General features: G+C 62.5%; 112 protein-coding genes (2 of these 112 only partly in view). 62 read left to right on the top strand and 50 right to left on the bottom strand.

Going from position 1 to position 112,051, the window contains the following annotated elements; translation table 11 throughout:
* Window positions 1-1,196, bottom strand: the 5' portion of a protein-coding gene (locus AC070A_RS19780) for a transglycosylase SLT domain-containing protein (RefSeq protein WP_162771002.1). It extends 871 nt beyond the left edge of the window; 1,196 of the gene's 2,067 nt are visible here — the first part of the coding sequence; it begins with the start codon at window positions 1,194-1,196; its stop codon lies beyond the left edge, outside the window.
* A 291-nt stretch (window positions 1,197-1,487) separates the two neighbouring features.
* Between AC070A_RS19780 and dapA the strand changes: the two genes are divergently transcribed.
* Window positions 1,488-2,372: a 4-hydroxy-tetrahydrodipicolinate synthase gene (dapA, locus tag AC070A_RS19775; protein ID WP_057252820.1), complete on the top strand. Its 885-nt coding sequence runs from the start codon at window positions 1,488-1,490 to the stop codon at window positions 2,370-2,372.
* Entirely contained in the window at window positions 2,372-2,851 is a 480-nt protein-coding gene (gene smpB / locus AC070A_RS19770; protein WP_057252818.1) for an SsrA-binding protein SmpB, read from the top strand. Before dapA ends, smpB begins: the two co-directional genes overlap by 1 nt.
* 130 nt (window positions 2,852-2,981) lie before the next feature.
* Here the strand turns inward: smpB and AC070A_RS19765 are convergent, their stop codons facing one another.
* Entirely contained in the window at window positions 2,982-3,563 is a 582-nt protein-coding gene (locus AC070A_RS19765; RefSeq protein WP_057252816.1) for a LabA-like NYN domain-containing protein, read from the bottom strand.
* Window positions 3,564-4,030: 467 nt separating this feature from the next.
* On the opposite strand from AC070A_RS19765, the gene rpoZ reads away from it, so the two are divergent.
* The 8 genes from rpoZ (at window position 4,031) to era (ending at window position 10,941) form a co-directional block, all read left to right on the top strand.
* Entirely contained in the window at window positions 4,031-4,438 is a 408-nt protein-coding gene (gene rpoZ, locus AC070A_RS19760) for a DNA-directed RNA polymerase subunit omega (RefSeq protein ID WP_057252814.1), read from the top strand.
* A gap of 214 nt (window positions 4,439-4,652) precedes the next feature.
* Window positions 4,653-6,878: a RelA/SpoT family protein gene (locus AC070A_RS19755; protein ID WP_057252812.1), complete on the top strand. Its 2,226-nt coding sequence runs from the start codon at window positions 4,653-4,655 to the stop codon at window positions 6,876-6,878.
* A gap of 194 nt (window positions 6,879-7,072) precedes the next feature.
* On the top strand, window positions 7,073-7,222 hold the full coding sequence (locus AC070A_RS19750; RefSeq protein ID WP_065377015.1) for a DUF3563 family protein: 150 nt from the start codon (window positions 7,073-7,075) through the stop codon (window positions 7,220-7,222).
* 288 nt (window positions 7,223-7,510) lie between these two features.
* The gene (locus AC070A_RS19745; RefSeq protein ID WP_245296263.1) at window positions 7,511-7,966 is read left to right on the top strand and encodes a DUF2062 domain-containing protein; all 456 of its coding nucleotides are present in this window, start codon (window positions 7,511-7,513) and stop codon (window positions 7,964-7,966) included.
* Window positions 7,963-8,382 carry a holo-ACP synthase gene (gene acpS, locus AC070A_RS19740; RefSeq protein WP_058320270.1) on the top strand — a complete coding sequence of 140 codons (420 nt, stop codon included), beginning with the start codon at window positions 7,963-7,965 and terminating at the stop codon, window positions 8,380-8,382. Before AC070A_RS19745 ends, acpS begins: the two co-directional genes overlap by 4 nt.
* Window positions 8,383-8,543: 161 nt before the next feature.
* Window positions 8,544-9,287, top strand: coding sequence for a signal peptidase I (lepB, locus tag AC070A_RS19735; RefSeq protein WP_058320269.1), 744 nt, complete (start codon window positions 8,544-8,546; stop codon window positions 9,285-9,287).
* A complete protein-coding gene (rnc, locus tag AC070A_RS19730; protein WP_093232142.1) occupies window positions 9,287-10,003 on the top strand; it encodes a ribonuclease III in 717 nt (238 codons plus the stop codon). Before lepB ends, rnc begins: the two co-directional genes overlap by 1 nt.
* An 8-nt stretch (window positions 10,004-10,011) precedes the next feature.
* Entirely contained in the window at window positions 10,012-10,941 is a 930-nt protein-coding gene (gene era / locus AC070A_RS19725; protein ID WP_057252807.1) for a GTPase Era, read from the top strand.
* Between the two features lie 133 nt (window positions 10,942-11,074).
* Here the strand turns inward: era and AC070A_RS19720 are convergent, their stop codons facing one another.
* Window positions 11,075-12,064 (bottom strand): glycerophosphodiester phosphodiesterase family protein, encoded by a 990-nt coding sequence (locus AC070A_RS19720; RefSeq protein WP_093232143.1) that lies wholly within the window; start codon window positions 12,062-12,064, stop codon window positions 11,075-11,077.
* A gap of 174 nt (window positions 12,065-12,238) precedes the next feature.
* Between AC070A_RS19720 and AC070A_RS19715 the strand changes: the two genes are divergently transcribed.
* From AC070A_RS19715 to AC070A_RS19700, 4 genes are all read left to right on the top strand, one after another.
* Window positions 12,239-13,237 (top strand): glutathione S-transferase family protein, encoded by a 999-nt coding sequence (locus AC070A_RS19715; protein WP_110878144.1) that lies wholly within the window; start codon window positions 12,239-12,241, stop codon window positions 13,235-13,237.
* Window positions 13,238-13,570: 333 nt separating this feature from the next.
* Window positions 13,571-14,878, top strand: a complete 1,308-nt coding sequence (locus tag AC070A_RS19710; protein WP_113737603.1) for a cyclopropane fatty acid synthase — start codon at window positions 13,571-13,573, stop codon at window positions 14,876-14,878.
* A 213-nt stretch (window positions 14,879-15,091) separates the two neighbouring features.
* A complete protein-coding gene (locus AC070A_RS19705; RefSeq protein WP_057252799.1) occupies window positions 15,092-17,398 on the top strand; it encodes a Tex family protein in 2,307 nt (768 codons plus the stop codon).
* Window positions 17,399-17,629: 231 nt separating this feature from the next.
* The gene (locus AC070A_RS19700; protein WP_057252797.1) at window positions 17,630-17,947 is read left to right on the top strand and encodes a hypothetical protein; all 318 of its coding nucleotides are present in this window, start codon (window positions 17,630-17,632) and stop codon (window positions 17,945-17,947) included.
* Between the two features lie 25 nt (window positions 17,948-17,972).
* On the opposite strand, the gene rkpK is transcribed toward AC070A_RS19700, so the two are convergent.
* The 3 genes from rkpK to AC070A_RS19685 form a co-directional block, all read right to left on the bottom strand.
* Window positions 17,973-19,286, bottom strand: a complete 1,314-nt coding sequence (gene rkpK, locus AC070A_RS19695) for a UDP-glucose 6-dehydrogenase (RefSeq protein ID WP_058329452.1) — start codon at window positions 19,284-19,286, stop codon at window positions 17,973-17,975.
* Window positions 19,287-19,355: 69 nt separating this feature from the next.
* The gene (locus AC070A_RS19690; RefSeq protein ID WP_112995473.1) at window positions 19,356-20,399 is read right to left on the bottom strand and encodes an NAD-dependent epimerase; all 1,044 of its coding nucleotides are present in this window, start codon (window positions 20,397-20,399) and stop codon (window positions 19,356-19,358) included.
* Between the two features lie 70 nt (window positions 20,400-20,469).
* On the bottom strand, window positions 20,470-20,802 hold the full coding sequence (locus AC070A_RS19685; RefSeq protein WP_113479436.1) for an ArsR/SmtB family transcription factor: 333 nt from the start codon (window positions 20,800-20,802) through the stop codon (window positions 20,470-20,472).
* Between the two features lie 50 nt (window positions 20,803-20,852).
* Here AC070A_RS19685 and AC070A_RS19680 point away from each other — a divergent pair, with 50 nt between their 5' ends.
* A complete protein-coding gene (locus AC070A_RS19680; protein ID WP_113479437.1) occupies window positions 20,853-21,335 on the top strand; it encodes an SRPBCC domain-containing protein in 483 nt (160 codons plus the stop codon).
* Window positions 21,336-21,445: 110 nt separating this feature from the next.
* Window positions 21,446-21,805, top strand: a complete 360-nt coding sequence (locus AC070A_RS19675) for a hypothetical protein (RefSeq protein WP_255571368.1) — start codon at window positions 21,446-21,448, stop codon at window positions 21,803-21,805.
* Between the two features lie 26 nt (window positions 21,806-21,831).
* On the opposite strand, the gene AC070A_RS19670 is transcribed toward AC070A_RS19675, so the two are convergent.
* Window positions 21,832-22,575 carry a L,D-transpeptidase gene (locus AC070A_RS19670; RefSeq protein WP_113479438.1) on the bottom strand — a complete coding sequence of 248 codons (744 nt, stop codon included), beginning with the start codon at window positions 22,573-22,575 and terminating at the stop codon, window positions 21,832-21,834.
* A 215-nt stretch (window positions 22,576-22,790) separates the two neighbouring features.
* On the opposite strand from AC070A_RS19670, the gene recO reads away from it, so the two are divergent.
* Window positions 22,791-23,537, top strand: a complete 747-nt coding sequence (gene recO / locus AC070A_RS19665) for a DNA repair protein RecO (protein ID WP_113479439.1) — start codon at window positions 22,791-22,793, stop codon at window positions 23,535-23,537.
* A 16-nt stretch (window positions 23,538-23,553) separates the two neighbouring features.
* A complete protein-coding gene (locus AC070A_RS19660; protein WP_058320258.1) occupies window positions 23,554-24,063 on the top strand; it encodes a PaaI family thioesterase in 510 nt (169 codons plus the stop codon).
* A gap of 177 nt (window positions 24,064-24,240) precedes the next feature.
* Here AC070A_RS19660 and AC070A_RS19655 read toward each other — a convergent pair whose 3' ends face one another.
* Window positions 24,241-26,253, bottom strand: coding sequence for a PhoX family protein (locus tag AC070A_RS19655; RefSeq protein ID WP_112947545.1), 2,013 nt, complete (start codon window positions 26,251-26,253; stop codon window positions 24,241-24,243).
* A gap of 296 nt (window positions 26,254-26,549) precedes the next feature.
* On the opposite strand from AC070A_RS19655, the gene AC070A_RS19650 reads away from it, so the two are divergent.
* From AC070A_RS19650 to AC070A_RS19640, 3 genes are all read left to right on the top strand, one after another.
* The gene (locus tag AC070A_RS19650; protein ID WP_113479440.1) at window positions 26,550-29,369 is read left to right on the top strand and encodes a DUF2339 domain-containing protein; all 2,820 of its coding nucleotides are present in this window, start codon (window positions 26,550-26,552) and stop codon (window positions 29,367-29,369) included.
* Window positions 29,370-29,375: 6 nt separating this feature from the next.
* A complete protein-coding gene (locus tag AC070A_RS19645; protein WP_057252781.1) occupies window positions 29,376-30,032 on the top strand; it encodes an HD domain-containing protein in 657 nt (218 codons plus the stop codon).
* A gap of 80 nt (window positions 30,033-30,112) precedes the next feature.
* Entirely contained in the window at window positions 30,113-30,964 is an 852-nt protein-coding gene (locus AC070A_RS19640; RefSeq protein ID WP_110878406.1) for an MOSC domain-containing protein, read from the top strand.
* A 62-nt stretch (window positions 30,965-31,026) separates the two neighbouring features.
* Here AC070A_RS19640 and AC070A_RS19635 read toward each other — a convergent pair whose 3' ends face one another.
* On the bottom strand, window positions 31,027-31,959 hold the full coding sequence (locus AC070A_RS19635) for a phytanoyl-CoA dioxygenase family protein (RefSeq protein ID WP_113479441.1): 933 nt from the start codon (window positions 31,957-31,959) through the stop codon (window positions 31,027-31,029).
* A gap of 127 nt (window positions 31,960-32,086) precedes the next feature.
* Here AC070A_RS19635 and AC070A_RS19630 point away from each other — a divergent pair, with 127 nt between their 5' ends.
* From AC070A_RS19630 to nadC, 5 genes are all read left to right on the top strand, one after another.
* Window positions 32,087-32,953, top strand: a complete 867-nt coding sequence (locus AC070A_RS19630) for a helix-turn-helix domain-containing protein (RefSeq protein ID WP_113479442.1) — start codon at window positions 32,087-32,089, stop codon at window positions 32,951-32,953.
* Between the two features lie 109 nt (window positions 32,954-33,062).
* Window positions 33,063-34,301 carry an MFS transporter gene (locus AC070A_RS19625; protein ID WP_113479443.1) on the top strand — a complete coding sequence of 413 codons (1,239 nt, stop codon included), beginning with the start codon at window positions 33,063-33,065 and terminating at the stop codon, window positions 34,299-34,301.
* Window positions 34,302-34,472: 171 nt separating this feature from the next.
* Window positions 34,473-35,552, top strand: coding sequence for a quinolinate synthase NadA (nadA, locus tag AC070A_RS19620; RefSeq protein WP_057252773.1), 1,080 nt, complete (start codon window positions 34,473-34,475; stop codon window positions 35,550-35,552).
* A 111-nt stretch (window positions 35,553-35,663) separates the two neighbouring features.
* Window positions 35,664-37,262, top strand: coding sequence for an L-aspartate oxidase (locus tag AC070A_RS19615; RefSeq protein ID WP_057252771.1), 1,599 nt, complete (start codon window positions 35,664-35,666; stop codon window positions 37,260-37,262).
* Window positions 37,263-37,312: 50 nt separating this feature from the next.
* Window positions 37,313-38,221 (top strand): carboxylating nicotinate-nucleotide diphosphorylase, encoded by a 909-nt coding sequence (gene nadC, locus AC070A_RS19610; protein WP_057252769.1) that lies wholly within the window; start codon window positions 37,313-37,315, stop codon window positions 38,219-38,221.
* Window positions 38,222-38,342: 121 nt separating this feature from the next.
* Here nadC and AC070A_RS19605 read toward each other — a convergent pair whose 3' ends face one another.
* The 9 genes from AC070A_RS19605 to AC070A_RS19565 form a co-directional block, all read right to left on the bottom strand.
* On the bottom strand, window positions 38,343-38,588 hold the full coding sequence (locus AC070A_RS19605) for a hypothetical protein (RefSeq protein ID WP_058320251.1): 246 nt from the start codon (window positions 38,586-38,588) through the stop codon (window positions 38,343-38,345).
* A gap of 149 nt (window positions 38,589-38,737) precedes the next feature.
* Window positions 38,738-39,766: an NUDIX hydrolase gene (locus AC070A_RS19600; RefSeq protein WP_057252765.1), complete on the bottom strand. Its 1,029-nt coding sequence runs from the start codon at window positions 39,764-39,766 to the stop codon at window positions 38,738-38,740.
* Entirely contained in the window at window positions 39,708-40,247 is a 540-nt protein-coding gene (locus tag AC070A_RS19595) for a tyrosine phosphatase family protein (protein WP_113479444.1), read from the bottom strand. The genes AC070A_RS19600 and AC070A_RS19595 overlap by 59 nt, the downstream gene beginning before the upstream one ends.
* A 1-nt stretch (window position 40,248) precedes the next feature.
* A complete protein-coding gene (locus AC070A_RS19590; protein ID WP_057252762.1) occupies window positions 40,249-40,857 on the bottom strand; it encodes a YfbR-like 5'-deoxynucleotidase in 609 nt (202 codons plus the stop codon).
* Complete coding sequence (gene ygfZ / locus AC070A_RS19585; protein WP_058320250.1) at window positions 40,854-41,702, bottom strand: CAF17-like 4Fe-4S cluster assembly/insertion protein YgfZ; 849 nt, start codon at window positions 41,700-41,702, stop codon at window positions 40,854-40,856. Before ygfZ ends, AC070A_RS19590 begins: the two co-directional genes overlap by 4 nt.
* A gap of 203 nt (window positions 41,703-41,905) precedes the next feature.
* On the bottom strand, window positions 41,906-42,697 hold the full coding sequence (locus tag AC070A_RS19580) for a hypothetical protein (protein ID WP_113479445.1): 792 nt from the start codon (window positions 42,695-42,697) through the stop codon (window positions 41,906-41,908).
* Window positions 42,698-42,712: 15 nt separating this feature from the next.
* On the bottom strand, window positions 42,713-42,982 hold the full coding sequence (locus AC070A_RS19575; RefSeq protein WP_093232155.1) for a hypothetical protein: 270 nt from the start codon (window positions 42,980-42,982) through the stop codon (window positions 42,713-42,715).
* 158 nt (window positions 42,983-43,140) lie between these two features.
* A complete protein-coding gene (locus tag AC070A_RS19570) occupies window positions 43,141-43,587 on the bottom strand; it encodes a TIGR02301 family protein (RefSeq protein ID WP_057252758.1) in 447 nt (148 codons plus the stop codon).
* Window positions 43,584-44,045 carry an NUDIX hydrolase gene (locus AC070A_RS19565; protein ID WP_057252757.1) on the bottom strand — a complete coding sequence of 154 codons (462 nt, stop codon included), beginning with the start codon at window positions 44,043-44,045 and terminating at the stop codon, window positions 43,584-43,586. Before AC070A_RS19565 ends, AC070A_RS19570 begins: the two co-directional genes overlap by 4 nt.
* A gap of 60 nt (window positions 44,046-44,105) precedes the next feature.
* Here AC070A_RS19565 and AC070A_RS19560 point away from each other — a divergent pair, with 60 nt between their 5' ends.
* Window positions 44,106-44,879: an SOS response-associated peptidase gene (locus tag AC070A_RS19560; RefSeq protein ID WP_058320248.1), complete on the top strand. Its 774-nt coding sequence runs from the start codon at window positions 44,106-44,108 to the stop codon at window positions 44,877-44,879.
* 3 nt (window positions 44,880-44,882) lie between these two features.
* Here AC070A_RS19560 and AC070A_RS19555 read toward each other — a convergent pair whose 3' ends face one another.
* Window positions 44,883-45,026, bottom strand: coding sequence for a hypothetical protein (locus AC070A_RS19555; protein ID WP_176907119.1), 144 nt, complete (start codon window positions 45,024-45,026; stop codon window positions 44,883-44,885).
* A 413-nt stretch (window positions 45,027-45,439) separates the two neighbouring features.
* On the opposite strand from AC070A_RS19555, the gene cysS reads away from it, so the two are divergent.
* The 8 genes from cysS to rarD all read left to right on the top strand — a co-directional run bounded on the left by cysS (window position 45,440) and on the right by rarD (window position 52,662).
* A complete protein-coding gene (gene cysS, locus AC070A_RS19550; RefSeq protein ID WP_057252753.1) occupies window positions 45,440-46,831 on the top strand; it encodes a cysteine--tRNA ligase in 1,392 nt (463 codons plus the stop codon).
* A 107-nt stretch (window positions 46,832-46,938) separates the two neighbouring features.
* A complete protein-coding gene (locus tag AC070A_RS19545) occupies window positions 46,939-47,319 on the top strand; it encodes a VOC family protein (protein WP_057252751.1) in 381 nt (126 codons plus the stop codon).
* Window positions 47,320-47,331: 12 nt separating this feature from the next.
* Window positions 47,332-47,823, top strand: coding sequence for a GFA family protein (locus tag AC070A_RS19540; RefSeq protein ID WP_057252749.1), 492 nt, complete (start codon window positions 47,332-47,334; stop codon window positions 47,821-47,823).
* Window positions 47,820-48,296: a GFA family protein gene (locus tag AC070A_RS19535; protein ID WP_057252748.1), complete on the top strand. Its 477-nt coding sequence runs from the start codon at window positions 47,820-47,822 to the stop codon at window positions 48,294-48,296. Before AC070A_RS19540 ends, AC070A_RS19535 begins: the two co-directional genes overlap by 4 nt.
* On the top strand, window positions 48,269-48,790 hold the full coding sequence (locus AC070A_RS19530) for a GFA family protein (protein WP_057252746.1): 522 nt from the start codon (window positions 48,269-48,271) through the stop codon (window positions 48,788-48,790). Before AC070A_RS19535 ends, AC070A_RS19530 begins: the two co-directional genes overlap by 28 nt.
* Window positions 48,791-48,792: 2 nt before the next feature.
* The gene (gene pip / locus AC070A_RS19525) at window positions 48,793-49,755 is read left to right on the top strand and encodes a prolyl aminopeptidase (protein WP_057252745.1); all 963 of its coding nucleotides are present in this window, start codon (window positions 48,793-48,795) and stop codon (window positions 49,753-49,755) included.
* A 34-nt stretch (window positions 49,756-49,789) separates the two neighbouring features.
* Window positions 49,790-51,406: a citramalate synthase gene (gene cimA, locus AC070A_RS19520; RefSeq protein WP_057252743.1), complete on the top strand. Its 1,617-nt coding sequence runs from the start codon at window positions 49,790-49,792 to the stop codon at window positions 51,404-51,406.
* A gap of 314 nt (window positions 51,407-51,720) precedes the next feature.
* Window positions 51,721-52,662: an EamA family transporter RarD gene (gene rarD / locus AC070A_RS19515; RefSeq protein ID WP_113479446.1), complete on the top strand. Its 942-nt coding sequence runs from the start codon at window positions 51,721-51,723 to the stop codon at window positions 52,660-52,662.
* A gap of 73 nt (window positions 52,663-52,735) precedes the next feature.
* Here the strand turns inward: rarD and AC070A_RS19510 are convergent, their stop codons facing one another.
* Complete coding sequence (locus tag AC070A_RS19510; protein ID WP_058320243.1) at window positions 52,736-53,356, bottom strand: LOG family protein; 621 nt, start codon at window positions 53,354-53,356, stop codon at window positions 52,736-52,738.
* A 244-nt stretch (window positions 53,357-53,600) separates the two neighbouring features.
* Between AC070A_RS19510 and AC070A_RS19505 the strand changes: the two genes are divergently transcribed.
* The 4 genes from AC070A_RS19505 (at window position 53,601) to pssA (ending at window position 59,152) form a co-directional block, all read left to right on the top strand.
* The gene (locus tag AC070A_RS19505) at window positions 53,601-55,370 is read left to right on the top strand and encodes an Ig-like domain-containing protein (RefSeq protein ID WP_113479447.1); all 1,770 of its coding nucleotides are present in this window, start codon (window positions 53,601-53,603) and stop codon (window positions 55,368-55,370) included.
* A 196-nt stretch (window positions 55,371-55,566) separates the two neighbouring features.
* Window positions 55,567-57,453, top strand: coding sequence for an ABCB family ABC transporter ATP-binding protein/permease (locus AC070A_RS19500; RefSeq protein ID WP_113479448.1), 1,887 nt, complete (start codon window positions 55,567-55,569; stop codon window positions 57,451-57,453).
* 115 nt (window positions 57,454-57,568) lie between these two features.
* The gene (locus AC070A_RS19495; protein ID WP_058320241.1) at window positions 57,569-58,267 is read left to right on the top strand and encodes a phosphatidylserine decarboxylase; all 699 of its coding nucleotides are present in this window, start codon (window positions 57,569-57,571) and stop codon (window positions 58,265-58,267) included.
* Window positions 58,268-58,276: 9 nt separating this feature from the next.
* Complete coding sequence (gene pssA / locus AC070A_RS19490; protein WP_113479449.1) at window positions 58,277-59,152, top strand: CDP-diacylglycerol--serine O-phosphatidyltransferase; 876 nt, start codon at window positions 58,277-58,279, stop codon at window positions 59,150-59,152.
* Window positions 59,153-59,228: 76 nt separating this feature from the next.
* On the opposite strand, the gene AC070A_RS19485 is transcribed toward pssA, so the two are convergent.
* From AC070A_RS19485 to alr, 5 genes are all read right to left on the bottom strand, one after another.
* Window positions 59,229-59,969, bottom strand: coding sequence for an SDR family NAD(P)-dependent oxidoreductase (locus tag AC070A_RS19485; RefSeq protein ID WP_113479450.1), 741 nt, complete (start codon window positions 59,967-59,969; stop codon window positions 59,229-59,231).
* A gap of 12 nt (window positions 59,970-59,981) precedes the next feature.
* Entirely contained in the window at window positions 59,982-61,472 is a 1,491-nt protein-coding gene (gene purF, locus AC070A_RS19480; RefSeq protein ID WP_057252730.1) for an amidophosphoribosyltransferase, read from the bottom strand.
* A 145-nt stretch (window positions 61,473-61,617) separates the two neighbouring features.
* Window positions 61,618-62,241 carry a CvpA family protein gene (locus AC070A_RS19475; protein ID WP_057252728.1) on the bottom strand — a complete coding sequence of 208 codons (624 nt, stop codon included), beginning with the start codon at window positions 62,239-62,241 and terminating at the stop codon, window positions 61,618-61,620.
* A 231-nt stretch (window positions 62,242-62,472) separates the two neighbouring features.
* Window positions 62,473-63,876 carry a DNA repair protein RadA gene (radA, locus tag AC070A_RS19470; protein ID WP_057252727.1) on the bottom strand — a complete coding sequence of 468 codons (1,404 nt, stop codon included), beginning with the start codon at window positions 63,874-63,876 and terminating at the stop codon, window positions 62,473-62,475.
* A 157-nt stretch (window positions 63,877-64,033) separates the two neighbouring features.
* Window positions 64,034-65,173 (bottom strand): alanine racemase, encoded by a 1,140-nt coding sequence (gene alr / locus AC070A_RS19465; protein ID WP_113479451.1) that lies wholly within the window; start codon window positions 65,171-65,173, stop codon window positions 64,034-64,036.
* A 154-nt stretch (window positions 65,174-65,327) separates the two neighbouring features.
* Here alr and AC070A_RS19460 point away from each other — a divergent pair, with 154 nt between their 5' ends.
* From AC070A_RS19460 to AC070A_RS19450, 3 genes are all read left to right on the top strand, one after another.
* Window positions 65,328-66,185 carry an AraC family transcriptional regulator gene (locus AC070A_RS19460; protein ID WP_058320238.1) on the top strand — a complete coding sequence of 286 codons (858 nt, stop codon included), beginning with the start codon at window positions 65,328-65,330 and terminating at the stop codon, window positions 66,183-66,185.
* A 121-nt stretch (window positions 66,186-66,306) separates the two neighbouring features.
* Entirely contained in the window at window positions 66,307-66,960 is a 654-nt protein-coding gene (locus AC070A_RS19455; RefSeq protein WP_113479495.1) for an AzlC family ABC transporter permease, read from the top strand.
* Window positions 66,957-67,268 (top strand): AzlD family protein, encoded by a 312-nt coding sequence (locus AC070A_RS19450; RefSeq protein ID WP_113479452.1) that lies wholly within the window; start codon window positions 66,957-66,959, stop codon window positions 67,266-67,268. The genes AC070A_RS19455 and AC070A_RS19450 overlap by 4 nt, the downstream gene beginning before the upstream one ends.
* A gap of 110 nt (window positions 67,269-67,378) precedes the next feature.
* Here AC070A_RS19450 and AC070A_RS19445 read toward each other — a convergent pair whose 3' ends face one another.
* Window positions 67,379-68,881, bottom strand: a complete 1,503-nt coding sequence (locus AC070A_RS19445) for a replicative DNA helicase (protein ID WP_058320236.1) — start codon at window positions 68,879-68,881, stop codon at window positions 67,379-67,381.
* 335 nt (window positions 68,882-69,216) lie between these two features.
* Between AC070A_RS19445 and AC070A_RS19440 the strand changes: the two genes are divergently transcribed.
* From AC070A_RS19440 to AC070A_RS19430, 3 genes are all read left to right on the top strand, one after another.
* A complete protein-coding gene (locus AC070A_RS19440; protein WP_057252722.1) occupies window positions 69,217-69,660 on the top strand; it encodes a MarR family winged helix-turn-helix transcriptional regulator in 444 nt (147 codons plus the stop codon).
* 119 nt (window positions 69,661-69,779) lie between these two features.
* The gene (locus AC070A_RS19435; RefSeq protein ID WP_218373578.1) at window positions 69,780-71,372 is read left to right on the top strand and encodes an MFS transporter; all 1,593 of its coding nucleotides are present in this window, start codon (window positions 69,780-69,782) and stop codon (window positions 71,370-71,372) included.
* Window positions 71,373-71,390: 18 nt separating this feature from the next.
* A complete protein-coding gene (locus tag AC070A_RS19430; RefSeq protein ID WP_058320233.1) occupies window positions 71,391-72,488 on the top strand; it encodes an HlyD family secretion protein in 1,098 nt (365 codons plus the stop codon).
* A gap of 102 nt (window positions 72,489-72,590) precedes the next feature.
* Here AC070A_RS19430 and rplI read toward each other — a convergent pair whose 3' ends face one another.
* The 6 genes from rplI to AC070A_RS19400 all read right to left on the bottom strand — a co-directional run bounded on the left by rplI (window position 72,591) and on the right by AC070A_RS19400 (window position 76,916).
* Complete coding sequence (rplI, locus tag AC070A_RS19425; protein WP_057252717.1) at window positions 72,591-73,166, bottom strand: 50S ribosomal protein L9; 576 nt, start codon at window positions 73,164-73,166, stop codon at window positions 72,591-72,593.
* Window positions 73,167-73,199: 33 nt separating this feature from the next.
* Window positions 73,200-74,153 (bottom strand): YybS family protein, encoded by a 954-nt coding sequence (locus tag AC070A_RS19420; protein ID WP_058320232.1) that lies wholly within the window; start codon window positions 74,151-74,153, stop codon window positions 73,200-73,202.
* 191 nt (window positions 74,154-74,344) lie between these two features.
* On the bottom strand, window positions 74,345-74,593 hold the full coding sequence (gene rpsR, locus AC070A_RS19415) for a 30S ribosomal protein S18 (protein WP_025426448.1): 249 nt from the start codon (window positions 74,591-74,593) through the stop codon (window positions 74,345-74,347).
* Window positions 74,594-74,619: 26 nt separating this feature from the next.
* Entirely contained in the window at window positions 74,620-75,066 is a 447-nt protein-coding gene (gene rpsF / locus AC070A_RS19410) for a 30S ribosomal protein S6 (protein ID WP_057252714.1), read from the bottom strand.
* A 274-nt stretch (window positions 75,067-75,340) separates the two neighbouring features.
* Complete coding sequence (locus AC070A_RS19405; RefSeq protein ID WP_113479453.1) at window positions 75,341-75,853, bottom strand: ClbS/DfsB family four-helix bundle protein; 513 nt, start codon at window positions 75,851-75,853, stop codon at window positions 75,341-75,343.
* A 19-nt stretch (window positions 75,854-75,872) separates the two neighbouring features.
* The gene (locus tag AC070A_RS19400) at window positions 75,873-76,916 is read right to left on the bottom strand and encodes an aldo/keto reductase (RefSeq protein WP_113479497.1); all 1,044 of its coding nucleotides are present in this window, start codon (window positions 76,914-76,916) and stop codon (window positions 75,873-75,875) included.
* Between the two features lie 357 nt (window positions 76,917-77,273).
* Between AC070A_RS19400 and fabD the strand changes: the two genes are divergently transcribed.
* From fabD to gmk, 7 genes are all read left to right on the top strand, one after another.
* Window positions 77,274-78,218 (top strand): ACP S-malonyltransferase, encoded by a 945-nt coding sequence (gene fabD / locus AC070A_RS19395; protein ID WP_113479454.1) that lies wholly within the window; start codon window positions 77,274-77,276, stop codon window positions 78,216-78,218.
* Window positions 78,219-78,257: 39 nt separating this feature from the next.
* Complete coding sequence (fabG, locus tag AC070A_RS19390; RefSeq protein ID WP_057252708.1) at window positions 78,258-78,995, top strand: 3-oxoacyl-[acyl-carrier-protein] reductase; 738 nt, start codon at window positions 78,258-78,260, stop codon at window positions 78,993-78,995.
* 333 nt (window positions 78,996-79,328) lie between these two features.
* Complete coding sequence (locus AC070A_RS19385) at window positions 79,329-79,565, top strand: acyl carrier protein (protein ID WP_003531676.1); 237 nt, start codon at window positions 79,329-79,331, stop codon at window positions 79,563-79,565.
* A gap of 216 nt (window positions 79,566-79,781) precedes the next feature.
* A complete protein-coding gene (gene fabF, locus AC070A_RS19380) occupies window positions 79,782-81,047 on the top strand; it encodes a beta-ketoacyl-ACP synthase II (RefSeq protein WP_057252706.1) in 1,266 nt (421 codons plus the stop codon).
* 550 nt (window positions 81,048-81,597) lie between these two features.
* A complete protein-coding gene (gene mltG / locus AC070A_RS19375) occupies window positions 81,598-82,803 on the top strand; it encodes an endolytic transglycosylase MltG (RefSeq protein ID WP_113479455.1) in 1,206 nt (401 codons plus the stop codon).
* A gap of 99 nt (window positions 82,804-82,902) precedes the next feature.
* Window positions 82,903-83,790 (top strand): YicC/YloC family endoribonuclease, encoded by an 888-nt coding sequence (locus AC070A_RS19370; protein ID WP_058329419.1) that lies wholly within the window; start codon window positions 82,903-82,905, stop codon window positions 83,788-83,790.
* 3 nt (window positions 83,791-83,793) lie between these two features.
* Window positions 83,794-84,453 carry a guanylate kinase gene (gmk, locus tag AC070A_RS19365; protein WP_057252701.1) on the top strand — a complete coding sequence of 220 codons (660 nt, stop codon included), beginning with the start codon at window positions 83,794-83,796 and terminating at the stop codon, window positions 84,451-84,453.
* Between the two features lie 93 nt (window positions 84,454-84,546).
* On the opposite strand, the gene rsmA is transcribed toward gmk, so the two are convergent.
* The 7 genes from rsmA to AC070A_RS19330 form a co-directional block, all read right to left on the bottom strand.
* Window positions 84,547-85,374, bottom strand: coding sequence for a 16S rRNA (adenine(1518)-N(6)/adenine(1519)-N(6))-dimethyltransferase RsmA (gene rsmA / locus AC070A_RS19360; protein WP_057252700.1), 828 nt, complete (start codon window positions 85,372-85,374; stop codon window positions 84,547-84,549).
* Entirely contained in the window at window positions 85,374-86,402 is a 1,029-nt protein-coding gene (gene pdxA, locus AC070A_RS19355) for a 4-hydroxythreonine-4-phosphate dehydrogenase PdxA (protein ID WP_057252698.1), read from the bottom strand. Before pdxA ends, rsmA begins: the two co-directional genes overlap by 1 nt.
* A gap of 13 nt (window positions 86,403-86,415) precedes the next feature.
* Complete coding sequence (locus AC070A_RS19350) at window positions 86,416-87,354, bottom strand: SurA N-terminal domain-containing protein (RefSeq protein WP_057252696.1); 939 nt, start codon at window positions 87,352-87,354, stop codon at window positions 86,416-86,418.
* A gap of 187 nt (window positions 87,355-87,541) precedes the next feature.
* On the bottom strand, window positions 87,542-89,893 hold the full coding sequence (locus AC070A_RS19345) for an LPS-assembly protein LptD (RefSeq protein ID WP_058320227.1): 2,352 nt from the start codon (window positions 89,891-89,893) through the stop codon (window positions 87,542-87,544).
* Window positions 89,893-90,975: an LPS export ABC transporter permease LptG gene (lptG, locus tag AC070A_RS19340; protein ID WP_058320226.1), complete on the bottom strand. Its 1,083-nt coding sequence runs from the start codon at window positions 90,973-90,975 to the stop codon at window positions 89,893-89,895. Before lptG ends, AC070A_RS19345 begins: the two co-directional genes overlap by 1 nt.
* On the bottom strand, window positions 90,969-92,138 hold the full coding sequence (gene lptF, locus AC070A_RS19335; RefSeq protein ID WP_058329472.1) for an LPS export ABC transporter permease LptF: 1,170 nt from the start codon (window positions 92,136-92,138) through the stop codon (window positions 90,969-90,971). The genes lptG and lptF overlap by 7 nt, the downstream gene beginning before the upstream one ends.
* A gap of 97 nt (window positions 92,139-92,235) precedes the next feature.
* Window positions 92,236-92,577, bottom strand: coding sequence for a hypothetical protein (locus AC070A_RS19330; RefSeq protein WP_156432983.1), 342 nt, complete (start codon window positions 92,575-92,577; stop codon window positions 92,236-92,238).
* Here AC070A_RS19330 and AC070A_RS19325 point away from each other — a divergent pair.
* Together AC070A_RS19325 and AC070A_RS19320 are read left to right on the top strand one after the other, a co-directional pair.
* Complete coding sequence (locus tag AC070A_RS19325) at window positions 92,555-94,048, top strand: leucyl aminopeptidase (protein ID WP_058329418.1); 1,494 nt, start codon at window positions 92,555-92,557, stop codon at window positions 94,046-94,048. The genes AC070A_RS19330 and AC070A_RS19325 overlap by 23 nt on opposite strands.
* 41 nt (window positions 94,049-94,089) lie before the next feature.
* Entirely contained in the window at window positions 94,090-94,539 is a 450-nt protein-coding gene (locus tag AC070A_RS19320) for a DNA polymerase III subunit chi (protein ID WP_113479457.1), read from the top strand.
* 73 nt (window positions 94,540-94,612) lie between these two features.
* Here AC070A_RS19320 and AC070A_RS19315 read toward each other — a convergent pair whose 3' ends face one another.
* The gene (locus tag AC070A_RS19315; protein WP_058320223.1) at window positions 94,613-95,539 is read right to left on the bottom strand and encodes a Gfo/Idh/MocA family protein; all 927 of its coding nucleotides are present in this window, start codon (window positions 95,537-95,539) and stop codon (window positions 94,613-94,615) included.
* A 220-nt stretch (window positions 95,540-95,759) separates the two neighbouring features.
* Here AC070A_RS19315 and AC070A_RS19310 point away from each other — a divergent pair, with 220 nt between their 5' ends.
* Window positions 95,760-96,602 carry a GNAT family N-acetyltransferase gene (locus AC070A_RS19310; protein WP_113479458.1) on the top strand — a complete coding sequence of 281 codons (843 nt, stop codon included), beginning with the start codon at window positions 95,760-95,762 and terminating at the stop codon, window positions 96,600-96,602.
* 19 nt (window positions 96,603-96,621) lie between these two features.
* Here AC070A_RS19310 and AC070A_RS19305 read toward each other — a convergent pair whose 3' ends face one another.
* The gene (locus tag AC070A_RS19305; protein ID WP_057252683.1) at window positions 96,622-98,511 is read right to left on the bottom strand and encodes an ABC-F family ATP-binding cassette domain-containing protein; all 1,890 of its coding nucleotides are present in this window, start codon (window positions 98,509-98,511) and stop codon (window positions 96,622-96,624) included.
* Window positions 98,512-98,835: 324 nt separating this feature from the next.
* On the opposite strand from AC070A_RS19305, the gene AC070A_RS19300 reads away from it, so the two are divergent.
* From AC070A_RS19300 to AC070A_RS19290, 3 genes are all read left to right on the top strand, one after another.
* Window positions 98,836-99,123 (top strand): hypothetical protein, encoded by a 288-nt coding sequence (locus tag AC070A_RS19300; protein ID WP_057252679.1) that lies wholly within the window; start codon window positions 98,836-98,838, stop codon window positions 99,121-99,123.
* A gap of 145 nt (window positions 99,124-99,268) precedes the next feature.
* Window positions 99,269-99,547 (top strand): hypothetical protein, encoded by a 279-nt coding sequence (locus AC070A_RS19295; protein ID WP_058329413.1) that lies wholly within the window; start codon window positions 99,269-99,271, stop codon window positions 99,545-99,547.
* Between the two features lie 89 nt (window positions 99,548-99,636).
* Window positions 99,637-100,089: a MarR family winged helix-turn-helix transcriptional regulator gene (locus AC070A_RS19290; protein ID WP_058329412.1), complete on the top strand. Its 453-nt coding sequence runs from the start codon at window positions 99,637-99,639 to the stop codon at window positions 100,087-100,089.
* Window positions 100,090-100,099: 10 nt separating this feature from the next.
* Here AC070A_RS19290 and AC070A_RS19285 read toward each other — a convergent pair whose 3' ends face one another.
* Window positions 100,100-101,179: a GGDEF domain-containing protein gene (locus AC070A_RS19285; protein ID WP_162770863.1), complete on the bottom strand. Its 1,080-nt coding sequence runs from the start codon at window positions 101,177-101,179 to the stop codon at window positions 100,100-100,102.
* Between the two features lie 248 nt (window positions 101,180-101,427).
* On the opposite strand from AC070A_RS19285, the gene AC070A_RS19280 reads away from it, so the two are divergent.
* Window positions 101,428-104,064, top strand: coding sequence for a non-ribosomal peptide synthetase (locus AC070A_RS19280; protein WP_375374133.1), 2,637 nt, complete (start codon window positions 101,428-101,430; stop codon window positions 104,062-104,064).
* Here AC070A_RS19280 and AC070A_RS19275 read toward each other — a convergent pair.
* Window positions 104,050-104,559, bottom strand: coding sequence for a DinB family protein (locus AC070A_RS19275; protein ID WP_057252670.1), 510 nt, complete (start codon window positions 104,557-104,559; stop codon window positions 104,050-104,052). The genes AC070A_RS19280 and AC070A_RS19275 overlap by 15 nt on opposite strands.
* Window positions 104,560-104,695: 136 nt before the next feature.
* Between AC070A_RS19275 and AC070A_RS19270 the strand changes: the two genes are divergently transcribed.
* Window positions 104,696-105,385, top strand: coding sequence for a glutathione S-transferase family protein (locus tag AC070A_RS19270; RefSeq protein WP_058329409.1), 690 nt, complete (start codon window positions 104,696-104,698; stop codon window positions 105,383-105,385).
* Window positions 105,386-105,487: 102 nt separating this feature from the next.
* A complete protein-coding gene (gene ndk / locus AC070A_RS19265; protein ID WP_034803877.1) occupies window positions 105,488-105,910 on the top strand; it encodes a nucleoside-diphosphate kinase in 423 nt (140 codons plus the stop codon).
* Between the two features lie 77 nt (window positions 105,911-105,987).
* Here ndk and AC070A_RS19260 read toward each other — a convergent pair whose 3' ends face one another.
* Both AC070A_RS19260 and AC070A_RS19255 read right to left on the bottom strand, forming a co-directional pair.
* Window positions 105,988-106,497 (bottom strand): hypothetical protein, encoded by a 510-nt coding sequence (locus AC070A_RS19260; RefSeq protein ID WP_058329408.1) that lies wholly within the window; start codon window positions 106,495-106,497, stop codon window positions 105,988-105,990.
* A complete protein-coding gene (locus AC070A_RS19255) occupies window positions 106,494-107,054 on the bottom strand; it encodes a CGNR zinc finger domain-containing protein (protein WP_058329407.1) in 561 nt (186 codons plus the stop codon). The genes AC070A_RS19260 and AC070A_RS19255 overlap by 4 nt, the downstream gene beginning before the upstream one ends.
* 67 nt (window positions 107,055-107,121) lie before the next feature.
* On the opposite strand from AC070A_RS19255, the gene AC070A_RS19250 reads away from it, so the two are divergent.
* Window positions 107,122-108,018: a branched-chain amino acid ABC transporter permease gene (locus tag AC070A_RS19250; protein WP_110878171.1), complete on the top strand. Its 897-nt coding sequence runs from the start codon at window positions 107,122-107,124 to the stop codon at window positions 108,016-108,018.
* Window positions 108,019-108,050: 32 nt separating this feature from the next.
* On the opposite strand, the gene AC070A_RS19245 is transcribed toward AC070A_RS19250, so the two are convergent.
* The 5 genes from AC070A_RS19245 to AC070A_RS19225 form a co-directional block, all read right to left on the bottom strand.
* Window positions 108,051-108,518, bottom strand: a complete 468-nt coding sequence (locus tag AC070A_RS19245; RefSeq protein WP_058329405.1) for a molybdenum cofactor biosynthesis protein MoaE — start codon at window positions 108,516-108,518, stop codon at window positions 108,051-108,053.
* A 4-nt stretch (window positions 108,519-108,522) separates the two neighbouring features.
* Window positions 108,523-108,783 (bottom strand): molybdopterin converting factor subunit 1, encoded by a 261-nt coding sequence (moaD, locus tag AC070A_RS19240; RefSeq protein ID WP_057252659.1) that lies wholly within the window; start codon window positions 108,781-108,783, stop codon window positions 108,523-108,525.
* Window positions 108,780-109,367 carry a CDP-diacylglycerol--glycerol-3-phosphate 3-phosphatidyltransferase gene (gene pgsA / locus AC070A_RS19235; protein WP_057252657.1) on the bottom strand — a complete coding sequence of 196 codons (588 nt, stop codon included), beginning with the start codon at window positions 109,365-109,367 and terminating at the stop codon, window positions 108,780-108,782. Before pgsA ends, moaD begins: the two co-directional genes overlap by 4 nt.
* A gap of 129 nt (window positions 109,368-109,496) precedes the next feature.
* Entirely contained in the window at window positions 109,497-111,521 is a 2,025-nt protein-coding gene (uvrC, locus tag AC070A_RS19230) for an excinuclease ABC subunit UvrC (RefSeq protein WP_113479460.1), read from the bottom strand.
* On the bottom strand, window positions 111,518-112,051 hold the 3' portion of the coding sequence (locus AC070A_RS19225) for an SDR family oxidoreductase (RefSeq protein WP_057252655.1). Its footprint extends 231 nt past the window's final position; the window shows 534 of its 765 coding nt (coding positions 232-765); the start codon falls outside the window, past its right edge — the gene reads right to left on this strand; it ends in the stop codon at window positions 111,518-111,520. Before AC070A_RS19225 ends, uvrC begins: the two co-directional genes overlap by 4 nt.

Below are 112,051 nucleotides of genomic sequence, written 5' to 3'. Positions count from 1 at the left end.
CCGCCGGCCTCGGCCGACCGGCCCAGCCAGTACCAGGCGCGGGAGGCGGAAAGCGGGCGGTTTGACGCATCGAGGATGCGGCGGAAATGGCGAGCTGCGATCGCCGGATCTTCCATGCCGCGTAGTGCATACCAGCCGGCGTGGAATTCGGCATCGACGATATCGGTCGCCTCCGTGGCCATATGACCGGCCGCGATCCGGTAGGCGCCCTTGAAGTCGCCGGCGTCGAGCAGGCCTCGGCTGACAACGCGTTGCTCGATCCACCATTCGCCAGGATTGACGAGCACCCCTCTGTCCCTTGGCATACGGGCAAGCAGCTTGGCCGCTTCCTCGTACTTCTTCTGTTTGCGCAAGGACTCGATCTGAATGAAGAGATAGGCGGGATCCTTGCGCCAGGAAGGATCGACCGCCGCGATCAGCGCATCTGCCTTGTCGTTGCCGCGGCTGACTGCTGCCCAGGCACGATAGAGCGACTGCGCCTTGCCGAGATCGCCAAAGCGTTCGGCCTGTTCGACGCGATTGCGGTAGAGGAGCATGGCCATGCGCCGCTGATGATCGGCGGGTGTTAGTAGACTGGAGAACTCCGCGAGAATCCGGGTCTCGATATCCTTGTCGAGCGCGTCCCGTTGCCAAATTCCGAGCAACCGTTTCGCCGCTGCTTCCGTTTGTCCCTGGGCGACAAGGGCACGAGCCAGGATGAGGGTTCCCTCGGTTGTCTCGGGCTGCGTGTTGCCAAAGGCGTCAAGGACGTCCGGCGCCGGCGGGTTTTCGCGATAGAGCGCCCGCTCCGAATTGGCGCGCAGGGATTTCAGGCCGGGCCATCCCTGAAGTTCGCGCTGGGCATCGGCGATCTCAAAGGAAGGAATGCCGCGCTGGCCGGAAACGGCAATCGCCCAGGTCAGGATGTGACGGTCGAGTGCATCGCGGCTCATGGCATTGCGCACGGAAATCGCGGTCGCCGGCTGCCGGTTGGAGAGGGCGTCGAGGCCCGTCTTCAGATCGCTGTTGACCGGGGTGACGATCGCCGGAATGGCATTGGTGGTTTCGTCGACGGCAACCTGCGCGGCCTTGTTCGATATGTCGGGTTTATGCGCCGGAACCGGTATCCGTTCCGGCGTTTCGGAACTGAAGGCCGGCGATGTGAGCAACGCAGCGCCGACGATGGCGGCGACAGGCAGAAAATTTGATCCGCGCATCAAGAGGCCGTGTTCCCCGTGTCTCACATTCAGCTGCCGCCGGATTGTCTGAGGCAAGACTAGCGGCCAATATTGATCATGGCAATCGCACCATGCCGCCCCAGGCCTATGGCGGAGCGGGACCATTATGCGGGCCGAACGTCAAGCTTTTGCATGAAAACCGGCGTGAAATGCCGTGTCACGACGCTTGCCGCAGCCCCCTCACATGATTATGGTGCGGCAGTTTTTTAACCGTCGATTACGGCCAAAGCATGAGTGCATTTTGCGTCTTTGCGCCGTCAGGAGTTGTGCATGTTCAAGGGTTCCATTCCCGCTCTCGTAACACCGTTCACCGCCACCGGCGCGGTGGATGCGGATGGTTTCGTCGCGCATGTGGAATGGCAGATAAAAGAAGGCAGCCATGGTCTCGTGCCGGTCGGCACCACCGGCGAGTCTCCGACCCTTTCCCATGACGAGCACAAGAAAGTCGTCGAGCTCTGCATCGAGGCGGCGGCCAAGCGGGTGCCGGTGATCGCCGGCGCCGGCTCCAACAACACGACGGAAGCAGTCGAGCTCGCGCAGCATGCCGAAAAGGCTGGTGCCGATGCGATCCTCGTTGTCACGCCCTATTACAACAAGCCGACGCAGAAGGGCCTCTTCGCGCATTATGCCGCGATCGCCGAAAGCGTGAAGCTGCCGATCGTCATCTACAACATCCCCGGCCGGTCGGTCGTGGATATGAGTGTCGAGACCATGGCGGCGCTTAGCAAGGCCTATGCGAACATCATCGGCGTCAAGGATGCGACCGGCAAGATCGAGCGCGTTTCGGAACAGCGCATGGCCTGCGGTCCGGATTTCGTTCAGCTCTCCGGCGAGGACGCGACGGCACTCGGCTTCAATGCCCATGGGGGCGTCGGCTGCATTTCCGTCACGGCCAACGTGGCTCCGCGCCTCTGCGCCGAGTTCCAGGAGGCGACGCTTGCCGGTGAATTCGCCAAGGCGCTTGCCTATCAGGACAAGCTGATGCCGCTGCACAAGGCGATCTTTATGGAGCCCGGCCTTTGCGGCGCGAAATATGCGCTGAACCGCCTCGGCCGGATGAGCCGCACCGTGCGTTCGCCGCTGCTGTCGACGCTGGAGCCGGCAACCGAAGCGGCGATCGACGCGGCGCTGAGGCATGCAGGATTGATGAACTGATGGCACCCAAAGGAAGCCAGCGCACGGTCAACAAGGTTGTGGCGGAAAACCGAAAGGCCCGCTTCAACTACGAGATCGTCGACACCTACGAGGCCGGTCTGGTTCTGACCGGCACCGAGGTCAAGTCGTTGCGCGAAGGCAAGGCCAACATTGCTGAATCCTATGCGACGGACGAAGGTGGAGAGATCTGGCTGATCAACTCCTATCTGCCGGAGTATCTGCAGGCGAACCGCTTCAACCATGAAACGCGGCGGCGGCGGAAACTGCTTCTGTCGAAGCGCGAGGTCAATCGTCTGCAGGGCGCGGTCAATCGCGAAGGCATGTCGCTGATCCCGCTGCGCATCTACTTCAACGAGCGCGGTCGGGCCAAGCTCGAACTGGCGCTCGGCAAAGGCAAGAAGCTCCACGACAAGCGCGAGACCTCGAAAGAGCGCGATTGGAACCGGCAGAAAAACCGCCTGCTGAAGGATCGTGGCTAGAGCAATTCCAGGAAAAGTGCGAAACGGTTTTCCGTCCGGAATTGCGTAATTTCAAAGACTTAGATCACTTCAGTGTTTCGATGAGACAATGAAATGATCTAAGCGATCCTTGGTCCGCTAGATCGCCGCTTTAGATTTCGACGGGGTCCGCCACCGGTTCGGCCGTATGCCGCGGCGTGCGTTCGGAAGGCTCGCGGCCGATTTCGGCCCGCAGCGTTGCGAGGTCGATGAAGTGATCGGCCTGGCGACGAAGGTCGTCGGCAATCATCGGTGGCTGGGTGGACATTGTCGACACGACCGAGACCTTGCGGCCCTTGCGCTGCAGCGCTTCGACGAGTGTGGTGAAGTCGCCGTCACCGGAGAAGATGACGAGGTGATCGACGGTCTCGGACTGTTCCATCGCATCGATCGCCAGTTCGATGTCCATGTTGCCCTTGATCTTGCGGCGGCCAAGTGAGTCGGTGAATTCTTTGGCCGGCTTCGTCACGACCTTGTAACCATTGTAGTCTAGCCAGTCGATCAGCGGGCGGATCGAAGAATATTCCTGATCTTCAATGAGGGCGGTGTAGTAGTAGGCGCGCAGCAGGTAACCGCGTTTTTGAAAGGCTTTCAGGAGTTTGCGATAGTCAATGTCAAAGCCGAGGCTCTTCGATGCCGCGTAGAGATTGGCGCCGTCGATAAAAAGTGCGATCTTTTCGCGGGGATCAAACATCGTCTTTCCTTTTCAATGCCGGCGCATCAAATGCCCGCTGCCGGCCGATACGCAAAAATAAGTCGGTTACATTAATAATTGCTGATATTGCAAATAATGTAGGCTAGGCATTGCATTATTCCAGCAGGGCGCTCGCGAATATAGCTAGTTTTAGCAGTTGCTATAGATAGTCCACATCCCTGGAGTGCCTTTTCTACCAGGCGTTTTGGCGTCGAGGCCAATGATGCAACCAGATGTTTGCGGCTAAGGTTTTCCAGCCCATTATGATCGCATTTTATCACGAAGTGTGACGTTACGTGAGCGGCACTTGCAGGAAAAACTTGAACTTGTCTTGTTTTGATTGTATCCGGGCGGCTAATTCCAGAAATCGGAGCCGACGAGGCCGTCGCTAGACGGCCGTTCCGGTTTCGTGTCGTCAATCCGTGCAGCGGCGATGCCGCCGCGCTTCGAGCCCAAAAGGACAGGCAATGGCCCGCGTCACCGTCGAAGATTGCATCGACAAGGTCGATAACCGTTTCGAACTCGTTCTGCTTGCCAGCCACCGCGCGCGCCTGATTTCCCAGGGTGCCGCCATCACCATCGACCGCGACAACGACAAGAACCCGGTCGTTGCGCTGCGCGAGATCGCCGATGAGACGCTTTCTCCCGGCGACCTCAAGGAAGATCTGATCCATTCGCTGCAGAAGCATGTTGAAGTGGACGAGCCCGAGCCCGATCCGGCTTCGCTGCTTCAATCGGAAGCGGAAACCACCTTCACCGAAGTTGCCGAAGACGAAGATCAGCCGGAAGCGATCACGTTCGACCGCATGTCGGAAGAAGAACTGCTGGCCGGCATCGAAGGTCTTGTGCCGCCGGAAAAGAGCGACGACTACTGAGATCCTTCGCGGAACGACCGTTCCTGCGTGTTTTCAAAGCAGTGCGCCACTCGTATGATTGGCGCACTTTTTTATTGATTTCTTCTGGAGCGGGATGAGGAAAAGTGGATGCGGTTGTCCGCCCGCATCCCGCTCTACCTTATGAGAAACGATTACGTTTATGATTTAGGTCGTTTCGACCTAAAATCACCCTGATCCAGAGGACCGCTAGCGAATGATGCGCCAATACGAGCTCGTTGAGCGCGTGCAAAAATACAAGCCCGACGTCAATGAAGCCTTGCTGAACAAGGCCTACGTCTATGCGATGCAGAAGCATGGCCAGCAGAAGCGGGCAAGCGGCGATCCCTATATCTCTCATCCCCTGGAAGTGGCTGCGATCCTGACGGAAATGCGGCTCGACGAGTCGACCATTGCGGTCGCGCTGCTGCACGACACGATCGAAGACACGACCGCGACCCGCCAGGAGATTGATGATCTCTTCGGCGAAGACATCGGTGCGCTCGTCGAGGGGCTGACGAAGATCAAGAAGCTCGATCTCGTCACCAAGAAGGCCAAGCAGGCTGAGAACCTGCGCAAACTGCTGCTGGCGATCTCGGACGACGTGCGTGTGCTTTTGGTCAAGCTTGCCGACCGGCTGCACAACATGCGCACGCTCGACCACATGTCGGCGGAAAAGCGGGCCCGCATCTCCGAAGAAACGATGGATATCTATGCGCCGCTCGCCGGCCGCATGGGTATGCAGGATATGCGCGAAGAGCTCGAAAATCTCTCGTTCCGCCACATCAACCCGGAAGCTTTCGAGACGGTCACTAGGCGACTGGAAGAGCTTTCCCAGCGCAACGAAGGTCTGATCAAGAAGATCGAGGACGAGTTGCGCGAACTGCTTCAGGCCGAAGGCCTGAAGGCTGCGCAGGTCAAGGGCCGCCAGAAGAAGCCCTATTCGGTCTTCCGCAAGATGCAGTCGAAGTCGCTGTCCTTCGAACAGCTTTCCGACGTCTGGGGTTTCCGCATCATCGTCGATGACATCCCGTCCTGCTACCGGGCGCTCGGCATCGTGCACACCCGCTGGCGCGTTGTTCCAGGTCGCTTCAAGGACTACATCTCGACGCCGAAGCAGAACGACTATCAGTCGATCCACACCACGATCGTCGGCCCTTCGCGCCAGCGCATCGAGCTGCAGATCCGCACGCGGCGCATGAACGATATCGCCGAATACGGTATCGCGGCCCACTCGCTCTACAAGGACGGGGAGGGGAACTCGGCGGATCAGGCCCTTTCGCCGACGTCGAACGCCTATTCCTGGCTCAGGCGCACGATCGAATCCCTCGCGGAGGGCGACAACCCCGAAGAATTCCTCGAGCACACCAAGCTCGAGCTGTTCCAGGATCAGGTGTTCTGCTTCACGCCCAAGGGGCAGCTCATCGCGCTGCCGCGTGGCGCGACGCCGATCGACTTCGCCTACGCCGTACACACCAACATCGGCGACACCTGCGTCGGCGCCAAGATCAACGGCCGCATCATGCCGCTGGTCACACGCCTCAACAATGGTGACGAGGTGGAGATCATTCGCTCGGGCATTCAGGTGCCGCCGCCGGCCTGGGAAGAGATCGTCGTCACCGGCAAGGCGCGCTCGGCGATCCGCCGCGCGACGCGCGCCGCGGTTCGCAAGCAATATGCCGGCCTCGGCTATCGCATTCTGGAGCGCACCTTCGAGCGCGCCAGCAAGACGTTTTCGCGCGAGGCGCTGAAGCCGGCGCTGCATCGTCTCGGTCAGAAGGAAGTCGAAGACGCGATCGCTGCGGTCGGTCGCGGCGAGCTCTCTTCGCTCGATGTCCTGCGCGCGGTCTTCCCGGATCACCAGGATGAGCGCGTGACGGTGAAGCCGAGCGCCGACGATGGCTGGTTCAACATGCGCAGCGCCGCCGGCATGGTGTTCAAACTGCCGGGGCTTGGTAAGGATGCGAACGGCGCAGTACAGGTCGAAGGGCCGGAAGCGCTTCCAATCCGCGGTCTCTCCGGCAATGCCGAGGTGCATTTCAGCCCCGCCGGTGCCATTCCCGGCGATCGTATCGTCGGCATCATGGAAAAGGACAAGGGCATCACCATCTATCCGATCCAGTCGCCCATCCTGCAGAAATTCGACGACGAACCGGAGCGCTGGATCGATGTGCGCTGGGATCTGGACGAAGCCAACAGCAGCCGCTTCATGGCTCGGATTGCAATCAGCGCCCTGAATGAGCCGGGAACGCTGGCCGAAGTGGCTCAGGCGATCGCGACCAGCGACGTCAATATCCGCTCACTCTCGATGGGCCGCGTGGCGGCGGACTTCAGCGAGCTGCAGTTCGATCTTGAAGTCTGGGATCTGCGCCAGCTCAACCATCTGATCACGCAGCTCAAGGAGCTTCCGAGCGTGTCCACGGTGAAGCGCCTCTTTGAATGAGCCAACCGGCGCGGCGCCTGCAGGGCCGCCGTGGCCCTTGGTTCTACATGTCGCTGCCTCAAAAACAGGCACGAGGTGCATGGCAAAGCGGCAAGGCATGCTCTGACTGCATGGCTGCCGCCTTTTCCTGGAACTGGTGGAAAAGGGACTTCTAAACTATCTTCTGTATCGGGAGGTAAACAAAGAGGTTTGCCATGTTCAATCAGTTGAAGAAGATCACCCGCGCACTGCGCGTCCCCACTCAGGAAGAGCGCGAGCTCGCCTATCTCAATAGTTCGGTCGATCGCATCGATCTCGAGTACCGTCAGCGCCAGATCGATCGCGGCCTGTTCCGCAACTACTAAGTCGATCGCGTCCCGTCTGGTGGCGGGATGCTGAAGCCATGCGTTCCGTGAATGGCTTGCCTGCGACATATGCGCGGCGCGCCGGCGGGTTGCAAGCCGCAGCCATGACGCCTATCTTGCGGCCAGCAAACAGGCGGACGCGCCGTCTTGTGCCGGTCGACGGCTCCAAGATGCGGTCATGACGGCAGAATGTTATTTAGACGCAGAAACCCGGTCACGATTTCCGAAAGGCTCCGCGCACTCCTTTGGCCGCGCAAGGGCTTTCGGCGTGGTCCGCGCTACATTACCTTGCGGATCCTGCGCCTCTCCTCGACGCCGCACTCGATTGCTGTCGGGGTGGCTGCGGGCGTAGCGTCGTCGTTTACGCCGTTCTTCGGCCTGCACATCGTCATAGCCGTCGCTCTGGCCTTCGTGTTCTCCGGCAATCTGGTTGCCGCCGCGATCACCACCGCGCTTGCCAATCCGGTGACGATCCCGATGATCCTGACCGCGTCCTATGAGTTGGGCATCGCCATCTTGGGTGTGGAAAGCGCGCACGCCGCCAGCAGCGCCGACGTGATGCGCATGGTCGAGCACCTTGACCTCTCTGCCCTTTGGGGACCGGTCTTCAAGCCGATGCTCATCGGTTCCCTGCCGCTGGCCGCCGCCGGCGCGCTGATTTCCTATCTTGCGGCCTACCACGCTGCTCGCATCTTTCAAAAGCGACGCCGGGCGCGCACCAAAGACTTCGGATCTTCCTCATGATCATTGGCATAGGCAGCGACCTGATCGATATCAGGCGGATCGAAAACTCGCTTTCTCGCTTCGGCGAGCGCTTCGTGCAGCGCTGTTTCACGGAAATCGAGATCGCCAAGTCCGAAGGCCGGAAGAATAGGGCTGCGTCCTACGCCAAGCGCTTCGCCGCCAAGGAAGCCTGTTCGAAGGCGCTGGGGACGGGTCTTGCGCAGGGCGTCTTCTGGAAGGACATGGGCGTCATCAATTTGCCCGGCGGCAAACCGACAATGAACCTCACCGGCGGTGCAGCGGAGCGTCTGGCGCAGATGCTGCCGCCCCATCACCGGGCGGCTATTCACCTAACGATCACCGACGATTTTCCTCTGGCGCAGGCCTTCGTGATTATCGAAGCGCTGCCCGTTGCCCCGGTTGAGGGAACGGTTTAGAGCATTCCGCTGGAAAACCCGGTCCGAGGCGATTGAAGGGCAGGCAGTCTGCAGCATATGAGACCGGATTGTACGCAGTTTGAAGGTGGGATCAGAACTGCGGAAGAAAGTTAAGAGCAAGCCCCGGTGAGGGCGTTGCCATGATAAAGGAAGACACTAGCGTGGCAGAAAAGACAGAAGCGAAGCAGAGCGGTCTCTGGGAAAACGTGAAGGTCGTTATCCAGGCGCTCCTCCTGGCCGTAGTCATCCGTACCGTTCTCTTTCAGCCCTTCACCATTCCCTCGGGCTCGATGATGCCGACGCTGCTCGTCGGCGACTACATCTTCGTCAACAAGTTCGCCTACGGTTTTTCCAAGTATTCGCTGCCGCTTTCTCCCGATCTGTTCTCCGGCCGCATTTTCGCCAGCGAGCCGAAGCGTGGCGATATCGTCGTCTTCCGCTTCCCGCCGAACCCCGATATCGACTATATCAAGCGCCTCGTCGGCCTGCCGGGGGATCGCGTCCAGGTTCGCAACAGCATCCTCTACATCAACGACAAGCCGGTCGACCGCGTGCCGGACGGTGCTTTCCGCGCCGACGATCAGTACGACACCGGCGGAGACGTCCCGGTCTATCGTGAGACGATGGACAACGGCGTGTCCTACGACACGCTCGACCAGTTCCCGGATTCGCGCGGCGACAACACCCGCGAATTCATCGTGCCCGAAGGTCACTACTTCATGATGGGCGACAACCGCGACAACTCGGCCGACAGCCGCTTCGACGTCGGCTTCGTCCCGGCCGAGAACCTGGTTGGCCGCGCCAGCATGATCTTCTTCTCGCTCGGCAACGACACCTCGTTCCGCGAAGTCTGGAAGTGGCCGGCGAACCTGCGTTACGATCGTCTGTTCAAGGCGGTCGAATAATGAAGTCGCGGTCGCTGAGCGCGGAGGATCGGGCAAAACTCGAGACCGTGATTGGCTATCAGTTTGCTGAGAAGGAGCGCCTGGATCGGGCGCTCACCCATTCCAGCGCCCGTAGCGCCAAAGGCTCCAACTATCAGCGCCTGGAGTTCCTGGGCGACCGGGTACTTGGGCTCTGCATTGCCGAACTTCTGTTCCAGACGTTTCGCGATGCAAATGAAGGCGAGCTGTCGGTACGGCTGAACCAGCTCGTCAGCGCCGAAAGCTGCGCTATGGTCGCCGACGATCTCGAACTGCACCAATTCATCCGCACCGGTTCCGACGTCAAGAAGATTACCGGCAAGGCGATGATGAATGTGCGCGCCGATGTGGTAGAGTCGCTTATCGCCGCCATCTATCTCGATGGGGGCCTTGAGGCCGCCCGCGGCTTCGTGCTGCGCCATTGGAAGGATCGGGCGGTCCGCGCCGACGGTGCCCGCCGCGATGCGAAGACCGAATTGCAGGAATGGGCGCATGCCAAGTTTGGCATCGCGCCGACTTACAGGACGGACGATCGTTCCGGCCCGGATCATGATCCCCGCTTCACGGTAACCGTGGAGATCGCGGGGGTCGCGCCGGAGACCGGGATCGACAGGTCCAAGCGTGGCGCCGAGCAGGTCGCCGCGATGAAATTGCTGGAACGCGAAGGCGTGTGGCGGAAAAACTCCGCCGGAAATTGACGGAAAAAATGACGGACATGGAAAAAGATACGGCCGCTGAAGGCGCGCCGACCCACTCGGGTTTCGTGGCGCTGATCGGCGCGACCAACGCAGGCAAGTCGACCTTGGTCAACCGCCTCGTCGGCGCCAAGGTTTCGATCGTCAGCCACAAGGTGCAGACCACGCGCGCGATCGTGCGCGGCATTGCCATCCACGACAACGCTCAGATCGTCTTCATGGACACGCCCGGCATCTTCAAGCCGCGGCGGCGGCTCGACCGTGCCATGGTCACGACCGCCTGGGGCGGCGCCAAGGATGCGGACGTGATCATGCTCCTGATCGATAGCGAGCGTGGCCTGAAGGGTGATGCGGAAGCGATCCTCGAGGGGCTGAAGGAAGTGCACCAGCCGAAGATCCTCGTGTTGAACAAGATCGACCAGGTACGGCCGGAGGATCTTTTGAAGCTCGCGGCTGCGGCCAACGAGACGATCAAGTTCGAACGCACCTTCATGATCTCGGCGCTGAACGGTTCGGGCTGCAAGGACCTCATGGACTATCTCGCCGAGACGTTGCCGGAAGGTCCCTGGTACTATCCGGAGGATCAGATTTCCGATTTGCCGATGCGCCAGCTCGCGGCCGAAATCACCCGCGAGAAGTTGTTTCTGCGCCTGCATCAGGAGCTTCCCTATGCCTCGCATGTCGAAACCGAGAAGTGGGAAGAGCGCAAGGACGGATCGGTTCGCATCGAACAGGTGATCTACGTCGAGCGCGAGAGCCAGAAGAAGATCGCGCTCGGCAAGAACGGCGACGCGATCAAGGCGATTTCGACGGCGTCGCGCAAGGAGATCTCCGAGATCCTCGAGCAGCCGGTGCACCTTTTCCTGTTCGTCAAGGTGCGCGAAAACTGGGGCGACGACCCCGAGCGCTTCCGCGAAATGGGCCTCGAATTCCCGCGATAAGCTGGGGCGATCCGGTTCAAGACGGTCTCGGTACCCGTGCAGGACGGGCGTCGCGTTGCAGCGATACCTGTCTATCGAGACGCGCAAAGTCGCACGATGACGGCAAGGGGGAAGCCGTGCCTTGGATGCCGCCTCAGTTCGCCCTGGCCTCAGCGACCTGCCGCTTTCCCAGGGCCGGGCCGATCATCTCGATACGGTTGGTCCAGATGTAGCCGGAAAACCCCGGCGGGACCAATTCCAGATCCTGCATCGTATCGATCCCGGTGGTGAAGTCGCCGCCGTGATAAGGGCCGAGCAGGATGATATCGCTTCCGGCCGCTTTCATGCGGGCGGAGAAACGGTCGGGCCAACCCCAGAGAAAATGCGCGTAATTGCCGGGCACGATGACGAGAGTGTTCCGGCAAGCCTCCGGCATCAGACCGGTCCAGCCATAGCCGAGATAGCGCGTTAGGCACGCCATCGTCGACGTCCGGTCATAGCCGCGCATCCCTTCCACGCGCTTCAGAGTCTCGCGAGTCGGTTCCTCGCCGCCATACACCCCGAACATAGCCTGCCGCCATTGCGGCCGCGCTTCGATCAGCGTTGCGAGTGCCGCGCCCTCCTCGGCGCGCCGGCTCTTGAAGTTGACGAGAAACTTGCGGTCGGGCAGGGCAGCCAGCACCTCATCCAGCGTCGGCATCTGGCCGACGCCCTTTCCGCGGAAGGGGAAGGTCTTGCCGCCATCGGCCGTATAGCCGTAACCGATATCGAGAGACTTCAGCGTCGCCATCGGCGTTTCTTCGGTAACGCCCTTGCCTTCGGTCCGACAGTCGAGCGTCCAGTCGTGAAAGACGGCGAACTGTTTGTCTGGCGTGAGATGCACGTCGAGTTCGACGACATCAGCGCCCGCATCGAAGGCAGCCCCCATCGAGGCGATCGTATTTTCGAGATAGGAATGCTGTGGCGGATCGATGATCGTTGCAGTGCAAGTGTCGTTGCCGACATTGGCCTTCGGATAGGTTTGGTGGACGCCTCGGTGCGCGAGCAGTTTCGCCGAGCCTGCCGGTGGCGTGACGAACAGCGACGTGTTCATCAGCCAGACGACGGCGGCAAACAGAACAATGGCAGCAACGAACTTCTTCATCCTGATTCTCCTCTTCGAATCCGGATTGCTCGACATTGTGGCGCCAGGATGTTGATACACGCCTCACGTGCGTGTCGCGGATTGCGAACGATGTGTCACCCGCGCGCGCGATTGACCCGCAGCGGAGCCCTGTGAGACGTAGCTATCGTTGATTTTGCGATCCGGAGAAAAGAGATGCCGCAGCTTGTCGAGGGAAAATGGGTCAAGGGCGACGTTGCGGCCAGCGAGATGAAAGGGGGTGCATTCCACCGGGAGCCGACGCGCTTTCACCGCTGGATCACGCCAGAGGGGAGCCCAGGCCCGGAAGGCCAGCCGGCTCTGCCGGCCGAGGCCGGGCGTTACCGCCTGTTCGTTTCCTATCTCTGCCCCTGGGCCTCGCGCACGATCGCCTTCAGAAACCTCAAGGGATTGCAGGAGATCATCGGGCTTACGGTGGCCAACCCGGTGCTCGGAGAGGATGGTTGGACCTATAACGAGCCGGTCGATGCCGGTGAGCGCGTCGGTAAGATCCGTTTCCATCATGAGCTCTATGTGGCGAGCGACCCGACCTATACCGGCAAGGTCTCGGTTCCGGTTCTCTGGGATATGCAGGAGGGTCGGATCGTCAACAACGAGTCCGCCGACATCATCCGCATCCTGAATTCGGCCTTTGATCACTTGACCGGCAACCGGCTTGATTTCTATCCGGAGGCGCTGCGGGGAGACATCGATCACTGGAATGGCCCGATCTACGAGCGGGTCAACAACGGCGTCTATCGATCCGGCTTTGCAAAGACGCAGGAAGCCTATGATGAGGCGGTGTCGAGCCTGTTCGGCATGCTCGACGAAGTCGAGGCACACCTCGCGGTCAACCGTTATCTCGCAGGCGAGTACCTGACCGAGGCGGACATCCGCTTGTTCGTCACCCTGATTCGTTTCGATGCGGCCTATCATGGCGCCTTCAAATGCAACATCCGCCGGATCGAGGACTACCCGGCGTTGTCGAACTATCTGCGCGAAATCTATCAATGGCCGGGTATCCGCGAGAGCGTGCGCATCGATCATATCAAACGCGGCTACTACGGCATTGCCCACATCAATCCGACCCGCATCGTTCCTGCCGGCCCGATGCTGGATTTCGATCGCCCGCATGATCGTGCTCGCTTGCGAGGGCGCGGAGTCGTTGGCGCATAGCCGCGTTTCCTCATTTGCTAAGGAAACAAGTCTATGAGGGGCCATAGAGAACCCATTGCCAATCCATGGAAGCTTCCTAAATTAATGGAAGTTCTGATGGATAGGAGCCCGATGGCGGCTGGCCTGACGAATTTCCGGCGGGGCAAGCACATGGAGCCTGACGCGCCCGCTGGATACCCGTGACGCCACGCCCGAGCCGCTCGCCGCTTCCGGACGCGCTCGCGTATGCTCCCGAGGCGCGCTCGCGCAAACCCTCCGGAAGCCCCGAACGAGCCGACCCTTCGCATCTCTCATGCACCAGGACACCGTGGGTAGGTCTGGTAGGGGTGAGATATGAATGCAGCATTGTTGACTTTGCTTCGCCGTCTGGTGCGCAACGGCAACCTGACGGTGACTTTTTCTTCCGGCGAACAGGTCGTTCTGGGTGACGGCACCGGAAAACCGGCATCAATCCGCATCGTCGACGCGGAGGCGGAGAATGCGATCGTCCGGGACCCGGGCCTTCGCTTTGGTGAAATGTACATGGATGGGCGCGTCGTCATCGAAAGAGGTGACATTTTCGACGTGCTTTCGATCGTGAAGGCGAACGGCATCGAGAATGCGGCAAATGCCACCAACACGATCACAGGCCTGTGGCATGTGCTGCGCCAGCAGTTGGTGAGCCGCATGCCGGTCAATCGCAACCGGAACAACGTCGCGCATCACTACGATCTCGATCGCAATCTCTTCAACCTGTTCCTCGACGAGGACTGGCAATATTCCTGCGCCTATTTCCAGCCGCGGGGAATATCGCTCGACGCAGCACAGCTCGCCAAGAAGCGGCACATCGCCGCGAAGCTTCTGCTGGAGCCGGGGCAGAAGGTGCTGGAGGTCGGTTCCGGCTGGGGCGGGATGGCTATGTATCTGGCCGAATCTTCCGGAGTCGAAGTCACGGGCATCACGCTCAGCGAGGAGCAGCTGAAGGTTTCCCGTGATCGTGCCGCCAGGCGCGGGCTTTCCGATCGTGTCCGCTTCGAACTGCAGGACTACCGCACCCTTGAGGGCCGGCAGTTCGACCGCATCGTCTCCGTCGGCATGTTCGAGCATGTCGGTATCGGCAATTACGGAAATTTCTTCAACAAGATGAAGGAGTTGCTGACGCCGGAAGGCGTCATGCTGCTGCATTCGATCGGCCAGGTCTACAAGCCCTGGGCGACCAACCCGTGGATCGAAAAGTACATCTTCCCCGGCGGTTATATTCCCGCTCTCTCCGAGGTTCTGCCGTCGGTCGAGCGTATGCGGCTGCTGGTGAAGGATGTCGAGATCCTGCCGATGCACTATGCCTGGACCTTGCGGGCCTGGCGTGAGCGTTTCGTCGCGCGCCGCGAAGAGGCGGTAAGGCTCTACGACGAACGCTTCTTCCGCATGTGGGAGTTCTATCTGGCGGCTTCCGAAACGGCCTTCCTCTACGACAAACACTTCATCTTCCAGCTTCAGCTCTCGCCTTCTCTCGATGCCGTGCCGGTCTCGCGCGACTACATCGAGGAGCGGGAGCGGCAATTGATCGAGTTCGAGAAGCGTCGGCCGCCGCTCGAACCGGTCAACAATTGGGACGAGGCGCCGGCGGAAGAACACATCGAACCGGCTGCAATGGCGGTCTGATTTAAGGCCATCCCTGTCGCGATAGTTCGACACGGGATGGCCGTCCCCCATCTTCTGTGGAGTTCGGAATTTCCTCCGAAGGCCTTCACTTGGCCTCGAAGCCCTGCGCCTTTATGGTCGCCGACCAAACGACTGCCTGTTTCCGCGGATCATCTCCGATCCAAGGACAAAACGTGCAGTGCTTCCAAGCGCTGCAGGAAAGACGGAATTCCCATGGCCAACCCCGCTAAATCCATCGCCGCCATTATTGCCAGCGAAATCAAGGCAGCACCTTCGCAGGTTAAAGCCGCTGTCGAGCTGTTGGACGAGGGGGCAACGGTGCCGTTCATCGCGCGCTACCGCAAGGAAGTGACCGGCGGCCTAGACGATACGCAATTGCGTATGCTGTCGGAGCGGCTGACTTACTTGCGCGAACTCGAGGCGCGTCGGGCATCGATCCTCGAGTCGATCCGCGGGCAGGACAAGCTGACGGACGAACTGGAAGCCAAGATCGCTGCCGTCGAAACCAAGGCGGAACTTGAAGACATCTATCTGCCCTACAAGCCGAAGCGCCGCACCAAGGCTGAGATCGCCCGCGAGCGTGGCCTCGCGCCGCTGGCGGAAGCGATTCTGGCCGATCGCTCCGTCGCGCCGGCCGATCGCGCAACGGCCTTCCTGACCGCCGAGGTGGTTGATGTGAAGGCGGCGCTTGATGGCGCGCGCGACATCATCGCCGAAGGCATGACCGAAAACGCCGATCTGCTTGGCCGCCTTCGCAATCATATGAAGGGCGCCGCCTTCCTGCGCGCCAAGGTCGTCGACGGCAAGCAGGAGGCCGGCGCCAAGTTCTCCGACTATTTCGACCATTCCGAGCGCTGGGCGACGACGCCCGGTCACCGGGCGCTGGCGATGCTGCGCGGTTGGAACGAAGAGGTTCTGTCCGTTGATATCGTCGTCGATCAGGACGACACGTCGCCGGTAAAGCCGGTCGAGCGCATGATTGCCGCCGCCTACAATGTCGGCGCCCATCTGCCGGGTGACAAATGGCTGGCCGAGATGATCGGCTGGACCTGGCGCGTGAAGCTCTCCATGTCGCTGTCGCTCGACCTGATGCGTGAACTGCGCGAGCGTGCCGAAGAGGAGGCGATCCACGTCTTCGCCCGCAACCTCAAGGACCTGCTGCTTGCCGCGCCTGCGGGATCGCGGGCCACGATGGGCCTCGATCCGGGCATCCGCACCGGCGTCAAGGTCGCGGTGGTCGACGGCACCGGCAAGCTGCTCGAAACGACGACCGTCTACCCGTTCCCACCGAAGAACGACGTTCGTGGCACGCAGGCCGAGCTCGCCTCGCTGATCCGCAAGCACAAGGTGGAGCTGATCGCGATCGGCAACGGAACCGGCAGCCGTGAGACCGAAAAGCTCGTTGCCGACATGCTCCTGCAGCTGCCGGCGCCGAAGCCGACCAAGGTCATCGTTTCCGAAGCCGGCGCCTCGGTTTACTCGGCATCTGAAACGGCCGCCTTGGAGTTCCCCGGCCTCGACGTTTCGCTGCGCGGTGCAGTCTCGATCGCCCGCCGCTTGCAGGATCCGCTGGCCGAGCTTGTGAAGATCGAGCCGAAGTCGATCGGCGTTGGCCAGTACCAGCACGACGTCGACCAGTCGAAGCTCAGCCGCTCGCTCGATGCGGTGGTGGAAGACGCGGTGAACGCCGTCGGCGTCGACGTCAACACGGCGTCGGCACCGCTGCTTGCCCGGGTGTCCGGCCTCGGCAAATCCTCGGCCGAGGCGATCGTCGCGCATCGTGACGCGACCGGGCCGTTTGGAAGCCGCAAGGAACTGTTGAAAGTGCCGCGGCTCGGCGCGCGCACCTTCGAACAGTGCGCAGGCTTCCTGCGCATCCCGAACGGCAAGGAGCCGCTCGATGCCTCCTCCGTCCATCCGGAAGCCTATGGCGTCGCCAAGAAGATCGTGGCCGCCTGCGGGCGCGACGTGCGCGCTCTGATGGGCGACAGTGTCGCCCTGAAGCAACTCGACCCACGGACCTTCGTGGACGAGCGCTTCGGCTTGCCGACCGTCAAGGACATTCTCGCCGAACTCGAAAAGCCGGGCCGTGACCCGCGCCCGAGCTTCAAGACCGCGACCTTTGCCGAGGGCATCGACGACATCAAGGACCTGAAGGTCGGCATGCAGCTCGAGGGCACCGTCACCAACGTCGCGGCTTTCGGTGCCTTCGTCGACATCGGCGTCCACCAGGATGGCCTCGTCCACGTGTCTCAACTCGCGGACCGTTTCATCAAGGACCCCCATGAAGTGGTGAAGGCCGGGGATGTCGTGACTGTCCGCGTCACTGAGGTGGATGTCGCCCGCAAGCGCATCGGCCTGACGATGCGGAAGGATGGTGGCGCTGAGTCAGGCCGCGAGGCCCGTGGCAGCGCACCGAATGGCGGCAACCGTGGCGCGCCCACGCGCCCGCAGAAGCCGCAAGCGCCGTCGCAGGGCGCCTTTGGTGCGGCCCTGATGGAGGCGATGAAGCGCAAATAGCAGCTTCGGCATCGGTTCTGCAGCGCCGCGCGTCATTACGACGCGCGGCGTCTCCGATGGATGGTCTATAATTTAGATAATTGTAATAATCGCGGCTTTCCGCCATACTCTCTCCATCGTGGCAACTGCGCTGTTTTGTGAGCAGTGCGCCGATGGAGCAGCCGGATTTACGGCGGAAAAGGTTAGCGGAAACTCCTCCTCCGCCGGGCATCCGGTGAAAGGAGTTGCGTGATGGTACGCAAGGTGATCCGCGGCTTCGCGCTGGCCGCCCTTCTGGCAGCCGGGGTGACGGCGCGCCCGGTCCCCGCAGTTTCGCAGGCCCCGATAAATTGCGCGAACCGATCCGAGGTGATCGAGTTTCTGGCGCGGCAGTATCGGGAAAAGCCAGCCGCCACGGCGCTCATCAATCCTCAGGCGATCCTGGAAGTCTATGCGGCCGACAACGGCAGCTGGACATTGATCGTCACGGACGTCAACGGCCGTAGCTGCGTCATCCTTGCCGGCAAGAGTTGGGAAGCTCTGCCGCCGCTGCCAGTTCCAAAAGCATAGTCGGCCCTCCCGCCAGCCGAAGCCCTCAGAGGGGCCGGCCGATGCTGGAATAGGCAAAGCCGTGCTTGGCAACCTCGTCCTGGCGGTAGATGTTCCTGAGGTCGACGAGAATAGGCGTCTTCATCGCGGATTTCAGGCGGCGGAAGTCAAGCGCGCGGAACTCGTTCCATTCCGTTACGATCACTAGCGCATCCGCTTCGTTGGCCGCCTCATAGGGATCGCTGGCATAGTCGATGCCGTCGATGATCTTCTTGGCGTTCTCCATGCCTTCCGGGTCGTAGCCGATAATGTGGGCGCCGGCATCCCGCAGCGTCTGCACGATGGCGATCGCCGGACTGTCGCGCATGTCGTCGGTGTTCGGCTTGAAGGTGAGGCCGAGGATCGCGATCTTGTGCCCGCGCACGTCGCCGCCGGCAGCCGCAATCACCTTGCGGCCCATTGCCCGCTTGCGGTTGTCGTTGATCGCAACCGTGGTCTCGACGAGCCGGACGGGCGCGTCATGGTCCTGCGCGGTCTTGACCAGTGCCAGCGTGTCCTTCGGGAAGCACGAGCCGCCATAGCCGGGGCCCGCATGCAGGAACTTCGAGCCGATGCGGCCATCGAGGCCGATGCCGCGGGCGACGTCCTGGACATTGGCGCCGACCTTTTCGCAGAGGTCGGCCATCTCGTTGATGAAGGTGATCTTCATCGCCAGGAAGGCATTGCCGGCATACTTGATCAGTTCGGAGGTGCGGCGTGACGTGAACACGAGCGGCGATTGGTTGAGATAGAGCGGCCGGTAAACCTCGGTCATGACGTCACGCGCCCGCGCATCATCGTCGACAACACCGATGACGATCCGGTCCGGCCGCTTGAAGTCCTCGATCGCCGCACCCTCGCGCAGGAATTCCGGATTGGAGACGACGGCGAAATCGGCGTCAGGATTGGTTTCGCGAATGATGCGCTCGACCTCATCGCCCGTGCCGACCGGAACGGTGGATTTGGTAACGATGACGGTGAACCCCCTGAGGTTCTCGGCGATCTCGCGGGCCGCTGCATACACGTAGGAGAGGTCGGCATGACCATCGCCGCGGCGGGAAGGGGTGCCGACCGCGATGAAAATGACGTCGCTGTCGGCGACGGCGGAAACGAGATCGGTCGTGAACGACAGTCGACCCGAGGCGACGTTGCTGGCCACCAGATGGTCGAGGCCGGGTTCGAAGATCGGAATACGGCCCTGCATCAGCGCGTCGATCTTGCTCTCATCCTTGTCGAGACAGACGACGTCGTGACCGAAATCCGCAAAACACACACCGGAAACGAGGCCTACATAACCGGCGCCGATCATTGTGATTTTCATAGGCTCTTTCCTTTGTTGTCTGGCGAGCTCTTGTCCGCGAACGCGGAAACCATGCTGGTTTGCACGTATCTATGCCTGCGAGGCCGAGGATCCGGCTTTCCCGCCAACATTGTAGTATTCCTCATACCAGGCGGCAAAGCGCGCCACGCCTTCTTCCACCGGGATTGAGGGTCTGAAATCTGTCAATGCCTCCAGAAGATCAGGGGAGGCATAGGTGCGCGGCACGTCGCCCTGCTGCATCGGCAGCATGTTGCGCAGTGCCGGCTTGCCGACGGCCTTCTCGACCGTTTCGACGAACGTCATCAGTTCGACCGGCTGGCCGCCGCCGACGTTGACGACACGGAACGGTCCTTGGCGCGACAGCGTGTCCTCGGCCTTCTCGGATGGCACGCGGTTTTCTTCCGCCGGTGCCACGTGCGAGAGCCTGAGGATGCCTTCGACGAGGTCGTCGATATAGGTGAAGTCGCGGCTCATACGGCCTTCGCCATAAATGTCGATCGGCTGCCCCTTGTGGATGGCGTCGACGAACTTGAACAGCGCCATATCAGGCCGGCCCCAGGGACCATAGACCGTGAAGAAGCGGAAGGCGGTGGTTGGAACCTTGTAGAGATGGGCATAGCTATGCGCCATCAGTTCCATCGATTTCTTGGTGGCGGCATAGAGCGTCATCGGCTCGTCGGCGCGATCGGTCTCCGCAAACGGGATCTTCTCGTTGGCGCCGTAGATCGAGGACGTCGAAGCGAGCATCAGGTGCTTCGGGCCGAGTTCCCGCGCCAGTTCCAGGATGTTCCACGAGCCGATGAGGTTGGAATCGACATAGGCCTTGGGATTTTCAAGGCTGTATCGGACGCCGGCCTGGGCCGCGAGGTGGATGATGACCTCGGGCTCGGCAATCTCCGCCGCATGGTTGAGCGCCGCCCGATCCTCGAGCATGCCGACGACAGCCTTGAAGCCGTTCGAACGCGCCAGGATCTCATGCCGGCGCTGCTTCAGCGTCACGTCGTAATAGGGAGTCATGCCGTCGAAGCCGACCACGAAATGTCCTTCGTCGATCAATCGCTTGGCGAGATGAAAGCCGATGAAGCCCGCGGTGCCGGTGATGAGGTAGCGCACGACCATGTCCCCAGATTGTGTTGTCAGGGCGTTCTTACGAAGAAAGCCGGGCAATGGAAAGTCGAAACCATCACTCCGACGGTTGGTCCAGCCCCTGTTGCAGGGCGGAGAGGACCGACATCGCGTGCCCCGCATATTGGCTGATCCAGCGGTCGTGAATGGCTTGGATCGGCAAAGCGTTCAGGTGGTTCCAGCGCTCGCGGCCCTCGCGGCGAACGAGCACGAGTTCGGCCTCTTCCAGCACCTTCAGATGCTGCATGACGGTGCAGCGATCGAGATTGGCGAATTGTTCGCAGAGCATGCCGGTCGTCTGCGGCGCGTGCTTCATAGCGTCGAGCATCTGGCGGCGCAATCCATTGGCCAAAGCTTTGAAAACGAGATCGTCTTTCGAATCGTTTGACATGTTATGTTTTTATAACATATTCTGTTCGGGCTCAATAGGAGGAACATCAGATGCCCTTCGAATTCCGCGTGAATGGACGGATCGATCGCCCGGTCGCCCAGGTCTTCGATGCCGTCGTCAATCCGGATCAGCTCAGTCGCTATTTCGTCACCCTTGGTGGCATCAGCGGACCGCTGGTCGCCGGGGCTACGGTCAAATGGTGGGGGCAGGTGCCGGTGCAGGTCGAGGCGGTCGAGCAGAACGAACGGATCGTCTTCCGCTGGGACGCCATGGTCGCCAAGGGTGAGGAGCCCTACCAGACCCGCGTGGAGATGCGTTTCCAGTCGCTGGATGACGGCGCCACTATGGTGACGATCGCCGAAAAGGGATGGCGCGAGAACGAGCAGGGGCAGAAGGGGTCTTATGTCAACTGCGAAGGCTGGTCGCAGATGCTTGCCTGCATGAAGGCCTGGCTCGAATACGGCATCAACCTGCGCCAGGGCTATTACCTCAGCGAACTCTCAGGCAAGCCGGCACTCGAGCCGCAAGCCTGAGCCAGCCGGCACCGGGCTTTCCGCTCCGGATCCGGGCGCGATTGTCGACAATCGAAACACAAACAATGAGCCGCATCGGCAGGCGCCGGGCGGTAATGGGAGATTGCGTCATGACGAAAATCACAGGCGGCATCAATATCGCCGTGAAGGTTCCCTCGCATCAATATGAGGCAGTCGTCGCCTTCTATCGCGACACGGTCGGCCTCGAACCCATCGAAGAAAAGCTGCCGGCCATCGGCTTCAAGCTTGGGCCCAACCAACTCTGGATCGACGAGGCGCCGAACTACAGCCAGGCCGAGGTCTGGCTCGAACTCTTTACCGATGACCATGTGGGCGCGCTTGATCACCTCGCCGCCAGGGGCGCTGTGCGCTGTGATGCGGTGGAAGATCTCGGCGAAGGTTTTCGCGGCGGCTGGATCATGAATCCGGCCAATATCGTGCACATGGTGCGGACGCCGGACGCCTGGTAGGCGGCCGGCATTCCGTCAAGCAGGTATCAGTAGGCCGGCGGCAGGCCGCCGTTCGAAACGCTCGCCATCGACACGCCGCCGGCCGGTTCGGTCACCGGCGGTTCCGCCTGCAGGACCACGACGCGCGAATTGAGCGGCACACGGCTGTAGAGATCGATGATATCGGGGTTGAAGAGACGGATGCAGCCGCTCGAGACGGCCTTGCCGATCGACCAGGCCTCGGTCGTGCCGTGGATGCGGAACAGCGTGTCGCGGCTGCCCTGGAAGAGATAGAGCGCGCGCGGCCCGAGCGGGTTGCGCACGCCCGGCGCCATGCCGCCGGCAAGCGGGCCATAGCGCTCCGGTTCGCGTGCCACCATGTCCTGTGTCGGCGTCCAGCGCGGCCATTCCGCCTTGCGCGCAATGCGCGCTTCGCCCTCGAACTCCAGGCCCGCCTTGCCGACGCCGATTCCGTAGCGCATCGCCATACCGCCATCCTGGACCAGGTAGAGGAAGCGGTTCTGGGTATCGATCACGATCGTGCCCGGCGGCTCGTGCGTCTGGTAGGCGACCTGCTGACGCAGATAGCGCTTGTCGACCTTGCTGATGTCGATCGCATCCAGTGGGAACTTTTCGTTGGGTAGCGGCCCGTACATCGCCACATAGTATGGATCCGGTCCCTTCGGTTTGGCCGGCCCCGACGTGGTGACGCAACTGGCGAGCGTCGAGGTGGCGAAAAGAAGGGCGAAGAGCTGCGCCAGGCGGCCGGCGCTGTTCCGGGACACACACATAATGAAATTTATTATCCTGCTGATTGTCATTTTGGGCGGGAGGCACGGCTTTTGCCGCTCTTCCGTTCTATTGTCAAAGACGGCGTCGAGGCGGCGACAGCATGTCGCAAATGAGGCAACCAGTGAGTGTGGCCGAAAGGCGACAATCGGCCGTGTCACGCTGGCTATCGCAACTTCGCTTGATCCGCTTTCGACCGCGGGTGTATGCCATATCCATGCAATGGAGCGATCAGGCTATTATTCTCGGCATACGACGGCACGGCGAAAGCTCTGCCATCGTGGAGGTCATGAGCGCCGCCCACGGCCGACATCTCGGCATGGTGCGCTCGGGCCGCTCGCGCATCATGCAGCCGGTGTTGCAGCCGGGAAATTCGGTGGAAGTCACCTGGCGCGCGCGGCTTGACGAGCATATGGGCGAATTCCGCATTGAGCCGGTGGAACTGCGCGCTGCGCGTTTGATGGAAACGGCAACCTCGGTCTATGGCATCCAGGCGCTCGGCGCACTCCTGCGGCTGCTGCCTGAGCGTGACCCGCATCCGCATCTCTACGAGGCGCTGACTGTCATCGTCGATCATCTCGCCGATCCGGCCGATGCCGGAGAATTGTTCGTGCGCTTCGAGCTCGCGGTTCTCAACGATCTCGGCTTCGGGCTCGATCTGACGGAATGTGTGGCAACCGGCGCCCGCACCGAGCTTGTCTATGTGTCGCCGAAATCGGGCAGGGCGGTTTGCCGCTCGGCCGGGGAACGTTATGCCGACCGCATGCTGGTATTGCCGGAATTCCTCTCCGCCGAAGCACGCCGGGCTGCCGATCACGACAGCCTTGCCGCCGCTTTCCTCCTGACCGCCTTCTTCCTCCACCGCCATGTCTATGAGCCGCGCGGCCTCGACGTTTCTTCCGCGCGCGACGGCTTCGTCCATGCGGCACTCAAAGCGCTGAAAGCGCAATCCTCAGCCGCCTGATCCCCAGGAGTTATCAATGTATCAAGAACTTTATCCCGGCATGTCCGTATCCGGTATCGGCGTGCTGTCGCTCGACCGCGTCGCCCGCGACGGCGGTCTCAAGGCGATGCAGGACTTGCTGAGCGGCGAGCTGCCGGCGCCGCCGATGTCGAAGACACTGAAGTTCGGACTGAGCGAAGTCGAAGACGGCCGGGTGGTCTTCAAGGGATTTCCGACCGAGGAACATCTCAATCCGCTCGGCACGGTGCATGGCGGATGGACGGCGACGATCATGGACTCGGCGCTCGGCTGTGCAGTTTTCACCACGGTGAAACCCGGCGAGGCCTATACGACAGTCGAATTCAAGGTCAACCTCGTCCGGCCATTGCTCCCTGGCATGGGCGAGGTCTTCTGCGAGGGGCGCATCGTGCATCGCGGCCGAACGATCGCGACTTCGGAAGCCTGGCTTCGCGATGGAAACGGCAAGCTGCTGGCCCACGGCACCGAAACCTGCGCGATCTTCCCGATCGACAATCTGCGGCGTTAAAAGCAATTACAGGAAAAGTGCGAAGCGGTTTTCCGTCCGGAATTGCGTCGCTTCAAATACATTTCCAGGAAAAGTGCGAAGCGGTTTTCCGTCCGGAATTGCGGCGTCAAATAAAACTCCAGAAACAAGAAACGCCGCGCAGTAGCGCGGCGTTCTTCTTTGCGATCGCAGCTTTTGTCAGCCGATACGGCCGCCGCCCTGCTTGGTCACCGCGACGACGGCCGGGCGCACCGGCATGTCATCCCTAAAATCAGGCCAGCGGGTTGCTGGCGTCTCGAAAGTGGCAAGACCGGCGTCGCCCGGGTGCTGGACGGCCAGGAAGAAGGTGTCCGACGTCGGGTTGAAGCAGGGACCGCACATTTCAGCGCCAACCGGCACGCGGAAGAAGAGCTTCGACGTGCCGCGGGCATTGCCGTCCGTGTCGATCGCCCAGATGCCGTCGGTGCGGCCAGTTTCCTTCTGGTTGTTGCCGTCGGTCGAAACCCAGAGGCGGCCGTCGGTGTCGATGGCGCAGTTGTCGGGCATGCCAAACCAGCCGTTCTTGGTGGTCGCCGTCGAGAACGAGGCGCCAACCTCGGCAACGGCGGGATCGCCGCACTTCAGCAGCACGTCCCAGCGGCTCTTGAGCGACGCGAAGTCGCCGTCGGTCTCGGTGATCTCGACGATGTGGCCAAAAGCGTTCTTGGCGCGCGGATTGGCGGCGTCGACTTCTTCTGCCTTGCGCTTGGTGTTGTTGGTCAGCATCACGTAGACCTTGCCCGTCTTCGGGTTCGGCTGAACGTCCTCCGGGCGATCCATCTTGGTGGCACCGAGCGCGTCGGCGGCGAAGCGGGTGTTGATCAGCACGTCCGCCTGCGAGGCGAAGCCGTTGGCTTCGGTCAGCGGGCCTTCGCCGTGGGTAAGCGGCATCCAGGTGACGGTGCCGTCCTCGTCGAACTTGGCGACATAGAGCGTGCCTTCGTCGAAGAGGTCCATGTTGGCGGCGCGATCATCAGGGTTGAAGGCGCCCTTGGTCACGAACTTGTAGACATAGTCGTAACGCTCGTCGTCGCCGGAATAGAGCACGACGCGCCCATCCTTGTTGACGATCGATTCACAGCCTTCGTGCTTGTAGCGGCCGAGTGCGGTGCGCTTCTTCGGTACCGAGGTCGGATCCAGCGCGTCGACCTCGACGATCCAGCCGAAGCGATTGGCTTCGTTCGGTTCCTTGGAGACGTCGAAACGGTCGTAGAAGGAGGCCCATTCGTACTGGCCGCCCGGTGCGCCCAGGCGCTTGAGCTGCTTGTACTCCGGGTGGTCTTCGGCGAGCTCGCCGCCGAAATAGCCGTTGAAGTTTTCTTCGGCCATCATGTAGGTGCCCCAGGCGGTGACCCCGCCGGCGCAATTGTTGATCGTGCCGAACACCTTCTTTCCCGTCGGGTCGGACGGCGTCTTCAGGCGGTCATGACCGGCGGCCGGCCCGGTGATCTGCATCTCGGTGTTGACCGTGATGCGGCGATTGTTCTTGCCGTCGAGAACCGGCTGCCACTTGCCGTCGACCTTGCGGATCTCGATGATCGTGCCGCCATGGGCGGCCATTTCGATGTCGACCAGTTTCTTGGTGTACTCACCGAGAACGACCTTCTCTTCCTCGACTTCCTTGCCGTCCTTCGTCACCTTTTCCTTCACGACGCTGGCGAAGGCCGGGAACATCAGCTCGGCATTGGTATATTCGTGGTTGACGACCAGGAGGCCATGGTCGGCGCTGCCCTCAAGCGGAATGAAGCCGACATAGTCGTTGTTGTAGCCGAACAGCTTTTCCTGGGCGGCGGCCGTCTGGTTCTTCGGGTCGAACTCCGGGCTATCCGCGAAGATCTTGTCGCCCCAGCGCAGCAGGATGTCGGCATCATAACCTTCGGCGACATGGTGCTTCTCGTCGACGCCGGCTTCGATCTCGGTGAAGTCGAAGCGCGAACCTTCCTCGGCGCGTGCTTCTTCGGCAGTCAGGAGAGCCAGTGGGCTGACCGTCGTCGAAATCGCGGCAACGGCGAGCGAGCCGCCGATGAACGAGCGGCGCGAGAAACGGCGATGGATGATGTCGCCCATCGTCGGGTTGGTGGAACAGTTGTGGCCAATGTCTTCCAGCTCTTCCCTGCGTTCCGTCAGCGTCTTGAATTCGGTCTCTTCCGTCTGGCCGAGATGCTTGTCCATGATCGGGTCTCCTGGTTGAACGATGGAAACCACCGCGCCGAGACAGCGGTGTTCATCCGCCTGTATCAGTTGCTCGGTGACAGTTCTGCGACAATTCCGTGAAGAGATTACAGTGCTCGGCCGTCTATTGCATGTTTCCTTGAATCGTCACCGATTTAAGGAAACATGCCGCAATGCTGAGTGCTACAGCGACCTTTGTGAGTCTGATAAGACGCGCGGCGCTGTAGAGATTTGGCGAGCGTACAAAAGTTTGTATGGTTGCGCCGAGCACGCCGGTGCGACCGTCAGGGGAATACATGTTCGAACTCTTTGCTTTTCTTGCCTTTATCCTCGCTCTTTCCGCCTTTGCCGGCGGTCGCAAGACGGCCGAGCGGCTGGGGGCCGAAATCGCCGCGCTGAAGGCGGAGGTCGCGAGGCTGAAGACCTCATCGGGCGAAGGCGTTCAGGCCGAAGCGACGACCGAAGACCTCGCCGCCGCGCCCGAATTGCCGGTGGAACCGGACACGGTCGAGGAGGCTGCGATCGGCCTGACCGCCGGCGCGCGCGAGGGTGCCCGGATCTTCGGCGACGCGGAGAACGCGGCGGAAGACATCGAGGGTGGCGAGACCATTGCCGCCAGCACCGAAACGCCACAGCCGGTTCCGGCTGCGGCCCGTCAGACCGAAAGCCTGGAAAGCCGCCTCGGCGCGCGTTGGGCGGTCTGGGTCGGTGGCATTGCGCTCGCGCTCGGCGGCGTCTTCATGGTCAAGTATTCGATTGATGCCGGCCTCCTGAGCCCGGCGGTTCGCCTGACGCTTGCCGCCCTGTTCGGTCTCTTGCTGATGGCGGCAGGGGAGGTCATTCGCAGGCGCGCGGTGCCTGTCATCGCCAATGAGTTCCAAAATGCGATGATCCCCGGCATCCTGACGGCGGCCGGCGCCGTCACCCTGTTCGGTGTCGCCTATGCCGCCTATGGCATCTACGGCTATATCGGCACGGGCGCGGCATTCGTTCTGCTGGCCGCGATCTCGCTGGCGACCGTTGGTCTGTCGCTGCTGCATGGGCAGGCGCTCGCCGGCCTCGGTCTGCTTGCCTCGCTCGCAACCCCGGCACTCGTCTCGAGCGACGAACCGCGCCCCTGGGTCCTCTTCGGTTTCCTCTCGGTAGTCTGGCTTGCGACTTTGCTCGCGTCGCGGCTGCGGACTTGGACGGTAGTGCCGACCCTTGCCAACGTCGGCATCGGGCTTTGGGGGCTTGCCTATATCACTGCGGCCTCGCCATTCGAACCGCTGCCGGTCACATTTGCGCTGTTGGTGATGATCGTCGGCATCGGCCTCGTCTGGCCAGGTGCTACGGAAGCTGCACCCGCGCCCGAAGTGCCTGAGGGTGCGCAGCGGCGCGGCGCCGTTGCCGGACAGTGGGAACGGTTGTTTATCCCGCCGCATGCGGCAATCTCCATTTCCGCGGCCATCGCCGCCACGGTGCTTGCGCTCCTTCTGATCAGCCCGGCGGTTTCCGCGGCGACGTATCCGGTGACGGAGTTTGCCGTTGTCATTGCTGTCCTCGCTGCCTTGGGAGCCTGGCGAGCGACGGCGGTCTATCCCGCCGTGCTTTCGGCCGTCGGGGCAGTGGCCGGCGTCTGGAGCCTGACGGCGCTGAGTGGTGTGCTCGCCTATCTCGATCCCTCGCTCGCCGACGCTCTGCCGACGATCGTCCTGCCTGGCCGCACCGCCATGATCACGGCAATGCTGCTTGCGGCGCTGTTCGTGTTGCTCGGCGGCTTCGTGCTATCGCGCCGCCTCGTCACGCATCCGCACTATTCGACCCTTTGGGCCGGCATCGCCGCGGTTGTCCCGATCGCCCTGACGGCGATGTCGTTCCTGATGACCGGCAACTATGCCTTCGATCTGCCGCACGGCCTGTTCTCGCTCTTCGCCGGAGCCGCGCTGCTCGCGCTGGCGGACTGGCTTTACCGTCGCGGCGGCGAGGCGGAGGCGCGCGATATCGCGGCTGGATTGCTGGTCGCCGGTTCGTTCGCGTTCTTTGTCCTTGCCTTTCATGCCTGGACCGATGGGCTCGTCACCACACTTGCGATTGCCGTGCTCGGGACGGCCTATGCGCTCGCGACACGCATCCGCACCTGGCCGATCCTGCCCTGGATGACCGGTGCTGCGGCTGTGGTCGTTCTCGGGCGCATCGCCTGGGAGCCGACGATCGTCGGTGCCGGCAATCTCGGCACCACGCCTGTCTTCAACGCGCTCCTGCCGGGCTACGGCATTCCCGCCGCGCTCCTCGCCGGCTCCGCCTATTTCCTGAGATCCTGGTCGAACACACGGGTACGCAACCTCCTGCAGGCGCTCGCCAGTCTCTTCGTGCTCTTGACGCTCGCGATCCTCGTGCGTCACGCGATGAACGGCGGTGTGCTCGACAGCGCTGTGCCGACGCTCGGCGAGCAGTCGATCTACACGCTGCTGGCGATCGGCGCCTCGGCGATCTTCATGAGCCTCGACATGAAGTCGCCGAGCCCGGTCTTCCGCTATGGCGGCATGGGCCTCGGCGTACTTTCGATGTTGTCGGTGCTTTCGGCGCATCTCCTCGGCCTCAACCCTTACTTCAGCGGCGAGCTTCTCGGTCATATCCCGTTCTTCGATCTCCTGCTGATCGGCTATCTGCTACCGGGGCTCGGCTATGCGGGGCTGGCCTGGTATGCGCGTGACAAGCGGCCGTTGCCCTATGTCATGGCGCTTGCGGTCAGCGGCGCTGTGCTGGCCTTCGCCTGGGCGAGCCTCACGGTCCGCCGTGCATGGCAGGGGGAAAACATCGCGGATTGGAAGGGTTTCCTGCAGGGGGAGACCTACACCTATTCGGTTGTCTGGCTGCTGCTGGGCGTGTTGCTGCTCGTGCTCGGTTCGCGTTTCCATGCCAAGAGCATTCGCATCGCTTCGGCCGTTCTCGTCTTCGTCGCTGTCCTGAAGGTGTTCCTGATCGACATGTCCAACCTCGAAGGTTTCCTGCGGGCCCTGTCCTTCATCGGCCTTGGCGGGGTATTGATCGGGATAGGGCTCTTCTATCAGAAGATCCTGTCCGGTGTCGGCGTCGCATCGACGGCGCCGACAGATCCTGCCGAACAGCAATAGGACGTCATGACACATATTTCGAAACTGGCGGCAGCCTTCGCGCCGCATGAGGATCTCGCCGCGGTGCTGCTGCCGCATGCCTTTGCCGCCGATGACGGCTCGCATGATGCCGCGCATCTGATCCGCGTCTGGAAGAATGCTGCGCGCATCCACGCGGAGGAGGGCGGCGATACGCGTTCGCTCGCCGCCGCCGTCCTGCTCCATGATTGCGTCTCGGTCGAGAAGAACTCGCCCTTGCGCACCCAGGCATCACGTCTGGCGGCGGAGAAGGCGACCGGCATTCTGCAGGAACTCGGCTGGGGTACGGGAGAGACCGGCGCCGTGGCGCACGCCATCCTGACCCACAGCTTCTCCGCCAACATTGCACCGGAGACGCTGGAGGCGAGGATTCTTCAGGATGCCGACCGGCTGGATGCGATCGGTATGGTCGGCGCCGCCCGCTGCTTCTATATCGCCGGGCGCATGGGCAGCGGTCTCTATGACCCCCTCGATCCGCTGGCGGAGGCAAGGGAACTCGATGACAAGGCGTTCGCCATCGATCATTTCGAGACCAAGCTGTTCCGGTTGGCCGATGGCTTCAAGACCGAAGCTGGCCGCCGATTGGCGGCGGAGCGCGAGGAGCGCCTGCGCGACGTGCTTGCCATGATGCTCGATGAAATCTAATTCTTTCAAGATATTGCCGCTATCCCGTGAATCGGATCGTCAGGCGCTTGAATCTATTTTTGAACATGAAGGAATTGTCCATGAAGGTGACCGGTCTCAACATTCATCCGCTGAAAAGCGGCCGCGCCATCGCCCGTGAGACGGTTACCGTCAACCTCGATGGCGTCGAGGGCGACCGGCGCTTCATGCTGATCGAGCCGGACGGGCGCTTCATCACCCAGCGCGAATTGCAGGCGCTGGCGAAGGTCGAAGCCAGCCACATCGATGGCGGTGTGCATCTTAGGATGGGCGACCGGGAAACCTCGGTACGCTTTGATCCGGATCGCCGGCTGAACGTCCAGGTCTGGGGCAGTGAAGTCGATGCCGCCGTTTCCGACGATACGGCGGATGAGACGCTGTCCGCATGGTTCGGCCGCCCGGTCAAGCTTGCCCACATGGACGCCTCGGCCGAGCGCTTTGTCGGTGCCGAGTGGGCCGGCACCGCAGCGCCTGTCGGCTTTGCCGATGGGTTCCCGGTCCTGATCACGACGACCGGCTCGCTCGCCGATCTCAACCGGACCCTCGCCGAAAAGGGCCAGGAGCCCGTCGGCATGGACCGGTTCCGCACCAACATCCTCGTCGATTGCGACGACGCCTGGGATGAGGATTTCTGGGAAAGCGTCGAGATCGGCGGCATTCGGTTCGATCTCGTCAAGCCCTGCGCCCGCTGCATCATGACGACACAGGATCAGATCACCGGCGAGCGTATTGGCGGCAACCCGATCCAGGGACTGGCCGAAAAGCGCATGTCCTCCGATCGGCGCGTGCCCGGCGTGCTCTTCGGCTGGAACGCGGTGCCGCGCAGCGAAGGCACCCTAAAGCTTGGCGATGAGGTCAAGGTCACCGGCCGGCGCGGTGAACGCTGGCCGATGAAGGTGCGTGCTTCGGCTTAAATCGGACGCAACTCCGGACGGAAAGCCGTTTCACATTCTTCTCGGAATTGCTCCGGGCCGCATCACGCCCAGGGCGTGATTCCGAGAAGCTTGGCGCCGAGATCCGAGAGGCTGGCGGGGGAGGCATTGTGCTTCTCCCATTGGCGCGGGTCGCCGGGAAAGGCGTCCCGCTTGGGGTGGTCGAGCTCCCGCCACAGCCGCACCCGTTCCTCGCGCTCGGCGACATTGTCCCATTCCGCCGGATGCATCGAGATATATTGCGCCATCCGCACACGGTCGTCGGAGTGGTTGGGGCGCACACCATGGGCGAGCAGGCTGTTGAAGATCATCAGGTCGCCGGCCTCCATCTCGATGTTGACAGTCGAGAGACCGGCCATGTCGGGGTGCATCGGGTCGCGGCCGGTAGCTTGCGTCTTCTCCCAGCTTTCGAAGTTTTCGAAGAGTTCCGGCACGCATTGGAAGCCGCCGACGTCGCCGTCCTGTTTCTTCAGGCTCAGCACGCCCTGAACGCCGATCGGCAGCGGCCGGATCGAGGTGTCGACATCCCAATGGATGAATCCGTCAGGATTGCCCTTCACCTTCTTCGGCGGATTGAGGTTGGCGCGGTCAATCGTCACCCACAGATCCTCGCGATCCCAGATGTCGACGAAGGCGCCGTAGATGCGCGGCTCCTGCCGGTTGTCCCAGAGATACTGGTGATTGTAGATCTCCAGCATGCCGGTGTTGTTGAGTTCCTTCATCTTGTGCTCGCGCCGCTGCGGCGCATACCAGGTCGAAGGATCGCTCGGATCCTTCTCGTCGAAGCGCCAGAGCAGGTCGACAAGGCGCTCGACATTGGCCGGCGGCACCGCCTGGCGCACGATGACATAGCCCCTGGTGATCCAGTGCTGCCAGTCCGCTTCCGAAAGCACGCGCAGCGGCAGCCGCTTCTTGATGTCCTTCAGTTGTACCTCGAGATTGGCAGCCGTGGGGTGGCTGTCTCTGAGCGCCTGCATGAATGTCTCCTCGCCTTGAATGTTCGATTGGTCGATGGAGAAAGCCTAGCCTTCCGGTCGAGGCCATGTTGCACGAAGCATGCCAAAATTGATACGATTCTGGCACCGTGAGGCGAAGGCATGCAACATGAAGGCTGTTTTGCAGAAAATACCGCGGGCGACCAATGCTTCGTCGATCCTGCTCGACCGCCGCCTCGACGTCGCCATCCCGTTCCAATGGCACCATCATCCGGAGTTCGAACTGACGCTGACGCTCAACTCGCGCGGCCAGCGCTTCGTCGGCGACCATATCGGCGCCTATGACGACGGCGATCTCGTGCTCGTCGGTTCCAACCTGCCGCACACCTGGCACTCGTCGGGTAAGATTGACGATGCCGAACCGCACGTGGCGCTGGTGCTCTGGTTTCATCCGGAATGGGTGGAACGTCTGGACGACGGCTTTGTCGAGCTCACCGGTGTCAAGGCGATGTTCGAGCGATCCGCCCCGGGCTTGCAGTTCACTCCGGAAGTTGCCGCCCGTGTCAGGCCGCTGTTTGAAGGGTTGCGCAGGCTGGCGCCGGAGGAACGGCTGCCGGATGTCCTGTCTCTGCTGACGATCCTGGCGCGTGAGCAACAGGTGGCGCCGTTGTCCAGCCGTGTCGTCACGCCGTCAGGCCGATCGGTCGATCGCGGCCGCCTCGACCGTGTGCTCGATCATATCCATCTGCATTACGCCGAGAACCCATCGATGGACGAACTCGCTGACCTTGCCGCGCTCAGTCTTTCGGGGCTGCATCGCCTGTTCCTGCGCCACCTCAACATGCCGGTCTCGGAGTATCTGATGCGGTTGAGGATTGGCGAAGCCTGCGCGCTGCTCAGCGGCTCTGGACGATCGATCGCCCACATCGCCGAAGCAGTCGGCTATCGCTCGATCGCCAACTTCAATCGACAGTTCAGGGCGGCGAAGGCCATGACACCCCGGGAGTTCCGCAACCGGTTCCGCAGCGCCGCTTGAAAGAGGAGTCCTGGCGGCATCAATTTCGGTGATCGCGGCGTCAATATAATTGGCTTTTATCTGTTTTAGCCGCCGCCTAGGATGCCGCTCCATCAATCGGAGATATTTCATGTCCGCTGTTTCCGGAGCATCCGCACCGTCCCATGCCCGCCAGGAGATGCCCTGGCTGATCATCGCGGCTGGTTCGGTCGTTGCGATGCTCACCTTCGGCCCGCGCTCGGCGATGGGCTTCTTCCAGTTGCCGATGCTCGCCGACACCGGCTGGGACCGGACGACTTTCGGCCTTGCGATGGCCTTGCAAAACCTCTGCTGGGGCTTGAGCCAGCCCTTTTTCGGCGCGATCGCTGACCGGTTCGGCACTTGGCGGGTGCTTGCCATGTCGGGCCTTCTCTATGCTGCGGGCCTCATCATCATGGCCTTTGCCAATGCGCCGATCTGGCTGCATATCGGTGGCGGCGTGCTCGTCGGCATGGCGGTCGGCTCCGGCTCCTTCGGCATTCTCCTGTCGGCCTTTGCCCGCAACGTCACGCCGCATCAGCGGTCGCTCGCCTTCGGCATCTGCACGGCGGCGGGCTCTGCCGGTATGTTCCTGTTCGCGCCGTTGAGCCAGGGGCTGATCTCCGCCTATGGCTGGTCGGACAGCCTCGTCTATCTCGGCGTCCTCATGCTGCTGGTGCCGTTCTTCGCGATTCCACTGCGTGGCAATGCCTCCTCCGGTCGCCAGAGCGAGGCGCAATACAAACAGTCGATCGGCGAGGCGTTGAAGGAAGCGCTCGGCCACAAGAGCTACCTGCTCTTGGTCTCTGGCTTCTTTGTCTGCGGCTATCAGGTTGCCTTCATCACCGCGCATTTTCCGGCCTATATCGGCGATATCGGCATCGACGCGCGCTATGCGGTGATTGCGCTGGCACTGATCGGCTTCTTCAACATCATCGGGTCGCTGTCTGCGGGTTTCATCGCCCAGCACTATTCGAAGCCCTACTTTCTGGCGCTGATCTATATCGCCCGCTCGGTGGCGGTGACCGCCTTCCTGCTGCTGCCGCAGACGCCGGTCTCCGTCGTCATCTTCGCGATCGTCATGGGCCTGCTCTGGTTGTCGACCGTGCCGCCGACCAACGCGCTGGTCGCCATCATGTTCGGCACGCGGCATCTGGGTCTGCTCGGCGGCATCGTTTTCCTCTCGCACCAGGTGGGTTCGTTCCTCGGTGTCTGGATGGGCGGATACCTCTACGACCACTTCGGTTCCTACGATCCGGTGTGGTGGCTCGGCGTGGTGCTCGGCATCTTCGCTGCGATCGTCCATTGGCCGATCGAGGAGAAGGGCGTGGTGCGGCCGGCGATGGCCTGACCGCATGTACAAATTGGGGCACTGCGAAAAACAGCGCTCCATTCTTGAATTCTGTCACAAAACTTTCTAAATCAACCCATGCGGCTTTGCCGCTTTTGTTTTGGTTCAATTATGCTCAGATTGAGCATAATTGAAAAGGCTGCCCGGGAAGAGGGCGGAGAGGAGATCTCGATGACGCGCGTTGTTTCCCGCAAAGAGGCGGTGGCGAACCCGGTTCTTGTCAGCGCTGCCCAGCGCTTTGGTGTCATCGAAAGACCCGAACTTGCCTTCACGCCAGCGGTCGCACGCGAGACGGAACATCTCTATGAGAAGGTGAAGGATTTCATCCCGGCGATCGAGTGGCCGGTCTACGCGCCCTATGTGCACGCCATCAACCGGCTGAAGAAGGAGCGCAATGCCGTCATCCTCGCGCATAATTATCAGACGCCCGACATCTTCCACTGCGTCGCCGATATCGTCGGCGACTCGCTGCAGCTTGCCCGCGACGCCAGCAAAGTCGATGCAGAGATCATCATTCAGTGCGGCGTGCACTTCATGGCCGAGACCTCGAAGCTGTTGAGCCCTGAAAAGACGGTTCTGATCCCGGACGGTAAAGCCGGCTGCTCGCTGTCGGAATCGATCACCGGCGCCGATGTGCGCCTGCTGAAGCAGCGCTACCCCGGCGTTCCTGTCGTGACCTACGTCAACACCTCCGCCGACGTGAAGGCCGAGACCGATATCTGCTGCACCTCGTCCAACGTGCTTGACGTCGTCGAGAGCCTGGAATCCGACACCGTGCTCTGCATCCCCGACGAATATCTGGCGATGAACGTCGCGCGCCAGACCAACAAGAAGATCCTGACCTGGAAGGGCCACTGCGAGGTGCATGAGCGCTTCACCGCTGCCGAGCTGCTCGCTTACAAGGAAGCCAATCCGGGCATCGAGATCATCGGCCATCCGGAATGCCACCCGGATGTGATCGCCGTCTGCGATTTCGCCGGTTCGACGTCGGGCATGATCAACTATGTCAAGGACAACCGCCCGTCGAAGGTCCTGCTCGTCACCGAATGCTCGATGGCGTCGAACATCCAGGCCGAGATCGAGGGCGTCGAGTTCGTCAAGCCCTGCAACCTCTGTCCGCACATGAAGCGCATCACGCTGCCGAAGATCCTGGACAGCCTGCTCAACATGACGGAGGAGGTTCTCGTCGATCCGGCGATCGCCGCCCGCGCCCGCCTTGCGGTCGAACGCATGGTGAACCTCAAGCAGTAACGATTCCGCCTGGCGGGTTCGCCCGGCCTACAGCGCCGCGCGCCTTATAAGGCGCGCAAAGGTCGCTGTAGAATATAGAAACTCTGCATGCGCATTGGAGGAGAATGAAACATGCTGACCGACCACTTCCGCCCGCAATCCTTCAACGGGATTGACGACATCGTCATCGTCGGCGGCGGCCTGGCCGGCCTTTTCTGCGCGCTGAAGCTGAGCCCGAGGCCGGTGACGATCCTGGCTGCCGCGCCCATCGGCCACGGCGCCTCGTCGGCCTGGGCTCAAGGGGGCATCGCCGCGGCCATGAGCCCGGGCGATACCTTCGAGAAACACGTTGCCGACACGCTCGCCGCCGGCGCCGGCATCGTCGACGAGAAGATGACGCGCATGATGGTCGCCGAAGGCCCGGCGCGCATTCACGATCTTCTGGAATATGGCGTGCCCTTCGATCGCGACCTCGAAGGCAAGCTGCTCTTGTCGCGCGAGGCGGCGCATTCCGAGCGCCGCATCGTCCGGGTCAAGGGCGACATGGCCGGCAAGGCAATCATGGAAGCGTTGATTGCCGCGGTGCGCAAGACGCCTTCGATCCGCGTGATCGAGGGTTACGTCGTGGAGGAACTGGTTCGCGAGGGCCGGTTCATCTCCGGCGTCATCGCGCGACCGGATGCGGGACAGTCGAAGAAGCGCGTCTCGTTCCCGGCGCGTGCCGTCGTACTTTGCTCCGGCGGCGTCGGTCATCTCTATGCGGTCACCACCAACCCTTGGGAAGCCTGCGGGCAGGGGGTCGGCATGGCAGCGCGCGCCGGCGCGATCATCGCCGATCCGGAGTTCGTGCAGTTCCACCCGACCGCGATCAATATCGGCAAGGATCCGGCGCCGCTGGCGACCGAGGCGCTGCGCGGTGACGGTGCCCACCTCCTGAATGCAGCCGGCCATCGCTTCATGCTCGACATTCACCCCGACGGCGAGCTTGCGCCGCGCGACATCGTTTCGCGCGGGGTCTTCGCCGAGGTCCAGGCCGGGCGTGGCGCCTTCCTCGATTGCACCAAGGCGATCGGCAAGCACTTCCCCGACATGTTCCCGACGGTCTATGCCTCGTGCACCGCGGCCGGCATCGATCCGGTGACCCAGCCGATCCCTGTCGTGCCCGCGGTCCACTACCATATGGGCGGCGTGCTGACGGACGCGGAGGGCCGCACCTCGATCGATGGCCTCTGGGCCGCCGGCGAAGTCACCTCGACAGGCGTGCATGGCGCCAACCGCCTTGCCTCCAACTCGCTGCTCGAAGCCGTCGTCTTTGCGGCCCGTATCGCCGAAAACATCAAGGGCACGCTGCCGACGCCGCAGCTCACCGAGTGGGGCGACAATGCCGGCGAGAATGACGATCCGGTGACCGTCGAGGATAGCCCGCAGCTCAAGGTTCTGCGCCAGGTGATGAGCGATTGCGTCGGTGTGATCCGCACGCGCGAAAGCCTGCTGAAGGCAATCCGAGAGATCGCGGTGCTCGAGCGCGAAAATTCGCGCATGCGCTTTACCAACATCATCACCACAGCCAAGCTGATCACCGTCGGTGCGCTACGCCGCACGGAAAGCCGCGGCGGCCACTTCCGCGCCGATTGCCCGGCGGAGCGGCCGGAATGGCGCCGACGCACCTACCTGACGCTCGCCGAAGCCAATCGCCTTTCAAAGGAATTGGCTGAAACGGAACCGGCGTGATCCGGCACTCCGCCACTCGCATGTGACTGAAGCTCAAGGACCGCCAGCAGATGACCGCAGCCTTCCGCCCCGAACTGCCCGCACTGATGATCGAGGACCAGGTGCGCGCCGCACTGCTTGAGGACCTCGGCCGCGCCGGCGACATTACCACGCAGTCGACGATCGGACCGGAGCTGACGGCAACGGCCGGCATGAATGCCCGCGACCCCGGCGTCGTCGCCGGGCTCGATCTCGCGCGCGCCGCCTTCCGTCTGGTCGACCCGTCGATCGGTTTCGAGGCGTTGGTGGCGGATGGGGACCGGGTGGCGCCGGGCACGGCAATCGCCCGCATCTCCGGCCGTGCCCGCGGCCTGCTATCGGCCGAGCGGGTGGGCCTGAATTTCCTTATGCATCTCTCGGGTATTGCGACCTATACGGCGAAATTCGCCGACGAGATCGCCCATACGCGTGCGAAGGTTTGCTGTACCCGCAAGACCATCCCGGGGCTGCGCGCACTCGAGAAATATGCCGTGCGTCTCGGCGGTGGCTCCAACCACCGCTACGGGCTCGACGACGCGGTGTTGATCAAGGATAACCACATCGCCGTTTCCGGCGGTGTCGCCAGCGCCATCCACGCGGCGCGGGCCTATTGCGGCCATCTCGTCAAGATCGAGGTCGAGGTCGATGGTCTCGACCAGATGCGCGAGGCGCTGACCGCCCAGCCCGACGTCATCCTGCTCGACAATATGGGCCCGGAGCTGCTGCGCGAAGCCGTCGCCGTCAACCAGGCATTCTGGCAGCTCTCCACCGACGCCTACGCGCTCGACGCCCGCCGCACCCGGCTCGAGGCCTCCGGCAACGTCAAGATCGATACTGTGCGCGCGATTGCCGAAAGCGGCATCGACTACATCTCGACTTCAAAGATCACCATGGCCGCTCCAACGCTCGACATTGGCCTCGATGTGGTGATCAACCGGTAACGAGCAGTTCAACTACAGCGCCGCGCGTCTTACCAGACGCGCAAAGGTCGCTGTAGCACTTTGATTTTCTGCATGTCTTGGACCTTAAATCGAGGTCGATTTAAGGAGACACCCAGTAGCGTTATCGCTGCATGATGAACGGGCAGGCGAAGCGCTCGCCGACGGTGATCTGCGTGCCGCAATCGTAGCGGCAGGTCTTGAACTGCCCGTTCGAATCCTGGCTGTTGAGATTGCAGATCGTGGTCTGCGGCTGCATGCCGCCGCCCTGCTGGTTCTTGAAGTAGTCGGGCATCTTCGGCTTCTCGTCGATACCCGACTGGGGCGAGGTGCCGAGCAGCGACGTCAGCAGGGTCAGTGCGAGCAGCATGGTTGTCACCTCCGTCATGAGCAGCGCGGAAGCTGGACCCATTCGCACCGCGATGGACGCGTCCTGTACCCGCGTCATGGCCTAGAATGTAGTGCGATTTTCGCGATCTGTTAGACGTAGCGCCGATTTTCCGCGGCCGGCATCCGCAATCATCGCCCGCCAACCTTGAGGCCCGGGGCAGGGCGCTCGTCGAGGATCTGGCGGCGGAAGCGGAAGAGGGCGGCCGGGCGCCCACCGGTGGAAGACAGTGTCATGCCTGTCGGTTCCACCAGCTCCGCACCTTCGACGAGGCGGCGGAAATTCTGCTTGTGCAGGTGACGGCCGGAGATCGCTTCGACGGTCGCCTGCAGGTCGGTCAGCGTGAACTCCGGCGGCATCAGTTCGAAGACGACAGGGCGATATTTGAGCTTGCCGCGCAACCTCGCGATCGCTGTCGCGACGATGCGGCGATGGTCATGGCGCATGGCCTGTCCGACGGTCAGAACGTCGTGGCCGTTGCCGTGGCCGTCGAGCACAGCTTCGGGCACGAGCCCGGCCTCGTAGAGCAGCTCGTAGCGCTCCAGCACCCGCTCCTCGTCCCAGGGAAAATCGTCGAGACCAAATGCCAGGCGAATGCGTGCCCGGCGGCGGGCGATCCGGGCGGCCTGTTCTTCGCCGGTGGCGCCAGTCTCCCAGCGGGCAAGCCCCGGCAGGATCGCCTGATCGAGGACCGGTGGGCGGCCCTGCCGCCAGTCTTCCCAAGGCAGGTAGCCGTACCAGTCGCGCCAGTGCGCGCCGGCTTCGGCGAGCCGCTCGGTGTTTTCGGCGTCGGTCCTGGTTAGCGCCAGATAGCCGACCGAGACCATGTGTTTGCCTTCTTCGCCCGGAAGCCGCTGCCGGCCGCGATCACCGAAGGTGTAGAGCTGTTCGATATAGCCGAGTTTCAGCGCCGTGCGCTTTTCGACGCGATCGCGCAGGCTCGTCTCAAAGGTCCGATGCAGCGCCGGATCAAAGGGGCCGAAGGGCAGGCTGTCTCGCGCGTCGCCGTCGGTTTCGCTGACGGCAAGGATCCGAGGACTGCGCTGGACGACGGCGACGATCGCCGCATTGAGGCCGATTTCGACCGTCGTCGGCTGCGTTTCAGTCGGCAACGGCTGCCCCCTCGGCAAGGAGCGGCAGGACAAAGGGTGCGTTACCATCGGTGTCCGCACCTCGGCCGATCCCGCGCACGGCGGCCATGAGCCGCCCGTTACGCTGGAGCACCGTATCACCGATCTCGATAAGCCGGCTGTTTGGCGTTGCGAAGGGCGAGGCGCGCCGCAGGCGCTGAACCAATTCTGCGTCATCCTGGTCCGGCTCGGCGGCAAGGGCCGCGATAAGCGCCGCTGCCGGCGAACGCGAAACGCCCATCCAGCAATGGACGAGCAACGGCCGCGCGCGATCCCATTCGCGCGCAAAGGCGACGATCTGCCGGACATGCTCTTCCTGCGGCGCGATGAGGTCGCCGGTGCCGGCAAAGGTGATGTCGTTCATGCCGAGCGTCAGGTGCCGCGCCTTGGCGATGACCCCGGGGCGATGAAAGTCCTGGCCCTTGGCGACAAGGCTGATCATCTCGGTGCAGCCATGGCGAACGGCCATTTCGGCGACGCGGGCGAGTGGCGAAACGACGATCTCCGGCATGTCAGATTTCCGCGCGCGCCGGCAGGCGCTCTGCTTCCAGAACCTGGAACCGTTCCGTGAACAGCCGCTGCGCTTCGACGGCCGGCAAAGGATCGATCAGCAGCGTTTCGCGGGTAATGCCGCGTGGCTGGCCGAAGAACTTGCGCGCCTCTTCGACCGAGAAGCCGGCAAGCACGGTCGCTTCGAAATAGGCGGCGACGTGGTCGGCCTTCTTGATCCGATCCTTCAATTCCTTGGAGCATTGCGCCGGCAGGCCGAAGCGAAGGTGAATGGCGCTTTCCAGCCGCTTTTCCACCGACTTGTAGCCGCCGCCGACCACCGCCTTGAACGGCGAGATCATGTCACCGATCACATATTCCGGCGCGTCATGCAGCAGTGCCAGCAGGCAGTCGTCGGTGCTGCATTTGTTGCTGCGGCGAAAGATGTCCTCGACCATCAGGCTGTGCTGCGCCACCGAGAAGGCGTGGTCGCCGGCCGTCTGGCCGTTCCAGCGGGCAACGCGCGCGAGCCCATGGGCGATGTCGCCGATCTCCACGTCGAGCGGCGACGGATCGAGCAGGTCCAGCCGGCGGCCGGAGAGCATGCGTTGCCAAGCGCGGGTCGACGTCACGCGCTTGCCTCGTCGGCGCTCGTCGGGAAGGTGAGCCCGGTCCATTCGGGCAGGACCATGGTCACCGGTACGTCACCGGCAAGCAACTGAACATCGTTCGCCATGGCTTCTCCCGCCTTGTCGATGCGCACGATCGCGAGTGCCGACTTGCCTTGAACCGTACCCAGCGTGCCGATGGACTTATCGTTCGCAGTAATCGTCGTTCCCGTCGGGGGAAGCGCGGTCTGCGCAGAGACGATCACGACCCGGCGGCGCGGCATGCCGCGGTGCTGCATCCGCGACACCACTTCCTGGCCGACGTAGCATCCCTTCTTGAAGGAAAGGCCGCCGTTCTTGTCGAGGAGAACATCATGCGGAAAAGCATCCTGCGCCACATAATCAGTGCCGGCACTCGCGACGCCCGCTGCGATGCGAATCCGCTCGAGTTCTTCGACGCCGGCCGTGTCGCCGGCTGCTTCGCCATAGGCGCGGAAGAGTGCGACGCCGGCTTTCTCGAAGCGGTGATCCCGATAAGCCCCCTCAGGCGGGGCCTCGTCAAATATCACGGTGACGGCGGCGGACGCATCGATCGAAAGGTCGACCGCCGAGCGAAGCTTGTACATCGTCAGCCGCTTCAGCAGTGCTTCCGCCTGGTCGCGCGCGGTCTCCAGCCTAAGGCAGTCGCCATCACGGGAGATCATGAAGTCGAACAGAATCTTGCCCTGCGGCGTCAGCAAGGCGCCGGGACGCGATTCATCGGGCGCCAGCGCATCGAGGTCGGTGGTGATCAATCCCTGGAGGAGATCTTCGGCGTCCTTGCCGGAGACGGCGACAATCGCGCGGTCGTCGAGGCGAACTCTGGGCATCGTTCGAATCCTGCTCGGCGGGTGGGAACCCGCTCTAACCTAGAGCATTTCCAGCAAAAGTACGTAGCGGTTTTGCGTCCGGAAATGCGTACAACAAACACCGATCACGTCGCGATCCGGGTCGACTCGACCTGGTACCATCGTGATCTCTTGGCGAAGAGGTAGGATGTTCGGAGAGGATCGGCAAGCTCGGTCGCCGGCGGTCAGTCGCCGGCGATGAAGAATTTCCACTTTCCGTCCGGCATGATGCCGACGCGGTAGAAGTTGTAGCTGCCGAACTCTTCCATGTCTGCAAAGTCCCCTGCGGTGACCAGGCGGAACAGATCGACCTTTTCCGGTGCCGTGAGCATCGAGAGCTTCTTTTCCGCGAAGTAGGGCCAGACATAGGCCTCCTGCGGCGTGCCCTTGTCCACCAGCACGAAACCGGTCGACAGCACGTCGAGCAGGATCGCCAGGATTTCGACACCCTCTTGATCGCCCGAAAGTCCCTTCAGAATCGCGACCGGGTCCTCGTCGCCGGTGACGCCGGTGACCTGGGTTTGGGTCGGGCCCTTGCCGAGCAACGGGCGCAGGCGCTCGATATCGCCGGAAGCAGCCGCTTCGACGATCAGTTCACGCATCCGGGCAACCGGCGCCGGAATCTTGGAAACGTCTGTCAGAACCTCGACAGGCCCGGCCGTCTCAGGCTCTTCGGCCGCGGGGGCCTCGTCCTTGGTGGCCGTCGCTGACTTGTTGATCAGCGGATCGGGCATCGGGATTTCGAGCGGAAGCTTCTCTTCTTCGTCCGGCTCCTCCGCGACAGGTTCGGCCACAGGCGGCGCCGCCTTCTGGTCGCCGGTAGTGGGCTGTTCGGTGGGAACGGGTTGCGGCGCGCCCTGCAATTCGCTGAGAGCAAAGGCGGGGGAAAACGCTGCCGGGGTGCTCACGGCGACACCGGCCAAAAGCAGCGTGGCGAGGCGAACCGGAAGGGTCCGGTTTGCAAGATTCCGAATCATCGGGCAGTCCTGATATTACTGAAGCGTGCGCTGGGGCGAGAACTCGCCGGCGAGGACGCGTTCGCGAAGCGAATTGAGCATCGCTTCCGCACCGTCTTCGCCATGAAGCCGAACGGTTTCCCGCATGGCGAGCGCGATGGCCGCATCGGCGATGATTTCCGGCTCGATACCATCAGCCATGCCGTCCGCCCAGGCCTCGCTCTGGTGTTCCAGCGCAGCCTGCATTTTCTCGTGGACGATCATGTCATCGATGTCGGTCAGGCTTGGTTCCATCATTCGTTCCATGCGACTTCCATTGTGCAAGCGGTTCATTCTTTGGCCGTCCGGCTGAACTCCAACTGAACGGCTGTGACGGACTCGCCACTTCTTACCACTCTCTTAACGAACTTAGCAGCCTTTTCCCGAAACGACACGGGGTCGTGAGAAAAGAGGTTAATTTATTGCTAATTTCCAAAGCGGGCGACGATTTCTGACGCAAGTGTTGCGCCTTCGGCACGGTATCGCTGCTCGGCGACGATCGCCGGTCCCGTGCAGGTCGTATAAACAGAGGCAAAGGTGCGATACCCACGGTTGAAGGCGGCGGTCATCCTTTCGCGTCGTTTGATCTCGTCGGCCGTTTCCTTGTCGATCAATTCCTGCATCGAACGACGCCAGACATCCTCCGGCTCCTTGACGCAAAGGTTCCTGAGATAGTGAACGGAGCCGATGATTTCGGAAAGCCGGATCAACCTCTGGTCGTAGGGTGTGGGTTTCTCCTCCACGACGGCAGGGGCTGCAGCCTCGGTGGTTGCCGTCTCTTTCGTCGGCGTTTTTTGCGCCGCCGCACCGGTGGCGGCTGTCAGCGCGAGGCCGGCCAGGGCAAGCCGCGCAAGGATCGGGGCAGTGATCATGGCTCCACCAAGCCGGAATTGACGGCGGTTTCAAGGCCGCGGCCGGATTCCGTGTCGATCTCCGCGAGCCTTTCCACGCATTCGCGCACGCTGTCCGGGATCGGCAAGGCAAAGATTTCGGCCGGCGTGAACCAGCCAAGACCGGCGGCGTCGTCGCTGGCAACGGCTACCGCGTCGCCACCCGCGTCGGCTCGGAAGACAGAAAGCAGGAAATGCCGTCCTTCCGATTCCTTGCCGGGCAGGTCGTAGGTTTCGAACAGCACGGGATTGCGGGCCTCTATGCCGGTCTCTTCCAACAATTCGCGAAGCGCAGTTTCAGCCGGCGTCTCTCCGGGCTCCGCCCGTCCACCGGGAAAGGCGTACATGTCGGCCGACGGCGGGTTGGCCCGCCTCACGAGCAGGTAGCGGCCGTCGCGTTCGAGAATGACCGAGGAGGCGAGTTCAGGCTTGGTCGACATCGGGAATCAAATTGCCTCAGTAACGTTGACCCATCCTACGTGAAGTGCCACATCCGTGTCATGTGCGGACGTTTTGCGTTGACGGCGACGCCGGAAGAATTGTTGGAATTATTTGCGCTGCTGGAAAGCGAAGACTTTCCGGCGCGCTTCAACATAGCGCCCACCCAGCCGATCATGGTCGTCGTTTCCGGCGAACGGGCTCAGCCCGGCAGCAATCTTCCGGAACGCAAGGCGGTCCTCGTGCGCTGGGGGTTCATGCCCGGGTGGGTCAAGGACCCGCGTGACTTTCCGCTGCTGATCAATGCCCGCGCCGAATCGGCGATTGAAAAGGCATCGTTCCGGGCGGCCATGCGACACCGGCGCGTGCTGGTGCCGGCCTCCGGCTTCTACGAGTGGCGCCGGCCGCCGAAAGGCAGCCGCGAGCCGTCGCAAGCCTATTGGGTGCGCCCGCGCAAGGGCGGGATCGTTGCCTTCGCCGGTCTGATGGAGACCTGGTCGTCGGCCGATGGCTCGGAAGTCGACACCGCCGCCATCCTGACGACGGCGGCCAATGCCTCGATCCGGCAGATCCACGACCGTATGCCCGTCGTCATTAAGCCCGAGGATTTCGCCCGCTGGCTGGACTGCAAGACGCAGGAGCCGCGCGAGATTGTCGATCTCTTCGGCCCCGTGGCGGAGGATTACTTCGAGGCGATCCCCGTTTCCGACAAAGTCAACAAGGTTGCCAATGCCGGCCCTGACATTCAGGAGGCGGTGACGCCCAAGGTCGCGCCGGACGCTCGACCCGAGAGCAAACCGGCCGAACCGGCTAACGCACAGATGTCCCTGTTCTGAGGGTCAGGCGGGCCGCTTGGTCAGCTTGGTCGCAGGCTTCACCTTTGCCTGCAGCGCGGCGGCGAGTACGGCCTTCAGGCCGAGCGGGCGATACTGTTCGATGAGATTTGCGGATTTGGCGACGTCTTTGGTCTTTGCGGCTTTCACTTGCACTCACTCCTTGATGCTTACCTGAACCGGATACATGCCGTTCTCGTCATTCAGCGCGAAAACGACGCTCCTCCCTGTTCTCCGGAGACAGGAACCGTGGTGCAGAACCAACTACACCGCGAATCTGTTTTCCGCGTGGCGCTCTCAGATAAGCCCAATCATGACAAATCCATGGCCGCCGTTTCCCTTTCGATAGCTTACTGTGCTTGCATGCGGCTGACCTCTTGACCGAGCACAGGCGACGCGCGATAAGTGAGCCTATGAAAACGGTTATCTGCATTATCTGCCGGAAGATTATTCGCTAGCGTCCCGCTGGCCTGGCCGTTTTCGTCTCCTAAAATCCAAGATGACAAACGCGCGGGCCGCCCGGGCGCCGTGTTTCGACGGTCGTATGCATATGGAGATTGGGAATGGGCGGAGCGCCGACACTAAAGCTGTACAACACGCTGACGCGGGAGAAGGTCGAGTTCCGGCCGATCGATCCCGACAACGTCCGCATGTATGTCTGCGGCCCGACGGTCTATGATTATGCCCATATCGGCAATGCCCGGCCGGTGATTGTCTTCGATGTGCTTTTCCGGCTGCTGCGCCACGTCTATGGCGCGGAGCACGTGACCTATGCCCGCAACATCACCGACGTCGACGACAAGATCAACGCGCGGGCGCTGCGCGACTATCCGACCCTGCCGCTCAATGAAGCGATCCGGCGGGTGACAGAGAAGACCGAAACGCAGTTTCTGGCGGACGCCAAATCGCTCGGCTGCCTCGATCCCGACGTGCAGCCGAGGGCGACCGACAACATCGCGCAGATGATCGATATCATCGAAAAGCTGCTTGCCAAGGCGCATGCCTATCAGGCGGGCGGCGAGGTGCTGTTCGATACCAAGTCGATGGCCGACTACGGTCAGCTTTCAAAGCGCAACCTCGACGAACAGCAGGCCGGCGCCCGCATTGCCGTGGAAGTGCACAAGAAAAATCCCGGCGATTTCGTGCTGTGGAAGCTTTCGGCCGACAACGAGCCGGGCTGGGACAGTCCGTGGGGCAGGGGCCGTCCGGGCTGGCATATCGAGTGCTCGGCGATGAGCAAACGTTATCTCGGCGAGGTCTTCGACATTCATGGCGGCGGGCTCGACCTGATCTTCCCGCATCATGAAAACGAGATCGCCCAGTCCCGTTGCGCCCACGGCACGCAAGTGATGGCGAATGTCTGGATGCACAACGGCTTCCTGCAGGTCGAAGGCCGCAAGATGTCGAAGTCCGAGGGCAACTTCGTCACCATCTACGAATTGCTGCACACGGAGAAGTTTGCCGGTCGCCAGTGGCCGGGCGACGTGCTGAGGCTTGCCATGCTGATGACGCATTACCGCGAACCGATCGATTTCTCGGTGAAGCGGCTGGAGGAAGCCGAGCACCTGCTTTCGAAATGGCCTGTGCCGGGCGAGGCGAAGGGCGAGGCCGATCCGCCCGTCGTGGCGGCGCTCGCCGACGACCTCAACACCGTCGCTGCGGTTCAGGCGCTCCATGCGCTCGCCCAGAAGGCGGCGGCCGATCCGAAGCTGCTCGGCACCTTCGCCGCCAGTGCTGCGCTGATCGGCGTTGTGCCTGAGGCGGTCGAACTCGACGAGGGCGTGGTACGCGACATCGACGGCCGTGTCCGCGCCCGCCTGGAACTGCTGAAGGCGAAGAATTTCGCCGAGGCCGACAAGATCCGCGACGATCTTCTCGCCCAGGGCATCCAGCTCAAGGATGGCAAGGATGCGGCAACCGGCGAGCGTGTGACGACCTGGGACATCAAACGGTGATCGCGAGCCCGGCGGCGAGTTTTGTCCGATCCCTTTGAGCGGGATCGGACAATGCCTCCAGGAACGGCGGAAACGCGGAGAGCATGCATGAAAGAGGAGTTCGTGCGATGATCGACCACACGGGCATTCCCGTCTCGGATTTCGACCGGGCGCGGTCGTTCTACGACAAGGCCCTCGCTCCGCTCGGCGCCTCGCTGCTGATGATGGTGCCGGTGGAACATACCGGCGGCGTCAAGGTTGGCGGCTATGGCCGCGAACGGCCGGTCTTCTGGTTGCATGAGGCGACCACCGGTCCGGGACGGCACTATGCGTTTTCGGCAAGAAGCCGCGCCGAAGTCGACGGCTTCTACGAAGCGGCAATGGCCGCCGGCGGGCGCGACAACGGCAAGCCCGGGCTTCGGCCACACTATCACCCCGACTACTACGGGGCCTTCGTACTCGATCCCGACGGCAACAACATCGAAGCCGTCTGCCACGCGCCGGCTTGAGGAGGGGTTGCGATGAGTCTCGACAACAGGCCCTATTATACCGGAGGCTGTCAGTGCGGCGCGGTCCGCTTCCGCGTCGAGGGCAAACTTGGTGACGCATCCGTCTGTCATTGCCGCATGTGCCAGAAGGCGAGCGGCAACTTCTATATGCCCTTGGTTTCCGTTCGCGGCGCCCATGTGACCTGGACGCGCGGCGAGCCGAAGCGCTTTCAGTCGTCAAACGCCGCGCGACGCGGCTTCTGCGCCGATTGCGGCACGCCGCTGACCTACGAGGCACCGGATGGCATGGCGCTCGCCATCGCCACCTTCGACGAGCCGCAAGGCATCGTGCCCACCATCCAGTGGGGCATCGAGGGCAAGCTGCCCTATGTCGATCACGTGGCCGATCTGCCGGGCGTTCAGACGATGGAAGATCCGGACGCGATCGAATTCCTGACCAATCTCGTTTCCTACCAGCATCCCGACCACGACACCGAAACCTGGCCCCCGGAGGAAAGACGATGAGCGAAAACGTTCGAACAGGCGGATGCCAGTGCGGCGCAGTCCGTTTCCGTATCCGGGGGCAGCTTGGCCGTCCGTCGATCTGCCATTGCCGCATGTGCCAGAAGCAGTTCGGCTCGTTCTTCTCGGCGCTGGTGACGGCGCCGAAGGACGGCGTCGAATGGGCGCGGGATGAGCCGAGCTATTTCCAGTCCTCGGTCAACATCGATCGCGGCTTCTGCCCGAAATGCGGCACGCCGATGACCTACCGGCACCCCGGCGGCCTCGAGATCGCCATCGGCACCTTTGACGATCGCACCGATCTCGCGCCGAAAATCCAGGTCAATCACGCGTCGCGGCTGCCCTGGGTCGATACCATCTTCGAGCAGCCGGTGCTGGAGGATCAGGACTTCTACGCGCGGCAGGAGAGCATCATCTCCTTCCAGCACCCGGATCACGAGACCGAGCAATGGCACCCTTCGGGGGCATTCCGGTGACCATCGCCCGCATCTATACCGGTGGATGCCAATGCGGCGCCGTCCGCTACCGTGCCGAAGGCACGCTCGCGGATCCGCATATCTGTCATTGCCGCATGTGCCAGAAGGCGGCCGGCAACTATTTCATGCCGCTGGCGAATGTCGCGCGCGACAGTTTCGATATTACCCGCGGCCAGCCGTCCTGGTTCCGCTCGTCGCATCTGGTTCGACGCGGCTTCTGCAGCGACTGCGGCACGCCGCTGTTCTATGACATGCCGGATGCGGATTTCATCAATATCACGCTCGGTTCGCTCGACGATCCGGATGACGTGTTGCCCGTCTATCAGGCCGGCGTCGAGTCGCGCGTGCTGTGGTTTTCGCGGCTCGCCAGACTGCCCGAAAAAGAGACGGATGACGGCAGCGAGGTGTCCGCCACCCGCCATCTGATCATACTCGAAACGAACCGCCAGCACCCGGACTACGACACCGTGCACTGGCCGCTGACGAAAGACTGAAAATGACGACTGTACTGCGTACGCTCTACCCGGAAATCGAACCCTATGCATCGGGCCACCTCGATGTCGGCGACGGTCACGTGATCTATTGGGAAAAGGTCGGCACGCCAGGCGCCAAGCCTGCCGTCTTCCTGCATGGCGGACCGGGCGGCACGATTTCTGCCAACCATCGTCGCCTGTTCGATCCGGCGCTCTATGATGTGACTTTGTTCGACCAGCGCGGCTGCGGCAAGTCGACTCCGCACGCGAAGATCGAGGCCAACACCACATGGCATCTCGTCGCCGATATCGAGCGGCTGCGCGCACAGGCTGGGGTCGCCAAGTGGTTGGTCTTCGGCGGCTCCTGGGGATCGACGCTGGCGCTCGCCTATGCCGAGAAGCACCCGGAGCGGGTTTCGGAACTCGTGCTGCGCGGCATCTACACGCTGACGAAGGCCGAGCTCGACTGGTACTATCAGTTCGGCGTCTCGGAGATGTTCCCGGACAAATGGGAGCGGTTCATCGCGCCGATCCCGGAAGACGAACGGCACGAGATGATGCACGCCTACCACCGCCGCCTGATGAGCGACGACAAGGCGACGCGTCTTGCCGCCGCCAAGGCCTGGAGCATCTGGGAAGGCGAGACGATTACGCTGCTGCCGGAACTGTCGACGAGCGCACCTTTCGCCGACGACGAATATGCCGATGCCTTCGCGCGCATCGAAAACCACTTCTTCGTCAATGCCGGCTGGATGGACGACGGCCAATTGTTGCGGGATGTTCACCGGCTTCGCGGAATTCCCGGCGTCGTCATCCACGGGCGCTACGACATGCCGTGCCCGGCGAAGTACGCCTGGCAGTTGCACAAGGCCTGGCCGGGGTCCGAGCTCCATCTGATCGAAGGGGCAGGGCACGCCTATTCCGAGCCCGGCATTCTCGACCGGCTGATCCGGGCGACGGACCGATACGCAGGCAAGACCGAGTAAGACCAGCAAGAACCGAGCATTTGGACGATTAGCCATGACCAGGGAACGCATCTACCTCTTCGACACGACGCTACGGGACGGGCAGCAGACGCCCGGCATCGACTTTTCGGTCGAGGACAAGATTGCGATTGCGGGTCTGCTCGACGCGTTCGGCATGGACTACATCGAGGGCGGCTATCCCGGCGCGAACCCGACCGATACCGAGTTTTTCACGCGCAAGCGCACGCAGAGGGCATCTTTCGTCGCCTTCGGCATGACCAAGCGCGCCGGGGTTTCGGCGTCGAATGATCCGGGCCTCGCGGCCCTGCTTGCCGCAAAAAGCGACGCCATCTGTCTGGTAGCCAAGAGCTGGGACTATCATGTCGAGGTCGCCCTCGGCTGCACGAACGAGGAAAACCTCGACAACATCCGCGCTTCTGTCGAGGCGGTGGTCGCCTCCGGTCGTGAGGCGATGGTCGACTGCGAGCATTTCTTCGATGGCTACAAGGCCAACCCGGCTTACGCGCTCGCCTGCGCGAAGACCGCTTTTGAAGCCGGCGCCCGCTGGGTTGTGCTCTGCGACACCAATGGCGGCACGCAGCCGCCGGAGGTGCGCGAGATCGTCACTGCTGTGATCGCTGCCGGCGTGCCGGGCGCCAATCTCGGCATTCATGCCCACAACGACACCGGCCAGGCGGTCGCCAACTCGCTGGCGGCGGTGGAAGCCGGCGTGCGCCAGATCCAGGGAACGCTGAACGGCATCGGCGAGCGTTGCGGCAACGCCAATCTCGTCACGCTGATCCCGACGCTCGCGCTCAAGGAGACCTATTCCAATCGCTTCGAAACGGCGATCGATGCCGATCGCCTGCAGGAATTGACGAAGCTCGCCCATTCTTTCGACGAGCTGTTGAACCGCTCGCCGGACCAGCAGGCGCCCTATGTTGGCGCATCGGCCTTTGCCACCAAAGCCGGCATCCATGCTTCGGCGCTGCTCAAGGACCCGCGCACCTATGAGCACGTCGCGCCGGAAAGCATCGGCAACCTGCGCAAGGTCATGGTCTCCGATCAGGGCGGCAAGGCCAATTTCATCAACGCGCTGAAGCGCCGCGGCATCGTCGTCAGCAAGGACGACCCGAAACTCGACAAGCTGATCGCCATCGTCAAGGAACGGGAAGCGACCGGCTATGCCTATGAGGGGGCGGATGCGAGCTTCGCGCTGCTGGCAAGCCGCATCCTCGGCACGGTGCCGGATTTCTTCCACGTCGAAAGCTTCCGGGTGATGGTCGAGCGCCGCTTCGACGCCAACGGTCATTTGAAGACCGTATCGGAAGCGGTGGTGAAGGTGGTGGTCGACGGCGAGACGATGATGTCGGTTGCCGAAGGCCATGGCCCGGTCAATGCGCTCGACCTGGCGCTGCGCAAGGACCTCGGCAAGTACCAGTCGGAAATCGAAGATCTCGAACTGGCGGACTATAAGGTCCGTATCCTCAATGGCGGCACCGAGGCGATCACGCGCGTGCTGATCGAGTCGACCGACGGAACTGGCGCGCGCTGGTGGACGGTGGGCGTCTCCGACAACATCATCGACGCCTCGTTCCAGGCGCTGATGGACAGCATCATCTTCAAGCTGTTGAAGAACCGCGACCATGTCGGCCTGATTGCCGCCGAATGACGTCGGCGGCGAGGTAGGGCAGGCTCCACTGCGGTGGGATGATAAGCAAAACTCACCATCTCTTCACGGAAATGAATTGGTGCATTCCCGGGCGTTGGAGTAGGACGCATCCGTGGGAGGCTTTGTCGGTTGGTAAGCCGCGCCTTCCCTTCAGCACCGCGCGTCTTATCCGACGCGCAAAGGTCGCTGTAGCACTTTGAATTGCTGCATGTTTTTGTCCTTAAATCGGATGCGATTTAAGGACGCATGCAGGAGCGACCGGAGAGCGGCCCGTTGCCACCACGGCTCCGCCAAACACACCAGGAAAAGATGTTATGGCTGAGCCGAACGCGAAAGCACCCGCCGAAAATACCGATTCCGCGAGAGGCTTTGCCTTCGCGCTGACCGCCTATCTGCTTTGGGGCTTTCTGCCTTTCTTCATGAAGGCCGTCGCACACATTCCGGCGCCGGAAGTGGTGGCGCACCGGATCGTGTGGTCGGTGCCGCTCGCGGGTCTGGTTCTGCTTTGGCTCGGTCGTACCGATGACATCAAGGTCGCGCTGCGCTCTCCGCGCATGCTGCGCATGGCGGCGTTGACCGCCGTGCTGATCACCATCAACTGGGGCATCTATGTCTGGGCGATTGGCGCCGGCCGCGCGATCGAGACGGCGCTCGGCTACTATATCAACCCGCTGTTTTCGATCTTCCTCGGCGCGGTGCTGCTGAAGGAAAAGCCGAACCCGGCGCAGATGGTTGCGATCGCGCTTGCGGCATCGGCCGTCGCCGTGCTCGCCTTCGATGCCGGCGGCCTGCCGTGGGTGTCGATCGGCCTTTGCCTGTCCTGGGGCTTCTATGCTTTCTTCCGCAAGACGCTGCCGGTCGGTCCGAACCAGGGCTTCTTCCTGGAGGTGTTGCTGCTCAGCGTTCCAGCGATCGGCTACATCATCTGGCTCGAGGCGACCGGGCAGGGGCATTTCGGCGATACTGGCACGGCCGATATTCTCTGGCTGATGTCCTGTGGTGTCGTCACCGCCATTCCATTGATGATCTATGCCAACGGCGCCAAGCTGCTGCGACTGTCGACCATCGGCATCATGCAGTACATCGCCCCGACGATGATCTTCCTGATCGCCGTCTTCGTCTTCCACGAGCCCTTCGGCACCGCGAAGCTCATTGCCTTCGGCCTGATCTGGGCGGCGCTGGTGATCTATTCGGGCGCGATGTTGGCCGAAAGCCGTGCGCGTCGCGCAGCATTGCAGGCGAGTCCGGCCGAGTAACACAAGCGAATGGGACAAAAACGAAAAAGGCGCGCCGGTGAGCGCGCCTTTTTGTTGTCCGGAAATTAAAAGATCAAAGCCTCGAAATGATCTCAGCCTCGCCCTCGCGCCCGTTGCCACCACTGGCAGCAGCAAGAATGGTCGGAACGATGTCGACCGCATCATTGACGACGAGCGGCTGCACGAGGTGCGCCGTGTGTACGAAACCCTCCTCGCGCATGTGCTGCAGCAGATCCAGCATCGGCCGCCAGAAGTTGTTGATGTTACCGAAGACCATCGGCTTGCGGTGACGGCCAAGCTGCGCCCAGGTCATGATCTCGACGATCTCTTCCAGAGTGCCGATGCCGCCCGGCAACGCCACGAAAGCGTCGGCCCGTTCGAACATCGTGTGCTTGCGCTCGTGCATGTCGGCGGTGACGATCAGCTCGTTCAGCTGGCCGAGCGAATGCCGGGTGGCTTCCTTGTCCATCAGGAATTCCGGGATGATCCCGGTGACTTCGCCGCCGTTGGAAAGGACGCCGCTGGCCACGGCTCCCATGATGCCGCGCGTGCCGCCGCCATAGACCAGGCGAAGACCGTGATCGGCAATCGAGCGGCCAAGTGCGCGGCCGGCTTCCATGTAAGCGTTGTCGCGTCCCGGCTGTGAACCGCAATAGACGCAGATGGATCGAATCGTGCTGTTCTCAGTGCTCATGCCCCCAAAAAACATTGCAGCGCAGCATGGGTCAAGAAAAATGAGGGGAAAGCTGGGTTTCCGGCGGTTGCGGCGCCCTTGACTGCTTGTGTGCCGAATCGCGAATCGCTAGCAATTTCAGGGATTGATTGAAGAAATCGGACGGTTCGCTTGCTGTTGCGCTATAATGAATGGCGCAAGCCCGCACCGCAGGCCGATGAGAGGGCATGCGCGGAGCGTTGCTCCGCTCCGTGTGGAGAGTGGCATGATCAAAAATAAGGCCGGCTGGGTGGCCATTACTGTCCTCGTGGCAGCGACAGCGTTGATGGTATTCGTGGTGCAACCGAACCTGCGTGGTGACGGCAAGAAGCCGGCGGACGAACCGGCTGCAGGCAACGCGAGCCAATCGAACGAGACTGCTGCTGGCACCGGCGGCCCGCAGGCGACCGAAGGAACCGCGAAGCCGCTGGACGCCAAGGCCGGTGAGGCCGAACAGACAGCCAATGCTGCGCCGACGAACGCACCCGCCGAAAATCCGGACGTGCCCGGTTTCGATGTGCTGCGCGTGGAGCCCGATGGATCGACCGTGATCGCTGGGCACGCCGAGCCCGGTTCGAAGCTCGAGATTCTGAGCGGCGACACCGTTGTCGGTACCGCCGATGTCGGCGCGACGGGTGACTTTGCGGCCGTCTTCGACAAGCCTCTGCCGGCTGGCGACTATCAGTTGACGCTGCGCAGCACCGGTGAAGACGGCACGGTGAAGAGTTCCGAGGAAGTTGCGACCGTTTCGGTTCCCAAGGACCCCTCCGGTCAACTTCTCGCCATGGTGTCGAAGCCAGGTGAGGCAAGCCGACTGATCGCGACGCCGGAAGCTGCCAAGGCCGAAAGCGAGCAAGGGACCGACAACAAGCCGGCCGAGGTCGCATCGACTGCGACGCAGACGCCGCTCGCGACCGGCGACGCATCCTCGGCTCCGGCAAAGGCGCTCGGTGTTCCCGGCTTGCAGGTGAGTGCCGTCGAGATCGAGGGAAGCAAGATGTTCGTCGCGGGCAGCGCCAGGCCGCGTGCGCTGGTGCGCGTCTATGCGGATGACAAGCTGCTCGGAGAAATGAAGGCCGACGACAAGGGCAATTTCGTCGTCGATGGCGAGATCGAGTTGACCGTTGGCAGCCACATCATCCGCGCCGATATGCTGAACGAGGATGGCACCAAGGTCGCTATGCGCGCTTCGGTTCCCTTCGACCGCCCCGCAGGCTCGCAGGTCGCCGCCGTGGCGCCGTCGGGCACGCCCTCGGCGACAGCCGGTCTTGATGGCGTACGCGCCGAGGCAGGCAAGGCGCTGGCTCTGTTGAAGGGGCTCTATGCCAATGGCAAGGTCCCGACAGGCGAGCAACTCGCCGCAGCGCGTTCCGCAACTGAGATCGCTCTGAAGTCGCTGGCCGACTTCCGGCTCGCCGACAACTCCGATCAGGCGCTGGCCGCGGCCTCGGCACGGGCGTCGAAGGCGGCAGCCGATGCGCTGGCAGCCTTGAAGGCCGCGCCGCAGGATGCGCCGAGCGTTGCTTCGGCGCTTGCCAAGGTCGACGCGAGCGTTGGTCCGGTTCTGGCCGAGCGCGGCAGCGCGACGCCGGCGTCGGACGCGCGGGCCCTGCCGAAGGGCAATGCCCCGGCGCAGGGTGAGCTGGCGAAGGCGATGGGTGCAGGCAGCGCAGTGGCGAGCGACGCCGCGACGACGCCAAGCACTGAAACTGCCGCGGCTGCTCCCCAGCAGGAAGAGCCTCAGACGGTCCAGCAGGAGCCGCTCAAGGAGAGCAAATCCTCCGTGATCATCCGTCGCGGCGACACGCTGTGGCAGATTTCGCGTCGCGTCTATGGTGCCGGCTTGCGATACACCACGATCTACCTGGCCAACCAGGACCAGATCGAAGACCCGGACCGCATTCGCCCGGGACAGGTTTTCGGTGTGCCGGATAAGGCGCTGCCGGACGATGAGTCGCGCGAGATTCACAAAAAGCACATGAAACACGAGCGATAGGCAGTCGATCGCCCGCCAACAACATTGCGGCGGCGGCGATGGATGCCTATCTCTCGATCAAGGGCGGCGCCTTCAACGAGGCGCCGCTTTTCATTGAACGGTGATGACGGCGCTGTAGAGGGAAAGCACGGTGCGGCAAGGCTCGTGGGGCTCCCTAAGCCGTCAAGCAGCGCGAAACGTAAGAGCGGATCAGAACGTGGCACCCCAGAAGAAAACTGTTTCGGCCGATACGAGCAATCCGTTGCAGACGATCGCCAATCTCTGGCCCTATATGTGGCCGACGGACAGGGCCGATCTCAAGCTCCGGGTCATCTGGGCAACGGTCATTCTGATCATCGCCAAGGTCGTCCTGATCCTCGTTCCCTATTCCTTCAAGTGGGCAACCGATGCGCTGAACGGCAAGCCGGATGCCTTGGGTTTCCTGCCTCAGTTCCTCACCGGCGCGGTGATGCTGGTGCTCGCCTACAATCTCGCGCGCTTGCTGCAGGCCGGCTTGAACCAGCTTCGCGATGCGCTGTTTGCAAGCGTTGGCCAGCACGCGGTTCGCCAACTTGCCTACAAGACCTTCGTCCACATGCACCAGCTCTCGCTGCGCTTCCATCTGGAGCGGCGCACCGGCGGGCTTTCGCGCGTCATCGAGCGCGGCACCAAGGGCATCGAGACGATCGTCCGCTTCACAATCCTCAACAGCGTGCCGACCCTGATCGAATTCCTGCTGACGGCGGTGATCTTCTGGTGGGGCTACGGCTTCAGCTACCTGTTCGTGACGGCCGTCACCGTCTGGCTCTACATCTGGTTCACCGTGCGCGCGAGCGACTGGCGCATCGCCATCCGCCGTTCGATGAACGACAGCGACACCGACGCCAACACCAAGGCGATCGACTCGCTGCTGAACTTCGAGACGGTCAAGTACTTCGGCAATGAGGAGATGGAAGCCCGTCGCTTCGACAAGTCGATGGAACGCTACGAGGCGGCGGCGACCCAGGTCTGGACGTCGCTAGGCTGGCTCAACTTCGGTCAGGCGTTGATCTTCGGCGCCGGTACGGCCGTGATGATGATCATGTCGGCGCTGGCCGTGCAGCGCGGCGAACAGACGCTGGGTGACTTCGTCTTCATCAACGCCATGCTGATCCAGCTTGCGATCCCGCTCAACTTCATCGGCTTCGTCTACCGCGAAATCCGTCAGGGGCTCACCGACATCGAGCATATGTTCGACCTGCTCGACGTGCGCGCCGAAGTGGTGGATCGCCCGAATGCGAGCGAACTTGTCATCGGCAAGGGCGCCATCGCCTTCAAGGATGTGCATTTCGCCTATGACGCGGCACGTCCGATCCTGAAGGGCATCACTTTCGAAGTGCCGGCCGGCAAGACGGTCGCCGTCGTCGGTCCCTCCGGTGCCGGCAAGTCTACGCTCTCGCGGCTGCTCTATCGCTTCTACGACGTGCAGGAAGGGGCGATCACCATCGATGGCCAGGACGTGCGCACAGTGACGCAGAAGAGCCTGCGTTCGGTGATCGGCATGGTGCCGCAGGACACGGTGCTCTTCAACGACACCATCGCCTACAACATCCGCTATGGCCGTGTTTCGGCGAGCGAAGCCGAAGTCGAGGCGGCGGCCGAAGCCGCGCAGATCGCCGAGTTCATCCGCACGCTGCCGGAGGGCTTCCAGGCCATGGTCGGCGAACGGGGCCTGAAGCTTTCGGGCGGCGAGAAGCAGCGCGTTGCGATCGCCCGCACCATTCTCAAGGCGCCGCCGATCCTGATCCTCGACGAGGCGACATCGGCACTCGACACGCGCACGGAACAGGAAATCCAGTCAGCGCTCGACGTGGTCTCGCGCAACCGCACGACGCTCGTGATCGCCCACCGGCTTTCGACCGTAATCAACGCCGACGAGATCATCGTGCTGAAGGATGGCGTCATCGCCGAGCGCGGCACCCATGGCGAGCTGATCGACCGCGACGGTCTCTATGCGTCGATGTGGAGCCGCCAGCGCGAAGCAACGCAGGCCGAGGAGCAGTTGAAGCGCGTGCGCGAAAGCGACGATCTCGGCATCGTTACCCGCGGCGAGCCGGCGATCTGATGGTGTGTCTTTCTTTTCTGAGCGCGACGCGTTTTGTCGCTGTCTGGCGGGCAACGTTGCCCGCCGGGGCATTTCGCGCTAGTTCACGTTCCACGGAAAATCTGGAGTAGAGTTTATGAGCCTGGTCAATACGATCCGCAACACGCTCGTACCGGTGCACAAGGAAGGCTATCGCTTCGTCGCGATCTTTTTTGTCGTTTCGCTGGTGCTTGGCTTCCTGTGGGAGCCGTTGATGTGGATCGGCTTCGTGCTGACCGCCTGGTGCGCCTATTTCTTCCGCGACCCTGAACGCATGACGCCGATCGACGACGATCTGGTGATCAGCCCGGCCGATGGCCGCGTTTCGTCGATCGCAACGGTGCTGCCGCCGGAAGAGCTGAACCTCGGCTCGGAACCGATGCTCCGCGTTTCAGTTTTCATGAACGTGTTCAATTGCCATGTGAACCGTGCGCCGATGGCCGGCACCATCACCCGCGTCGCCTACCGCGCCGGCAAGTTCGTCAATGCCGAGCTTGACAAGGCCAGCCACGAGAACGAGCGCAACGGCCTGGTGATCGAGACCAAGCACGGCGCGATCGGCGTCGTCCAGATCGCCGGCCTCGTTGCCCGTCGCATTCTCTGCTGGAAGTATGAAAACGGCTCGCTGGAGGCCGGCGAACGCTTCGGCCTGATCCGCTTCGGTTCGCGCCTCGACGTCTTCCTGCCCGCAGGAGCCGAGCCGCGCGTCAGCGTCGGCCAGACTGCCGTTGCCGGCGAGACCGTGCTTGCCGAGTTCGGCTCGGCCAAGGGCCCGGTCCTCAGCCGTCGCGCATAAGGAGTGTACATGGAAGGCTCTGAACAGGAAAACCCAGCCGAACCGCCGAAAGCTACCGGCGACGCGAGCGGTTCAAACGACACCGGTCGTGGTCCTCGGCTGCGCGAGATACCGCTGCGCCTGATGATCCCGAACCTGATCACGGTGCTGGCGATCTGTGCCGGTCTCTCGGGCATTCGGCTCGCCTTCGAAAACCGCATCGAGCTTGCCGTTGCCATGGTCTTGCTCGCGGCCTTCCTCGACGGCATCGACGGCCGCGTTGCACGCCTCTTGAAGGCGACGTCGAATTTTGGCGGCCAGATGGACTCCCTCGCCGATATCATCAATTTCGGCGTTGCGCCGGCGCTCGTGCTTTACGTCTTCATCCTGGATCAGGCCCGCTCGATCGGCTGGATCGCGGCGCTGATCTACGCGATCGCCTGTGGCCTGCGGCTTGCGCGCTTCAACGTCATGGCCGAGCGCCAGTCCAAGGCGCCGTGGCAGTCGGAGTATTTCGTTGGCGTGCCGGCGCCGGCGGGCGCAATGCTGGTGCTGCTGCCGGTCTATCTGGGGCTGTTGGGCCTGGCACCTGAACGCACCTTCGCGCTGATTGCATCGGCCTACACCGTGCTGATCGCCTTCCTGCTGGTCAGCCGTCTGCCGGTCTGGTCCGGCAAGTCGGAAAATAGCCGTGTGCGCCGCGATCTCGTCCTGCCGGCCATTCTCGGTGTCGTCTTCTATGTCGCAACGCTGATGACCTACACCTGGGAGACGATGGCAGTGACGGCCCTTGGCTACCTGATCACGCTGCCCTTCGGCGCGCGCTCCTGGCAGCGCAAGTACGGCGGCGATTGGCCGGCGCACCCGTCGACGGGTGGGGACGGCCTGCCGGGTGACAAGGACTGACTGAGTTTCAGCAAGGTACAAAAAAAGGCCACCGTGGTGACACGGTGGCCTCTTTGTTTGGAAAGCGCGTCGAAGCTTACTCCGGCATCCTGTAATCGACGATCTTGTCTTCGCGGACGATATAGAGCTTGCCGGTCTCGGTCTGCTGCGGACCAACGAGCGGCAAGAGCTTGGCGGCGACCTCGGACGGATGCGGCACGGTCTCCGGGTCCTCGCCGGGCATCGCCTGCGCGCGCATCGCCGTGCGGGTGGCGCCGGGATCGACACAGAGGATGCGCAGCGGCAGGCGCTGCGTTTCGCCGGCCCAGGTGCGAGCGAGCGCCTCGACGGCGGCCTTCGATGCGGAGTAGGGCCCCCAGAAGGGCTTGCACTTATGCGCGGCGCTTGAAGACAGGATCAGCGCACGGCCGGCGTCCGATTTGATCAGCAGCGGCTCCAGCGAGCGGATCAGCCGCCAGGTGGCGTTGACGTTGATGTTGATCACCTTTTCGAACACCTTCGCCTCGACATGGCCGATCGGCGAGATCGTGCCGAGCACGCCGGCATTGGCGACCATGATGTCGAGCTTGCCCCAGCGCTCGTTGATGGCGCCACCGAGCTTGTCGATCGCTGCCATGTCGGCGAGATCGAAGGGCACCAGCGTCGCCGAACCGCCCGCAGCCTTGATCGCGTCGTCGAGTTCTTCAAGCCCGCCGACGGTGCGCGCGCAGGCGACGACATGGGCACCGGCCTTGGCCAGTTCGAGAGCGGTGAAATAGCCGATACCGCGCGATGCGCCGGTGACCACGGCCACCCGGCCTTTGAGATCGATCGTCATTTTATTGTCTGATTATCCGTTGCTGGCGAGAACCGAGAGTTTGCGGACATTGCTGGCGCCTTCCTGGTCGAGAAGGCGGGTCGGATAGTCCCCGGTGAAATAGTGGTCGGTGAACTGCGGCGCCTTCGGATCGCGCTTCTCGCCGCCGACCGCCTCATAGAGGCCGTCGATCGACAGGAATTCGAGCGAGTCTGCCCCGATGTAGCGGCACATGGAGGCGAGGTCGACATGCTGGTTGGCGAGCAGCTTGTCGCGATCCGGCGTGTCGATGCCGTAGAAATCCGGGTGGAAGATCATCGGGCTCGCGACCCGCACATGCACTTCGCGTGCACCGGCCTCCCGCATCATCTGCACGATCTTCACCGACGTCGTGCCACGCACGATCGAATCATCGACCAGAATGACGCGCTTGCCTTCGATCATCGCGCGGTTGGCTGAGTGCTTGAGCTTGACGCCGAAGGCGCGGATCTGCTGCGTCGGCTCGATGAAGGTGCGGCCGACATAGTGGTTGCGGATGATGCCGTATTCGAAGGGAATGCCGCTCTGCTGGGCATAGCCAAGGGCGGCCGGCGTTCCGCCGTCCGGTACCGGAACCACCACATCGGCTTCGACGGGCGCCTCCTTGGCGAGATTGATGCCCATGTTCTTGCGCGACACGTAAATGCTGCGGCCGCCGACGACCGAATCCGGGCGGGCGAAATAGACATATTCGAACAGGCAGAGGCGTTCCGGCTGCGATACCTCCGGCTTGCGAGAATCGATCGAGATCGATCCGTCGGGCTGGATCTCGCAGATGATCACCTCGCCGTTCTCGACATCGCGGACGTAAGTTGCGCCGATGATGTCAAGCGCGCAGGTCTCGGAGCAGAAGATCGGCTTGCCGTCGAGTTCGCCCATGACGAGCGGTCGGATGCCGATCGGGTCACGCGCGGCGATCAGCTTGGTGCGCGTCATCGCCAGCATCGAGTAGCCGCCTTCCATCTGTCGGATGGCGTCGATGAAGCGGTCGGACGAGGAGGCCTGCTTGGAACGGGCGATCAGGTGCAGGACGACTTCGGTGTCGGAGGTCGACTGACAGATGGCGCCATCGGCGATCAACTGACGGCGAAGGGTGAGGCCGTTGGTGAAGTTGCCGTTGTGAGCGATCGCGATGCCGCCGACTTCAAGTTCGGCAAAGAGCGGCTGGACGTTGCGCAGCGCCACTTCGCCCGTCGTCGAGTAGCGGGTGTGGCCGATGGACATGAAGCCGGGGAGCTTTGCCAGCGTCGCCGGGTCGGTGTAGTGGTCGCCGACGAGGCCCATGCGCTTTTCGGTGCAGAACTGCTTGCCGTCGAAGGTGACGATGCCGGCGGCTTCCTGGCCGCGATGCTGGAGCGCATGCAGGCCGAGCGCCGTCAGCGCCGCCGCGTCCGAGTGCCCCAATATGCCGAAGACGCCGCACTCTTCGTGCAGTTCATCGCCTTCGAGTTCATCGTGGATTTCCATGGATCTCAGATCGGTCATCACTGTCGCCTTTGCTCCGTACCGGTGCGCATATCGTGATCAGGCCCGCCATCTTCAAGCGATCTTAGCTGAAAACGGCTGCAAGCGTTATTCCCCAAAAGGACAAAGCCCGCGGGGCGGGCTTTGTCGGCAAATCGTTCCTGTCTCAGCCGTTGGTGGCCGGTGCGTCGTCGGCGGGCGCCTGCTCCGGCGTCGTCGACGGTGTCTGGCCGGGGGTCGCCGCCGGCGCTTCGCCTTCACCTTCGCCGGTGGTGTCCTTGCCGCGCAGGCGGTCGAGAATGGTGGCGTCGGCTTCTTCAGGCAGAAGCGCGATCAGCTTGTTGCCGAGATTGTCGAGCAGCGGCTTCGATTTCGCCTGGGTGACCCAGGTCGGCTGCTGCTGCGGCGCGACGAGCCAGTTGAAGAACAGCATGGCGACGACGACCAAAAGAATGCCGCGGGCGGCGCCGAACAGGAAGCCGAGGGTGCGGTCGAGCGCGCCGATGCGGCTGTCGATGATGAAATCGGCAATCCGCATGGTGATGAAGGAAATGATGATCAGCGCGACCAGGAAAATCACCGCCGCCGATCCGATCAGCGCGACAGTATCGCTGTTGGTGTACTGCTTGGCGTAGGGCAGAAGCTGCGGGTAGAGGAAATAGGCGGCCGCGGCCGCACCCACCCAGCTCGCGACCGAGAGCACCTCGCGCGAGAAGCCTCGAACCATGGCCAGGATTGCGGAAAACAGGGCGACGCCGAGAACGATACCGTCGAGAATTGTAATGGGCATTTTGTCCTTACTCCGGACCCGGTTCGTCCGGGTCTCCTCAAGCCTATCCGCCATCGGCCCTGCTTGACGTTCAGGGCATTTTCAGCCTCTTCGCGGCCCCTACAGCGCCGCGCGTCCTTTCGGGCGCGCAAAGGTCGCTGTAGCGCTCAGACCTGCTGCATAACTTTGTCCTTAAATCGATCCCGATTTAAGGAATTATGCAGTAGTGGACGGTCTGCGGCATCCGCAACTTCAATCTTCGTCCTCCACCGGTCTCAGCGCGTTTCGCGATCCCGCGATGCGCGCCACCAGATCCGGCAGGCTTTCCATTTCGCTCCATCGGCCATTGCCGTTTTTTGGCAATTCGGTGGACGCGGACGGCAGGACCGCCTGCGAGAACCCGAGTTTCTCGGCTTCCTTAAGGCGTTGTGCGGTATGCGCAACCGGCCGGATGGCGCCCGACAAGCTGACTTCGCCGAAATAGACGCAATCCGCCGGAAGGGCAAGCCCGGCAAGCGATGAAACCAGTGCGGAAGCCACAGCTAGATCGGCGGCCGGCTCGGAAATGCGGTAACCGCCGGCGATATTGAGATAAACGTCGTGCTGGCCGAGGCGTACGCCGCAATGGGCTTCGAGCACAGCGAGGATCATCGACAGGCGGGCCGAGTCCCAGCCGACGATAGCGCGCCGCGGCGTACCGAGTGAGGTCGGCGCGACGAGCGCCTGCACTTCGACAAGAATGGGGCGGGTGCCTTCCATGCCGGCAAAGACGGCGGCACCCGGCGATTTTTCGTTGCGTTCTCCGAGGAACAGTTCCGACGGGTTGGCGACTTCGCGCAGACCCTTGTCCGACATTTCGAAAACGCCGATCTCGTCGGTCGGGCCGAAGCGGTTCTTGACGGTGCGCAGGATGCGGTAGTGGTGGCCGCGGTCGCCTTCGAAGTAAAGCACCGCATCGACCATGTGTTCGACGACGCGAGGGCCGGCGATCTGGCCCTCCTTGGTGACATGACCGACGAGCACGACGGCGGTTCCCGTCTGCTTGGCGAAGCGGATCATCGCCTGCACGCCGGTGCGCACCTGGGTGACCGTGCCGGGCGCCGAATCGACGATGTCGCTCCAGAGTGTCTGGATCGAATCGATGATCACCAGATCGGGGCGCTTGCCTTCCGAAAGCGTTGCCAGGATGTCCTCGACATTGGTCTCTGCGGCCAGCAGCACGTCGCTATCGGCAGCACCCAGGCGCTGCGCACGCAGACGCACCTGAGCAACGGCCTCTTCACCGGAGACATAGATGACGCGGTGCTTGCGGCGCGAAAGTGCGGCGGCCGCCTGCATCAGCACCGTCGATTTGCCGATGCCGGGATCGCCGCCGACGAGCAGTGCGGAGCCGCGCACGAAGCCGCCGCCAGTCACCCGATCCAATTCCGAAATGCCGGTCTGGATACGCGGCGCGTCCTCGATCTCGCCGGAAAGCGTGGTGAGCGCCACCGGGCGGCCCTTCTTCGGAGCGCGCGTCGGACCGCCGCCGATGCCCGCTGTCGGATCGTCTTCGATGATCGTGTTCCATTCGCCGCAGCCTTCGCATTTGCCCGCCCAGCGGGTGTGGACGGTGCCGCAGTTCTGGCAGATGAATTGGGTACGGGCTTTCGCCATCAGGATCGGACTTTCGAAATCTGGGAGCCGCCGGCACACATGCGAGGCGATGCCGCCGACGACAGAAGAATCACCTTCGTCGTCACATAATGCCGCGGAACGCGGAACAAAAGGTGAATTTTAGCGAAGGCCGCAAGGAAAATGCAGGAAAGCCACGTCAGACGGCGCCGACATAGTTCCTGATGTAACGATGCCCGAGGCTGGTCAGCAGCTCATAGCCGATGGTTCCGCCGGCGCGCGCCACGTCGTCAATGGCGATGTTTCGGCCGAAAAGCTCGATGTAATCGCCCGGCCGCGCTGCACCGGCCGGCAGGTCGGTGACGTCGAACAGGCTGAGGTCCATGGTGACGCGCCCCACATGCGGCACGCGCTTGCCGTGCAGGAAGCCGAATGCCCCTGACGGGGCTGCCTGCCGTAGAGTCACGCCGCCGCCGGAGACCGAACGATGGTAGCCGTCGGCGTAGCCGACCGCGACGGTGGCGATGCGACTGTCTCTGTCGAAGCGGGCGGAGGCGCCGTAGCTCGCCGTGCCTCCGGCCGCGACCTCGCGGATCTGGATGATCCTGGCTTCGGCGGTTACCACTGGGGTCATCGGGTTGATGGCATCGTTGACCGCCTCGCCGCCATAGACGGCGATGCCCGGCCGGGTGAGCTCGAAATGATAGTCGGCGCCCAGGAAGACACCGCCGGAATTGGCAAGGCTTGCATCGACACCCTCATAGGCAGCAGTCGCTTCGCGGAAGCGCCCGAGCTGGTAGGCGTTCAACGGGTGCTGCGGTTCGTCGGCACAGGCGAGGTGGCTCATGATCAGGACTGGCGAGAAGCTTGCGGGTCGCGCCGGGTCATTGGCAAGCGCCACGGCGGCCTCGACCGAGAGACCCAACCGGTTCATGCCGGTATCGATATGCAGCACGCAGGGGTGGTCGCCGCGCTCGGAAAGAGCCGCCATGAACACCGCAAGCTGCTCGTCGGAATTGATGATCGGCACCAGGTCATTGTCGAAGAAGAGCTCTTCGTTGCCCGGCCACATGCCCGCGAGAATGTAGATGCGGCCCTCCGGAACGAGGGGGCGCAGTTCCGCACCTTCCTCGGCATTGGCGACGAAGAAGTCGCGCGCACCGGCGGCATAGAGGGCAGGGGCTGCATCATCGATGCCGAGGCCATAGGCGTCCGCTTTCAGGACCGCTGCCGCCCGCGCCTTGCCGGAGCGGGCATTCATCGTCCGCCAATTGTCGGCAAGCGCACCGAGATCGATCGTGAGGCGGTTGGAGGCGGAAAGAAATTCTGGGGGGAGCATGCCGGACACTCTTCGTGGACGATACGAAGAGCAATACAGCCAACGGCCCATGGTCGCAAATGCTCGCCTGTCGCATCGCCGTCACGCGGGCCCTGAAGGAAGGATGAGCACTTTTGTGCAAGACGGGATCGCCTCGGGTCACTATGGTTGCCCAATGCAGACGATTTCGCAGGAAGAAGCCATAGAGGTCATGCCGATTGAAGGCGGTGAGCGCACGCGCTTCTGGCGCGATCCTCGCTTTATGGGCATGGAATGTCTGACGGCGACCTTCATTACCCATGAATTCGCGCCGCATGCACATGAGACGTTCAGCATCGGCGCGATCGAGGCCGGCTCGCAGATCAGCAAGATCAAGGGCGAACGTTCGGAGGCGGGCCCTGGGTTCTTCTACCTGATCAACCCCGACGAAATCCACGACGGCCACCCCGGCGGCAGCGGCTATCGTTATCGCATGGTCTATCCGAGCGCCGATCTGCTGGTGAACATCATCGAGGACGTGACCGGTCGCGCTTTCAAGGGAACGCCGTCCTTCTCGAGGCGGGTGCTGCAGGATCCGGACCTCGCCTTGTCCTTTCATCAAGCGCACCGAACGCTTGAGCTGGCAGGCGGCACGCTCGAGGCCGAAGAAAGAATGTTCGGCGTGCTTGCGGCGATGTTCGAGAGGCACGGCAGTACGATCATCACCCCGATCGAGACGCGCGAGCAGTCCCCTGTGCATCGGGCGCGGGACTATCTGATCGAGAATTATGCTGAAGACGTCGGGCTCGAGGAACTCGCCAAGGTCGCAGGGCTCAGCCGCGCGCACCTGATCCGCGCCTTCCGCAAGGAATTCCATATCACTCCACATGCCTTTCTGACCGACAAGCGCGTGCGCACCGCCAAGACCTTGCTCAGGCATGGCTGGTCGGCGGTGGATGCGGCCTATCAGTGCGGCTTCGCCGATCAGGCGCATTTCAGCCGCCACTTCAAGGCGCGCACCGGCGTGACACCCGGCGCCTTCCGCGCCGGCTGATCACTTTCGTTCAATACGGGACCCGCTTCCGCCTATAGACGTTCTCCGTTTCGTGTGAATGGAGACAGGGACGTTGCAGGTAAGAAATGCGTTGCAGGAATTTCGAGCCGCGGCGATCGCGATGATGCCGCTGATCGTAGCCGTCATGCCGATCGGCCTGGTGTTCGGTGCCGTGGCGGCGGCCAAGGGGCTGACGCCGGCCGAGGTGACGCTAATGAGCGCACTGGTCTTTGCCGGTGGGTCGCAATTCGTCGCCATGGATATCTGGACACATCCGGCGTCCTGGGCCGCACTCGGCTTCTCGGCTCTGCTCGTCAACATCCGCCATGTGCTGATGAGCGCCTCGATCGGCAGCAAGCTTGACGGTTTCTCCGGGCCGGCGCGCTATGCCTCGATGCTGCTTCTCGCCGATGAAATCTGGGCCATGGCCGAGATGCGCGCGAGCAATGGCAAACTCACGCCCGCCTGGTATGCCGGCCTCGCCGTGCCCTTCTACTGCGCCTGGGTCCTGACGAGCCTGACGGGCGCGATGGTTGGCGCCCTGCTGGGCGATCCCAAGGTCATCGGCCTCGACTTCGCATTCCCTGCCGTTTTCATCATCCTGGTCATGGGTTTCTGGAAGGGGCGCGAAACGGGTGCCGTTCTGGCCGCGAGCGCTTGTGCGGCGGTGGTCACGCATCAATTGCTGCCGGGCGTCTGGTACATTGCGGCGGGTGCTGCAGCCGGCGTCGTCGTGGCTATGCTTTCAGGCGGACACAAGGAGGCCCACGCATGAGCGTCGATCTCAACACTTTGCTTGCGATCCTGGCCATGGCAGTCGCGACGGTCGCGACCCGCATCGGCGGTCTCGTGCTGATCCGCTATGTGACGATCGGAGAAAACCAGAAGCGCGCCCTGGAGGCCATTCCGCCAGCGGTTCTGATGGCGGTCATCGCTCCGACGGCAGTGGTCACCGGCCCGGCCGAAACGATTGCCGCTGCCTTGACGGCGGTTGCTGCAACCAGGCTGCCGCTCTTGGCATCCGTTGCCGTCGGCGTGGTTTCGGTGGCGCTGTTGCGTCAGGTTCTAGGCGGCGCCTGGTAAAAGGCGGTGCCGGTTGAGCCCATCACGCTTGGGCGGCTCGTTGTGAAGTAGAGCGGGCTGGGAAACCGCAAACATTTTTCCCAGCCCGCTCCGGCCGCCCCCACGGAACTCTAGTGTTCTTCGTACTGGGTGAAGGAGGGATCGGCGAGATCGGTGAAGCGCGTGAATTCCGACTGGAAGGCGAGCTTCACGGTGCCGGTCGGTCCGTGACGCTGCTTGGCGATGATCACGTCCGCCGTGCCCTTCACCTGCTCCATCTTCATCTTCCACTCTTCGTACTTCGGGTCGAACTCGTCGCGCGGCTCCAGGTTCTTCACGTAGTATTCCTCGCGGAACACGAAGAGCACGACGTCGGCGTCCTGCTCGATCGAGCCCGATTCACGAAGGTCGGAGAGCTGCGGCCGCTTGTCTTCGCGGCTCTCCACCTGACGGGAGAGCTGCGACAACGCGATGATCGGAACATTCAGTTCCTTGCCGAGCGCCTTGAGGCCGGTGGTGATCTGGGTGATTTCCTGCACGCGGTTGTCGCTCGATTTGCCCGAGCCGGTCATGAGCTGGATATAGTCCACCACCAGGCAGTCGAGGCCACGCTGGCGCTTCAGGCGCCGGGCGCGTGCGGAAAGCTGGGCGATCGAGATACCACCGGTCTGGTCGATATAGAGCGGCACCTTCTGCATCATCTGCGAGCAGGCAACGAGCTTTTCGAAGTCGGCCTCGGAAATGTCACCGCGGCGGATCTTCGACGAGGAGACCTCGGTCTGTTCGGAGATGATACGGGTGGCGAGCTGTTCGGACGACATTTCGAGCGAATAGAAGCCGACGACGCCGCCGTTCCTGGCCTTGAACGAACCATCCGCCTGGACTTCCGGTTCGTAGGCGGCGGCGATGTTGTAGGCGATGTTGGTGGCAAGCGAGGTCTTGCCCATGCCGGGACGCCCTGCAAGCACGATCAAGTCCGAGCGCTGCAGGCCGCCCATGCGGGCGTCGAGGGATAGGATGCCGGTGGAAATGCCGGAGAGGCTGCCGTCGCGCTCGAAGGCCGCACCCGCCATGTCGATCGCGAGCGCGACGGCATCGTTGAACGACTGGAAGCCGCCGTCGTAGCGGCCGGTCTCGGCGAGTTCGAACAGGCGACGCTCGGCATCTTCGATCTGGCCCTGCGGCGGCATGTCGAGTGGCGCGTCATAGGCGATATTGACCATGTCCTCGCCGATCGTGATCAGCGAACGGCGAAGAGCGAGGTCGTAGATCGCGCGGCCGTAGTCTTCCGCGTTGATGATCGACACGGCTTCGGCAGCGAGACGCGCAAGGTACTGCGCGACGGTCAGGTCACCGACCTTCTCGTCGGCCTTGAGGAAGGTCTTGATGGTGACGGGGTTCGCGGTCTTGCCCATGCGGATGATATCACCGGCAACCTCGAAGATCTTGCGGTGCAGCGGCTCGTGCAGATGCACGGGCTTCAGGAAGTCCGAGACACGATAGAAGGCGTCGTTGTTGACGAGGATCGCGCCGAGCAAAGCCTGTTCGGCTTCAAGGTTGTTCGGCGCCTCGCGATAGTGCTGGTCCGCCTGATCCTTGCCGATAGGGGATAGCTTTCGCGCCGCGTCATTCATGTCGTTTTATCTCTGCCTTTGTCTGGTGTGGCACCGGTTTGCGATCTACCGCGAGCCGGGTCAAGTGCAGGGGGGACACACTCGCAAAGCGTCTCATCGCAGCCTCGCGCTTTTCCCGTTGTTCGACTGATCCACAGGTCAGGTTCACAAAAGCGTAGAATCTCGCCTTGCCACAAAATTGGCCGTTGACGCGACGAATCACCCGAGCCTTCCGGGGCATGGGGAAGTCTAGCGCCGTCCTCCCCCGCCTCAAAATCCTGATCTTGAAAATCCCCCGCATTTGGATTAGATAGAGCGAAAATAATTAGCATGCTAGTAATATGGAAAAGATACCAATGTATCAGCCCACCGTGAACCGCGAACTGTTCGATGCCCTGTCGCTGGTCAATCGCAAGCTGCGGGCCGTGTTCGATGCTCGAGTGAAGGAGAGAGGCCTCACGCTGTCGCGGGCCCGAGCGCTCTTCGCCTTGACCCGGAAGGATGGTTTGAACCAGCGCGAGCTGGCCGATGAGCTCGATATTGAAACGCCGACACTGGTGCGTCTGCTCGATGGCATGGAGAAGCAAGGTTTCATCGAACGGCGGGTCGAGGCCTCCGACCGGCGCGCCAAGCAGATCCATATGACTGAGTTCGGTCGCTCCGTCGCTGACGAAATCCTGCGGCTTGCCGACGAGATTCGGGCGGAAGTGCTGCAAGGTATCGATGCCGCCGAACTTGCCGTGACGCAGCGAGTGGTGCGGGCGATCGCCGACAACGTCCAGTCGCTGGCGCGGGAGTGACGGCGATGAGCGCAGTCGCGACCGCTGCTGCAAACGACAATCGCAACGCCGCTCCCCTGGAGACAGGCGCGGTCGGCGACGACCAGGAGGAAATGTCTACTGCACCGGTCTCGGCCCCGATGCCGGCGCCCGCCCCGGTCGACAAAAGCCTGGCACTTTCGGCGATCTATGTCTTGGGCTCCGTTCTCCTGTTCCTGACGCAGGGCCTGGGTATGAACCTGGCGCTTGCCAATCTGACGCAGATCCAGGGTTCGCTCTCGGCGACCTCTGTCGAGGCCGGTTGGCTGTCGGCGGCTTACATGGCGCCCAATGTCAGCCTGTCGATCGCGCTGGTGAAGATTCGCGCTCAATACGGGCTGCGCCGCTTTGCCGAAATCAGCATCGTCGGCTTCGTCATCGTATCGCTGATGAACGTCTTCGTTTCCGACCTGCATTCGGCCATCGTCGTCCGCTTCATCAGCGGCATTGCTGCTGCGCCGATGTCGACGCTCGGCTTTCTCTACATGCTCGAAGCCTTTCCGCCGGCGCGCAAGCTGACGGTCGGTCTGGCACTGGCGCTCACCTGCACGACGATCTCCGCGCCGATTACCCGTCTCATCTCGCCGACCCTGATCGAATACGGCCAGTGGCATGCGCTCTACACGCTCGAAATGGCGTTGGCACTGATCGTGCTGCCGATCATCTATCTGCTGCCTCTGACGCCGGTGCCGCATGCCAAGGTCATCCAGCGCATGGATATCCTGAGCTATCTGCTCGTTGCCGTTGCCTTCGGCTGCCTGGCCATCGTGTTGACCATGGGGCGTCTCTACTGGTGGTTCGAGGCACCCTGGCTCGGCGTCCTTCTGGTCGTTTCAATCGCAACACTGACGACCGTGGTGCTGATTGAACTCCATCGCAAGGTGCCGTTGATCGACATACGCTGGATCGCCTCGAAGGAGATCGTGCACTTTGCTGCCGTTCTGCTCGTCTTCCGCCTGGTTGCCTCCGAGCAGTCCACGATCGCGACGAATTTCTATCAACAGCTCGGCCTCCAATTCGAACAGGTCGCGACGCTGTATTGGATCATCCTTGCCGCGGCGATAGCCGGCGGCCTGCTCTGTGCCGTGCTGATGAACCCGCAGCATGCAGAGAGTGTGCACGTCCTGGCGCTCGGCCTGCTGGCGACCGGCGCCTACATGGACAGCCAGGCGACGAGCCTGACACGGCCCGAGCAGATGTATCTGAGCCAGGCGATGATTGCCTCGGGCACTGCGCTCTTCCTGCCGCCGGCCATGGCGCGCGGCTTCAAGGCGGCGCTTGCGAAGGGGCCGAGCTATATCCTGAGCTTCATCGTGATCTTCCTCTTCACCCAGAGCATCGGCAGCCTGATCGGCTCCGCAGCCTTCGGCACCTTCGTAACGATCCGTGAAAAATTCCACTCCAACATTCTCTCCGAACAGATCGTCTTGTCGAACCCGTTGGTTGCCCAGCGCGTCAACCAGCTCTCCGCCGCCTATAGCAAAGTGATGGGCGACAAGACCTTGCTGGGTGGCGAGGGCACCGTGCTCCTGTCGCAGCAGGTCACCCGCGAAGCCTACATCCTTGCCTACAACGACGCATTCCTGCTTGCCGCCGTGATCGCGCTTGTCGCGCTCGCCGGCCTGCTCCTGCACATGTCCTACAATTGGCTCACGCAGCGGCTGACCGGCCCCGCGCCGGCGCCGGCCGCCTGATTAATCGAGTTGAAGACCATGCTGAAGTTCCTACGTTCCCCGACCACCATCATTGTGCTTCTCGCCGGCATCGCCGGCGTGACCCTCGTGCTCTATGCCTGGCGGCTGCCACCGTTCCACAGCTCCGTGGAGATGACGGAGAATGCCTATGTGCGCGGCTACGTGACAATCATGAGCCCGCAGCTTTCGGGCTATGTCGCCGATGTTCCCGTGCACGACTACGAGGCGGTCAAGGCCGGGCAGTTGCTGGTGAAGATCGACGATCGCATCTACGCCCAGAAGCTGGCGCAGGCCGAAGCGACGCTTGCCGGGCAGAAGGCGGCGCTCGCCAACTCCCATCAGCAGGAACTGTCGGCCAAGGCCGGTATCGCCGCCAGCGAAGCGCAGCTCGATAGCGCCAAGGCGGCCTTCAATCGGGCGCGCGCCACCTGGGATCGCATTCGCCCGCTTGCCGAAAAGGGCGTGTCGACGCGCAGCGATGCCGATCAGGCGCGTGCCGGCTTCGAACAGGCGGACGCGGCTGTGAGCCAGGCTGAGGCCGGGCTGGAAGTGTCGAAGCAGGCATTGGCGACCACGCTTGGCGCGCGCGCCGGATTGGAAGCTGCCGTGACCGGTGCCGAGGCGGCCGTCGAACTGGCGCGTATCGATCTCGAAAATACCCGCATCGTTGCGCCGCGTGACGGCAGGCTGGGCGAGATCGGCGCTCGGATCGGTCAATATGTGACGGCGGGATCACAACTGCTCGCGCTGGTGCCGAACGAAGTGTGGGTCGTCGCCAATTTCAAGGAGACGCAACTCGACGGCATGAAGGCTGGCCAGCCCGTCGCCATTGCGGTCGACGCCCTGCAGAAGAGCGAACTTACGGGACACATCGAGCGCTTCTCGCCGGCAGCCGGTTCGGAATTCAGCGTGATCCGCGCGGACAACGCCACAGGCAACTTCACCAAGGTGGCTCAGCGCGTCGGCGTGCGGATCGTGGTCGATCCCGGTCAGCCGCTGGCTGAGATGCTCTCGCCCGGTCTCTCGGTCGTCGTGCGCGTCGACAAGGACGCACGGGCGCGGACTGCAGCGGATCAGGTGACCAGCGACGCCGTGCCCGTCGCTGCGCATGGGTAATCTGCCGCCTCGCGTCTTGCGATTTTAGTTCTACCCCCTGGAGCCAATAAAAAAGCCCGGATCGATGATCCGGGCTTTCGTATTTGGGATGGCCGCTAAGCCTTATTCTTCTTCGCCTTCGAATTCGGCTTCCGGGTTGAAGAAGTCTTCCGGCTTCAGAGCGTCTTCGTCAACGCCGTAGATGGCGTCGGCCGAGGTCAGGCTTTCGCCCTTGGACTGGCGCTCGGCTTCTTCAGCCGAACGGGCAACGTTGACTTCAACCGAGATCTCGACTTCCGAGTGCAGGTGCAGCGTGACCTTGTGCAGGCCGATCGACTTGATCGGGTGGTTGAGGTCGACCTGGTTGCGTCCGACGTTGAAGCCTTCGGCAGCGAGCACTTCGATGATGTCGCGAGCAGCAACCGAACCGTAGAGCTGGCCGGTTTCGCCAGCGGAGCGGACGATGACGAAGGTCTTGCCGTCGAGCTTTTCGGCAACCGACTGGGCTTCCGACTTGCGCTCGAGGTTGCGGGCTTCGAGCGTCGAACGCTCAGCTTCGAAACGGGCCTTGTTGGCGGCGTTGGCGCGCAGCGCCTTGCCGAGCGGCAGCAGGTAGTTGCGAGCAAAGCCGTCGCGGACCTTTACGGTTTCGCCCATCTGGCCGAGCTTGGCGATACGTTCGAGAAGAATGACTTGCATGTTGGTTTTCCTTTCAGTGTTCCAATTCGTTGGTCAGTTTTTTCCAACCGGCGTGACCGCGATGGTGCGTCGCGTATCGATCAGGCCGGACAGGAGGAAGAAGAATGCCGGGATCGTGAACACGAGCACCGACAGGTATGCGATCCACAGCACGGGAAGCCGCCAGGACTTGCCGCGCGTGCGGAAATGGAAGGAGGCGAATCCGGCAAGCAGGAAGCCCGCGCCGAAGGTTCCGCAGATCAACGCGCCGATCGTTGCCGGCGCGCCGCCGAGGAAGGTGAGGACCAGGCCGCCGAGGAAGATGAAGATCGCGTTGCGGTGCATGCGTAGCGTCGAGGGGATATCCTCGCGCGGGCGTAGCGCCCGGCCCGACATCTGCACGATGCGGGTCGCGACATAATAGGCGGTAAAGAGCATCAGCACCCAGATCGCACCCTGGACGAGTGGCAAAGCGAGCGTGAAGAGCGACTTGATCTGGGCAACGGCAGTGACGTCCGGATTGTAGCCCGGGTCCTGCGCCTTCACCGCCTGGATGACGATATCGACCATGCGGTCGGAGATGTCGGCGCCATAGCCGACGATGAAGCCGACGATGATCATGCCGATGGTCACGAGGCCGGCGAGGTGGCTGAGAATATCGGAGAGCGGATACCAGGCGAGCGCTTCATCCGGACCGCCGAGTTCCGAGGCCGGGCGGGCAAGATTGGCGAGGTGGCTGAGCCAACCGGCCGGGATCAGCGTGACGACGAGGATCAGCAGCGCGAAATAGGGCGAGATGAGCGCGGCAGCGGTGGCACCTGCGCTGACGATCGCGGTGATCGCCGCTGCATTGCCCCAGCCAAGGCCGGCAATCAGGATCGGGAGCGCGGACGCAGCATAGAGGACGATCGCAAGAGACGACTGCGTGTTCGCGCCCATCGACAAGAGGGCGGCGGTAAAGCCGGCGAGAACGCCGGTCAGCAGCGATGTCCTGTTCACATTCGTCACGTTCGCTGTCCTGCTTCGTGCAGTTAGGGGATGGCAAAGCCCGGCCCCAGCATGGGATTTTGGTGCTTTCGCACCGGTTCCGATCCGCGCCCACCGCGGAAGGGAGGGAAAGAGGCGCTCACCTAAGGGGAGCGCCTCTCCCTAGAGTCAATTTCCGTCGAGTCAGTCGACCAACGGAGAGTCAGCCGTTCTTAGGAAACGACGTAGGGCAGCAGGCCGAGGAAGCGTGCACGCTTGATCGCCTGGGCGAGCTCGCGCTGCTTCTTCTGGGAAACGGCCGTGATGCGGGAAGGAACGATCTTACCGCGCTCGGAAATGTAGCGCTGCAGCAGGCGGATGTCCTTGTAGTCGATCCGCGGAGCGTTTGCGCCCGAGAAGGGGCAGGTCTTGCGGCGACGGTGGAACGGGCGACGAACCGGAGCGGAAGAAACTTCAGCCATTGTCTTTATCTCCTAAAGCTTCTTGATTACGCGCGGTCTTCGCGCGGACGACGCGGGCGGTCTTCGCGGTCGCCACGGTCCGGACGCGGACCACGGTCGCCGAAGCTGCGCTCCGGACGGTCGCCATCGCGGCGCGGACGATCGTCGCGGTCGCGCTTCTGCATCATGGCAGACGGGCCTTCCTCGTGCTTCTCGACGGCGATCGTCATGTAGCGCAGGACGTCTTCGTTGATGCGCATCTGACGCTCGATTTCGTGAACAGCCGCTGCCGGAGCGTCGATGTCCATCAGAACGTAGTGAGCCTTGCGGTTCTTCTTGATGCGGTAGGTGAGGGACTTCAGGCCCCAGTTCTCGACGCGACCGACCTTGCCGCCGTTTGCTTCGAGCACGCCCTTGTACTGCTCGACGAGACCGTCGACCTGCTGCGGCGTGATGTCCTGGCGGGCCAGGAATACGTGTTCATAAAGAGCCATTGTGGCTTGCCTTTCTTGCGTTAATCAGCCCGGACCTCGGCGGCTAAGCCTCAACGACTGTTCTTAGTGGCTGACAGGCAGCCGGCAAGAAAGTGTTGTATCGAGACGGTCGAGAGCGGAGACACGGGAGGCCGGAAAGACTTGCAATCCTAACGGCTCCCCTCGAGGAAGCCGGCCCTCCGTTCAGCCACCAGCCAGAAGACCGGGCATTTCGAACAGCGCGCTTATACGCATTTTTCGCCGGAAGGCAAGGCTTGGCGCATCTTTTAGATATCTAGGCCAGCGCTTTGGCCTTCTTCCACTTGCGCAAACGCCCTGAGGCATTGGCGTAGGGAGAGGATGTGTTGAACTGAATCATGCGACCAAGCGTCCATTTGCCGTACCACGGCTTCCCGTAGAGCGCCTGGTCGTCCCGCGCCTTGATCAGCGCTTCCAGCGTTTCCTTGCTGCGTCTCAGGCGGGCGATGAGCTCCGTCGGCGAGAGAGCCCGGAAATCGGTATAGAACTTCTGTGCGAGCCTGCCGAGCTCGTTCCATTTATATCCGGTCTCGGGGAAGTCGACCGGTTCGCCGCGCTGATCGCGGTCGATCCACTTGGTGACGAGTTCGCCCCAGCCGATGAGGTAGGCGACGAGATCGCCGACGCTCATCGTGGTGCCCTTGGCGTGCCCTTCGAGCGAAGGCTCGCGAAATTGATTGTCGGAGACCAGTTGGAGTTCGCGCATCAGCTTGGCGAACTGGACGTCGATCGCCTTGAGCAACTCCGCTTTTGTCTGAGGCACGGCCATCGGCGATCGATTCTCGCCTCTAGATTGGCATGGGGTAGAGACGGTGCAGCCGCCGAATGCCATTCACGACGTCCTGCGACAGGGGGAGGTCGACGGCGCCAAGATTGGTCTTCAGTTGTTCCATCGAGGTCGCGCCGATGATGACGGACGCCATGAACGGCCGCGTCAGGCAGAAGGCGATAGCCATCTGAGCGGGATCGAGGCCGTGCTCGCGTGCAAGTTGCACATAACCGGCAACCGCCGGCTCCTGGTGCGGTGTGAAGCGGCCGCCGAGGTCGCCGTTGATCGAGAGGCGGGAACCCGTCGGCTTGGCGCCGTCCAAATACTTGCCGCTGAGCAGTCCGGCTGCGAGCGGCGAATAGGCAAGCAGGCCCACGTCCTCGTGATGCGATAGCTCGGAAAGGTCGAGATCATAGGCGCGGTAAAGCAGATTGTATTCGTTCTGCACCGAGGCGACCCGCGGCAGGCCGTATCGTTCGGCCATGTCGATGAACTTCATCGTTCCCCAGGCCGTTTCGTTGGAGAGACCGATGGCGCGGACCTTGCCGGCCTTCACGAGACCGCCGAGCTTGTCGAGGATCGCCCTGAGATCGCCGGCGACATGCGCCTTGTCCTGCTTGGCCGGGTCGTAGGACCAGGCATTGCGGAAATGGTAGTGACCGCGGTTCGGCCAATGGATCTGGTAGAGGTCGACATAGTCGGTTTTCAAGCGTCGAAGGCTGGCGTCGATTGCCTGTTCGATGCCTTCCGGCGTGGTAGGACCGCCATTGCGAATATAGGGCCGGCCGGGGCCGGCGACCTTGGTCGCGAGCACGACGTCGTCGCGGCGGCCGCGCTTTGCCAGCCACTCGCCGATGAAGCGCTCGGTATCGCCGTAGGTCTCGGACGAGAGCGGCGTCGTCGGGTAGAGTTCTGCCGTATCGATGAAATTCACGCCCTTGTCGAAGGCGTGGTCCAGTTGTTCATGCGCTTCGGCGACGGAATTCTGCGAGCCCCAAGTCATGGTGCCCAGGCAGATTTCCGAGACCCTGATGTCGGTGCGGCCAAGCGTGTTGTAACGCATTGAATGGAGATCCTTGTGAAAGACGTGCATCGGCCCCGTGGGACAAGGGGTGCGCGCGCCGGAAATGGAGTGATAGCCTTCGCCCTTGGGAGTGTTGAAGGCAGGTCGACTTCGGGCGGCAAACTTACGCCTTGATTGGTGAAGATCAAGGGCAAAAGGCGGCTGCGGCCCGGTTCGGCGGGCCTTGCGCGCTTGACTCGCCGTTCAGGAATGTGAATGGAGAGGAAACCAGAGCGGGGCAAGAAAAAGCGTGTGCGGTTATCCGCCCGCGTCCCGCTCTAACTCATAAGAACCGATCACTATGATTTTGTGTCGATTCGACCCAAAATCATAGTGATCTAGGGAAGGGACTATCCCATGAGCATTGCATTCACGTTTCCAGGCCAGGGCAGCCAGGCTGTCGGCATGGGCAAGGATCTGGCGGACGCTTTTCCGGAAGCCGCTGCCGTCTTCGCCGAGGTTGACGAGGCGCTCGGAGAGAAGCTGTCCGAGATCATGTGGAACGGCCCCGAGGAAACGCTGACGCTGACCGCGAACGCGCAGCCGGCGCTGATGGCCGTATCGATGGCCGTCATCCGGGTGCTCGAAGCCAGGGGACTCGACATCAAGTCGAAGGTCTCCTTTGTCGCCGGCCATTCGCTGGGCGAATATTCGGCGCTCTGTGCTGCCGGCACCTTCTCGATCGCCGACACGGCGCGTCTCTTGCGCATTCGCGGCAACGCGATGCAGGCGGCCGTACCGGTCGGCAAGGGTGCGATGGCCGCGATCATCGGGTTGGAGCATGCCGATGTCGAAGCCGTCTGCCGCGAGGCTTCGGCACTCGGCTCCTGCCAGATCGCCAACGACAATGGCGGCGGCCAGCTGGTCATTTCCGGAGAGAAGTCTGCCGTCGAGAAGGCTGCCGCATTGGCATCCGAAAAGGGAGCGAAGCGCGCATTGATGCTGCCGGTCTCCGCACCCTTCCATTCGAGCCTGATGGCGCCGGCCGCCGACGCCATGCGCGACGCTCTCGCCAAGGTCGAGAAGCACAATCCCGTCGTACCCGTGGTCGCCAACGTGCTCGCCGCACCGGTCAGCGATGCCGACGAAATCGCCCGATTGCTCGTCGAGCAGGTCACCGGCCAGGTCCGCTGGCGCGAGACGGTCGAATGGTTTGCCGCCAACAATGTCACGACGCTTTATGAACTCGGTTCCGGCAAGGTCCTGACCGGGCTTGCCCGCCGGATCGACAAGACTGTCAACGGTATCGCCGTCAATACGCCTGCCGATATCGACACGGCTCTTGCAGCACTGCTCGCGTAAGCCGTCGAACAAGCGCACCAGTTACAAGGAATCAATCAGATGTTCGATCTTTCCGGCCGCAAGGCTCTCGTCACCGGCGCATCAGGTGGCATCGGTGAAGAAATCGCCCGCATGCTGCACGCGCAGGGCGCGATCGTCGGCCTGCACGGCACACGCGTCGAAAAGCTGGAAGCGCTCGCCAATGAACTTGGCGATCGCGTGCAGCTCTTCCCGGCGAACCTTTCCGACCGCGCTGAAGTCAAGGCGCTCGGCGAAAAGGCTGAGGCCGAGCTTGGCGGCGTCGATATTCTCGTCAACAACGCCGGCATCACCAAGGACGGTCTCTTCGTGCGCATGAGCGACGAGGACTGGGATGCCGTTCTCGAGGTGAACCTGACCGCCGTCTTCCGCCTGACGCGCGAGCTGACCCACCCGATGATGCGCCGCCGCTTCGGCCGCATCGTCAACATCACTTCGATCGTCGGCGTCACCGGCAATCCCGGCCAGGCCAACTACTGCGCCTCCAAGGCCGGCATGATTGGCTTCTCCAAGTCGCTGGCCCAGGAGATCGCGACGCGCAACGTCACCGTCAACTGCGTTGCTCCGGGCTTCATCGAAAGTGCGATGACCGGCAAGCTCAACGACAAGCAGAAGGACGCGATCATGGGCGCGATCCCGATGAAGCGCATGGGCACCGGCGCGGAGATTGCGTCGGCCGTCGTCTATCTCGCGTCGAACGAGGCTGGCTACGTCACCGGCCAGACGATTCACGTCAATGGCGGCATGGCCATGATCTGATCCGGTTTCCGGGATGTGCCGCCCGCCGAGATTGTGCGACGGGTGATATTCAACGTCCCGGGACACCGCCTGCCAAATGCCTGAAATTCAATGTTGAGCAAGCGAATGTCAGGCATTTTCGGACTTTGCGGCAGACTTAAACCGTGTTAATCGGGCCATGACTGTTAGCAGTCGACCGGTCCCGCCAGGTGTCCGGCAGCCATGGCTGCCCTGGGTTTGCCGCAGTTCCGGTTGGATGGATTGCCGGGTAGGCCGTCTTGGTCTATCAGGCTTACATAAGAGTACCGGTGCCGGAATAGGCGCCTACAGAAACGAAGGTCGAGGAACTCCGACATGAGCGATATCGCAGAACGCGTAAAGAAAATTGTTATTGATCATCTTGGCGTCGACGCCGAAAAGGTCAGCGAAGGCGCAAGCTTCATCGATGACCTCGGCGCGGACTCGCTCGACACCGTCGAACTGGTCATGGCTTTCGAAGAAGAATTCGGCGTTGAAATCCCGGACGACGCTGCTGACTCGATTCTGACTGTCGGCGACGCCGTCAAGTTCATCGAAAAGGCTCAGGCCTAATATCTGAGCGGCTACGGCCGCAGACGGGCCGCCGAAAGCGGCCCGTTTCAGCCCAGGGAAGTGGGCTGTCCCGCAAGCGCGGGTGCCGATCAGCAAGCGTTCTCCGCTTTTCCCTCTGATCGTGAATGAGAACCTTAAAATGGATGCCCGGATCGAGTTCGTCACACGTGGTCCGATCCGGCTCTGAAATTGAAAAGTCAGGGTGGGTCGCGGACTATGAGACGTGTCGTTATCACCGGTACCGGCATGGTATCTCCCTTGGGTTGCGGAACTGAGGCGACGTGGGCGCGCCTTCTTGCCGGGCAGAATGCTGCACGCAAGGTAACCGAATTCGAGGTCGAGGACCTTCCTGCCAAGATCGCCTGCCGCATTCCCTTCGGTGACGGCACCGACGCAACATTCAACGCCGACGACTGGATGGAGCCGAAGGAGCAGCGCAAGGTCGATCCGTTCATCGTCTACGCGATGGCGGCCGCCGACATGGCGCTTGCCGACGCCGGCTGGAAGCCGGAGACCGACGAAGACCAGATCGCGACCGGCGTGCTGATCGGTTCGGGTATCGGCGGTCTCGAAGGCATCGTCGAAGGTGGCTATACGCTGCGCGACAAGGGCCCCCGCCGCATTTCGCCATTCTTCATTCCCGGCCGCCTCATCAACCTTGCCTCCGGCCAGGTGTCGATCCGCCACAAGCTGCGTGGCCCGAACCATTCGGTTGTCACCGCCTGTTCGACCGGCGCGCATGCCATCGGCGACGCCAGCCGGCTGATTGCGCTCGGCGATGCCGACGTCATGGTCGCCGGCGGCGCGGAATCGCCGATCTGCCGCATTTCGCTCGCGGGCTTTGCAGCCTGCAAGGCGTTGTCGACGCAGCACAATGACGACCCGCAAAAGGCATCGCGCCCCTACGATATCGACCGTGACGGCTTCGTCATGGGCGAGGGCGCCGGCGTCGTCATCCTCGAAGAGCTCGAGCACGCCAAGGCGCGTGGCGCCAAGATCTATGCGGAAGTGGTCGGTTACGGCCTTTCCGGCGATGCCTTCCACATCACCGCCCCGTCGGAAGATGGTGACGGCGCCTATCGCTGCATGCAGATGGCGCTGAAGCGCGCCGGACTGACGGCGGCCGACATCGACTACATCAACGCCCACGGCACTTCCACCATGGCGGACACGATCGAGCTTGGCGCCGTCGAGCGCCTTGTCGGCGAGCATGCGTCGAAGATCTCCATGTCCTCGACCAAGTCGGCGATCGGTCACCTGCTTGGCGCTGCCGGTGCTGTCGAAGCGATCTTTTCGGTGCTCGCGATTCGCGACAATATTGCGCCGCCGACGCTCAACCTCGACAATCCGTCTGTGGAAACCAAGATCGACCTCGTGCCGCACGTCGCGCGCAAGCGCGAGATCAACGTGGCGCTGTCGAACTCCTTCGGCTTCGGCGGCACGAACGCCTCTCTGGTCCTGCGCCGTTACACGGGCGCCTGATCGGGGCCCTGGCAATCATCGGATCGATCCAACAAGTCGGTCCGATGATCCTGCTTTTGCCGCATTGCTCGCTACAAGCATGTTTTGGGAGGATGCGCCGCCATCGCGGCGGCGTTGCCGACCGCTATGTTCGCGCAAGGCATATCTGTCAGTTTGCCATTTAGCTATTGCCGGGAACATGTCGTTCGCCCCAGGGATAACCGAAGGCGGCGCGTTCCGAACGACTGCATGTCTCCTGTCCGGTTTAAGGATGAAGCAGGCAGCCATTTAGAGTGTTACAGCGACCTTAACGCGTCCTATAAGACGTGCGGTTCTGTAAAGTGTCAGGTCCCCGTCGCGTTCTCTTGAATGGACGGTGAACCGACACATTTCTGTGGTTCTTGGGTGCCAATGCACCGCGCCGCAGGTCTATTGTGTTGAAGACTGCGGAATGCCGCCCGCCAGGTCGGCGCCGTTTATGAAATTGACTTAAGCCTGCCATGGTCCAGTCCGAAATTCGCACCGGGGCAGGATAGAGAATGAGGCTGCGAATTTCGGGTTCGGGATAATCGTGAGCGACTCAAACGATAACGGCGCGGCGCAATTCGGCCGCAATGAAAACGCGAGCAACGGGCCGATCATTCCGAAATCGGCAAACGAGGCACTGCGCCCGGAAAAAGTGCCACAGCCCCCGAAGCGGTCGCGCAAGGCGCGCAGCCAGGTGGTGATTTTCCTGAATTTCGTGATGACCATCATCGTCTTTGCGGCACTCGCTGCGGCCGGCACGGTCTACCATGCCATGCATCAGTACGAGAAGCCGGGTCCGCTGCAGGCAAACCAGAACTTCATCGTCAGGGGCGGCGCCGGCATGAGCGAGATCGCCAGCGGTCTCGAGCGCAGCAACATCATCACCGATGCGCGCGTCTTCCGTTTCGTCTCGGAGGCCTATCTCGACAACGAGACGCTGAAGGCCGGCGAATACGAGATCAAGGCCGGCTCGTCGATGCAGGACGTGATGCAGCTTCTGAAGTCGGGCAAGTCGATCCTCTATTCGGTTTCTCTGCCCGAAGGCCTGACCGTCAAGCAGATGTTCCACAAGCTTTCCGACGATCCGGTCCTGGTTGGCAATCTGCCGACCGAGCTTCCGCCGGAAGGTTCGCTGATGCCCGATACCTACAAGTTCACACGCGGTACCAAGCGCGGCGAGATCGTTCAGCAGATGGTTGCCGCCCAGAAGGTTCTGGTCGATCAGATCTGGGAGAAGCGTGATCCGAACCTGCCGGTCTCGACGGTCGAGGAACTCGTCACGCTGGCTTCGATCGTGGAGAAGGAAACCGGCCGCGCCGACGAACGGCCACGGGTCGCCTCCGTCTTCATCAACCGGCTCGACAAGGGCATGCGGCTGCAGTCCGACCCGACGATCATCTATGGCATTTTCGGCGGTGACGGAAAGCCGGCGGACCGACCGATCCTGAAGTCCGACATCGACAAGCAGACGCCCTACAACACCTATATCATCAAGGGGCTGCCGCCGACGCCGATCGCCAATCCGGGCCGTGCAGCGCTGGAGGCGGTCGCCAATCCTTCGCGCACGCCGGAGCTCTACTTCGTGGCCGACGGTACGGGCGGCCATGTCTTTGCCGAGACCCTGGACGAACACAACGCGAATGTAAGGCGTTGGCGCAAGGTGGAAGCCGAGAAGGCTGCGGAAGCCGCAAAGGCGGCCGCCGACGCTGGAACGGCCGAACCGGCAGCGACAGCAGCGCAGCCGCAATAAACGCCTGCATTGTGGACGGATAGATCACGGCGCGGATATCCCTTGCGGGATGCCGCGCCGTCGACTTATTGCTTCTGCTGAAACACAACGGAGGTGACGATGCCGCTCCAATCGATGACCGGCTTTGCCCGGAGGGAAGGCAGCAGTGGCCGCCGCCGTTGGGCCTGGGAACTGCGCTCCGTCAACGGCAAGGGTCTTGATCTCAGGTTACGCCTGCCGCAGGGGCTCGAGCGCTTCGAGCCCGAAGTGCGCAGGCTCGCGGCCGATTATTTTTCGCGCGGCAATCTCCAGATCGGACTTTCCGTCAGCGGCGCGGAAGCGACCGTCGAGGCAGTGGTCAATCAGGGTGCGCTGACGGCGGTCTTGAACCTGCGCGAACAACTCGGTGATCTCGTCGACCCGGCGCCGCTGAAGTTCGACACGTTGCTTTCCATCCGCGGCATTGTCGATTTTCGCGAACCGGAAGAAAGTGAAGAGGAACGCGCTGCGCTTGATATGGACATCCTCGAAGGACTGAGGCTGGCGCTTTCCGATCTCCGCGTCATGCGCGAAGACGAGGGAGCCGCGCTCTGTCAGATCCTGCTGGCGCAGGTTGAAGGCATAGAGACACTCACGGCGACGGTAGAGGCTGATCCATCGCGCAGCGCCGCGGCGATCGCCGATCGGCTCGCGCAGCAGGTGGCCCTGGTCATGGACAATGGCTCCTCGCTCGACCGGGAACGCCTCTACGCCGAAGTGGCGCTGCTTGCCACCAAGGCGGATCTTCGGGAAGAAATCGACCGGCTCGGCTCGCACATCGTTGCGGCGCGCGATCTGTTGTCGAAGGGCGGCCCGGTTGGCCGCAAGCTCGACTTCCTGGCACAGGAATTTAACCGAGAATCGAATACGATCTGTTCCAAGTCGAATGCGGCCGCCGTATCGGCCGCCGGCATCGAACTCAAGGTCGTCATCGACCAGTTCCGCGAACAGGTCCAGAATCTGGAGTAAAGCATGACCCCGGCGACCCCTTCGCCCATCAAGATTGCCCGTCGTGGGCTGATGCTCGTCATTTCCTCGCCGTCCGGTGCTGGAAAATCGACGATCGCGCGCAACCTCCTGGAAGCTGATCCGGAGATGAGCATTTCCGTCAGCGTGACGACGCGCCAGCGCCGCCCGAGCGAAATCGACGGACGGCATTATCATTTCAAGACGATCCGTGAATTCGAGGCGCTCAGGGCAACCGACTCGCTGCTCGAATGGGCCGAGGTGCACGGCAACTTCTACGGAACGCCGCGCGACGCCGTCGAAGCGGCGATGGCCGCCGGCCGCGACATGCTCTTCGACATCGATTGGCAGGGCGCTCAGCAGCTTCAGGAAAAGATGGCCGGCGACGTCGTGTCGATCTTCATTCTGCCGCCGTCGATGGCCGAGCTGCAGTCACGCCTGCATCGCCGGGCGGAGGACAGCGAAGAGGTGATTGCCACGCGGCTTGCCAATTCGCGCGCCGAGATCGAGCACTGGCGGGAATACGACTACATCGTCCTCAACGACGACCTCGACCGCGCGTTTTCTGCGGTGCGGGCGATTGTCGAGGCGGAGCGTCTGCGCCGCGACCGGCGCCCGGGTCTGTTTGACTTCGTCAACGGGCTCCTGACGGAGAACCCGTTCTGACAACTGCAAAAGAATGGCTCCTTCGGGAGCCATTTTCGAATCGCGCCATATCTCGCCCGACTGGCGGCTGACCGGTCGCGACTGGTCTCTCGCTTAGAGGCAGTTTGCCAACCGGCAGAACTCTTCCACCGAAAGCGTCTCGGCCCGTCGCTGCGGGTCGATATCGACCTTTGCCAACAGGGCCTCGCCGCCAAGCGGCTTCAGGCTTTGCCGCAACATTTTGCGGCGTTGACCGAAGGCAGCGTGCGTTACCTTCTCCAGAGATGAAACGGAGCAGGGGATCGGATTTTCCACGGGCTCCAGATGGACCACCGATGACGTCACCTTGGGTGGCGGCGTGAAAGCTTGCGGCGGCACGTCGAAGGCCATCCGTGCCTCTGTACGCCAGCCGCAGAGCACACCGAGGCGCCCGTAGTGATCGTCATCCGCCTCGGCGACGATCCTGAGGCCCACTTCACGCTGGAACATCAGCGTCAGCGATTGCCAGAAAGGCGGCCAGCGTTCGGGCAGCAGCCAGTTGACCAACAATTGCGTGCCGACATTGTAAGGCAGGTTGGCGATGATCTTGACCGGCCCGCCGTCGGCAAGCGTCTCGAACCGCGTCTTCAGGGCGTCGCCTTCGATCACCTGCAACCGGCCGGGATAATGCGCGCCGATTTCGGCAAGCGCCGGCAGGCAGCGGGAGTCGCGTTCGATCGCGATGACCTTCTTGGCGCCGAGAGCCAGGATGGCGCGCGTCAGGCCACCGGGACCAGGGCCGACCTCGATGACCGTCACGCCTTCGAGCGAACCGGCAGTCCGCGCGATCTTCTGTGTCAGGTTGAGGTCGAGCAGGAAATTCTGGCCGAGCGCCTTCTTGGCGTCGAGGCCGTGGCGCTGGATCACGTCGCGCAAGGGGGGGAGACCGTCGAGCGCGGCCATCAGCGGGTATCTCCTGGCATATTGGCCGCGAGCGTTGCGGCAAGGTCGAGCGCAGCTCTCAAGCTGTCGTCGCGGGCAACGCCCTTGCCGGCCAGACTGAAGGCAGTACCGTGGTCGGGCGATGTGCGGATGAAGGGAAGGCCGAGCGTGACGTTGACGCTGTCGTCGAAGCCGAGCGCCTTTGCCGGGATCAGCGCCTGATCGTGGTACATGCAGATCGCAACGTCGTAGGTCGCGCGCGCCCGATCGTGGAACATGGTATCCGCGGGCAGCGGCCCCACGGCATCGATGCCTTCAGCGCGCAGCCGGTCGATGACGGGGCGGATGATCGCGTCATCCTCAAGGCCGAGCGCGCCGTTTTCGCCGGCGTGTGGATTCAGTCCGGCGATCGCGAGGCGCGGGCGCTCAAGCCCGAAGCGGTTGCGCAGATCCGCCGCCGTTATCACGCAGGTGCGATAGATGAGATCCGGCGTCAGCTGGTGCGGCACATCCTTCAGCGGGATGTGGATCGTGACGGGGACGGCGCGCAGCTTCGGCCCGGCAAGCATCATGACAGGCAGAACAGGTTGCCCCGTTGCTTTCTCGGCGAGATCCGCCAGGTACTCGGTATGGCCCGGAAAGCGGAAGCCGGCATCGTAAAGGACTGCCTTGGCGATCGGGTTGGTCACGACCGCGGAGGCTTCGCCGGCGGTCACGAGCCGTACTGCCGTGTCGATCGCGCCGATGACGGCGCTGGCATTGGCAGTGTCGGGATCGCCTGCAGTGACCGGGTGAGGGCAGGCAAGCGGCAGCACCGGCAGCGCCGCATCGAACGCGGACATGGCGCCGGCACAATCCGTCTCCCGAAGGGGAACCAAATAGCCAAGCGTCGCCGCACGCGCGGCAAGCACCGAAGGATCCCCGATGAACAGGAAGGGTGCCGTCGCGTGTTCGCGGCGGCCAAGCCAGGCCGAAAGGCTGATGTCCGGCCCGATACCGGCCGGGTCGCCCATGGTCAGGGCGAGTGGTCCGCCGGTTGGTTCGCGCATGTTGCCGCTGTGCTTACTTGTTGACGATCTGCGCTTTCTTGCGCAGTTCCTCGAGGTATTTTTCGCTGTTCGGATCTTCCCCGCCGGCCTTCTTCTTGCCGATGTCCTCGGCACGGAAGACGATTTCTGCGGCCGTGTCGTCGTTGACTTCACGCTTCTTGCAGATTGCCAGGTACTCGACGCCCTTTTCGGTCACGCGGGTTCCGGTCGTGCCGTTCTCCCCGGCCTTCTCGACCAACGGCTTCCACTCGTCCGGCAGCTGCTGGGCAAGCATCCGGCCGAGACTGCGGATCGAAACGTCGCGATAGTTGGCTGCAAAGGTCTTCGACGTCTCGCAGCCCGGGAACTGTGAACGGGAGGCGTTCGCCTCGGCCTGCCGCTTTGCCGTGATGGCGCCGCGCTTCTTCTCGGGAATGACGAAGATCACCTGCTGCAGGAAGTATTCGGTGGTCACCGGCTTGTTGCCGCCGCCTTCCATCATCCGTTTGACGAGATCGGCGCCCTGGAGGCGGCTCGAATTGCCATAGCGGAAGTTGACCGCGCGGGGCCAGCTCATCTGTACGGCGATGAATTGCTTGAAGTGATCGGCGCCGACACCGGCCTGGTCGAGGATCTTGCCGAGCTGTTCCGCCGAAAGCTTGTTGCCCGCAGCAAAACGGGCATAGGCGGCATCGACGTCCTGCGTGCTGACGGATTGTCCGATGCGAACGATTTCGGCGCGCTTCAGGACCTCGTCCACCAGTTGCTTCTTCGCTTCCTCGGGGCCGCCCTTCTGGCGCTGAAGACGCAGGAATGCAACCCGCTTGGCAATATCGCCCGAGGTGATCACGGTGTTGTTGACCGTTACCTTGACCTGGCTTGCAGCCTGCGCACCGGCACATGCCGCGATGCTCAGGGCTCCGGCCACAGCCAATACCGAAAGCGTCCTCAAGATCGACATTTTCCCGCCCATTACCTTTTCCTGTTTGCCGGACGATCACCGCCGTCGGGCCTTGTCCGCCTACCGGCTTTGCGCCGTTGCCTTATCTTGTCGGAGGAAATGCATAATACATGCGGCCAAACGATGACAAGACCGTTTGAGCAGCCCAAAATTGCGCGAGGGGGCGAACTTCGCGTTCCGCCCCCTCGTTTCAATGATCTTAATAGTAATCCAGCTCTTCGAACTTGGTGTCGCCGACATTCACGTCACCGAGCGTACGGAAGCTGATTCTGGCGCCGATCGACCAATCGTTCGCCAGCGTGCTGCCGGTATCGCGTTCCTGCTTGTAGACAAGCGAGAACAGGGTGTCCTGATCGTCGTAGGTGATGCCGAAGCCGTTGCGCGTGATGACGTCCTGGTTGATGTCGTAAGTGATGGCACCAAAGACCGACCAGTAGTCATGGAACTTGTAGGCGGCCGCCGTCTGGATTTCGTCCTGGTTCACCTGCGAGCCATAAAGCGGCTGCGCTTCGATGCGTGTATAGGTCATCGCCGCCTGCCACGTCGTGCCGAGATACCCGACGGTCGCATCGGCACGGCGCAGTGCCAGATCCTTTTCGTCGAGGCGGCCCGAGAGGCTCGCCATCAGGCCGGACGGTGCGTCGATGCCGAACATCGCGACATAGTCCGAGCGCTTGGTTTCCAGACCGGAATTCGCGCCGGCCTTCACCAGGTCGTCGGTTGCGAAGGAGTTCAGGCCTCCGAGATGGAAGGATTGGCCGACGATGCTGCGCAGGCCGTAGCCACTGTCGAAGGTACCGGTATAGCGGAAGCCGACATTGGCGCGCGTACCACCTTCGACCCGGTCGAAGCCAGAGAACTTGTCGCGGTCGAAAAGGTTGGTCGCATCGAACACAAAGCTCTGGGCGTCTTCGTTCGGCAGGCCACCGGCGTCCTGTTCGTCAGGGCGTGCGTAGAGCTGAGCGATCGGCTCAAGCACGTGGCTGCTGTTTTCGCCGACGAACAGGATCGGGTAACGGGCTTCGAGACCGGCGGTCAACATGTGCCGCGTCGCCGCGTCGCTGGTGTCGTAGTCGCCGGTGTAGAGCGGTCCCGGCGCGTCCATGTTGAGGCCGAGGGCATCGCCGCGCGCCGCAAGGAGCGGCGTGACGACGAGACCGCCGGGAGCGATGAACATGCGCTTCCATTCAAGCTCGCCGGTCAGGCGGTGGGTCGTGCCCTCAAGGCCGCGGAAACGATTGACGACACCGGGGACGGTTTCGAGGTCCAGCCGGTTTCGTTTGACGTTCGTGAAGTTGACGGTTGCCGAAAGCTCGCCGCCCAGCACGGGCTTTGGCGCCTTGTAGGAGTAGTCAAGGACCTGCGTAACGGGTTGCTGGTTTTCATTGATGCTATTCGGGTCCGCGTCCTGAATGTCGAAGTAGAAGGCGCGCAGATCGAAGAAGTTTCGCTTGCCGAGGCCGGTCAGATAGGCCTGGTTGACATAGGTCGTGTTATCGAAGTTCGACAGTTCGTAGGTCTTGGCGAAGTTGGCATCCGACTGGACGAGGACGTTCCAGCCGAACGTCCAGCGCGGGTTGATCTCGAATTCAGCCCGCGACGCGATCATGCCGCGATTGGTCTTCATCGCGTCGACCGTGCCCGGCGTGAACTTGCTCTTGTCGAGCTGGCTGATGCCGGCAACGTTCAGCGTATGGAAGCCGTTGTGGAACCGCTGACGGAACTCGCCCTCCAGCAGGAAGCCCTGCCGGGTCAGGCCCGTCACGGTTGCCGTTGCATCCATATAGGGCGAGATCGCCCAATAGTAGGGGACGCCGACGCCGACGCCGAGCTTCTGGGCCGAGCGGAACGTCGGGAACAGGAAGCCGCTCTTGCGCTTGACCGTATGGTCGGGCAGCTCCATCACCGGGATATAGGCGATCGGCTTGCCGAAGAGTTCGAAGCGGGCATTCTCAAGCCGAATCGTCCGCGTGCGACCGTTCTGAACGACGCGTTGCGCCTTGATATGCCACAGCGAGCGATGCTCCGGCTTGGTCGAGCAGGGCGTGCAGGCCGTGTAGACGGCCTCGTTCAAGATGAACTCCTCACCGTTCCGACGCTCGCCGCTCGTGGCGGCAAGACGGGTCAGATCGGTGGTTTCGATTCGCATCTGCTCAAGGAAGCCGTCGCCGAAATCGTCGGTGACGTCCATCTTGTCGGCGTAGACGACATTGCCGCCCGGCTCGATGAACTGGATTTCCCCGGATGCATAGATGCGGCCATTCTTCTGGTCGTATTCGACCTGACGGGCCACCATCTTATAGCCGCCGTAGTCGATCTGCACGTTGCCGCGCACGATCACCTTCTCGGCGTCCTTGTTGTAAACGAGCTCATTGGCGGACAGAAGCAGCTTGGCGTCTTCTGGCATGTTCGGGCGCAGCGAATCGAGGCGGTCCGAAGTCTGCTGCGCCATCGCAGGCGCACTCATTCCCATGGCAAGTGTCTGCAGCGCCACGCCTGCAAGCAGGGTAGCGTTGATCAGCGTCATGCGTTTGCGGTTCACTACCGCCACTAGCCATCCTCCTGATTTAAAAGAATCGTCGAGCCCAGCGCCATCGCTACAACAACTGGCAACCAGGCTGCAACGAAAGGAGGCACAATGCCGCTGCTCCCGAATGCTTTGACAAGCACGGTGACGACATAAAGCACGAAGCCTGAAAGGATGCCACCGAGAATTACGGAGCTAGATTGGTTAAACCGGCTAAACTTGAGCGACACGCAGGCGGCTATCAGCGTCATGGCGACGAGAAGCAGTGGCAGCGAGAGCATCGAGTGAAATTGGGTTTCCATGCCATTGGTTGAAAAACCAAAGGAGCGAGCCACCTCGATCTTTGCCGGAAGGTCAAAAAACTGAATGGAATCAGCCTTTGCAAGACGTTCCTGAACAAACTCGGCTTTCAGATTGGTGCTGAGTTGTGCTGTTTTCAAACGCCGCGGCAGCTGCCCGTTTCGCGTTTCAGTTACTTCGTTAAGAAGCCAGTAACCATCTTCGAGTTTCGCGGACGTCGCATCCTGTCTCAGAATGATCGTTCCCTGTGGATCGAAGTGGATAACGGTGACGTTGAGGAGCGTCGTGCCATTGTCCTGGACCGAGCGCGCGCCGATGATTGTATCGGTACCGTTGTAGATCTGTCGCAGCCACGGAATCGATCCGGAATCCGAGGATCGCGAGGCGCCCCATTCCGCCAGCAGTGCCTCCCCACGCTTCGTTCCCCAGGCCGCCAGCGGGTTGAGCGCAACGACAGCGAGCACGCCGAAGAGGAAGGCGCCAAGGACGAAGGGACGCAGGAACTGCCAGACGGAAATACCTGCGGCGCGGGTCACGACCAGTTCGTAGCGCCGGTTGAGGGAGATGAGCGCCGCCATTGCCGAAAACAGCGCCACAAACGGTATCGTCTGCTGGAGGATCAGCGGGATACGGAGGGCGGTCATCAGCAGAGCGCCGGTGATCGAATAGTGCGGCAGGTTCGCCAGGCGGCTCGCCTGCTCGCTGAAGTCGATGATGAAGATCAGCGAGAAGATGCCGACGAGGAACCAGAAAGTGGTGATCACATAGCGGATGAAGAAATAGCGTCCGAGCGTGCCCATCATGATGGCTGCCCTCCCTCGGCGTCACGCCGAACCAGGCGCAGGCGAACCAGGAGATCCTGCAGCTTTTCCTGCCCGGTCATCGGGATATCCAGACGTTTGTTGCTCACCAGCTGGTGAATGCAGAGTCCGCCGGCTGCGAGCGGCACGATATACATCAGCGGCACGAACCAGATGGAATCCTCGGCGCTGTTGCCGGCATAGAAGGTCATCCAGCGGATGAGCAGCGCTGTTCCGAGCGCGCTCACCATTGGATGGACGCGTGCTTCCCGGTGAGAGCGCGCATCGCTGCTGAACACCAGTGCGATCAGGCCGAAGAGCAGCGGAAAGGTCCACTCCGTCAGGCGGCGGTTGATCTCGGCTGTGAAGGCAAGCGGATTGTTCTTGTAGACCTGATCGTTCGGATCGGGATTGAGAAGGCCGGCCAGGTCGCGGTCCTTCGCCCGGATCGTCGCCTCGCGCGTGGTCTTGGTCATGTCGGCGAGGTCGAAGGCATAGGAATCGAACTTGATGATCGAGACGCTGCCGTCAGGCAGTTTGCGTTGCACCTCGCCGTCCTTCATCACCAGCGCGGAGCTCTTTTCATCCACCGCGCCTTCGCGGGCGTAATAGACGAGCTCGAAGGCGGGATTGCGCGAATCGGCAACGAAGATGCCCTGCAATACGCCGCCGCTGCGCCGTGCTCCGACCTGAACGTAGAGCCCGTCGGCAACCTTGCGGAACGAATTCTCCTGAACGACCGACGACAGAAGGTCGGCGTTGGCGGTCGCCAGCATTTTGCGTACCGAAACGCGCGAATAGGGCTCGACGAAGTTATCGACCGCGAAGGACAGGACGCTCAGGGCCGCGGCCAGATAGATGACCGGCCGGATGATGGCCATGCGCGAACTGCCGGCGGCGTTGAGCACGGTCAGTTCCGAATCGGTGTTCATCGTGGTCAGGGTCTGGGTGACGCCGATGACCAGTGCGAAGGGCAGGATGATCGGGATGACCGAAGGCAGGATGAGGGTTGCCAGTTTGGCGAAGGCCAGAACCGACTGGCCGCTGTCGGTAACCAGGTTGACGTTGGCAAGCGCCTGCGTCGTCCACACAATGCCGAGCAATGGCAGGAGTGTCGCGAGGAACATGACCAAGGCACGCCGGAAGATGTAGCGTTCGATCAGCTTCATGCCCGTGTCCGGTCCAAAATCCTGCTCATGTTTCTGTCCGGCGGCGGCGTCGGACCGGGCATTGCCCGGGTCCAAACCGAAGCCCGGTTCTTACCCGCTATTTCGTGTCGCTCAAACTGTGAAGCAACAGGGATAATTTAAGGCGAAGAACCTCGGTTAACCGCATGTAAACATCCGGGGGCATCTTGCCAAGCGGTTGAAAAGCGAGAAGGGTGCCGGCCACAGCTTTGACGGTGGCGAATGTTGCGAATATTTTCCACTGTAACCGCCCGGTAACAGGGCGGATCGCCACAAGCCTCGCCGTGTCATCCAGATGCGTCGCGGCCAGATCACCTTGCCCTGGCGCCCGGCTCTCGGAAGCTACTTTCGATTCTCTGGCTGCGCACGGAAACAGGAAAATATCCCGGAGTTTTTCAATGCCGATGAAGTTCGAGTTCACCTTTGCCAAGTCCCACCGGCCGAGCGGCGGCGTTGCCGTGCTCCTCAAGACGTCGGGTGGCGGAGCCGCGGCCGGCGCGGATGTCGCCGATCCGGAAGACGTCGTGACAAAGGCAGCCAAGGTGAAGAAGTTCACCGGAAAGGCGTTCTCCAGCCTCGATATCGTTGCGCCGCATGGCTCGCCGGCTGACCGAATCATCGTGTTTGGGCTCGGAGAGGCGGATGCGCTTTCGGATCACGATTGGCTGAAGGCCGGCGGCGCCGTTGCGGCGAAACTCGGCTCAGTCGACAAGGTGACCGTATTCGTCGATGCGCCTGGGGTCGACGTGACCGGCAGGGCGGCAGCAGATTTCGCGCTCGGCATGGAGATGAACGCCTATAGCTTCGACGGCTACAAGACCAAGAAGGCCGATGACGACGCCAAGTCCTCCGGCAAGCCGACCAAGGTCACGATCGTCACCGGTACCGTCATTGCCGCGAAGAAGGCTTTCGGCACAGCAGAGGCGGTGGCTGAAGGCGTGTTCCTGGCGCGCGACCTGGTGAACGAGCCGGCGAACGTACTGGGGCCGGTCGAGTTTGCCGCCAAGGCGAAGGAACTGGAGAAGCTCGGCGTCGAGGTCGAGATTCTCACGGAAAAGGAAATGAAAAAGCTCGGCATGGGCGCGCTGCTCGGCGTCGCCCAGGGGTCTACCCGACCGCCGCGCCTCGTGATCATGCAGTGGAAGGGCGGCAAGGCCAAGGAGCGGCCGCTTGCCTTCGTCGGCAAGGGCGTCGTCTTCGACAGCGGCGGCATCTCGATCAAGCCGGCCGCCGGCATGGAGGAAATGAAGGGCGACATGGGCGGTGCGGCCGCCGTCACCGGCCTCATGCATGTGCTGGCCGCGCGTGAAGCGAAGGTCAACGCCATCGGCATCATCGGCCTTGTGGAAAACATGCCCGACGGCAGCGCCCAGCGCCCCGGCGACATCGTAACCTCGATGTCCGGCCAGACGATCGAAGTGATCAACACGGACGCCGAAGGCCGTCTCGTGCTCTGCGATGCGCTCTGGTATTGCAACGACCGCTTCAAGCCGCAGGCAATCATCGACCTTGCGACGCTGACCGGCGCCATCATGGTTGCCCTTGCGACCCATCACGCCGGCCTGTTCTCCAACGACGACCGTCTGGCCGGGCAGCTCCTTGCCGCCGGCATGGCGACGCAGGAACGCCTGTGGCGCATGCCGCTCGGCAAGGAATACGACAAGATGATCGACAGCAAGTTCGCCGACATGAAGAACACCGGCGGCCGTCACGGTGGTGCGGTGACGGCGGCGCAGTTCCTGAAGCGTTTCGTCAAGGACACGCCCTGGGCGCATCTCGATATCGCCGGCACCGCCATGGGCGCGCCGACGGATGAGGTCAACCAGTCCTGGGGCTCGGGCTTCGGCGTCCGGCTGCTCGACGAGCTGGTGCGGGCGAGCTACGAATCCTGACCCGCCGTGCTGGACGTGACGAAAGGCGGGAAGCAATCGGCATGACCGAAATCCTGTTCTATCACCTGACGGAATCGAAGCTCGAAGACGCGCTGCCGCCGTTGCTCGACAAGAGTGTCGAGCGCGGCTGGCGGGTGGCCGTGCAGACGATCGATGCCGAGCGGCGTGACGCGCTGGACACGCATCTCTGGGTCTATCGCGACGAGAGCTTCCTGCCGCATGGCACGGATGCCGGTGATTTCGCTGCCGATCAGCCGGTGTTGCTGGTGGCCGACGAAGACAATGCGAATGCAGCGACGGTCCGTTTCGTCATCGATGGCGCCAGCCCGCCTGATGTTTCGGCCTATGAGCGCATCGTCTTCATGTTCGACGGCTACAATCAGGATCAGCTTGAAGGCGCGCGCGCCCATTGGAAGCGGCTGAAGGGGGAGGGGCACAACCTCACCTATTGGCAGCAGAACCGCGACGGCCGTTGGGAAAAGAAGGCCTGAGTTTACAACGCATTGCGACGAACAAAGCCCGCAGCCGATACCGCGGGCTTTGCGTTTCTGCCTGTCTGGAAAATCAGTCGTGGAACGCTTCGACGAACTTGCGCTTGCCGAGCATGAAGGCGTCGGCGACGTGACGCAGCGGCGCCAGATCGACGTCCGACCGCCCGGCTTTGACGATCTCGGCGAAACGCCGATAGAGCATCGGGTATTCCTGTTCCGGCTCCTGATGCACGAGCTTGCCGTCGACGGCGAGCTTGGCGCCGCCTTCGGACAGCACCATCTCGCCCGCCGCCGTCCGGGCGACGATATCCCAGCTTTGCTTGCCGGTCTGGCGCCAGTCGAATTCGGCGGAAACCGGCAGTTTCTTCCCATCCGTGAAGGTGATGGTGGCAGCAATCGGCGCGTCGCGATTCTCGGGGAATTCGAGCACGGCCGAGGTCACGAACAGCGGGCGCGGCAGTATGTGGGTGACGATCGAAAGCGCGTTGATGCCGGGATCGAAGACGCCGAGGCCACCCGCCGCCCAGATCCATTCCTGGTTCGGGTGCCAGTGGCGCACGTCTTCCTTCCAGATGACCTGGACATCATTGATCGTCGTTGCCGCCAGGAAGGATTTTGCCGCTTCCACGGCCGGCGCGTAGCGGGAGTGCCAGCTCGCAAACAGCGACAGCCCCTTCGATGCCGCCAGCGCCTCGAGGTCTGCGACCTCGCTGAGGGTGGCGCCCGGAGGCTTTTCCAGGAACACATGCTTGCCGGCGTCGAGTGCTGCGCGGGCGGCCTCGTAGCGATACTGCGGTGGCATGCAGAGCGATACGGCCTCGATCGCAGGCACGGCTTCGAGCATCGTCTCGATCGATTTGAAGTTGTCGATGCCGTCGACCGTGCCATGCCGGCTTGCGGCGGCGATCAGGTGATAGTCGCTGTTCTTGGCGATCGCCGGCAGGTGCTGGTCGCGAACGATTTTGCCGACGCCGACAAGGGCAATTTTGATGGGGGCCATGGTGTTCCGCTCGATTTGTATGACTTATTGTCGGCTCTTGTAGCAGATTGCGCAGGGCGGACAAGCGCCGCCGGTCCGTCGCCAGCATATGCCATCAATGTCGGGGAAATCGACAGATTATCATTCCCTCTGAACGCCACCGCGCTAGCTCTACCACTGGACGTGCCGATTCGTCCCGTCAACCGGGCTGACGATAGGGACCGCCCAAGAGGAGTGAACCATGCAGCAGCAAATCCGTCGTGCCAGCCGCGCCGAACTCGACGTCATGATCGAGTGGGCGGCCGAGGAGGGGTGGAATCCCGGGCTCGGTGATGTCGGCGCCTTCTGGGCGGCCGATCCGGACGGTTACTGGATAGCCGATGGAGAGGACGGGCCGGTCGGCGCCATCTCGCTGGTGCGATACAACGAAAACTACGCCTTTCTCGGATTCTACATCACGCGACCGGAATACCGCGGCAAGGGGATCGGTCGGCAACTGTGGCAACAGGCGATGGCCGTCGCCGGGAACCGCATCGTCGGCCTCGACGGCGTGGTCGCACAGCAGGAGAATTATCGGCGGTCCGGCTTCACCTATGCCCATGCGAACATCCGCTACGGCGGTGTCATCGACGTAATCGAGCCGCCCGGCGCCGATCTTTTGGAGGTCGCGCCGATCCATATGTCGCTGCTCACCGAGTACGACCGCCGCTTCGTCCCGGCGCGTCGCGAGGCGTTCCTTCGCGAATGGCTGAAGTCGAGCGATGGACGGCGCAGTATCCTGCTGCTGCGCGACGGCGCGGTGGCGGCCTATGGAACGATCCGGGCTTGCCGAAACGGGTTCAAGATTGGACCGCTCTTCTCCGACACCGAGACCGGCGCCGATCTGGTCTTCCGCAAGCTCGCCGCCGGTGTCAATGGTAGCGAAATTTACCTCGACATCCCCGAACCGAACGCCTCGGCCAAGGCGCTTTGCGATCGCTACAATCTACGGCTGGTGTTCGAGACCGCGCGCATGTATCGCGGGCCCGACCCCGGGCTGCCGCTCACCCGGATCTACGGCATCACCACGTTCGAACTGGGCTGACCGGTCGGGCAGGCTACTGTCAGCCGGCCATTGCCTCTTCATACTCGGCGGAAAGCTCGAGCCATTGCTCTTCGGCGTGAGCGAGTTTCACTGCCGCGTCGGAGCGTTCCTTGGCCTTCTGGGCGGCTTTCGCAGGCGACTTTTCGTAGAGCACCGGATTGGCCAGTTCCACATCAAGTGCCTGAATCAGTTTCTCCAGTTTTCCGGTCAAGGATTCGATTTCATTGATCTTCTTGCGAAGCGGCGCCAGCGAGGCGCGCTTGTCGGCGTTCACCTTGCGCTGGTCCGCCTTCGAGAGGCTGTCATCGGCTCCGTTCGGCTTGGCCTTGTCGTCCTTGGGCTTGGGTCCGCCGACGATCAGGCTGCGATAATCCTCAAGGTCGCCGTCGTAGCTCGTCACCGTTCCGTCGCGCACCAGCCACAGCCGGTCGGCAGTTGCCTCGATCAGATGGCGATCGTGCGAGATCAGGATGACAGCGCCGGAATAGTCGTTGAGGGCGGTGATCAGCGCGTTGCGGCTGTCGATGTCGAGGTGGTTGGTCGGCTCGTCGAGGATCAGGAGGTTCGGTGCGTCGAAGGCGGCAAGGCCCATCAGCAGCCGTGCTTTCTCGCCACCCGAGAGATCCTTGGCAGGCGTTTCCATTTTTTCCGTCGCCAGCCCCATCTGCGCCACGCGCGAACGCACCTTGGCTTCGGGGGCATCCGGCATGCGCCGGCGCACATGCTCGACGGCGCTCTGCGTGGGGATGAGGTCGTCGAGCTGGTGCTGGGCGAAGAAACCGACCTTGAGGTTCGGCGCGATCTTCAGTTCGCCCGCCTCCGGCGCCAGTCGGCCGGAGATGAATTTGGCGAAGGTCGACTTGCCGTTGCCGTTCGAACCGAGCAGCGCGATGCGGTCGTCGGTATCGATCCTGAGGTTCAGCCGCTTGAGGATCGGCTTGCTGGGCTCGTAGCCAACGGTACCGCCGGTGACGGCAATGATCGGCGAGGCAGCTTCCTTCTCCGGGTCAGGGAAGGAGAAGCCCTGGACGTGATCCTCGATCACGGCAGCAATCGTACCCATGCGCTCGAGCGCCTTGACACGGCTTTGCGCCTGGCGTGCCTTGGTGGCCTTGGCCTTGAAGCGGTCGATGAAGCTCTGGAGGTGCTTGCGCGCCGCATCGTTCTTGGCTTTCGCCTTCATCTGCAGTTCGTCGGCCTCGGCCTTCTGCCGCTCGAACTGGTCGTAGGGCCCGCGATAGAAGGTGAGCTTCTTCTGGTCGAGATGCACGATGGCGTTGACCGCCGTGTTCAACAGGTCGCGATCGTGACTGATGATGATGACGGTGTGCGGATAGCGGCGAATATAGTCTTCGAGCCAGAGCGTGCCTTCAAGGTCGAGATAGTTGGTCGGCTCGTCGAGCAGCAGCAGGTCCGGTTCGGAAAAGAGCACGCCGGCGAGCGCCACCCGCATGCGCCAGCCGCCGGAGAAGGAGGAGGCCGGGCGCAATTGCGCTTCGTGATCGAAGCCGAGGCCGGCGAGAATGCTCGCGGCCCGCGCTTCGGCCGAGTGGGCGCCGATATCGGCAAGCCGGGTCTGGATTTCGGCGATGCGGTGCGGATCCGTTGCGGTCTCGGCCTCGGCGATCAGCGCCGAACGCTCCTTGTCAGCCTTCAGCACGATCTCGATCAGTGGCTCCTCGGTGCCGGGCGCTTCCTGCGCCACCTGGCCGATACGGGCGTTCTTCGGCAAGGAGACGCTGCCGGCCTCGGAGGCAAATTCACCGGTGATGATGCGAAACAGCGTCGACTTGCCGGCACCATTGCGCCCCACGAGCCCGGCCTTCGTGCCCGCCGGAAGCGTCACGGATGCGTTTTCGATGAGGAGACGGCCCGCAATACGGGCGGAAAGGCCGGAAATCTGGATCATTGCGGCCTTTTGCCCGGACTCGTCCGGGAAGGCAAGAGGCACAATCCTGGCCGCGTTCGCCTGAGTGACCGCTCGGTGCCCGTTCTCGATTTCAAGGGGTCATTGTTATCGATTTTTGAACAAGGCGTTCCGACAATCGATACTACACATCCTCATCGTGAGGGACCATCTCAATAACGGAAGGGCGGGGAACGCTCTTCTGACCGCCTCGATCGACTGAACGCCATCGGCAAGGGCCCCGCGTTTGGAGAGACGACCGATCCGGCCACGGACAATTTAGATGAAACCTCGTTCATGTGAACGAGCCTCCCAGGAGTGAAGACCATGAAAACTGCAATCCAGACCGCTCTTTCCGCCGCTCTCGTTGCAACCGCTATCCTCGGTGGCGCCTCCGCTGCCTTCGCCGGCGGCAGCTACTACGAAGGCGTCAGCCCGACGCCGCTCTACACCGAGCGCACGCCTGCGGTGACGGGCAAGACCTCCTTCACCATCGGCAATTCGGAAGCTGGCTATGTTGACAGCACCCGGACCGGCTCGGTCGTCAACTACGGCGTTGCGCCGAAGAGCGTGATCGGCGGCGAAGGTGAATACTATCAGGGTATTTCGCGCTAACCGCGACGAAGAAGGGGTGCGGGTTTCTCCCCGCACCCTCTTTCAAGGGATTTGATTGATCATTGCCATGATCCTATGAGGCGACCTCCCAAGCGCCCAGGCGGGGCTTAGCCCCCACCGTCTATCTCCACCAAGGAACCGATCTATGAAGAAGTCCATTGCCGCGATCCTCGTTGCGGCCGCCATGCTTGGCGGCGCGTCGGCCGCTGTGGCCGGCGGCAGCTACTATGAGGGTGTGAGCTCCACGCCGCTCTTCACCGGCCGCGCCGAAGCGTCCGCCGGCACCGGTGTCTCCGCGAGCACGACCAGCCGCGGCGACTATTATGCGGGCGTCGAAGACAGATCCGTCGACACGACGGCAACCGGCGCGATCGCCGACAGCGGCGCCAAGGGTCTCGGCCAGGCCGACGAAAACAAGCAGTAAGTCACGCCAAACGGTTGACCGAACAGCCCGGTCCCGCCACGCGGGGCCGGGTTGTTTCGTTTTGGCGTTGCCAAATGAGGTACATTGCCATGACAGAAAAAATCGAAGTCGCCGAGCGGCTCTTCGATCTCTATCAGTGCGTTCATCGCCTGGTGAACACATCGATGTCGGAGGAAGGCGTTTCGCTCGCGCGCAGCAAATTCCTGTTCTATCTCAACACGCTGGGCCCTTGTCGTTGCGCGGATATCGCCTCAGCGCTCGGCTTTGCGGCGAGAACCGTCACCGAAGCGATCGACGGGTTGGAGCGGGACGGCATGGTCGTCCGTGACGCGGACCCGGAGGATCGCCGCGCGAAGATCATTTCGATCACCGATCGCGGCCGGTTGGCACTGGAAGCGGCGCTACAGCCACGTCATCGCACGATCGACGAATTGTTCTCGGCGCTCGATGATTGTGAGCGTACCGAACTCTTTCGCTTGCTTGGCTGTCTCCGAGAGAAGGCGACGGAGATCGACGAAAACCGCCAGCCGGTCGCTGCCTGACACGCGACACTCAGGCGGCGTTCTGACCGTAGGTCCTGCCGCGGTCGCGGCCGAGTGCCGCCGAATAGCTAAGGATGCCGGCGCCATCGCGCGCGCCGGCCAGTGCCAATTCGGCCTGGGTCAGGAGATCGGCGCTCGTCGTTGCCGGCTGGGCTATGGTGATGCCGGCCACAAGCGAGAGCGTCTCGGCGGTGTACGCGCGCCCGGGAAGGGTGACCTTCAGTTCCTCCACGGATTGGCACAGGCGCCGACCAATGGCTTCGGCGTTTTCGACGCTGACGTCCCGGCAGACGACGGCAAAGTCCTGCTGACCCACGCGGGCGACGAAGTCGTTCTTCTTGATCGACTTGCGAAACAGCGCCGACAGCTTGGTAAGCGCCTTGCTCGCAACCGTGCCACCGTGGTGCTCGGCCATCTCGCGAAGCCCTTCGACAGAGACGAGAAGCAGGGCGACCGGCCGGTCGGTTCGCTCCGTTTCGAGAATGGAGTCGAGCTTCGCTGTCAGCGCCAGACGGTTCGGCAAGCCGGTAGCGGGGTCGCGGGTGAGCGACCGGCGGCTTTCGGCGAGATCTCCCTCGAGTTCGGCCATGCGCTGCGCACTGGTTTCCAAGGCGTGCTGCAGAGCATTCTCTTCGTTCATCAAACGGCCTGCCGCTTCGCGCAGCCGCGCGGCGTCGTCCGCGAACTCCGACAGGCCGACGACAGGGTCAGCTGCCAACCGACCGGCGAAATGATCGAGTTCGGTCTTGAATGACTGCTTCTGCGCCAGCGCAAGCTTGAGCGTGCTGGCCATGTCGGCGAGGGCTTCCTGGGCTGCGGCTCTCGCCCGGTCCGCGGCGAGGGCCGCGTGGGAGACGAGGTGATGCTTGAGGCCCAAGGCGTCCAGCAAGTCCTGTTGCGGATTGTGCCCGAGCTCGGGAAGCTCCCGGGAAAGCTGGGGCAGGCGACCGGACAGCGCCTCGTAGAAAAGCTCGTAGTTGCGGGGCAGGGCAGCGACCCCGTGCGCGGACATTGCGTGCGCCACCTTCAGAATGATCGCCGCCTGCCTCGCCTGCGATCGGCTGGCGTCCGCTGGAACTTGCCTGGTCATTCTGTCGTGGTCCCCAATGTGTGCCGGATCGTGGTGTCCGGATCCAACGGCACTATGGAAGCCTGCATTTAAGGGAGTCTGAAGATTTCGGCCGGCCGCCCATTCGCGCCCGGTATGGTTGCTGAATTCCCTCTGCTCGGGGTCGGACGCAACCGGGAATCGCATGCCAACTGACAGCCGTCAGTCCCGGCAATCTTTATACTTGACGCCTTTAGTCACCAATTATATTCGGCGCTGCTAAATCGGGCATGGGGGCCCGAGGCAAACAGCGACGGTCAAGGATGTCCCTCTCGTTCATTGCGGATCTGGCGAAATGGGGCGACCGGCCGGCGCTGGTCTTTTCCGGGCAGCGGGTCGTCACTTATCGGGAACTCGGCGAGCGGGTCGCCCGCCAGGCACTTGCTTTCCGAAGCCCACGCGGGCTGGTGGCGATCGAGGCCGAGCTTTCCGAACATGCGATCGTCGCTTATCTGGCAGCGCTGACAGCTGGCCATGCCGTGGCGATGCAAGCCCCGAAGAACGCGGCTGCCGGATCCTGGGTCGATGCCTTCGATCCCGATTATGCCTTTCGCCGGATCGACGGCCGCTGGCGCACGGAACAGCCGCTGCGGCAAAGTGACAGTGCGCCGCATTCCGAGCTGGCGGTGATGCTCTCGACATCGGGCAGCACCGGTTGCGGCAAGGCCGTCCGCTTGTCCCGGCAAAACATCTCCGCAAACGCCGCGTCCATCGCCGACTATCTCGGCCTGACGGCGGATGACCGCGGTTGCCTCATTTTGCCGCTCCATTATTCCTACGGCCTGTCGGTACTGAATTCTCACCTGGCAGTCGGCGCCAGCCTCTATATTCCCGGTGGATCGATCCTCGATACCGATTTTCTCGAAGGTCTCGCTGCAAGCGACAGTACCAACCTTGCGGGCGTGCCCTATTCCTACGAATTGTTGGAGAAGGTGGGCTTCCGCGATCGGCGGTTCCCGCGCTTGCGCTTCATGACCGTGGCGGGCGGTCGGTTGAGCCCGGACGTCATCCGTCTCTACAACGACCACCTCAAAGCCCAAGGCGCGGCCTTTTTCGCCATGTACGGCCAGACCGAGGCCACCGCTCGGATCGCCTATGTGCCGCCCACCCTGCTTGCCGGTAACGAAGACAGGATCGGCGTCGCGATCCCCGGCGGGCGCCTTCTGATCGAGAACGAGAGCGGAGCGCCGATCGAAAACGATGGTGTGGCCGGCGAACTCGTCTATCACGGCCCGAACGTCATGATGGGCTATGCCACATCGCGCGACGATCTTTGCCGCGGCGCCGAACTCGCCGAATTGCGCACCGGCGACCTCGCGATGCGCCATGCCGACGGCCTGTTCCAGATCGTCGGCCGCATGAAGCGGATTTCCAAGATCGCCGGCCTCAGGATCGCTCACGATGTGTTGGAAGCGGCGCTCGAAAGGCGCGGCATCACTGCTTCTGTCGTCGGTGACGATGCCGGCCTTCACGCCTTTTATGCCGGCAGCCGCGATGCGGAAGAGATCAGACGGTTCCTCGCACAGGCAAGCGGGCTGACGCTTTCGCATCTCAAGGCCACCCCCCTTGCCGAAATGCCGCGGCTTGCCAGCGGCAAGGTCGACTACAACGCGCTGAACATGGCGGCCCGCCAAGCTGCGGCGAACGTTGACGACGACAACGGCGGCATCGAAGAGCTTTTTGCGCAGGTCTTCTATCCGAAAAGGGTAAAGCGCTCCGACAGTTTTGTGTCGCTGGGCGGCGATTCCCTGCGCTTCGTTCAGCTCTCGATCGGTCTGGAAAAGGCGCTGGGGCAAGTTCCGGACGCCTGGGAGACCTTGTCTATCGCCAAGTTATCGGCCGAGGAGCGTCGCGAGACCGCCACGCGGCGGATCGGGATGGATCTGCTGATTCGCGCACTGGCCATTCTGCTGGTCGTGCTGCACCACGAACTACTTTGGCCCATCCCCGGCGGATCGGCAGCCATGGTCGTTCTCGCGGGCTTCAGCCTCGCCCGCTTCCAGATGGGCCCACTTCTGGCGGGAGACGGCCTGGCCATCCTGCGCCCGCTCGCCCAGGTGCTCGTGCCATACTATCTGATCGTCGCCGCCTATGCGGTCGCCTGGGGCGAGGTGCCCTGGGCCTCGGTCTTCCTCGTCGGCAATTTCGGTGTGGCCCTGCCGGAGACGCACGGCATGGTGCCGTATCTCTACTGGTTCATCGAAGCCTATTGCCAGATGATGCTCGTCTTCGTCGGGCTCTTCGCCATCCCACAGTTCCGGCGGTTCGTGTCGGCAAGGCCTTTCGCCGCCGGTATGAGCCTGCTCCTGGCGGCGCTCGCCGCCAGGCTGGCGCTGCCGCTCCTGTGGCCGATCGGCAATCGCCAGATTTTTACCCTGCCGTGGATCTTCTATCTCGCGGTCATCGGCTGGTGCGCCGCTGTCGCCGAAACGGGCAAACAACGGCTGCTGCTGATGATGGCCGGCACAGGGGCGTTCCTGTTCTTCGGTCTATACGAGGGGGTCTGGATCGGGACGAAGGTCAAGTACCTCCTGCAAATCGCCGTCCTCGCGGCGCTGCTTTATCTCCCGCGCATCAGCGTGCCGCGCTCTGCGGCACAGCTCATCCTGCCTTTGTCGGCGGCGGGCTTCCACATCTACATCCTGCACCGCTTCGTTCCCGAACTTCTGTTGGCGCCGCTGCAACCGGCATTGCCAACCGTGGCGTTTTCGGTCCTGTCGATCGTCGGCGGTGTGGTTCTCGGCCTGGTCGCCTGGCTCGGCCAGCGTCAGGTGCTCAAGAAGCTTGCGGAGTGGCGGGAGTGTGAGCTCCGGCCACTGCGGTCGCCTGGGTTGGGGGCGCTCCGGTCTCCGCTACGCCCACTTTGACCCTTCGGTTCTCAGGAAATACGCGAGATCCAGCGTTATGGATGGGCGGCCGAGTGCGGTCAGCGTTGCATGCGCCTGGCCGCGATGATGGGTCTGATGGTTGAAGAAATGCCCGAGCGTCGGCGCCAGCTTCTGCGTGATGACCGTGGGGTTGGTGAGCGGTGTATAGGTGAGGTCGGCGCTGAGGCGTGCATCACTCAGGCCGTCGATCCAGGCAATGATGCGTTCGTCCTCAGCAGTTCGCGCGGCGGCGAGCGCCGAGAGGTCGTCGTGGAGGATCGTGTCGAGCGAGGCCGGGGTGTCGCCCTCGTGCGTAAAGCGCTTCATCCAGACCCGATCGGCCACGAGGATATGGTTGAGGGTCGAAAGCAGCGAGCCGAAGAAGGCGCCGCGGCTTTCCCGCAATTCGGCATCGGTCAGTTCTGCCGCAGCGGCATAGACCAGGCGGTTCGCCCAGCGGTTATAGTCGGCGAACATGCGAAAGTGATCGAGCATCGGGTATCTCCTTTGAAGGGGCGGCGACGCTAACTCGAAACCGCATTTCTGTGGCTGATATCACTCATGAAATTTACTGATTTGATGACGTGGCCGATTTGTCGTTCAAAGGGACGCCAACCGACCGGGAGTTCATATGTCGAGAAAACTCTATTCGCTTTGCGGGGCCGACAGGACGCGTCCGTTCTCGCCGCATGTGTGGAAGACGAAGATGTCGCTCGCGCACAAGGGGCTCGATTTCGACGTCGTGCCGATCGCCTTCACCGAGATCCACGCGGTCGAGGATGGGGCGACGAGCCTGGTGCCGCTGCTGCGGGACGGAGAACGTCTGGTGAAGGACAGCTTCGAGATCGCGCTTTATCTCGAACAAACCTATCCGGATCGCGCGCTGCTCTTCGCCGGTGAGGGGGCGATGGCGATCTCCCGCTTCGTCGAGGGCTGGTCGCAGACGACGCTGCATCCCGCCATCACCCGCATCATCATCAGGGATATTCACGATCGCCTCGATCCGGTCGATCAGGCCTACTTCCGGCAGAGCCGCGAGAAGCGTTTTGGCACGTCGCTTGAAGCGGTAGCCGAAAGCGGCGGCGCCGCGCTCGAATCCTTCGCTGAAAAGCTCGAACCTTTGCGCCATATGCTGAAGTTTCAGGAATTCCTGGGCGGCGCCTCGCCGCTTTTCGCCGACTACATCGTCTTCGGCGCGTTTCAGTGGGCGCGCATCGTCTCGCCGCAGCGCCTGCTTCAGCCAGGCGATCCCGTCACCGATTGGTTCGAGCGGTGCCTCGATCTGCACGGTGGGCTCGGACGTAGTGTGACGGCTGCGTGAAACCCGCTTGGCCCGAGCCGAATCATCGGTGAACCCCCTTGTTTTGCGCGGGATTGGCGGCTAATGAACCGCCACTTCTCAAGAAACAAGGGATTTGAGCCAATGGCTATTGAACGTACCTTCTCGATGATCAAGCCGGACGCTACCAAGCGCAACCTGACCGGCGCCATCACCAAGATGCTCGAAGATGCCGGCCTGCGCGTCGTCGCTTCCAAGCGCGTCTGGATGAGCCGCCGCGAAGCCGAAGGCTTCTACGCCGTTCACAAGGAGCGTCCGTTCTTCGGCGAACTGGTCGAGTTCATGTCCTCCGGCCCGACGATCGTTCAGGTTCTCGAAGGCGAAAACGCAATCGCCAAGAACCGCGAAGTCATGGGCGCCACCAACCCGGCAAACGCCGACGAAGGCACCATCCGCAAGGTTCACGCCCTGTCGATCGGCGAAAACTCGGTTCACGGTTCGGATGCTCCGGAAACCGCTGCTGAAGAAATCGCCTACTGGTTCTCGGGCACCGAGATCGTCGGCTGATTCATAATCTTCGGTTCGAGCCGCAAAGGCTTGAATTGTTTCAGGATTTGAGCCGGAGCGGAAACGCTCAGGCTTTTTCATATCGGGCAAGTCGCCGTCTCGAAACGTTCGGGCGCCTTGCCGTCCCTGAAGACCTCGGGGTTCTTGTCGTAAGCGGGGCCTTCGACCAGCGGCTTGGCCGGCAGGATATCCTGGTCGACGTCAGAGGTGACCGTCGTTTCCAGCTTTTGCAGCGTTTCGCCGGCAGGCCCTTTCACCTCGATCGTCACCGCATAGGGCCTATCCTTTTTGACGCACGTCAGATCGGGGCTTTCCAGCACCACTCTGTCGAGTTTTGGAAAGAGCTTGCGCGTCACCGTGAGCGACGCGCCGCCCACCGGGTTCTCGAAGGTTGCGATGACGACGCTTCCTTCGGGCACCGGCTCCGTTTTCTGAAGCGTGATCGTGTAGACCGCATAGGCGAGGCGGTAGTTGAAGATGAACATCTTGCCCGTCAGCTTCAGCGGATCCGGACCGGTCTCACGCTGGCACCCGGCGGCGAGCAGTGTGATGGCGGCCGCCGCAAGCGTAGCGATCATCCTCGTCATAAGCCGGTTTCCTCCCTGTTGCGATGGTAGTGGCGTTTGGCCTTGGTGCGATTGCCGCAGACGGCCATGTCGCACCAGGTCCGGCTGCGGTTGCGGCTGCGGTCGAGAAACAGCCATCCGCAGTTCGGACAGATCTTCAGCCGGTCGGGCTCGGTGCTGGCGGCAAGGCTGAGGGCGGATTGCGCGGTTGCGGTGTCGAGCGAAAGTGCGCCGCCGTGAGGCAGGGAACGGCGGAGAACCGCGGCGATCGCCTCGAGCAAATCGGCCAAGAACTCCGGCCGTCCATCGGCCGATATCTCCGCGCGAAAGTGCCGGTCAGTCGCTTCGCGCAGCTGCAGCAGCCGGCCGCGATTCTCCGCTGCGACGGGCGCCAGCGCACCGAAGCGGGCACTCTCTGCTCCGAAACGGTTGGCCGCTTCCGCAAAGGTATCAATTGCCGCAACATCGGCGAAACGGTCGATCCGGCGCTCCGGATCGGCGCGCAGGATGATGGAATTGGCCACGTCCAGCGCCAGCGCGCCGCCGGCAAATCGATGGGCGGTCCAGGTGAAGGTCATGCGAAAATCCTAACTGGCAAAAATGATTTTACCAGTTATATTGATCTTGTCACGCTCCGGATGCGCCATGCTCTATTTTCTGCAGCAGCTCGCCAATGCCGTCCCTGTCGCTGCCCTCTATGCGGCGCTCGCCTTTGGCTATGCCATCGCCTTCGCGGTGACGCGCCGGGCGGATCTCACCTATGGCGCGCTCTTTGCCTTCTCGGGCCAGATGTTCGTGCTGTTTGCTGATTTCGGCTGGAACCGGCTGTGGCTGGTGTTGCCGGCCGCCCTTGGCCTCGGCGCGGCTGCGGCCCTGAGCTTCAGCGTTGGCGCCGGGCTCGTCGCCGGGCGTTATGTCATGCGGCCGCTCGCCTTTTCGTCAGCCAACACCGTCGTCGTCGCTTCGCTCGGCTGCCTGTTGGTGCTGATGGAAGCGGCGCGGCTCGCCTCTGAAACACGCAGCCTGTGGCTGCCGCCGTTCCTGAACGGGAATATCGTCTTCTGGGACGATCCTCGCTTTCCGGTGACCTTGACGGTCATCCAGCTCGGCAACACCGTGCTCATGGCTGCGCTCGTGGCGGCCGGGCACTGGTATCTCACGCATTCCCGGGCAGGGCGGTTCTGGCGCGCCGTATCGGAGGACAGGGGGGCTGCAGCGCTCTGCGGTGTCGACGCCGCGACCGTTTACATCGCCGCCTATGGCGCGGCATCTTTGATCGCCGCCGTCTGCGGCATTCTCGCAGCCTCCTACTACGGCAACATGGATTTCGGCACGGGGCTCACCTTCGGCGTCAAGGTGCTGTTCATCGCCGCAATCGGCGGCCAGGCTTCGCCGCTTTTTGCAGCCCTTGGCGCCGCCGGGGTCGGTTTCCTCGAAACGCTCTGGAGTGCCTATGGCCCCATCCTCTGGCGCGATTTCGTGATCTTCGGTTTCCTGGTGATCGTGCTGGTCGTGACGCGCCGGGAGAAAGTCATTCCCTAGTCAAACGGGAGGGGAAGTCCCCGCATGTAGCGCTATTTCGTCGACCAGCGGTCCCGCGCCGTGTCGTCGGCATCCTTGGCGCTGACCCAGCCGCCGGTGGTGCCGTCGCCGAGGTGTTCCTTCTTCCAGAAAGGCGCTGAGGTCTTCAGGAAATCCATGATGAAGTTGGCGCCGTCGAAGGCGGCCTGCCGGTGCCGCGAGGCGGCGACGACCAGCACAATATTGTCGCCGGGCATGATCTTGCCGTAACGGTGGATGGCGGTGGCGGCCCGCAGCGAGAAGCGCTCAACCGCCTCGTGGCAGATGCGCTCGATCTCCGCTTCGGCCATGCCTGGATAATGTTCGAGCTCAAGCGCAGCGAGCGTGCCCGCCTCATCTCTGCAAAGCCCGGAGAAAGTGACGACCGCGCCGACGTCCGCCCGTCCGGCAGAGAGCTTCGCGACCTCCGTATTGAGATCGAAGTCCTCGCGCTGAACGCGCACGTTCACCGGCGCGTTCATGGGCTCAGCCGCCCGTCATGGGCGGAAACAGGGCGATCTCACGGGCGCCGGCAATCGGCTCCTTGTGGTCGACATGTTCCTGGTTGATGGCCGCGCGGATGACGTTTTCATGTTCGAGCGCCGCTTCGTATTCGTCGCCGAGCGTCTTCAGATGCTGGAGCAAGTCGGCAATGGTGACGACGCTGGCGGGAACGTCCAGGGTCTCTTCGCCCTTGCCGATGCGCTCGCGCACCCAGGAGAAATAGACGAGATTGACGGTGCTCATTCGTTGACCACGTGCTTGAGGCCGGCGCGGAAATAGTCGTAGCCCGTGTAGAGCGTGATGGCGGCGGCGATCCACAGGAGCACGATACCCGCTTCCGTCGTGTAGGGCAAAATCTTGTCGCCAGCAGGACCGGCGAGCAGGAAGGCGATGGCGACCATCTGGATCGTCGTCTTCCACTTGGCGATGCGGGTGACGGGCACGCTGACCTTGAGTGCCGCCAGATATTCGCGCAGGCCGGACACCAGGATTTCGCGGCAGAGGATGATGATCGCAGCCCAGATCGACCAGCCGGCGATCGTGCCGTCAGCGGCGACCAGCAGCAGGATCGAGGCGACAAGCAGCTTGTCGGCGATCGGATCGAGCATCTTGCCGATGTTCGACGTCTGCTTCCAGATGCGGGCGAGATAGCCATCGAAGAAGTCGGTGATCGACGCAATCGCGAAGAGCGTGACCGCCGTCCAGCGCGCGAAATCCGAACTGTGCAGCCGCCCTTCGATGAAGAAGCAAAGGACGATCAGCGGCACGATCAGGATTCGGAAATAGGTGAGCAGGTTCGGGATGCTGTAGGCGACGGGCGTGGGCATGGATTCGTGTTCTCTGGTTCGTCAGGTACAGAATGACTTTGCTGACCGGAGGTCAACAGGTCATCACGCGGCAATTGTCATATTTGCCTGATTCCATGTGAACGCCCGGTGAATTGTGACACCCGGTTGTCATTTGGCACCATCGTCGTGGAAATGTTCGTAGACCAGCCGGGCCACCGTCTCGGAAATCCCGGCGACGGCCATCAGGTCGTTGATGCCCGCGCGCGAGACGGCCTTCGCGGTGCCGAAATGCGTCAACAGCGCGCGCTTACGCGTCGGCCCGATGCCGGCGATTTCGTCGAGCGGGTTCTTGACCATCTCCTTCTTGCGGCGGGCGCGATGCGAGCCGATCGCAAAACGGTGCGCTTCGTCGCGCAGGCGCTGAATGAAGTAGAGCACCGGATCGCGCGGCGGCAGCGTGAAGCTGTCGCGGCCAAGCGCGAAGAAGCGTTCGCGTCCGGCGTCGCGGTCGACACCCTTGGCGACGCCGATCGCGGTGACGCAGTCTTCGACATCGAGCTCCTTCAGGATGGCCCGCACGGCGGTCATCTGCCCCTGGCCGCCGTCGATGAGGACCACATCCGGCCAGGCGGGGAAGGCACCATCATCGGTTGCCTCGGCGCTCCGGTCCGGTTTGCCTTCTTCCTTCAGCAGTCGCGAGAACCGCCGCGTCATCACTTCGCGCATCATGCCGAAGTCATCGCCGGGGGTGATGTCGGTCGATTTGATGTTGAACTTGCGGTACTGGCCTTTGACGAAGCCCTCCGGCCCCGCAACGACCATGCCGCCGACGGCATTGGTGCCCATGATGTGGGAGTTGTCGTAGATCTCGATGCGGCGCGGCACCCGCTCAAGCTTGAAGGTTTCCGAGAAGCCTTCGAGCAGGCGCGATTGCGAGGCGGTTTCCGCCAGCTTGCGGCCATGGGCTTCGCGCGCGTTGGCGAGCGCATGATCGACGAGATCTTTCTTCTCACCGCGCTGCGGCACCTGGATCGCGACCTTGTATCCGGACTTTTCGCTCAGCGCCTGGCCGAGCAATTCCTGCTCCTCCACCGCCTCGCAGAGAAGGATCTGCCGGGGACAGGGCTTGTCGTCGTAGAACTGCGCCAGGAACTGCGAAAGCACCTCCGCTGTCGGCAGCGACGGGTCCGCCTTCGGGAAATAGGCGCGGTTTCCCCAGTTCTGTCCGGTGCGGAAGAAGAAGACCTGGATACAGGAAATTCCGCCCTCGTGGTGGATCGCGAAGACGTCCGCTTCCTCGACGCCGGCGGGGTTGATGCCCTGGTGGCTCTGGACGTGGCTGAGCGCCGCCAGGCGGTCGCGGTAAAGGGCCGCTCGTTCGAAGTCGAGGTTCTCCGAGGCCTCGCCCATGGCGGCGGCGATCGTCGCCTTCACCGCCTGGCTCTTGCCCGACAGGAAATCCTTGGCCTCACGCACCAGTTCCGCATAGTCGGGGTCGCTGATTTCGCCGGTGCAGGGGGCCGAACAGCGCTTGATCTGGTAGAGCAGGCAGGGGCGCGTCCGGGTCTCAAAGACGCTGTCGGTACAGGTCCTGAGCAGGAAGGCGCGCTGCAGCGAATTGATCGTTCGCCCGACGGCACCAGCCGACGCGAAGGGGCCGAAGAAGTCCCCCTTGCGGCTGCGTGCGCCGCGGTGCTTGTAAAGCGCCGGCGCCCGGCTGTCGCCCGTCACCAGAATATAGGGAAACGACTTGTCGTCGCGCAAAAGCACGTTGAAGCGCGGCCGGAGGCGCTTGATCAGGTTCGCTTCGAGCAGCAGCGCCTCGATCTCGGTGCGCGTCGTCACGAACTCCATGTTGGCGGTCTCGCGCACCATGCGCGCGATGCGGTTGGAATGGCCGCGTCCCTGGGCATAGTTGCTGACGCGCTTCTTCAGGCTGCGCGCCTTGCCGACATAGAGAACGTCGCCGGTCTCGTTGAACATGCGGTAGACGCCAGGGCCGTTTGGCAGGAGCTTGACGAAGGCCTGGATCAGCTCTGCGCCCTTCAAGCCTTCCATTTCGGCGCGATTCTCGTTCCACTCGACGGGTGGCGTGGCACTCGTGCTTTCTGCGACCTCGATCAGATCGTCGTCGTCTTCCGCTTCGCTGCCGTCATAGAGGATGCCGCCGTCTGTCGGCACGCGTCCGTTCATTCCACTATCTCCCTGATGTCGGGCGTTTCCCAGGCGAGGTGCTGGCCCCCGTCAAGCGCGATCATCTGTCCGGTAATCGACGGCGTGTCGAACAGGAAGCGGATCGTCCGTCCGAATTCGTCGAGCGTCGGCCCGCGTCTGAGAATCAGGGCTTCGACCTGCGCCTCAAAATCCTGCGGGTCCTGCCGCTCGTTTGGCAAAGTCGGCCCGGGGCCGATACCGTTGACGCGGATGCGCGGGGCGAGCGCCTGCGCCATCGTCCGGGTAGCGGTCCAAAGCGCCGACTTCGACAACATATAGGAATAAAAGCGCGGATTGGGAGCCCAGACGCGCTGGTCGATCACGTTGACAATGAGTCCATTGGCGTCCGCCGGAAGCAGTTCAGCGAAATCGCGCGCCAACAGGGAAGGGGCCTTCACATGCAGGGCGAAGTGCTGATCCCAGATTGATTCGTCGAAAGCGTCGAGGCTGTCCTTCTTGAAGACCGAGGCATTGTTGACGAGCAGGTTCAGCGGGCCAAGCGCCTCTGC

The sequence above is a fragment of the Ensifer sp. GW101-20A05 genome (assembly GCF_059424735.1).
This window is presented reverse-complemented; position numbering and strand designations above follow the sequence as displayed.

Excerpts from the sequence above, each read along its gene's own strand:
- AC070A_RS19675 (WP_255571368.1), top strand. The coding sequence starts at position 21,446 with ATGACGAAAATCACAGGCGGCATCAATATCGCCGTGAAGGTTCCCTCG.
- AC070A_RS19755 (WP_057252812.1), top strand. The coding sequence starts at position 4,653 with ATGATGCGCCAATACGAGCTCGTTGAGCGCGTGCAAAAATACAAGCCC.
- AC070A_RS19450 (WP_113479452.1), top strand. The coding sequence starts at position 66,957 with ATGAGCGTCGATCTCAACACTTTGCTTGCGATCCTGGCCATGGCAGTC.
- AC070A_RS19720 (WP_093232143.1), bottom strand. The coding sequence starts at position 12,064 with ATGAAGAAGTTCGTTGCTGCCATTGTTCTGTTTGCCGCCGTCGTCTGG.
- AC070A_RS19630 (WP_113479442.1), top strand. The coding sequence starts at position 32,087 with ATGAAGGCTGTTTTGCAGAAAATACCGCGGGCGACCAATGCTTCGTCG.
- AC070A_RS19440 (WP_057252722.1), top strand. The coding sequence starts at position 69,217 with ATGTATCAGCCCACCGTGAACCGCGAACTGTTCGATGCCCTGTCGCTG.
- AC070A_RS19245 (WP_058329405.1), bottom strand. The coding sequence starts at position 108,518 with ATGAACGCGCCGGTGAACGTGCGCGTTCAGCGCGAGGACTTCGATCTC.
- AC070A_RS19605 (WP_058320251.1), bottom strand. The coding sequence starts at position 38,588 with ATGCTGCTCGCACTGACCCTGCTGACGTCGCTGCTCGGCACCTCGCCC.
- AC070A_RS19575 (WP_093232155.1), bottom strand. The coding sequence starts at position 42,982 with ATGGAACGAATGATGGAACCAAGCCTGACCGACATCGATGACATGATC.
- AC070A_RS19310 (WP_113479458.1), top strand. The coding sequence starts at position 95,760 with ATGCAGCAGCAAATCCGTCGTGCCAGCCGCGCCGAACTCGACGTCATG.
- AC070A_RS19645 (WP_057252781.1), top strand. The coding sequence starts at position 29,376 with ATGACACATATTTCGAAACTGGCGGCAGCCTTCGCGCCGCATGAGGAT.
- AC070A_RS19435 (WP_218373578.1), top strand. The coding sequence starts at position 69,780 with ATGCCGGCGCCCGCCCCGGTCGACAAAAGCCTGGCACTTTCGGCGATC.
- AC070A_RS19600 (WP_057252765.1), bottom strand. The coding sequence starts at position 39,766 with ATGGTAACGCACCCTTTGTCCTGCCGCTCCTTGCCGAGGGGGCAGCCG.
- AC070A_RS19280 (WP_375374133.1), top strand. The coding sequence starts at position 101,428 with ATGGGGGCCCGAGGCAAACAGCGACGGTCAAGGATGTCCCTCTCGTTC.
- alr (WP_113479451.1), bottom strand. The coding sequence starts at position 65,173 with ATGCTCCCCCCAGAATTTCTTTCCGCCTCCAACCGCCTCACGATCGAT.
- AC070A_RS19400 (WP_113479497.1), bottom strand. The coding sequence starts at position 76,916 with ATGCGTTACAACACGCTTGGCCGCACCGACATCAGGGTCTCGGAAATC.
- rpsF (WP_057252714.1), bottom strand. The coding sequence starts at position 75,066 with ATGGCTCTTTATGAACACGTATTCCTGGCCCGCCAGGACATCACGCCG.
- AC070A_RS19270 (WP_058329409.1), top strand. The coding sequence starts at position 104,696 with ATGTCGAGAAAACTCTATTCGCTTTGCGGGGCCGACAGGACGCGTCCG.
- AC070A_RS19715 (WP_110878144.1), top strand. The coding sequence starts at position 12,239 with ATGCCGCAGCTTGTCGAGGGAAAATGGGTCAAGGGCGACGTTGCGGCC.
- lptF (WP_058329472.1), bottom strand. The coding sequence starts at position 92,138 with ATGAAGCTGATCGAACGCTACATCTTCCGGCGTGCCTTGGTCATGTTC.
- radA (WP_057252727.1), bottom strand. The coding sequence starts at position 63,876 with ATGGCGAAAGCCCGTACCCAATTCATCTGCCAGAACTGCGGCACCGTC.
- acpS (WP_058320270.1), top strand. The coding sequence starts at position 7,963 with ATGATCATTGGCATAGGCAGCGACCTGATCGATATCAGGCGGATCGAA.
- AC070A_RS19285 (WP_162770863.1), bottom strand. The coding sequence starts at position 101,179 with ATGACCAGGCAAGTTCCAGCGGACGCCAGCCGATCGCAGGCGAGGCAG.
- AC070A_RS19765 (WP_057252816.1), bottom strand. The coding sequence starts at position 3,563 with ATGTTTGATCCCCGCGAAAAGATCGCACTTTTTATCGACGGCGCCAAT.
- AC070A_RS19640 (WP_110878406.1), top strand. The coding sequence starts at position 30,113 with ATGAAGGTGACCGGTCTCAACATTCATCCGCTGAAAAGCGGCCGCGCC.
- AC070A_RS19535 (WP_057252748.1), top strand. The coding sequence starts at position 47,820 with ATGAGCGAAAACGTTCGAACAGGCGGATGCCAGTGCGGCGCAGTCCGT.
- AC070A_RS19305 (WP_057252683.1), bottom strand. The coding sequence starts at position 98,511 with ATGATCCAGATTTCCGGCCTTTCCGCCCGTATTGCGGGCCGTCTCCTC.
- AC070A_RS19650 (WP_113479440.1), top strand. The coding sequence starts at position 26,550 with ATGTTCGAACTCTTTGCTTTTCTTGCCTTTATCCTCGCTCTTTCCGCC.
- nadC (WP_057252769.1), top strand. The coding sequence starts at position 37,313 with ATGACCGCAGCCTTCCGCCCCGAACTGCCCGCACTGATGATCGAGGAC.
- AC070A_RS19680 (WP_113479437.1), top strand. The coding sequence starts at position 20,853 with ATGCCCTTCGAATTCCGCGTGAATGGACGGATCGATCGCCCGGTCGCC.
- AC070A_RS19635 (WP_113479441.1), bottom strand. The coding sequence starts at position 31,959 with ATGCAGGCGCTCAGAGACAGCCACCCCACGGCTGCCAATCTCGAGGTA.
- pgsA (WP_057252657.1), bottom strand. The coding sequence starts at position 109,367 with ATGCCCACGCCCGTCGCCTACAGCATCCCGAACCTGCTCACCTATTTC.
- AC070A_RS19320 (WP_113479457.1), top strand. The coding sequence starts at position 94,090 with ATGACCGAAATCCTGTTCTATCACCTGACGGAATCGAAGCTCGAAGAC.
- AC070A_RS19710 (WP_113737603.1), top strand. The coding sequence starts at position 13,571 with ATGAATGCAGCATTGTTGACTTTGCTTCGCCGTCTGGTGCGCAACGGC.
- rnc (WP_093232142.1), top strand. The coding sequence starts at position 9,287 with ATGAAGTCGCGGTCGCTGAGCGCGGAGGATCGGGCAAAACTCGAGACC.
- rpoZ (WP_057252814.1), top strand. The coding sequence starts at position 4,031 with ATGGCCCGCGTCACCGTCGAAGATTGCATCGACAAGGTCGATAACCGT.
- AC070A_RS19595 (WP_113479444.1), bottom strand. The coding sequence starts at position 40,247 with ATGCCGGAGATCGTCGTTTCGCCACTCGCCCGCGTCGCCGAAATGGCC.
- AC070A_RS19295 (WP_058329413.1), top strand. The coding sequence starts at position 99,269 with ATGAAGAAGTCCATTGCCGCGATCCTCGTTGCGGCCGCCATGCTTGGC.
- AC070A_RS19350 (WP_057252696.1), bottom strand. The coding sequence starts at position 87,354 with ATGGGCGGGAAAATGTCGATCTTGAGGACGCTTTCGGTATTGGCTGTG.
- fabD (WP_113479454.1), top strand. The coding sequence starts at position 77,274 with ATGAGCATTGCATTCACGTTTCCAGGCCAGGGCAGCCAGGCTGTCGGC.
- AC070A_RS19615 (WP_057252771.1), top strand. The coding sequence starts at position 35,664 with ATGCTGACCGACCACTTCCGCCCGCAATCCTTCAACGGGATTGACGAC.
- pdxA (WP_057252698.1), bottom strand. The coding sequence starts at position 86,402 with ATGCGCGAACCAACCGGCGGACCACTCGCCCTGACCATGGGCGACCCG.
- AC070A_RS19545 (WP_057252751.1), top strand. The coding sequence starts at position 46,939 with ATGATCGACCACACGGGCATTCCCGTCTCGGATTTCGACCGGGCGCGG.
- AC070A_RS19705 (WP_057252799.1), top strand. The coding sequence starts at position 15,092 with ATGGCCAACCCCGCTAAATCCATCGCCGCCATTATTGCCAGCGAAATC.
- AC070A_RS19455 (WP_113479495.1), top strand. The coding sequence starts at position 66,307 with ATGATGCCGCTGATCGTAGCCGTCATGCCGATCGGCCTGGTGTTCGGT.
- AC070A_RS19565 (WP_057252757.1), bottom strand. The coding sequence starts at position 44,045 with ATGTCGACCAAGCCTGAACTCGCCTCCTCGGTCATTCTCGAACGCGAC.
- AC070A_RS19655 (WP_112947545.1), bottom strand. The coding sequence starts at position 26,253 with ATGGACAAGCATCTCGGCCAGACGGAAGAGACCGAATTCAAGACGCTG.
- AC070A_RS19300 (WP_057252679.1), top strand. The coding sequence starts at position 98,836 with ATGAAAACTGCAATCCAGACCGCTCTTTCCGCCGCTCTCGTTGCAACC.
- AC070A_RS19510 (WP_058320243.1), bottom strand. The coding sequence starts at position 53,356 with ATGAGCACTGAGAACAGCACGATTCGATCCATCTGCGTCTATTGCGGT.
- cimA (WP_057252743.1), top strand. The coding sequence starts at position 49,790 with ATGACCAGGGAACGCATCTACCTCTTCGACACGACGCTACGGGACGGG.
- rplI (WP_057252717.1), bottom strand. The coding sequence starts at position 73,166 with ATGCAAGTCATTCTTCTCGAACGTATCGCCAAGCTCGGCCAGATGGGC.
- AC070A_RS19325 (WP_058329418.1), top strand. The coding sequence starts at position 92,555 with ATGCCGATGAAGTTCGAGTTCACCTTTGCCAAGTCCCACCGGCCGAGC.
- rarD (WP_113479446.1), top strand. The coding sequence starts at position 51,721 with ATGGCTGAGCCGAACGCGAAAGCACCCGCCGAAAATACCGATTCCGCG.
- rkpK (WP_058329452.1), bottom strand. The coding sequence starts at position 19,286 with ATGAAAATCACAATGATCGGCGCCGGTTATGTAGGCCTCGTTTCCGGT.
- AC070A_RS19670 (WP_113479438.1), bottom strand. The coding sequence starts at position 22,575 with ATGTGTGTGTCCCGGAACAGCGCCGGCCGCCTGGCGCAGCTCTTCGCC.
- AC070A_RS19685 (WP_113479436.1), bottom strand. The coding sequence starts at position 20,802 with ATGTCAAACGATTCGAAAGACGATCTCGTTTTCAAAGCTTTGGCCAAT.
- AC070A_RS19660 (WP_058320258.1), top strand. The coding sequence starts at position 23,554 with ATGTATCAAGAACTTTATCCCGGCATGTCCGTATCCGGTATCGGCGTG.
- recO (WP_113479439.1), top strand. The coding sequence starts at position 22,791 with ATGCAATGGAGCGATCAGGCTATTATTCTCGGCATACGACGGCACGGC.
- AC070A_RS19275 (WP_057252670.1), bottom strand. The coding sequence starts at position 104,559 with ATGCTCGATCACTTTCGCATGTTCGCCGACTATAACCGCTGGGCGAAC.
- AC070A_RS19475 (WP_057252728.1), bottom strand. The coding sequence starts at position 62,241 with ATGCCCATTACAATTCTCGACGGTATCGTTCTCGGCGTCGCCCTGTTT.
- AC070A_RS19405 (WP_113479453.1), bottom strand. The coding sequence starts at position 75,853 with ATGGCCGTGCCTCAGACAAAAGCGGAGTTGCTCAAGGCGATCGACGTC.
- gmk (WP_057252701.1), top strand. The coding sequence starts at position 83,794 with ATGACCCCGGCGACCCCTTCGCCCATCAAGATTGCCCGTCGTGGGCTG.
- nadA (WP_057252773.1), top strand. The coding sequence starts at position 34,473 with ATGACGCGCGTTGTTTCCCGCAAAGAGGCGGTGGCGAACCCGGTTCTT.
- AC070A_RS19700 (WP_057252797.1), top strand. The coding sequence starts at position 17,630 with ATGGTACGCAAGGTGATCCGCGGCTTCGCGCTGGCCGCCCTTCTGGCA.
- AC070A_RS19370 (WP_058329419.1), top strand. The coding sequence starts at position 82,903 with ATGCCGCTCCAATCGATGACCGGCTTTGCCCGGAGGGAAGGCAGCAGT.
- AC070A_RS19570 (WP_057252758.1), bottom strand. The coding sequence starts at position 43,587 with ATGATCACTGCCCCGATCCTTGCGCGGCTTGCCCTGGCCGGCCTCGCG.
- AC070A_RS19530 (WP_057252746.1), top strand. The coding sequence starts at position 48,269 with ATGGCACCCTTCGGGGGCATTCCGGTGACCATCGCCCGCATCTATACC.
- AC070A_RS19315 (WP_058320223.1), bottom strand. The coding sequence starts at position 95,539 with ATGGCCCCCATCAAAATTGCCCTTGTCGGCGTCGGCAAAATCGTTCGC.
- rpsR (WP_025426448.1), bottom strand. The coding sequence starts at position 74,593 with ATGGCTGAAGTTTCTTCCGCTCCGGTTCGTCGCCCGTTCCACCGTCGC.
- dapA (WP_057252820.1), top strand. The coding sequence starts at position 1,488 with ATGTTCAAGGGTTCCATTCCCGCTCTCGTAACACCGTTCACCGCCACC.
- AC070A_RS19445 (WP_058320236.1), bottom strand. The coding sequence starts at position 68,881 with ATGAATGACGCGGCGCGAAAGCTATCCCCTATCGGCAAGGATCAGGCG.
- purF (WP_057252730.1), bottom strand. The coding sequence starts at position 61,472 with ATGACCGATCTGAGATCCATGGAAATCCACGATGAACTCGAAGGCGAT.
- pip (WP_057252745.1), top strand. The coding sequence starts at position 48,793 with ATGACGACTGTACTGCGTACGCTCTACCCGGAAATCGAACCCTATGCA.
- cysS (WP_057252753.1), top strand. The coding sequence starts at position 45,440 with ATGGGCGGAGCGCCGACACTAAAGCTGTACAACACGCTGACGCGGGAG.
- fabG (WP_057252708.1), top strand. The coding sequence starts at position 78,258 with ATGTTCGATCTTTCCGGCCGCAAGGCTCTCGTCACCGGCGCATCAGGT.
- AC070A_RS19260 (WP_058329408.1), bottom strand. The coding sequence starts at position 106,497 with ATGACGAGGATGATCGCTACGCTTGCGGCGGCCGCCATCACACTGCTC.
- AC070A_RS19495 (WP_058320241.1), top strand. The coding sequence starts at position 57,569 with ATGAGCCTGGTCAATACGATCCGCAACACGCTCGTACCGGTGCACAAG.
- AC070A_RS19250 (WP_110878171.1), top strand. The coding sequence starts at position 107,122 with ATGCTCTATTTTCTGCAGCAGCTCGCCAATGCCGTCCCTGTCGCTGCC.
- AC070A_RS19460 (WP_058320238.1), top strand. The coding sequence starts at position 65,328 with ATGCAGACGATTTCGCAGGAAGAAGCCATAGAGGTCATGCCGATTGAA.
- AC070A_RS19750 (WP_065377015.1), top strand. The coding sequence starts at position 7,073 with ATGTTCAATCAGTTGAAGAAGATCACCCGCGCACTGCGCGTCCCCACT.
- ndk (WP_034803877.1), top strand. The coding sequence starts at position 105,488 with ATGGCTATTGAACGTACCTTCTCGATGATCAAGCCGGACGCTACCAAG.
- AC070A_RS19385 (WP_003531676.1), top strand. The coding sequence starts at position 79,329 with ATGAGCGATATCGCAGAACGCGTAAAGAAAATTGTTATTGATCATCTT.
- AC070A_RS19625 (WP_113479443.1), top strand. The coding sequence starts at position 33,063 with ATGTCCGCTGTTTCCGGAGCATCCGCACCGTCCCATGCCCGCCAGGAG.
- AC070A_RS19540 (WP_057252749.1), top strand. The coding sequence starts at position 47,332 with ATGAGTCTCGACAACAGGCCCTATTATACCGGAGGCTGTCAGTGCGGC.
- pssA (WP_113479449.1), top strand. The coding sequence starts at position 58,277 with ATGGAAGGCTCTGAACAGGAAAACCCAGCCGAACCGCCGAAAGCTACC.
- AC070A_RS19485 (WP_113479450.1), bottom strand. The coding sequence starts at position 59,969 with ATGACGATCGATCTCAAAGGCCGGGTGGCCGTGGTCACCGGCGCATCG.
- rsmA (WP_057252700.1), bottom strand. The coding sequence starts at position 85,374 with ATGGCCGCGCTCGACGGTCTCCCCCCCTTGCGCGACGTGATCCAGCGC.
- AC070A_RS19560 (WP_058320248.1), top strand. The coding sequence starts at position 44,106 with ATGTGCGGACGTTTTGCGTTGACGGCGACGCCGGAAGAATTGTTGGAA.
- moaD (WP_057252659.1), bottom strand. The coding sequence starts at position 108,783 with ATGAGCACCGTCAATCTCGTCTATTTCTCCTGGGTGCGCGAGCGCATC.
- AC070A_RS19290 (WP_058329412.1), top strand. The coding sequence starts at position 99,637 with ATGACAGAAAAAATCGAAGTCGCCGAGCGGCTCTTCGATCTCTATCAG.
- fabF (WP_057252706.1), top strand. The coding sequence starts at position 79,782 with ATGAGACGTGTCGTTATCACCGGTACCGGCATGGTATCTCCCTTGGGT.
- uvrC (WP_113479460.1), bottom strand. The coding sequence starts at position 111,521 with ATGAACGGACGCGTGCCGACAGACGGCGGCATCCTCTATGACGGCAGC.
- smpB (WP_057252818.1), top strand. The coding sequence starts at position 2,372 with ATGGCACCCAAAGGAAGCCAGCGCACGGTCAACAAGGTTGTGGCGGAA.
- AC070A_RS19255 (WP_058329407.1), bottom strand. The coding sequence starts at position 107,054 with ATGACCTTCACCTGGACCGCCCATCGATTTGCCGGCGGCGCGCTGGCG.
- AC070A_RS19580 (WP_113479445.1), bottom strand. The coding sequence starts at position 42,697 with ATGATTCGGAATCTTGCAAACCGGACCCTTCCGGTTCGCCTCGCCACG.
- AC070A_RS19430 (WP_058320233.1), top strand. The coding sequence starts at position 71,391 with ATGCTGAAGTTCCTACGTTCCCCGACCACCATCATTGTGCTTCTCGCC.
- ygfZ (WP_058320250.1), bottom strand. The coding sequence starts at position 41,702 with ATGCCCAGAGTTCGCCTCGACGACCGCGCGATTGTCGCCGTCTCCGGC.
- AC070A_RS19505 (WP_113479447.1), top strand. The coding sequence starts at position 53,601 with ATGATCAAAAATAAGGCCGGCTGGGTGGCCATTACTGTCCTCGTGGCA.
- era (WP_057252807.1), top strand. The coding sequence starts at position 10,012 with ATGACGGACATGGAAAAAGATACGGCCGCTGAAGGCGCGCCGACCCAC.